At 57.9% G+C, this 115,343-nt stretch carries 101 protein-coding genes and 1 pseudogene (2 of these 102 only partly in view); 55 read left to right on the top strand and 47 right to left on the bottom strand.

Translation table 11 applies throughout. From position 1 onward, the window contains the following. Window positions 1-262: the start of an RNA polymerase-associated protein RapA gene (gene rapA / locus M8010_RS03815; protein WP_250088939.1), read on the bottom strand. The gene continues 2,603 nt to the left of window position 1, outside the view; the window shows 262 of its 2,865 coding nt (coding positions 1-262); its start codon is at window positions 260-262; the stop codon falls past the left edge of the window. Window positions 263-297: 35 nt separating this feature from the next. Beyond that, a complete protein-coding gene (gene cysZ / locus M8010_RS03810) occupies window positions 298-1,053 on the bottom strand; it encodes a sulfate transporter CysZ (protein WP_250088936.1) in 756 nt (251 codons plus the stop codon). An 84-nt stretch (window positions 1,054-1,137) separates the two neighbouring features. On the opposite strand from cysZ, the gene M8010_RS03805 reads away from it, so the two are divergent. Next, window positions 1,138-1,560, top strand: a complete 423-nt coding sequence (locus tag M8010_RS03805; protein WP_250088934.1) for a VanZ family protein — start codon at window positions 1,138-1,140, stop codon at window positions 1,558-1,560. Window positions 1,561-1,979: 419 nt separating this feature from the next. Here M8010_RS03805 and M8010_RS03800 read toward each other — a convergent pair whose 3' ends face one another. Next, the gene (locus M8010_RS03800) at window positions 1,980-2,645 is read right to left on the bottom strand and encodes a class I SAM-dependent methyltransferase (RefSeq protein WP_250088933.1); all 666 of its coding nucleotides are present in this window, start codon (window positions 2,643-2,645) and stop codon (window positions 1,980-1,982) included. 135 nt (window positions 2,646-2,780) lie between these two features. Here M8010_RS03800 and mnmH point away from each other — a divergent pair, with 135 nt between their 5' ends. The 5 genes from mnmH to M8010_RS03775 all read left to right on the top strand — a co-directional run bounded on the left by mnmH (window position 2,781) and on the right by M8010_RS03775 (window position 7,237). After that, window positions 2,781-3,875, top strand: coding sequence for a tRNA 2-selenouridine(34) synthase MnmH (gene mnmH, locus M8010_RS03795; protein ID WP_250088926.1), 1,095 nt, complete (start codon window positions 2,781-2,783; stop codon window positions 3,873-3,875). 49 nt (window positions 3,876-3,924) lie between these two features. Next, window positions 3,925-4,758, top strand: coding sequence for a mechanosensitive ion channel family protein (locus M8010_RS03790; protein ID WP_250088925.1), 834 nt, complete (start codon window positions 3,925-3,927; stop codon window positions 4,756-4,758). Window positions 4,759-4,928: 170 nt separating this feature from the next. Next, the gene (locus tag M8010_RS03785) at window positions 4,929-5,486 is read left to right on the top strand and encodes an aminoacyl-tRNA deacylase (protein WP_250088922.1); all 558 of its coding nucleotides are present in this window, start codon (window positions 4,929-4,931) and stop codon (window positions 5,484-5,486) included. 86 nt (window positions 5,487-5,572) lie between these two features. Then, entirely contained in the window at window positions 5,573-6,859 is a 1,287-nt protein-coding gene (locus M8010_RS03780) for an FAD-dependent monooxygenase (RefSeq protein WP_250088915.1), read from the top strand. Between the two features lie 12 nt (window positions 6,860-6,871). Continuing rightward, window positions 6,872-7,237, top strand: a complete 366-nt coding sequence (locus M8010_RS03775; protein ID WP_250088914.1) for a histidine triad nucleotide-binding protein — start codon at window positions 6,872-6,874, stop codon at window positions 7,235-7,237. 410 nt (window positions 7,238-7,647) lie between these two features. Here M8010_RS03775 and phoU read toward each other — a convergent pair whose 3' ends face one another. The 5 genes and pseudogenes from phoU to M8010_RS03750 form a co-directional block, all read right to left on the bottom strand. Further along, the gene (phoU, locus tag M8010_RS03770) at window positions 7,648-8,379 is read right to left on the bottom strand and encodes a phosphate signaling complex protein PhoU (RefSeq protein WP_250088912.1); all 732 of its coding nucleotides are present in this window, start codon (window positions 8,377-8,379) and stop codon (window positions 7,648-7,650) included. Between the two features lie 41 nt (window positions 8,380-8,420). Next, window positions 8,421-9,161: pseudogene (gene pstB, locus M8010_RS03765) on the bottom strand (phosphate ABC transporter ATP-binding protein PstB); the annotation flags it as partial. A gap of 188 nt (window positions 9,162-9,349) precedes the next feature. Further along, on the bottom strand, window positions 9,350-10,273 hold the full coding sequence (gene pstA, locus M8010_RS03760) for a phosphate ABC transporter permease PstA (RefSeq protein ID WP_250088901.1): 924 nt from the start codon (window positions 10,271-10,273) through the stop codon (window positions 9,350-9,352). 16 nt (window positions 10,274-10,289) lie between these two features. Continuing rightward, window positions 10,290-11,186, bottom strand: coding sequence for a phosphate ABC transporter permease subunit PstC (gene pstC, locus M8010_RS03755; RefSeq protein WP_250088893.1), 897 nt, complete (start codon window positions 11,184-11,186; stop codon window positions 10,290-10,292). Between the two features lie 148 nt (window positions 11,187-11,334). Beyond that, a complete protein-coding gene (locus M8010_RS03750) occupies window positions 11,335-12,327 on the bottom strand; it encodes a PstS family phosphate ABC transporter substrate-binding protein (protein ID WP_250088891.1) in 993 nt (330 codons plus the stop codon). A 210-nt stretch (window positions 12,328-12,537) separates the two neighbouring features. On the opposite strand from M8010_RS03750, the gene M8010_RS03745 reads away from it, so the two are divergent. Both M8010_RS03745 and M8010_RS03740 read left to right on the top strand, forming a co-directional pair. Next, window positions 12,538-12,942, top strand: coding sequence for an acyl-CoA thioesterase (locus M8010_RS03745; RefSeq protein WP_250088890.1), 405 nt, complete (start codon window positions 12,538-12,540; stop codon window positions 12,940-12,942). Window positions 12,943-12,956: 14 nt separating this feature from the next. Further along, window positions 12,957-13,913: an arsenic resistance protein gene (locus M8010_RS03740; RefSeq protein WP_250088883.1), complete on the top strand. Its 957-nt coding sequence runs from the start codon at window positions 12,957-12,959 to the stop codon at window positions 13,911-13,913. A gap of 24 nt (window positions 13,914-13,937) precedes the next feature. Here M8010_RS03740 and M8010_RS03735 read toward each other — a convergent pair whose 3' ends face one another. The 9 genes from M8010_RS03735 to M8010_RS03695 form a co-directional block, all read right to left on the bottom strand. Next, entirely contained in the window at window positions 13,938-14,576 is a 639-nt protein-coding gene (locus M8010_RS03735) for a hypothetical protein (protein ID WP_250088878.1), read from the bottom strand. Then, on the bottom strand, window positions 14,573-15,583 hold the full coding sequence (locus tag M8010_RS03730; protein ID WP_250088876.1) for a dihydroorotate dehydrogenase-like protein: 1,011 nt from the start codon (window positions 15,581-15,583) through the stop codon (window positions 14,573-14,575). Before M8010_RS03730 ends, M8010_RS03735 begins: the two co-directional genes overlap by 4 nt. Further along, window positions 15,576-19,169 carry a pyruvate:ferredoxin (flavodoxin) oxidoreductase gene (nifJ, locus tag M8010_RS03725; protein ID WP_250088872.1) on the bottom strand — a complete coding sequence of 1,198 codons (3,594 nt, stop codon included), beginning with the start codon at window positions 19,167-19,169 and terminating at the stop codon, window positions 15,576-15,578. Before nifJ ends, M8010_RS03730 begins: the two co-directional genes overlap by 8 nt. Window positions 19,170-19,297: 128 nt before the next feature. Then, on the bottom strand, window positions 19,298-20,047 hold the full coding sequence (locus M8010_RS03720) for an SDR family NAD(P)-dependent oxidoreductase (protein ID WP_250088870.1): 750 nt from the start codon (window positions 20,045-20,047) through the stop codon (window positions 19,298-19,300). Window positions 20,048-20,096: 49 nt separating this feature from the next. After that, window positions 20,097-20,960 carry a class II glutamine amidotransferase gene (locus M8010_RS03715; RefSeq protein ID WP_250088869.1) on the bottom strand — a complete coding sequence of 288 codons (864 nt, stop codon included), beginning with the start codon at window positions 20,958-20,960 and terminating at the stop codon, window positions 20,097-20,099. After that, window positions 20,944-21,489: a sigma-70 family RNA polymerase sigma factor gene (locus M8010_RS03710; protein WP_250088867.1), complete on the bottom strand. Its 546-nt coding sequence runs from the start codon at window positions 21,487-21,489 to the stop codon at window positions 20,944-20,946. Before M8010_RS03710 ends, M8010_RS03715 begins: the two co-directional genes overlap by 17 nt. A gap of 106 nt (window positions 21,490-21,595) precedes the next feature. Further along, window positions 21,596-22,399: an ABC transporter permease gene (locus M8010_RS03705; RefSeq protein ID WP_250088866.1), complete on the bottom strand. Its 804-nt coding sequence runs from the start codon at window positions 22,397-22,399 to the stop codon at window positions 21,596-21,598. Continuing rightward, complete coding sequence (locus M8010_RS03700; RefSeq protein WP_250088860.1) at window positions 22,386-22,994, bottom strand: ABC transporter ATP-binding protein; 609 nt, start codon at window positions 22,992-22,994, stop codon at window positions 22,386-22,388. The genes M8010_RS03705 and M8010_RS03700 overlap by 14 nt, the downstream gene beginning before the upstream one ends. Window positions 22,995-23,102: 108 nt before the next feature. Next, a complete protein-coding gene (locus tag M8010_RS03695; RefSeq protein ID WP_250088842.1) occupies window positions 23,103-24,287 on the bottom strand; it encodes a thiolase family protein in 1,185 nt (394 codons plus the stop codon). 108 nt (window positions 24,288-24,395) lie between these two features. Between M8010_RS03695 and M8010_RS03690 the strand changes: the two genes are divergently transcribed. From M8010_RS03690 to M8010_RS03650, 9 genes are all read left to right on the top strand, one after another. Then, on the top strand, window positions 24,396-25,412 hold the full coding sequence (locus M8010_RS03690) for a permease (RefSeq protein ID WP_250088835.1): 1,017 nt from the start codon (window positions 24,396-24,398) through the stop codon (window positions 25,410-25,412). A gap of 40 nt (window positions 25,413-25,452) precedes the next feature. Then, window positions 25,453-25,689, top strand: coding sequence for a thioredoxin family protein (locus tag M8010_RS03685; RefSeq protein ID WP_250088833.1), 237 nt, complete (start codon window positions 25,453-25,455; stop codon window positions 25,687-25,689). Between the two features lie 91 nt (window positions 25,690-25,780). Further along, entirely contained in the window at window positions 25,781-26,827 is a 1,047-nt protein-coding gene (locus M8010_RS03680) for an efflux RND transporter periplasmic adaptor subunit (protein ID WP_250088829.1), read from the top strand. Further along, on the top strand, window positions 26,827-29,883 hold the full coding sequence (locus M8010_RS03675) for an efflux RND transporter permease subunit (RefSeq protein WP_250088820.1): 3,057 nt from the start codon (window positions 26,827-26,829) through the stop codon (window positions 29,881-29,883). Before M8010_RS03680 ends, M8010_RS03675 begins: the two co-directional genes overlap by 1 nt. Window positions 29,884-29,955: 72 nt before the next feature. Further along, entirely contained in the window at window positions 29,956-30,270 is a 315-nt protein-coding gene (locus M8010_RS03670) for a c-type cytochrome (protein ID WP_250088818.1), read from the top strand. A gap of 9 nt (window positions 30,271-30,279) precedes the next feature. Continuing rightward, window positions 30,280-31,578, top strand: a complete 1,299-nt coding sequence (locus M8010_RS03665; RefSeq protein WP_250088816.1) for an NAD(P)/FAD-dependent oxidoreductase — start codon at window positions 30,280-30,282, stop codon at window positions 31,576-31,578. A gap of 55 nt (window positions 31,579-31,633) precedes the next feature. Next, window positions 31,634-32,407: a hypothetical protein gene (locus M8010_RS03660; RefSeq protein WP_250088814.1), complete on the top strand. Its 774-nt coding sequence runs from the start codon at window positions 31,634-31,636 to the stop codon at window positions 32,405-32,407. 53 nt (window positions 32,408-32,460) lie between these two features. Then, window positions 32,461-33,333, top strand: coding sequence for a VOC family protein (locus M8010_RS03655; RefSeq protein WP_250088812.1), 873 nt, complete (start codon window positions 32,461-32,463; stop codon window positions 33,331-33,333). Between the two features lie 242 nt (window positions 33,334-33,575). Next, window positions 33,576-34,100: a cytochrome b gene (locus tag M8010_RS03650; RefSeq protein ID WP_250088802.1), complete on the top strand. Its 525-nt coding sequence runs from the start codon at window positions 33,576-33,578 to the stop codon at window positions 34,098-34,100. Window positions 34,101-34,159: 59 nt separating this feature from the next. On the opposite strand, the gene M8010_RS03645 is transcribed toward M8010_RS03650, so the two are convergent. Next, window positions 34,160-34,741 carry a DsbA family protein gene (locus M8010_RS03645; protein WP_250088800.1) on the bottom strand — a complete coding sequence of 194 codons (582 nt, stop codon included), beginning with the start codon at window positions 34,739-34,741 and terminating at the stop codon, window positions 34,160-34,162. Between the two features lie 152 nt (window positions 34,742-34,893). Between M8010_RS03645 and arsD the strand changes: the two genes are divergently transcribed. From arsD to M8010_RS03625, 4 genes are all read left to right on the top strand, one after another. Continuing rightward, window positions 34,894-35,268, top strand: coding sequence for an arsenite efflux transporter metallochaperone ArsD (arsD, locus tag M8010_RS03640; RefSeq protein ID WP_250088798.1), 375 nt, complete (start codon window positions 34,894-34,896; stop codon window positions 35,266-35,268). An 11-nt stretch (window positions 35,269-35,279) separates the two neighbouring features. Then, window positions 35,280-37,028: an arsenical pump-driving ATPase gene (gene arsA / locus M8010_RS03635; protein ID WP_250088797.1), complete on the top strand. Its 1,749-nt coding sequence runs from the start codon at window positions 35,280-35,282 to the stop codon at window positions 37,026-37,028. A gap of 64 nt (window positions 37,029-37,092) precedes the next feature. Then, window positions 37,093-38,163, top strand: a complete 1,071-nt coding sequence (arsB, locus tag M8010_RS03630) for an ACR3 family arsenite efflux transporter (RefSeq protein ID WP_250088795.1) — start codon at window positions 37,093-37,095, stop codon at window positions 38,161-38,163. 32 nt (window positions 38,164-38,195) lie between these two features. Then, the gene (locus M8010_RS03625) at window positions 38,196-39,041 is read left to right on the top strand and encodes a universal stress protein (RefSeq protein WP_250088794.1); all 846 of its coding nucleotides are present in this window, start codon (window positions 38,196-38,198) and stop codon (window positions 39,039-39,041) included. Window positions 39,042-39,073: 32 nt separating this feature from the next. Here the strand turns inward: M8010_RS03625 and arsJ are convergent, their stop codons facing one another. The 3 genes from arsJ to M8010_RS03610 are packed head-to-tail and all read right to left on the bottom strand — an operon-like array spanning window position 39,074 to window position 42,083. Further along, window positions 39,074-40,267, bottom strand: coding sequence for an organoarsenical effux MFS transporter ArsJ (gene arsJ / locus M8010_RS03620; RefSeq protein ID WP_250088793.1), 1,194 nt, complete (start codon window positions 40,265-40,267; stop codon window positions 39,074-39,076). A 1-nt stretch (window position 40,268) separates the two neighbouring features. Next, window positions 40,269-41,273, bottom strand: a complete 1,005-nt coding sequence (locus M8010_RS03615) for an ArsJ-associated glyceraldehyde-3-phosphate dehydrogenase (protein ID WP_250088779.1) — start codon at window positions 41,271-41,273, stop codon at window positions 40,269-40,271. A gap of 45 nt (window positions 41,274-41,318) precedes the next feature. Further along, window positions 41,319-42,083: a metalloregulator ArsR/SmtB family transcription factor gene (locus M8010_RS03610; protein WP_250088768.1), complete on the bottom strand. Its 765-nt coding sequence runs from the start codon at window positions 42,081-42,083 to the stop codon at window positions 41,319-41,321. Window positions 42,084-42,306: 223 nt separating this feature from the next. On the opposite strand from M8010_RS03610, the gene M8010_RS03605 reads away from it, so the two are divergent. The 11 genes from M8010_RS03605 (at window position 42,307) to corA (ending at window position 54,659) form a co-directional block, all read left to right on the top strand. Next, a complete protein-coding gene (locus tag M8010_RS03605) occupies window positions 42,307-42,969 on the top strand; it encodes an NADPH-dependent FMN reductase (protein WP_250088766.1) in 663 nt (220 codons plus the stop codon). Between the two features lie 109 nt (window positions 42,970-43,078). Then, complete coding sequence (gene arsH / locus M8010_RS03600; RefSeq protein ID WP_502846202.1) at window positions 43,079-43,771, top strand: arsenical resistance protein ArsH; 693 nt, start codon at window positions 43,079-43,081, stop codon at window positions 43,769-43,771. A 114-nt stretch (window positions 43,772-43,885) separates the two neighbouring features. Next, the gene (locus M8010_RS03595) at window positions 43,886-44,656 is read left to right on the top strand and encodes a 4Fe-4S binding protein (RefSeq protein WP_250088764.1); all 771 of its coding nucleotides are present in this window, start codon (window positions 43,886-43,888) and stop codon (window positions 44,654-44,656) included. Between the two features lie 56 nt (window positions 44,657-44,712). Continuing rightward, window positions 44,713-47,214, top strand: a complete 2,502-nt coding sequence (locus M8010_RS03590) for a molybdopterin-dependent oxidoreductase (protein ID WP_250088763.1) — start codon at window positions 44,713-44,715, stop codon at window positions 47,212-47,214. A gap of 32 nt (window positions 47,215-47,246) precedes the next feature. Beyond that, the gene (locus tag M8010_RS03585; RefSeq protein ID WP_250088757.1) at window positions 47,247-48,005 is read left to right on the top strand and encodes a 4Fe-4S dicluster domain-containing protein; all 759 of its coding nucleotides are present in this window, start codon (window positions 47,247-47,249) and stop codon (window positions 48,003-48,005) included. Window positions 48,006-48,016: 11 nt separating this feature from the next. Next, a complete protein-coding gene (gene nrfD / locus M8010_RS03580; protein ID WP_250088748.1) occupies window positions 48,017-49,195 on the top strand; it encodes an NrfD/PsrC family molybdoenzyme membrane anchor subunit in 1,179 nt (392 codons plus the stop codon). Window position 49,196: 1 nt separating this feature from the next. Beyond that, window positions 49,197-50,096 carry a molecular chaperone TorD family protein gene (locus M8010_RS03575; protein WP_250088747.1) on the top strand — a complete coding sequence of 300 codons (900 nt, stop codon included), beginning with the start codon at window positions 49,197-49,199 and terminating at the stop codon, window positions 50,094-50,096. Beyond that, window positions 50,093-50,521 carry an FKBP-type peptidyl-prolyl cis-trans isomerase gene (locus M8010_RS03570; RefSeq protein ID WP_250088745.1) on the top strand — a complete coding sequence of 143 codons (429 nt, stop codon included), beginning with the start codon at window positions 50,093-50,095 and terminating at the stop codon, window positions 50,519-50,521. Before M8010_RS03575 ends, M8010_RS03570 begins: the two co-directional genes overlap by 4 nt. An 82-nt stretch (window positions 50,522-50,603) precedes the next feature. Then, window positions 50,604-51,128 (top strand): arsenate reductase (azurin) small subunit, encoded by a 525-nt coding sequence (locus M8010_RS03565; RefSeq protein ID WP_250088743.1) that lies wholly within the window; start codon window positions 50,604-50,606, stop codon window positions 51,126-51,128. Between the two features lie 14 nt (window positions 51,129-51,142). After that, window positions 51,143-53,635, top strand: coding sequence for an arsenate reductase (azurin) large subunit (locus tag M8010_RS03560; RefSeq protein ID WP_250088732.1), 2,493 nt, complete (start codon window positions 51,143-51,145; stop codon window positions 53,633-53,635). Window positions 53,636-53,705: 70 nt separating this feature from the next. Next, the gene (gene corA, locus M8010_RS03555; protein WP_250088723.1) at window positions 53,706-54,659 is read left to right on the top strand and encodes a magnesium/cobalt transporter CorA; all 954 of its coding nucleotides are present in this window, start codon (window positions 53,706-53,708) and stop codon (window positions 54,657-54,659) included. Between the two features lie 326 nt (window positions 54,660-54,985). Here the strand turns inward: corA and uvrD are convergent, their stop codons facing one another. Further along, complete coding sequence (gene uvrD, locus M8010_RS03550) at window positions 54,986-57,151, bottom strand: DNA helicase II (RefSeq protein ID WP_250088714.1); 2,166 nt, start codon at window positions 57,149-57,151, stop codon at window positions 54,986-54,988. 318 nt (window positions 57,152-57,469) lie between these two features. Next, on the bottom strand, window positions 57,470-58,921 hold the full coding sequence (locus tag M8010_RS03545; RefSeq protein WP_250088712.1) for an NAD-dependent succinate-semialdehyde dehydrogenase: 1,452 nt from the start codon (window positions 58,919-58,921) through the stop codon (window positions 57,470-57,472). Window positions 58,922-59,081: 160 nt separating this feature from the next. Between M8010_RS03545 and M8010_RS03540 the strand changes: the two genes are divergently transcribed. Next, window positions 59,082-60,095 (top strand): histone deacetylase family protein, encoded by a 1,014-nt coding sequence (locus M8010_RS03540; RefSeq protein ID WP_250088704.1) that lies wholly within the window; start codon window positions 59,082-59,084, stop codon window positions 60,093-60,095. 4 nt (window positions 60,096-60,099) lie between these two features. Here the strand turns inward: M8010_RS03540 and thiI are convergent, their stop codons facing one another. Continuing rightward, window positions 60,100-61,554 carry a tRNA uracil 4-sulfurtransferase ThiI gene (thiI, locus tag M8010_RS03535; protein ID WP_250088697.1) on the bottom strand — a complete coding sequence of 485 codons (1,455 nt, stop codon included), beginning with the start codon at window positions 61,552-61,554 and terminating at the stop codon, window positions 60,100-60,102. Between the two features lie 163 nt (window positions 61,555-61,717). On the opposite strand from thiI, the gene ppnN reads away from it, so the two are divergent. Beyond that, window positions 61,718-63,112 carry a nucleotide 5'-monophosphate nucleosidase PpnN gene (gene ppnN, locus M8010_RS03530; RefSeq protein WP_250088695.1) on the top strand — a complete coding sequence of 465 codons (1,395 nt, stop codon included), beginning with the start codon at window positions 61,718-61,720 and terminating at the stop codon, window positions 63,110-63,112. 27 nt (window positions 63,113-63,139) lie between these two features. Here the strand turns inward: ppnN and M8010_RS03525 are convergent, their stop codons facing one another. Further along, window positions 63,140-63,475 carry a c-type cytochrome gene (locus M8010_RS03525; RefSeq protein ID WP_250088681.1) on the bottom strand — a complete coding sequence of 112 codons (336 nt, stop codon included), beginning with the start codon at window positions 63,473-63,475 and terminating at the stop codon, window positions 63,140-63,142. A gap of 174 nt (window positions 63,476-63,649) precedes the next feature. On the opposite strand from M8010_RS03525, the gene M8010_RS03520 reads away from it, so the two are divergent. Then, the gene (locus tag M8010_RS03520; RefSeq protein WP_250088677.1) at window positions 63,650-64,753 is read left to right on the top strand and encodes an enoyl-CoA hydratase/isomerase family protein; all 1,104 of its coding nucleotides are present in this window, start codon (window positions 63,650-63,652) and stop codon (window positions 64,751-64,753) included. Window positions 64,754-64,765: 12 nt separating this feature from the next. Here M8010_RS03520 and M8010_RS03515 read toward each other — a convergent pair whose 3' ends face one another. From M8010_RS03515 to M8010_RS03505, 3 genes are all read right to left on the bottom strand, one after another. Beyond that, on the bottom strand, window positions 64,766-65,461 hold the full coding sequence (locus M8010_RS03515; protein WP_250088675.1) for an ankyrin repeat domain-containing protein: 696 nt from the start codon (window positions 65,459-65,461) through the stop codon (window positions 64,766-64,768). 73 nt (window positions 65,462-65,534) lie between these two features. After that, window positions 65,535-67,643, bottom strand: coding sequence for a tRNA(Met) cytidine acetyltransferase TmcA (locus tag M8010_RS03510; protein ID WP_250088672.1), 2,109 nt, complete (start codon window positions 67,641-67,643; stop codon window positions 65,535-65,537). Window positions 67,644-67,647: 4 nt separating this feature from the next. Continuing rightward, entirely contained in the window at window positions 67,648-68,028 is a 381-nt protein-coding gene (locus M8010_RS03505; protein WP_250088656.1) for a DUF2237 family protein, read from the bottom strand. A 188-nt stretch (window positions 68,029-68,216) separates the two neighbouring features. On the opposite strand from M8010_RS03505, the gene M8010_RS03500 reads away from it, so the two are divergent. From M8010_RS03500 to M8010_RS03490, 3 genes are all read left to right on the top strand, one after another. After that, window positions 68,217-70,547 carry an ATP-dependent helicase gene (locus tag M8010_RS03500; RefSeq protein ID WP_502846189.1) on the top strand — a complete coding sequence of 777 codons (2,331 nt, stop codon included), beginning with the start codon at window positions 68,217-68,219 and terminating at the stop codon, window positions 70,545-70,547. Between the two features lie 145 nt (window positions 70,548-70,692). After that, a complete protein-coding gene (locus tag M8010_RS03495) occupies window positions 70,693-71,892 on the top strand; it encodes an OmpA family protein (RefSeq protein WP_250088652.1) in 1,200 nt (399 codons plus the stop codon). 107 nt (window positions 71,893-71,999) lie between these two features. After that, window positions 72,000-72,482, top strand: a complete 483-nt coding sequence (locus M8010_RS03490) for a DUF4124 domain-containing protein (protein ID WP_250088650.1) — start codon at window positions 72,000-72,002, stop codon at window positions 72,480-72,482. Here the strand turns inward: M8010_RS03490 and M8010_RS03485 are convergent. Beyond that, window positions 72,467-73,732 (bottom strand): methyltransferase, encoded by a 1,266-nt coding sequence (locus M8010_RS03485; RefSeq protein WP_250088642.1) that lies wholly within the window; start codon window positions 73,730-73,732, stop codon window positions 72,467-72,469. The two genes, M8010_RS03490 and M8010_RS03485, sit on opposite strands and share 16 nt — an antisense overlap. Here M8010_RS03485 and M8010_RS03480 point away from each other — a divergent pair. Beyond that, a complete protein-coding gene (locus M8010_RS03480) occupies window positions 73,731-74,471 on the top strand; it encodes a tRNA/rRNA methyltransferase (protein WP_250088640.1) in 741 nt (246 codons plus the stop codon). The two genes, M8010_RS03485 and M8010_RS03480, sit on opposite strands and share 2 nt — an antisense overlap. Window positions 74,472-74,808: 337 nt before the next feature. Here M8010_RS03480 and M8010_RS03475 read toward each other — a convergent pair whose 3' ends face one another. Further along, window positions 74,809-76,080, bottom strand: a complete 1,272-nt coding sequence (locus M8010_RS03475) for a D-amino acid dehydrogenase (protein WP_250088638.1) — start codon at window positions 76,078-76,080, stop codon at window positions 74,809-74,811. 296 nt (window positions 76,081-76,376) lie between these two features. Here M8010_RS03475 and M8010_RS03470 point away from each other — a divergent pair, with 296 nt between their 5' ends. The 7 genes from M8010_RS03470 to M8010_RS03440 all read left to right on the top strand — a co-directional run bounded on the left by M8010_RS03470 (window position 76,377) and on the right by M8010_RS03440 (window position 83,388). Continuing rightward, complete coding sequence (locus M8010_RS03470) at window positions 76,377-77,699, top strand: ABC transporter substrate-binding protein (protein WP_250088628.1); 1,323 nt, start codon at window positions 76,377-76,379, stop codon at window positions 77,697-77,699. A 63-nt stretch (window positions 77,700-77,762) separates the two neighbouring features. After that, the gene (locus M8010_RS03465) at window positions 77,763-78,662 is read left to right on the top strand and encodes a branched-chain amino acid ABC transporter permease (RefSeq protein WP_250088626.1); all 900 of its coding nucleotides are present in this window, start codon (window positions 77,763-77,765) and stop codon (window positions 78,660-78,662) included. Then, window positions 78,662-79,603 (top strand): branched-chain amino acid ABC transporter permease, encoded by a 942-nt coding sequence (locus tag M8010_RS03460; RefSeq protein ID WP_250088623.1) that lies wholly within the window; start codon window positions 78,662-78,664, stop codon window positions 79,601-79,603. The genes M8010_RS03465 and M8010_RS03460 overlap by 1 nt, the downstream gene beginning before the upstream one ends. Then, complete coding sequence (locus M8010_RS03455; RefSeq protein WP_250088621.1) at window positions 79,600-80,406, top strand: ABC transporter ATP-binding protein; 807 nt, start codon at window positions 79,600-79,602, stop codon at window positions 80,404-80,406. Before M8010_RS03460 ends, M8010_RS03455 begins: the two co-directional genes overlap by 4 nt. A 1-nt stretch (window position 80,407) precedes the next feature. Further along, window positions 80,408-81,100: an ATP-binding cassette domain-containing protein gene (locus M8010_RS03450; protein WP_250088619.1), complete on the top strand. Its 693-nt coding sequence runs from the start codon at window positions 80,408-80,410 to the stop codon at window positions 81,098-81,100. Window positions 81,101-81,121: 21 nt separating this feature from the next. Further along, window positions 81,122-82,252: a zinc-dependent alcohol dehydrogenase family protein gene (locus M8010_RS03445; protein WP_250088617.1), complete on the top strand. Its 1,131-nt coding sequence runs from the start codon at window positions 81,122-81,124 to the stop codon at window positions 82,250-82,252. 92 nt (window positions 82,253-82,344) lie between these two features. Continuing rightward, window positions 82,345-83,388, top strand: coding sequence for a cyclase family protein (locus tag M8010_RS03440; protein WP_250088615.1), 1,044 nt, complete (start codon window positions 82,345-82,347; stop codon window positions 83,386-83,388). A gap of 58 nt (window positions 83,389-83,446) precedes the next feature. On the opposite strand, the gene M8010_RS03435 is transcribed toward M8010_RS03440, so the two are convergent. Genes M8010_RS03435 through M8010_RS03420 form a run of 4 tightly spaced genes read right to left on the bottom strand, consistent with a single transcriptional unit; the run spans window position 83,447 to window position 88,672 of the window. Beyond that, window positions 83,447-84,745 (bottom strand): ABC transporter substrate-binding protein, encoded by a 1,299-nt coding sequence (locus M8010_RS03435; RefSeq protein WP_250088607.1) that lies wholly within the window; start codon window positions 84,743-84,745, stop codon window positions 83,447-83,449. Next, a complete protein-coding gene (locus tag M8010_RS03430) occupies window positions 84,742-86,088 on the bottom strand; it encodes a sigma-54-dependent transcriptional regulator (RefSeq protein WP_250088606.1) in 1,347 nt (448 codons plus the stop codon). Before M8010_RS03430 ends, M8010_RS03435 begins: the two co-directional genes overlap by 4 nt. After that, complete coding sequence (locus M8010_RS03425; RefSeq protein WP_250088597.1) at window positions 86,063-87,805, bottom strand: sensor histidine kinase; 1,743 nt, start codon at window positions 87,803-87,805, stop codon at window positions 86,063-86,065. Before M8010_RS03425 ends, M8010_RS03430 begins: the two co-directional genes overlap by 26 nt. Before the next feature lie 42 nt (window positions 87,806-87,847). After that, complete coding sequence (locus M8010_RS03420; RefSeq protein WP_250088595.1) at window positions 87,848-88,672, bottom strand: polyphosphate kinase 2 family protein; 825 nt, start codon at window positions 88,670-88,672, stop codon at window positions 87,848-87,850. Between the two features lie 129 nt (window positions 88,673-88,801). On the opposite strand from M8010_RS03420, the gene M8010_RS03415 reads away from it, so the two are divergent. The 3 genes from M8010_RS03415 to M8010_RS03405 all read left to right on the top strand — a co-directional run bounded on the left by M8010_RS03415 (window position 88,802) and on the right by M8010_RS03405 (window position 92,488). Next, the gene (locus M8010_RS03415) at window positions 88,802-89,611 is read left to right on the top strand and encodes a TatD family hydrolase (protein WP_250088593.1); all 810 of its coding nucleotides are present in this window, start codon (window positions 88,802-88,804) and stop codon (window positions 89,609-89,611) included. After that, window positions 89,608-90,816 (top strand): HD-GYP domain-containing protein, encoded by a 1,209-nt coding sequence (locus M8010_RS03410; RefSeq protein WP_250088586.1) that lies wholly within the window; start codon window positions 89,608-89,610, stop codon window positions 90,814-90,816. Before M8010_RS03415 ends, M8010_RS03410 begins: the two co-directional genes overlap by 4 nt. Before the next feature lie 70 nt (window positions 90,817-90,886). After that, window positions 90,887-92,488, top strand: coding sequence for a Na/Pi cotransporter family protein (locus M8010_RS03405; RefSeq protein ID WP_250088583.1), 1,602 nt, complete (start codon window positions 90,887-90,889; stop codon window positions 92,486-92,488). Here the strand turns inward: M8010_RS03405 and M8010_RS03400 are convergent. The 6 genes from M8010_RS03400 to M8010_RS03375 are packed head-to-tail and all read right to left on the bottom strand — an operon-like array spanning window position 92,460 to window position 97,358. Beyond that, on the bottom strand, window positions 92,460-93,368 hold the full coding sequence (locus tag M8010_RS03400) for a LysO family transporter (RefSeq protein WP_250088581.1): 909 nt from the start codon (window positions 93,366-93,368) through the stop codon (window positions 92,460-92,462). The genes M8010_RS03405 and M8010_RS03400 overlap by 29 nt on opposite strands. Before the next feature lie 33 nt (window positions 93,369-93,401). After that, window positions 93,402-93,773, bottom strand: coding sequence for a PA4575 family protein (locus M8010_RS03395; RefSeq protein ID WP_250088573.1), 372 nt, complete (start codon window positions 93,771-93,773; stop codon window positions 93,402-93,404). 18 nt (window positions 93,774-93,791) lie between these two features. Then, window positions 93,792-94,112 carry a DUF2288 domain-containing protein gene (locus M8010_RS03390; protein ID WP_250088571.1) on the bottom strand — a complete coding sequence of 107 codons (321 nt, stop codon included), beginning with the start codon at window positions 94,110-94,112 and terminating at the stop codon, window positions 93,792-93,794. A gap of 2 nt (window positions 94,113-94,114) precedes the next feature. Then, entirely contained in the window at window positions 94,115-94,510 is a 396-nt protein-coding gene (locus tag M8010_RS03385) for a response regulator (protein WP_250088569.1), read from the bottom strand. Further along, window positions 94,503-95,648, bottom strand: a complete 1,146-nt coding sequence (locus M8010_RS03380) for a response regulator (protein ID WP_250088567.1) — start codon at window positions 95,646-95,648, stop codon at window positions 94,503-94,505. The genes M8010_RS03385 and M8010_RS03380 overlap by 8 nt, the downstream gene beginning before the upstream one ends. A gap of 12 nt (window positions 95,649-95,660) precedes the next feature. Next, entirely contained in the window at window positions 95,661-97,358 is a 1,698-nt protein-coding gene (locus M8010_RS03375; protein ID WP_250088565.1) for a diguanylate cyclase, read from the bottom strand. A 106-nt stretch (window positions 97,359-97,464) separates the two neighbouring features. Here M8010_RS03375 and M8010_RS03370 point away from each other — a divergent pair, with 106 nt between their 5' ends. Both M8010_RS03370 and M8010_RS03365 read left to right on the top strand, forming a co-directional pair. Continuing rightward, entirely contained in the window at window positions 97,465-99,276 is a 1,812-nt protein-coding gene (locus tag M8010_RS03370) for a sensor histidine kinase (protein ID WP_250088544.1), read from the top strand. Further along, a complete protein-coding gene (locus M8010_RS03365; RefSeq protein WP_250088542.1) occupies window positions 99,263-101,701 on the top strand; it encodes a GAF domain-containing protein in 2,439 nt (812 codons plus the stop codon). The genes M8010_RS03370 and M8010_RS03365 overlap by 14 nt, the downstream gene beginning before the upstream one ends. Before the next feature lie 46 nt (window positions 101,702-101,747). Here M8010_RS03365 and M8010_RS03360 read toward each other — a convergent pair whose 3' ends face one another. The 3 genes from M8010_RS03360 to M8010_RS03350 form a co-directional block, all read right to left on the bottom strand. Further along, window positions 101,748-102,287 carry a ferritin-like domain-containing protein gene (locus tag M8010_RS03360; protein ID WP_250088526.1) on the bottom strand — a complete coding sequence of 180 codons (540 nt, stop codon included), beginning with the start codon at window positions 102,285-102,287 and terminating at the stop codon, window positions 101,748-101,750. A gap of 65 nt (window positions 102,288-102,352) precedes the next feature. Continuing rightward, complete coding sequence (gene acnA / locus M8010_RS03355; protein ID WP_250088524.1) at window positions 102,353-105,112, bottom strand: aconitate hydratase AcnA; 2,760 nt, start codon at window positions 105,110-105,112, stop codon at window positions 102,353-102,355. Window positions 105,113-105,319: 207 nt separating this feature from the next. Further along, window positions 105,320-107,131, bottom strand: coding sequence for an ABC transporter ATP-binding protein (locus M8010_RS03350; RefSeq protein WP_502846201.1), 1,812 nt, complete (start codon window positions 107,129-107,131; stop codon window positions 105,320-105,322). A gap of 167 nt (window positions 107,132-107,298) precedes the next feature. Between M8010_RS03350 and M8010_RS03345 the strand changes: the two genes are divergently transcribed. Next, the gene (locus M8010_RS03345; protein ID WP_250088520.1) at window positions 107,299-108,753 is read left to right on the top strand and encodes a hypothetical protein; all 1,455 of its coding nucleotides are present in this window, start codon (window positions 107,299-107,301) and stop codon (window positions 108,751-108,753) included. Between the two features lie 126 nt (window positions 108,754-108,879). Here M8010_RS03345 and M8010_RS03340 read toward each other — a convergent pair whose 3' ends face one another. After that, a complete protein-coding gene (locus M8010_RS03340) occupies window positions 108,880-110,328 on the bottom strand; it encodes a rhomboid family intramembrane serine protease (protein WP_250088511.1) in 1,449 nt (482 codons plus the stop codon). Window positions 110,329-110,512: 184 nt separating this feature from the next. Between M8010_RS03340 and M8010_RS03335 the strand changes: the two genes are divergently transcribed. Further along, on the top strand, window positions 110,513-110,959 hold the full coding sequence (locus M8010_RS03335; RefSeq protein ID WP_250088505.1) for an OmpA family protein: 447 nt from the start codon (window positions 110,513-110,515) through the stop codon (window positions 110,957-110,959). 56 nt (window positions 110,960-111,015) lie between these two features. On the opposite strand, the gene M8010_RS03330 is transcribed toward M8010_RS03335, so the two are convergent. The 3 genes from M8010_RS03330 to M8010_RS03320 all read right to left on the bottom strand — a co-directional run bounded on the left by M8010_RS03330 (window position 111,016) and on the right by M8010_RS03320 (window position 114,315). Continuing rightward, a complete protein-coding gene (locus tag M8010_RS03330) occupies window positions 111,016-111,417 on the bottom strand; it encodes an MAPEG family protein (RefSeq protein WP_250088503.1) in 402 nt (133 codons plus the stop codon). Window positions 111,418-111,589: 172 nt separating this feature from the next. Further along, entirely contained in the window at window positions 111,590-112,159 is a 570-nt protein-coding gene (locus tag M8010_RS03325) for a class GN sortase (protein ID WP_250088501.1), read from the bottom strand. Next, the gene (locus tag M8010_RS03320; RefSeq protein ID WP_250088499.1) at window positions 112,156-114,315 is read right to left on the bottom strand and encodes a marine proteobacterial sortase target protein; all 2,160 of its coding nucleotides are present in this window, start codon (window positions 114,313-114,315) and stop codon (window positions 112,156-112,158) included. The genes M8010_RS03325 and M8010_RS03320 overlap by 4 nt, the downstream gene beginning before the upstream one ends. A 225-nt stretch (window positions 114,316-114,540) precedes the next feature. Between M8010_RS03320 and pdsR the strand changes: the two genes are divergently transcribed. After that, a complete protein-coding gene (pdsR, locus tag M8010_RS03315) occupies window positions 114,541-115,242 on the top strand; it encodes a proteobacterial dedicated sortase system response regulator (protein ID WP_250088491.1) in 702 nt (233 codons plus the stop codon). 3 nt (window positions 115,243-115,245) lie between these two features. Further along, window positions 115,246-115,343, top strand: the 5' portion of a protein-coding gene (locus M8010_RS03310; protein WP_250088483.1) for an ATP-binding protein. It continues 1,915 nt past the right edge of the window; 98 of the gene's 2,013 nt are visible here — the first part of the coding sequence; its start codon is at window positions 115,246-115,248; its stop codon lies off the right edge, out of view.

Below are 115,343 nucleotides of genomic sequence, written 5' to 3'. Positions count from 1 at the left end.
CGTGATACATCAGCACACCACCGATGTCTTCAACCGCCCGGACGGTATAGCGGCCGCCATCAAAGGTCTCAATATCCTCGCCAATCTGATAGATGATTCTCGATAGCGGGGCATTGTCGATGGCGTAGGTGCGCTCCTCGTCTGCTGCAGGGAAGCCCAGCGTCACCCTGCGGCCCGAGATATCGGTGACAATCCCAAGGCCCAGCGAAGTATCACTGTGACTGACCCAACGCTGGCCGATTACAAATTCCGATGTATCCAAGAAACCTCCGACAGATTTAACTCACAGTTACGGCTTTATACGTCTTCGTTCGCTGGTCCGTTTTCACGCACCCAATAGGCGGTAGCGCCGCATACCGCTGCAGGCACGACCACCAGATTCAGTACCGGAACCATGGCTGCCAGTGCCACCGGCAGCCCGAACCCCAGAGCTGACAAGCGGGTATCACCGAGCAGGCCTCGCAAGGCGCGGAAGCTGACGCGATGGTTGTCCGCCGGATAATCCACGTATTGCAGAGCCATCATCCAGCAATTGAAGACGAACCACAGCACCGCCGCCACCAGGTTCACGACCGGGATAATACCAATGATAAAAAGGCCAATAGCCCTTGGCAGGTAGTAGATGATTTTTTGAACTTCGCGCCAGAGCGCGCGGGGAATGTCCCGTATAATCAGGCTCCAGCTATCATCGGTATTAACCTCCTGACCGGTCAGGTGTTTTTCAGTCAATTCCGCCAGATAGCCATAGAAGGGGGACCCGATCAGGTTCGCTACAATCACGAACCCATAAGCCAGCATTAACAGAATAACAGCACCGTAGAGAATCCAGAACAGCCAGTCGAGGCTCTGCAGCCAGGCCCATTCCGGCAACCATCCCATGGCCGCAGCGATCATTGCAGAGAAGATTTCGGCGAGAAAATAAAACAGGAGGCCGAACAACAAAATATTGATAACGAGAGGGATCACAACGAACAGTCTCAGCCCCGGCTGCCGAATAAGCCGGAATCCCTCTCCCAGATATCCCAGGCCGCGGAAAAAGTTACCTTTCAACATACCTCGCAGCACCTCAGCCTCAATGACAGTGACGGGGCGCAAAGCATATCATGTTGCAAACTCCACCACAGCCCGACGGTGTACATGGCATTTCCGACACAGCGCATCCGCTTTCTGCTTGATCATCAGCCATTCTGGAGGGTAATGCTGGTCCTTTCCGCAGTAGCCATCATGTATTTGGCAACCACCAGCGAACCCTACCCGATCCCTTCCTCAGACAACGACAAGCTGAATCACGTGCTGGCTTTCTTACAGCTGACTATTGTCACCCGCCTGGCCTGGCCCGGCTTAAGCCGGCTCTGGATTGCTCCGGGGCTCCTCGCATTCGGTGTGGCCATTGAAATCGTGCAGGCCCAGCTACCCTATCGCACCTTCGCGGGGGCCGACATCCTGGCTGATGCCGCAGGTATTGCTATTGGACTTCTCCCGTTCCCGGATTTCATCAGGCAACGAGTAGTGAAATCAGACAAGAAAACAGATGTGCGAGATACGCCCGAACGTTTGTGAGATATCTCTTACAAGAACGTAGGATTTCGCTGCAGCGTTTCGTACGTTTACCGAACAAAGTCCGCGTAGGAAATATCAAATAATTGATATTTATGCATTTATTGAATCATTACGGGAACCTTGCCTCCCCATGCCTGCATAATTCACACGTTTGTAAAATTTGGATTGGTATAGTGGCTCCATCAAGGATGAAAGGGAAAAGGACGACGCACTGGATGCACCCCGGCAATTGGATGCAGGGAGAGGCAAGGACAGACGGATGCTTCGCTTAAGGGATATCTAATCGGATCGCCGGCTCGGACGCTGGCCCCAGGGACTGGTAAGGGAATAAGGCAGCAGGATGGCTGCCAACTGCGCAAGGATGCGATACCTGTTCCGAAAGAGGGTAGCCGACAGGCTGCCCTTTTTTTTGCGTTGATTTATCCGGCCACCTGCTCTTCTGCCCGATAAATCCGTACGCGATTAAACTCATCAAACTCATTCAGGTCCGGCCAGGTGCGAGCCTCGATGACCGCTTGCTGCCGATACTGATCATCTCCCAGATTCTTCATCCGTGAATCAGCCAGCAACACCCGCGGCGCGGCCAGCCTGAAAACGGACAGCAAAGGGCGGTTTTCAGGGTCGTACAGCACATCTGCCGCCGTCACCACTCCCACATCCTCTGGCCGCGCATTCCAGTCATCACACAGGGACAACTTCACGCCATTGAGCCTGGCATTCGCCGCCGCAGCATCCAGTGCCGCCGGGTCAATGTCACAGGCAATGGCTTCCCGAGCCCCGGCCCTGGCCGCAGCAATCGCAACAATGCCCGACCCGGAACCAAAATCCAGCACTGTCTCGCCCCTCACCAGCTCAGGGTTAGCCAGAATATACGCCGCAAGTACCTGGCCACTGGCCCAACAGAACGACCAATAAGCAGGCTCAGCTACCACCGCCTGGGCTTCGTCGTGGCTGATCGGGCCTTCGAGAACGCCAGGGTCGAACAGGTACAGGGTAAGATCAGGGCAGCCGGCGGGGGCAGTAGCTGCAACCCGCCCACGGCTCAGCGTCTTCGCAAGGTGCTGGTTCAGAACATCGGGGGTCATGGCTACTCCAAAGCACTGGCTTGACAAGCAGGTGCATTGTACCGGCAGCCAGGGCAGCCCACACCCGCAGGCGAGCAAAAAACCGGCATGTCCGTTATACTGCGGCCTCATTTTCAGCTCGAACCGAACCCTGTCATGCCGTCCAGACCCGATACCAGCGACTACCTTGCCCTATTTCTCAATGACGTGCCGTTGATGGACGTGCGGGCTCCCGTCGAGTTCAGCAAAGGCAGCTTCCCGGGAGCCATCAATGCGCCATTGATGAACGACGAAGAACGCCACCGGGTGGGTATCTGTTACAAGGAAAAAGGCCAGGATGAAGCCATCAAACTCGGCCATCAACTGGTTTCGGGCGATATCAAGGCTCAGCGCATTGAGGCCTGGCGGCGATTCACCGCAGAGCACCCGACTGGTTACCTGTTCTGCTTTCGCGGTGGTCTGCGCTCGCGGTTGAGCCAGCAGTGGATCCGTGAGGCCGGCATTGACTACCCACTGGTCAGCGGCGGCTACAAGGCCATGCGCCGCTTCCTCATCGACAGCCTGGAGGCACTGATTGAGTCTTCGGAGTTTGTCATCCTCAGCGGCCGCACCGGCACCGGCAAAACCCGTGTTCTGCAACAGCTGACCAACCCGGTAGACCTTGAGGGCCTGGCCAATCACCGGGGCTCGAGCTTTGGGCGTCAGGTCACTCCCCAGCCCTCCCAGATCGATTTCGAAAACCGCCTCGCTGTTGCCATGCTCAAGGCACATCATCATATCGGTGGGCCGGTTTACCTGGAAGATGAAAGCAGGCTGGTCGGCCGCTGCGCTTTACCGCAAAGCCTGCGCGACCGAATGGCAACGGCTCCCGTGATGGTGCTTGATCAGCCTCTTGATGAACGAATCCGGATTATCCGCGAGGACTACGTCGACCAGATGACCGCAGACTATGCTGCACGGGACGGCGAGGAGGCCGGCTGGCTCAATTTCCGCGACTACCTTCTCAGTGCTCTGGACAGAATCCGTAAACGTCTGGGTGATGAGCGCCATAGCCAATTGCGGAAACTGATGGAAACAGCCCTCGACAACCAGTACCGGACAGGAGACGTACACGGTCACCATGAGTGGATTCGCGCGCTGCTGGAGAATTACTACGACCCTATGTACGACTACCAGCTGAACCAGAAAGAAGGCCGCATCGTTGTGCAGGGTGGGCCAGAGTGTATTATCGAGTGGGCCAGGCGCAAATAAGCCTCGTATGCCACAATCTGGCAACTAATACCAAAAAAGGAGTCAATGAATGGAAGATCTTCTGGGATCGAATATAAACGCCACGGAGTTGTGGGATGAAGCCCTGGCACTGATCATGGCCTACGCTCCGAAATTCCTGCTGGCCATCGTTACACTGGTGATCGGTCTCTGGCTCATTAACCGGTTCGTTGGGGTTCTTGACAAGAAGCTCGGCGCAAAAGATCCGACCCTGAACAAGTTTCTTTGTGGCCTGTTAAACATCATTTTCAAGGTCATGCTGCTGATCTCGGTCGCCTCGATGATCGGTATCGCGACCACCTCATTCATCGCGGTGATCGGTGCCGCCGGCCTGGCCATCGGTCTGGCGCTTCAGGGCAGCCTTGGCAATTTTGCCGGGGGCGTGCTGATACTGATTTTCAAACCCTTCAAGGTGGGTGACACCATCGAGGCCCAGGGATTCCTGGGTGCCGTTGCGGAGATCCAGATTCTCTATACCGTGGTGAATACCTTCGACAACCGTCGCGTCGTCATTCCCAATGGTAGCCTGTCCAACGACACCCTGGTGAACGTCAGTATCTACGACAAGCGCCGTTGTGACATGACCTTCGGCATTCACTACGACGACGATATCGACAAGGCCCTGGCCATTCTCCAGCGCCTGTTTGATGAGGACGAGCGTTCCCTGAAGGACCCGGAGCCACGGATCTGTGTTGGCAGCCTTGGGGACAATTCGGTCAATCTGATGTTCCGCCCCTGGGTGGCAACCGACGACCTCTGGCCGTACTACTGGGACATGCATAAAAAAGTAAAAACGGCATTCGATGCCGAGGGCATCACCATCCCCTTCCCTCAGCGGGATGTGCATGTCTACAAAACCGAGTGATCAGTATCTCAACAACACATTTCTTAACTCGCATTCTGTGCAACCTCAACTAAGCTGACCAGTAATGATGGGGCGCCGGCAACCGCGGCGCCCCATCAGGCCACCGGAACCGCTCTGGCAGAAGCTGCCGGTTCCAGTACCGCTGTCATTACTGGTAGGAGGTTGTCACTATGCCGGTACAGCAGTTGAAGGAACACCTCGAAGCTGCAGGCGTGGAATACATGTGCCTGTCCCACCCCCCTGCCTTTACTGCCCAGGAACTCGCTCACCACGTCAAGATCGCCGGTGACCGGGTGGTAAAAACCGTCATCATCGAACTGGATGGCAAAATGGCCATGTTGGTCATGCCTGCCACCTGGCGCATTCGCTGGGACCGGTTGAGCCAAATTCTCGATACCGACTTTATTGACCTGGCGGACGAACAGGAATTTCAGGATCGCTTCCCGGAATGCGAAGTGGGCGCCATGCCACCGTTCGGCAACCTCTTTGACATGTCGGTGTACTGCGCCGAAGCACTGACCCGGCAGCCGGAACTGGCGTTTGCCGCTGGCAGCCATACCGAATCCATCCACATGAAAACCGAAGATTTCCTGAACCTGGTTCACCCCATGGTGCTAGAGCAGGGATTCGTAAAACCGGGGGCGCAAAAGCCCGCCTGGCTCAAGGGCCGTACACGCAGGGCAGAGTCGCTGACAGACAGCCACATTGCCAACCTGGCAGGTTACTGACAGCGGCAACTGGCACTGGCCTGCTGCGGGCCGCTTGTCTGAACGCGCCTATCGCGTAAACTGGGCGAATCAGACAGGATCCCGTTATGACCCAAGCCTTTGATGTTGTTATTGTTGGTGCCGGCATGGTCGGCGCTGCCCTCGCTGCCGGCCTGGGCCGCAGTGGCTTTCGCGTTGGCCTTGTAGATCAGGGGGGCGCGCCCTCCTTCGATGCAGCGCAACCTCCCGATATCCGGGTATCAGCCCTCAGTGCGGGCAGTGAGCGTTACCTTACCGAGCTTGGTGCCTGGCAGGAAATTCTGGCCATGCGCGCCACCCCCTACACCCGCCTGGCAGTATGGGACGAAACAGACCACCCATTGAGTAGCCTGCTGCCCCACAAAATCGCCGAAGTGGTTTTTGACGCCCATAATCTGTCCGCCAGCCACCTTGGCCACATCGTGGAAAACCAGGTCACCCAGCTGGCACTCTGGAACTGTGCATCGGCACAATCCACGGTGACACAGTTTACAGGCCATGCCGTAACCAGCCTGACCAACAACGAAGACAAAGCCACTGTCACACTGAATGATGGCACGGAACTGACCGGCGAACTGGTGGTAGGCGCGGATGGCGCCAACTCCGGCATCCGCAGCATGGCCGGCATCGGCGTCACCCGCGATCAATATCAGCAACAGGCGATGGTTATCTCCGTGCGCTACCAGGGCCCGGTTCAGGACATTACCTGGCAGGGCTTCTATCCCAGTGGCCCCCGGGCCTTCCTGCCACTGTATTCCGCCGGCAACAACGAGAGCTGGGCTTCGCTGGTATGGTACGACTCGCCGGAACAACTGGCGCGCCTGAAATCACTCGATAACAGTGTGCTGATGGCGGAAATACAGAACGCATTTCCATCGGACCTGCCCCTGCTGACTCACATTGACGCGAAAGCCAGCTTCCCCATAGCCCGCCAGCATGCCAGGCACTATGTAAACAACCGTGTAGTACTGGTGGGCGACGCTGCCCACACCATCAACCCACTGGCCGGCCAGGGCGTGAACCTGGGCTTTCAGGATGCCCGCTGCCTGCAGTCTGTCCTCCGCGAGGCCAGACGCGCCGGCAGTGACCTGGCCAATCCCGGCCGGCTGGCAGAATACGAACGCCACCGCCGTCCGGCTAATCGTCGCATGATGCTGGCCATGGACCTGTTCTACCACCTGTTCAGCAACCGCACGCCACCCTTGCACCTGCTCCGCAACCTGGGCCTGGGCGCAGCGAAGGCCATGCCATTTGCCAGAAACCGGGTGGCCAAATACGCTATGGGTATCGACGACGAACTACCCCCGGTCATCCGCCAACTGGCGGAGCGGTTACCGGGGCTCAAGCAACTTTAATAAGGGACCACTATGGCGGAAACTATTTTCACCAAGATCATCAATCGCGAAATTCCCGCGGATATCGTCTATGAAGACGACATCAGCCTCGCCTTCAAGGACATCAACCCGCAGGCGCCGGTGCACCTGCTGATCATCCCGAAAAAAGAAATCGCAACCATCAACGATATCCAGGAAGGCGACCGCGAACTGGTGGGCCACCTGTACTGGGTTGCCGCCAAGATGGCGAAGGAGATGGGTTTTGCGGACGATGGCTATCGAACAGTCATGAACTGCGGCGAAAACTCGGGGCAGACGGTCTTCCATATCCACCTGCACCTACTGGCCGGAAAGCCCATGGGCTGGCCGCCGTATACCGACAAGATGAAGCAGGCCTGAGGCTTTTTTAACCTCGGGGGTGGCAATCGGGCCGACAAACCTGTTTGGGACACGCTCGAGGCATCCATGCGCGCTTAACTTTGGCCATCCATGGCCAAAGATAGATCCCAAACAGGTTTGTCGGCCCGCTTGCTGATACTTGGGTGCCAAAACCTCACGGACAATGAATGGCTTTTCAGTCGTCAGCCTTGAGGCTGGCTAATAGCCGGACTGGCCCGGTGGTCGGTATGGCCTTCCGGGATCTATCTGTAAGGTTTGTGAAGCGGGGCCGGGGGCACTGTTCAGGAACGTGGAGCGCCGGGGATGGCGCGACCGAGCCCTACAGGGAGGTATTCACAGGCGTTTCCTGAACAGTGCTCCCGGGCCTGCCTAGGCACCTAAACCAGCAGGCTACAGAGGCAAGAACAGAGTCAGCGGCCGACGACCCGCTCAGTCTCATCCATGGGCGTGTGACGAACATCTTCGCCTTCAACAAGATAAATCACATGCTCGGCGATGTTACAGGCGTGGTCACCGACTCTTTCCAGAGCTCTCAATACCCACATAATGGAAAGACAGCTGGTGATACTTCTCGGGTCCTCCATCATATAGGTCACAAGTGAGCGAGTCGCCGCCTTGTATTCTTCATCGACGCGCTTGTCCTCTTTGATAATACGCAGTGCCATTTCGGTATCGAAACGCGCAAAGGCATCAAGAGAGTCTCGTACCATCGCAACAACGTGTTGGGCAATATGCCGTGCTTCAACATATCCCCGCGGTGCCGCAACGAAATTGCCGTTCTCATCAAACATGGATAGTGCGAACTTGGCAATCTTCTTGGCCTCATCACCAATACGCTCTAGGTCTGCCACCATCTTTACGACTGAAATAACCAGGCGCAGATCGCTGGCCGTTGGCTGACGCTTCACCATGACCCGATTGGCTTCTTCATCGATCAGCAATTCAAGTTGATCAACTTCCTTATCCTTGATTCGGGTGGCTTCCGCCAATTCGTAATCGTGGTTTTCAAGGGCCTCCATGGCTTTGACAATCTGATCTTCGACCATACCACCCATTTTCAGGAAATCGTCGCGAAGCTGGCTCAGCTCAGTGTTGAACTGCTGTGATATGTGGTGTAAATGGCTTTCATGGCTCGTGGACATAATAATTCTCCGGTTCGGCTCCTGCGGCAATAATATCGGTCTTAACCAAAGCGACCAGTAATGTAGTCTTCCGTGCGCTGGCACTTCGGCCGCTGGAACAGATCGTTGGTATCGTTATATTCGATCAGCTTGCCGAGGTACATATAAGCAGTATAGTTGGATATCCGCGCTGCCTGCTGCATGTTGTGGGTCACAATCAGCACCGTCACATTGCCGGACAGCTCGTTGATCAGATCCTCTACCTTCGCCGTGGCAATCGGGTCCAGCGCCGATGTCGGCTCATCGAGAAGAAGAATTTCCGGTTTGACCGCCAACGCCCGGGCAATACACAGACGCTGCTGCTGCCCGCCTGACATGCTCAAAGCGGGTTGATGAAGCCGGTCTTTGACTTCATCCCACAAAGCCGCCTGCCTCAGCGAGGTTTCAACAATTTCGTCAAGCACTTCACGCTTGCGGATGCCACGGATTTTCAGGCCGGCGATCACGTTCTCGTAAATCGATTTCGGAAAGGGGTTCGGTTTCTGGAACACCATGCCAACCCGCATCCGGACAATGTTAGCGTCCAGGTCAATCAGGTTTTCATCCTCCGGTAACAGATTGATGGAACCCGAATATTTTACCCCCTGATAAAGGTCGTGCATGCGATTGAAGCAGCGTAGGAACGTACTTTTACCACAGCCCGAGGGGCCAATAAGCGCAGTTACCTTTTTGTCCACCAAAGGCATGCTGACATCGTCAATCGCCTGGGTGCCATCGGCATACCAGAATTTCAGGTTGGATACCCTGGCCCGCAACGCGCCGTCTGGCTCAAGATACCAGTGTTCACGGGTTTCACTGGGTTTCCCGGCTTGTCCACCCTGATGGGCCGACTGACTGATTTGTATGGTAGACGTTTGATCCGTACTCATGGGTCGCCCCTTTTAAACCTTTAAGTTAATTAGCTTACCTGAACAATATGACAGGTGTTCGATCAGGACTTGCGAGCCCGATAGCGTATGTAAATAGCCAGTCCATTCATCGCCAGCGTCATCACAATCAGCACAGCACCGGCCGCCGCTGCCGTAATCTGGAAGTCGGCTTGCGGCCGGGAAACCCAACCAAACATCTGAATGGGCATGACCGTAAAGCCGCTGTTCAACCACTCAAAACTGATGAACGGAAAATCACCGCCAATCGGAGACGGCGGCAGGAAAGCAATATACGAAAGCGCGCCAATGGTGATAATCGGAGCGGTTTCACCAATCGCACGGGAGAGCCCGACGATCGCACCAGTAATAATGCCCGGCTTGGCAGCCGGAAGCATATACATAGCCATGGTCTGCCACTGGTTAGCGCCAAGGCCATAGGCCGCTTCCCTCAGTTCGATGGGAATCGCGCGTATCGACTCCCGGGTCGAAACAATGACAATCGGCAGTATCATTAGTGCCAGCACAAGCCCCGCGACCAGCACCGTTTCGCCCATCCCAAAGGTCTGGACAAACAGACCCAGTGCCAGTAGACCATAGACAATAGAAGGAACACCGGCCAGATTGGATACGTTGATTTCAATAACGTCAGTAAACCAGTTCTTGTCCGCGTACTCCTCCATGTACAACCCGGCAGCAACACCCAGCGGAACAGCGACAATAGCCGTCACCAGCATGACCATGATGGTACCCACCCAAGCCGAAAGAATACCGGCTTCCAGAGGCTTTCGCGATGGGAAGCTCGTGTAGAAGTCCGGGTTAGTCCACTGTGGTGCCCCGCGGATAGCCAGGTCGAGAAACAGTGCCAACAGGGTCGATATGGCAATGAACAGAACGACGATGCCCAGAGACGCAAAGATAATGTCCCAGGAACGATTCTTTCTGGAGATTGACGCGTAGTCGATACCGCTTTGAATGTTTGTAGACATTGTATTCATAGTCACCTCAGTAAGCCTGGCGGTAGCGCTTGCGCAGGAAGAAACCGATCAGATTGAAAGTCAGCGTCAGCAGGAAAAGCACCAGGCCAGCCGCAAAGATCGACATGTAGGCAACAGACCCATGGCTGACATCGCCCATGCTGACCTGCACTATAAAGGCCGTGATTGTAGCGGCGCCTTCCATGGGATTGAAAGTAAAGTTCGCCATCTGGCCCGCGGCGATAGCCACCACCATGGTCTCACCCACGGCTCTGGACATGGCAAGAATAAAAGCAGCCGTGATGCCGGATATGGCTGCTGGAATCACCACCTTTACAGCGGTGTGAAAGCGGCTATACCCCAAGGCATAAGCGCCTTCACGAATGCTGTTGGGCACTGCCCGCATCGCGTCCTCACTCAGGGAGGTGGTGTAGGGCAGGATCATGATCCCCATTACCAGGCCCGGAGCCAGCATGTTGAAACCCGGCAGGTCAGGAAAAACGATCTGCAGTAGAGGTGTCACCAGGAAAAGGGCGAAGTAGCCATAAACCACGGTAGGAACGCCTTCAAGCAGCTCCAGTATCGGCTTGACCGTTTCCCGAACCTTATCCGGCGCGTACTCGCTGAGATACACCGCCAGGGTCAGTCCGAGGGGGATCGAGACCCCCAGGGCAATGCCCGACACGACGATAGTACCCGACAAAAGAGGCAAGATGCCGAAGGTCGGTACGGCAAACAGCGGCGTCCAGCTTGTACCGGAAATAAACTCCCAGACCGATACTTCTTCAAAAAACACCACTGCTTCACTTACAAGCACGTACACGATGCCGACAGTAACAAGCACGGAAATTGCAGCCGCGGCCATCAGCACATATTTTGCGATCTGATTGACCGTTTCACGCTTGCGTAGGAAGTGTGCGGACACCTGAACCCCCGAGGATTCAGGGCGCATAGAATTTGGGTTAGCCATTGGTTTTACGCCCAGTTTTGATTACAAAAATATGACGGTGCGCATAATAGCAAAAGCGAAGGCGTTGTCGCCTCCGCTTTCAGTTCACTTCTGTTCAGTCAACTCAGTAGTGCTTCTTGCGGTTCAGTGTTTCAACCACATCAACGCCTACCTCAGAGCCTTGGTAAGCCGTGCCGTTTTCGCGGTCAGCCACAACACGCAGCGCTGCGTCACGAACACGCTCACCCAGCGGTACATAGCCTACTTCGCTTACCAATTCGCCGTTGTTCTCATCGAAAATGAACTCGATAAACTTGACTACATAGTCCTTGTTGTTTACCGATTCGATGTTAGCGTAGTAGTAGAGCGGGCGGGTCAGTGGCTGATACTCGCCGTCACCAGCGGTTTCCTTGCTAGGCTCTACCGCGTCTTTACCTTTCCAGGAGATGGGAACCGCCTTCAACTTATCGGTGTTCTCCAGGAAGTAAGCCAAGCCAAAGAAGCCCAATGCGTTAGTGTTGTTGGCGACACCCTGTACCAGGACGTTGTCATCTTCACTGGCAAAGAAATCGCCGCGACTGGAGTGCTCTTTGCCCACAACGGCGGCGGTGAAGTAATCGTAGGTTCCTGAGTCGGTGCCTGCACCGTACAGAACCAACTCGCGATCCGGGAAGTCATCACGAATCTGGTTCCAGTTGTTGATTTTACCCTGGGCTTCCGGTTCCCACATCATTTTGAGCTCTTCGACGGTCAGGTAATCAACCCAGTCGTTTTTAGGGCTGACCACAACGCTTAATGCGTCCATGGCGACCGGCAACTCGAGGAACTTGATGCCGTTTTCCTTGCACTGTTCAAGCTCGTCCGGACGGATTGGCCGTGATGCACCAGTGATGTCAGTCTCACCACGGCAGAATTTCTTGAAGCCACCGCCGGTACCTGAAAGGCCGACCGTTACGCGGATCTCGCCGCGATTAGCATTACCAAATTCTTCAGCCATTGCCTCGGAAACCGGGAAAACGGTACTTGAACCGTCAACCTGGACGGTATCCACGGCATAGGCACTCTGGGCAGTCAGGGAGCCGGCAAGGACGGCACCGATCAAAAGATGTTTTTTCATGCTTCTCTCCAATTTGCGTTCAACGCTTTTAGGTTTTCCAGGCACTTTGCGAGAGGTGAATCACAGCTCGCTTCAAGCACTGAACACACACTAGTAGAGAAAAATGACAGTAAGATGACAAGGTGAAAAAATCCTGTTTTTCTTGCAGCCGCCGTGGAGGCCGCTACCATGCGGGTACTAAAACAATTCCGGACAGATAAGGTTACCTCCATGACAGCGCTAGACGATGACAAACCAACGCCCCGCGGCGAACTGGTTATCCAGGTGATTCCCCTGCCCTCCGATACCAACCCCAACGGCGATGTGTTTGCCGGTTGGCTGGTCAAGCAGATGGACATTGCGGCGGCCACCATGGCGGGGCGAATCTCCCAGGGGCGCAACGCCACCGTTGCCATGGACCGAATGGAATTCCTGTCGCCCTTGCGGGTAGGTTCACAGGTGGGCTGTTATGGCGAGTTAGTAGAGGTGGGCCGCAGTTCAATGAAGATCAACATCGAAGTCTGGACTCTGGACCGCTCAGCGAAAGCCCCTCGCAAAGTGACGGAAGGGCTCTTCGTTTACGTTGCCATTGATGAGCATGGCCGTATTCGGGAAGTACCTGATCAACACGATTGAATGCCAGAAACTGAATGAAGGACACGCTGGAGCGCTATCAGGTCTGGCTTTACCTGGCGGCTATCCTGCTGGGAATGCTGACTGGCCGGGTGTGGCCGTCAGTCACCGGCGCCTTCGAGACTGCGCTCTGGCCGGTGCTCGGCGTGCTTCTCTACGCCACTTTTACTCAGGTACCGCTGACGCACCTAACAGCAGCGTTCCGGGACGGACGATTCAACGCTGCGCTGGTGGTCGGCAACTTCCTGATCATGCCGGCCATCGTCTGGTTGTTGATGTTCCTGGTGCCAGCGGACCCTGCCATCAGGCTCGGGATACTGCTGGTCCTGCTGGTGCCCTGTACCGACTGGTTTATCAGCTTTACCCACCTGGGCGGCGGTGACAGCGCCCGGGCCATAGCGGCCAGCCCGGTCCTGCTGATTCTGCAGATTATCCTGTTGCCACTTTACCTCTGGCTCTTCCTCGGCAAAGAAATGGTCAGTGCCAACCTCACCTCACATTTGATGCCGGTGTTTTTCGGGCTGATCCTTACCCCGTTGTTGCTGGCCTGGCTGACCGAGAAAGCCGTGGATAAAAAGCCCGCGTTTACCGGTTACATCCAGGCCCTCGGCTGGCTACCGGTGCCGGTCCTGGCGCTGGTGGTTTTCCTGATCGCAGCATCGCAGATTACCCTGGTGCTGGAGTCCGGGCGCATGCTGCCGCTGTTGGCACTGATTTTTTCAGCCTATCTCATCGCGGCCGCAATGGTTGGCAAACTGTTGAGCAGCGCTTTCCATCTGCCCGGCGCCCGGGGACGAACGCTGGCGTTCAGTTTTGGCACCCGCAACTCGTTCGTAGTGCTGCCCTTCGCGATCGCCCTGCCCGACCTTTGGGCGCCGGCGGTGGTGGTGATCGTGTTCCAGTCGCTGGTGGAGCTGTTCGGTATGACGGCCTATCTCAAGTGGCTGCCTAAGCTCATTCATGAACGGTCCTGAGTTCTCTGCCTGCGATTTCTCAAGCTACAACTTCTGCTGGCTCACCAGCACCAGATCCACCTCATGCACCAGGGCGACCACTTCCCGAAGGAAGGGATCAATATCCTCCTGCTGCTCGGAAGTCACTTCGAATTCCATGTACGAAGGTGCCTTTTCCCGGGCCGCCTTCACCGAGGACACTTCCAGCTTCAGCCGGACGATGTCGAAGGGGCGCCCTTCCACCAGTTTTTCCAGCTTTACCAGAAACTGCTTGTCACCAAATTCACCGGCAACTTCCACCCTGGCCCGGGTGGAAACCGTTGCCATGGCTTTCTGGGCTTCATCCCGCGCCTGCTTGGCGGATTCCCGCTCGGCGCGTTGCACCGCCTCCTTTTTCACCGTCCGGAAAATTTGCCGCTCCCGCTCAAGTTTCCAGACCGCATCCAGTGACGGAAAGGTGATGGAGCCGGTCGGGCAGATGTTGCCGCAGGTGGTGCAGCCCACCGCGCAGTTCATGGCGTCCACCGGATCCGCAACACCATCATGCATCTCAAATACAGCACGACCGCAGGTCACATAGCAGAGCTGGCAGCCGATGCAGGAGTCCGGATCGACCGTCGGGTACCAGGGAATATCTTCCCTGGGAATGCCATGCCACGCCGGTTTAGGTTTATTTTCGCTCATGTTTTCCTCCCGGCAGACTGCCAGCCGTGCAGCAGACGGGCGTAATTCAACCGCTCCCAGGTCTGGGCATTGGGTGCATTGTCCAGGGACAGGGCACCACGGGCTTCGGCCAGGGAGTTATAGCCCATCGTCGATAGGCGCTGATTCATTTCATCAGTAATTCTGGCCAGCGCCGAGGATCCTTCGGCTAATAGTGCCGACACCACCTGCACCGCCGTGGCACCGGAAAGAATGGCCTTGGCGGCATCATCGCCGCTGTGCACGCCGCCAGAGGCCGCCATTTCCAGGGTGGTACGGTTGAACAGCATCGCCATCGCGTGCAGCCGCAGAGGCAGTTCGGCGTTGGTGGACAGCACCACCTCGCGGCTCAGTTCCAGTTCATCCAGATCGATATCCGGCTGGTAAAAGCGGTTAAACAGGACCAGACCCCGGGCCCCCGCAGCTTCCACGCCTGCGACGAAAGCCGGTAGTGCGGAATAGAAGGGTGACAGTTTGACGCTGACCGGAATGGTAACCTGCGCTACCACGGAGCTCACTACCTCAAGCTGGCGCTCTTCCAGGGTGGCGGCAGTATCCGCCGGGTCCGTGGCCAGATCATAAAGATTGAGCTCAATGGCCGATGCGCCGGCGTCTTCTAATTCCCGGGCATGCTGGGTCCAGCCGCCCGGGGAAATGCCATTCAGGGAAGCAATCACCGGGACATCCAGCTCGCGTTGCAACAACTCAAGGCGCTTGAGGTAGCTGCCGGAGCCCATTTCAAAGGCTTCGGATTCGGGAAAGAACGAGCGCGCCTCCGCGTCCATATTGATGCGGGAATCGATGAAACGGTGGGCAGCCATCTGCTCCGCCACCAGTTGTTCCTCGAACAGTGAATGCATCACCACGGCGCCAGCACCGGCGTCTACACAGGCTTTAAGGGCGTCCAGGTCGTCGGTCAGCGGGCTGGCGCCAACCACCAAGGGCGAGCGCAGGTCCAGCCCCAGCCAGCGGGTTGCAAGCTCAGTCATGGTGGTCGTCCTCTTTATGGTCGGATTCCGGGTGCTCATGGGGCTCGAAGTGGATGCCCGCCAGCTGTTTGTAGAGCTCTCTCTGCTCCATCGCCGCTTCGCTCGCCGCAGCCACCAGATGCTCGTACCTTTCAGGGTCCCGCAATTCCAGCATGCGGAAACGGGCCTCCTCCTGCATGTAGGCTTTCATGGGCACTTTCTGGCGCACGGAATCCAGCTGCAGGGGTGGCAGGCCTTCGTGAATACGGCGCGGATCGAACCGGTACAACGGCCAGGCCCAGCTGTCCACCGCCCGTTTCTGCTGGGCCGGGGAATGCACCAGATCGTAACCGTGGGCAATGCAGGGGCTGTGGGCGATGATCAGCGCCGGGCCATCAAAACTCTCGGCTTCCTGCAGGGCCTTGGTAGTCTGGTTGCTGTGGGATTGCATGGCAATCTGGGCCACGTAAACATGCCCGTAACTCATTGCCAGCAGGCCCAGGTCTTTCTTGCGGGTTTCCTTGCCGGCAGAAGCAAACTTGGCCACAGCGCCCATGGGGGTGGCCTTGGATTGCTGGCCGCCGGTGTTGGAATAGACTTCGGTATCCAGCACCAGCAGTTTGAGGTTCTGACCGGAGGCCAGGGCATGGTCGAGGCCGCCGTAGCCAATGTCATAGGCCCAGCCATCTCCGCCAATCACCCACACGCTCTTGGGGCAGAGCTCATCGGCCAGGCTCGCCAGTTCCTGTATCCCGGGGCCTTGTTGGTCCGCCAGCCAATCACGCAGGCGGCTTACGGCCTCACGCCGCGCCGCCATGGCGGTCTCGTCCAGGGTGGCGCAAGGGATGGTCAGATCCCGGTATAGCTCAGGAGGAAGGCTGTCTTTCCGATCCTCCAACAACTGTCGGGCCCGGCCTACCAGTTTATCCAGCCCCATGCGCATACCCAGGCCCAGCTCCGCCGCATCCTCAAACAGCGAGTTGTTCCAGGTCGGCCCCCGGCCATCCGCATTCACCGTGTAGGGAGTGGTGGGCAGGTTGCCGCCATAGATGGAGGAGCAGCCGGTGGCATTGGCAATCAGCAGGCGATCGCCAACCAGCTGGGTAAGCAGGCGTATGTATGGCGTCTCACCACAGCCGGCGCAAGCGCCGGAATACTCAAATAGAGGAATCAGCAGCGGCAGCGATTTGAAGTCCCGGGGAATTCGGTCCCGGGGCACATCGGGCAGACTGCGCAGGAACGCCAGGTTCTGTGCTTCGGCTTCACGGTGCTCCTCCAGGGGCCTCATGTTGATCGCCTTGCGCTTGGGCTGGGTGCGATCCTTGGCGGGGCAAACCTCCACACATAAACCGCAACCGGTACAGTCTTCCGGAGCCACCTGTACCCGGTAGTCCAGGCCCTCCAGTTCCGGGGTGAAGCTTTCGGGAACCGCCTCGAAGGTTTCTGGCGCGTTTTCAGCCGCCTCCGGCTCGAAGACCTTGCTGATAATGGCTGTGTGCGGGCAGATCATTGCGCAGAAGTTGCACTGCACACAGAGATCAGACTCCCAGATCGGAATTTCCAGAGCGATAGACCGTTTTTCGTACTGACTGGTGCCCGTTGGCCAGGTACCGTCCGGCGGGAAAGCGCTGACTGGCAGCTTGTCGCCCTGCCCGTCCATCAGCAGGCGGGTAACCTTCTGGACAAAGTCCGGCGCATCCTCCGGCACTCTGGGTGGCCGGGTGCGGGTGGCCGTTACCTTTTCGGGCACCGGCACTTCATGCAGGTTGGCCAGGGCCGAATCCACCGCCTCGACATTGCGGCGCACCACCTCCGGCCCGCGCCGGCCCCAGGTCTGGCGTATGGATTCCTTGATGTGAGCAATCGCCTCATCACGGGGCAGAATATCGGCCAGGGCGAAGAAGCACACCTGCATGACGGTGTTGATACGCCGTTCCAGACCAGCCTTTTCCGCCACCTCGGCGGCGTCAATCACATACAGGCGGGCCTTGCGCTCCACTAGCACACGCTGAACCTCCACGGATAGCCGATCCCAGACCTGATCCTGCGACCAGGGCACATTCAGCAAAACCGTGGCGCCGGGAGCCGCATGTTCCAGCACGTCAAACCGTTCCAAAAACTGTGGCGCATGGACGGCCACAAACTGGGCCTGGCGAATCTGATAACTGGAGCGGATCGGCAGCGGCCCGAAGCGCAGATGTGAAACGGTGGTGGCGCCGGATTTCTTGGAGTCGTAGACAAAATGGCCCTGGGCAAACAGGTCCGTGCCCTCCCCCAGGATTTTGATGCTGGCCTTGTTGCTGCTGACCGTGCCGTCGGCACCCATACCAAAGAACAGCGCCCGGCGGGTTTTCGGTGACTCGATATCCAGTTCGCTGTCCACCTCGAGAGACAGGTTTGTTACGTCATCGCGCACGCCCACGGTAAAGCGTGTTTTCGGTGACGCTTCTTTTAATTGATCAAAGACCGCGCAGACCATGGCCGGGGTAAACTCCCGGGAAGACAGGCCGTAACGCCCACCGCTCACCCGGGGCAGCGTTTGCCGGTCACCCCGACTCCAGGCTTCCATCAGTGCGCCGCTGACTTCCAGCAGCAATGGCTCACCCTGTGCACCGGGCTCCTTGGTCCGGTCCAGCACCGCCAGGTGTTTCACCGTATCCGGCAAGGCCTGCAGGAAACGGTCCGTGGCGAACGGCCGGAACAGGCGCACCTTGAGCACGCCCACCTTTTCACCCTGCGCCATCAACCATTCCACGGTTTCGTGCGCGCATTCGGCGCCAGAACCCATCAGAATAACCACCCGTTCGGCTTCGGGGTGACCAACATAGTCAAACAACCGGTATTGGCGGCCGGTAATTCCCGCAAACCTGTCCATCACGGCTTCAAGCTTGTCCGGAAACGCCTGGTAGAACGGGTTGATGGCCTCTCTGGCCTGAAAGAAGGCATCCGGGTTCTGGGAAGTGCCCCGGACCACTGGCCGGTCCGGCGTCATCCGGCGGTTGCGGTGTGCCTCCACCCCTTCGTGAGGCACCAGTGCCTGCAAATCCTCGTCACTCAGGGCCGCAATCTTGGAAATTTCGTGGGAGGTACGGAAGCCGTCGAAAAAGTGCATTACCGGTATCCGGCTTTCCAGGGTGACCGCATGGCCTATGGCCGCCAGATCTTGCGCTTCCTGCACCGAGCCGGACGCCAGCAAAGCAAAACCGGTGCCGCGGGCGCTCATCACATCGGAATGATCACAGAAGATGGACAGGGCATGGGTGGCGATACTGCGGGCGGCGACATGCATGCAGAATGGCGACAGTTCGCCGGCAATCTTGTACAGATTGGGCAGCATCAGCAGCAGCCCCTGGGAAGCGGTAAAGGTGGTCACCAGCGAACCCGCCTGCAGCGCACCGTGCATCGCGCCGGCTGCGCCGGCCTCAGACTGCATTTCCACTACACCGGGAACCTGGCCCCAGAGGTTGGGCCTGCTCAGGGCGGCCCAGTCATCGGCGTGTTCACCCATTACCGATGCCGGAGTAATCGGGTAGATGGCAATGGTTTCACTAAGGCGATAGGCCACCGAAGCCACGGCTTCATTGCCGTCGAGGGTTTTGAACGCCATTGCCACCTCTCCTTGTGAGTGCAATCAGACTACTGTGAGTCTAGGCGCCGCCCCTTACAGCCGCAAGCGGTGGGACAATTTGCCACACAGGCTTCGTTCTCCGGCTGCAGCGCCGAGAGCAGTATGGCTCAGGAGAGAACCTGGCCGCCATCCACTACCAGAGTCTGGCCGGTGATCCAACTGGCCAGATCGGAGGCCAGGAACAAGGCCACGTTGGCCACCTCCTCCGGGGTGCCCAGCCGTTCGAAAGGAATCCCCCCGCGAATGCGATTGTAGAGCTCCGGATTGTGCTGACGGGCCTGATCCCAGATGCCGCCCGGAAATTCGATCGAGCCCGGCGCGATGCCGTTGACACGTACCTTATACGGGGCCATAGCTACCGCCAGGCTGCCGGTGTAATGGGCCACTGCGGCCTTGATCGCAGCGTAGGGGGCGGTGCGTGTGGATGCGTGCAAGGCGGCGATGGAGGCGATATTGATAATCGTGCCGCCGGTTTCCTTGAGCGCCGGCAGGCAGACATGGCCGGCGCGCACCGTGCCCATCAAATCCACCTCGACGCTGCTCAGCCAGCCTTCTTCGTTGTCCTCGCGGCCGAACGCCGAGGCGCAATTGACCAGCACGTCCAGGCCACCCAACTCGCCCAGGGCGGTCTGCAGATAGGCCTCCAGAGCAGTCTTGTCGGCGATATCGCAGGGCGCTACGTGTAGCGCCAGCCCTTCGTCCGACGCTTCTCCTGCCAGTGCGTTCAGGGACGCTTGCCCGCGGGCACACACCGAGACGTGGGCGCCGGCCCGGGCGAAGCCCAGAGCTATGGCCCGGCCAATACCCTTGCTACCGCCAGCGACGATCACCCGCCGGCCCTGGAAATCAAATGTCATCGAATTCTCCTACCAAAGTTCTGAGGGGCGTGATCATGGTCGTGTGCCATCAGTGTTTGCTCCTTGAGGGTAAACAGGTCCGCGCGACAATCTGCCCCGCATCGATGGCCAGCAGCTCGCCTTCGGCCAGGGGCTGCCAGGATTTGTCGTTCAGGGGGACAGTCGAGAGAAGCGCTACACGCTGGCCAGGGGCAAGACTGCCGGCAACACTCGGGTCAAGCAGCTCCGGGGCTTGCTCGCTTGCGCAGGTCCTTAGGAACAACGCCGGCGGTTCAATTTCACCGGTAGCTGGCTGAAACCGCCTATCGGCGTGAACAAACAGTGTCTGGGAGTCCGCGTAGAGAAAGTTGGCCGGGCCCAGCTCGCGCAGTTCGGCAAAGAGCGCAGCCAGGGCGGCAATCCGCTTGTCCACGGGGGGCAGATCATCTGAGCCTTCCTCCAGCTCTGCCAAGACTTCAAGCAGCATACAGAAAGCAATTTCTGAGTCGGTTTGTCCGACTGGATGAAAACGCCAGCACCGACTATCGAAGCGGTCCCGAATACCTGGCAGGTTGCCATTGTGGGCAAATATTCGCATTCGGCCATTCAGTTCACGGGCATAGGGCCCGGTATTGGCAAGTTCGATTGGGCCTTGGGTTGCGTGCCGGATATACGCCATGGACAGAGTTGTTTCAGGACCGTGAGACTCAAGCCAGGGCACCTGGGGGCTCTGGTCTGCGGACGATGTATCCCGGTACAGCGCAACATCCGCGCCCTGATAAAAGGCCGCACCCCAACCATCGCGATTACGGCTGACCGCCTGCTGGGCACGCGCGGCCAAGCCAGTCAGAGAGGTGGTCAGTCTGGCGGGGTAGCGACAGGACAGGGCAAGCAGTTCACACATCAGGGTAGCTAGCTTAGCACTTCGAGCCATCAGACTCAGAGTGGCAACAAATACTGCCGGAGTCATCCAACACCACATCACAACGCTGCGCCAAAGCCTCCCGCAGGCGCTCTCTTGCGCGCCGAATCCTGGCTTTGGCCGCGGGCAGCGACAAATCTCGTGATTGCGCGTAGGCCTCTTGGGACATCGGCCCCAGATCGCAGGCCTGGAGTATGTCACGGTCGCTCTCTGCCAATTCCGGCAGAGTCCGGTTGATGCAGGCATCCAGTTCATCCACCGGTGCCCGCTCCGGTGCACGTTCATCCGGCAGATGATCCGGCACCGGCACCCAATGCTTGCGCAGCCGGTGGCCGTCGGTCAGCGCGTTACGGGCAACCCGGAACAACCAGGCCCGGGGATTCTGCAGGTCACAGAAATCCTGCCCTTCGCGCATGGCCTTGAAGAACACGTCCTGCAGAACATCGTCGGCCATCGCCGTCTCTTTCATCCGGCCGATCAGGAAACTGCGAAGCTCCGCCTGATGGTCATGCCAGGCCTGTAATACACATTCAAATGCCATCTTGGTCAGATTACCTCCAGGGCCAGAGCAATGCCCCGCCCATCAATCACGGTTGATAACCATCCGCGCCGCCTGGAAAACCAGACCAGCCCTGTGGTGACTATGATCATAATACCCCAGACACCAACCGATCCAGTCGTAACCGTTCCCGGTCGTCGAACAACCTCCGGCCACCCCAGGTGACCGCCATCACCGCTCCAAATCCAGTGCCGACGGTAATGATCAGCATCACCAGAATCTGGTATTTCACCGCCACTGCCGGCGGGCTTCCCGCAAGGATCTGACCGGTCATCATGCCGGGCAGGCTGACAATGCCGGCCGCCGCCATGGCGTTGATCGAGGGCATCATACCACTGCGCATGGCGTCTCTGCGGATATCCTCCAGCGCCTGCTGCCAGGTCTGGCCAAGCATCAGCCGGTTCTCGATGACCGCCCGCTGTCGCCAGACCGACTCATTCAAACGATCCAGAGCCAGACTGACCCCGGTCATGGTGTTGCCGAGCATCATGCCCAACAAAGGAATGGCGTATTGCGGGGCGTACCAGGGTTCGGGGCCAATCACCACAGTCAGGGCCAGGATGGTTACCGTAAAGGACGAAACGAACATTGCGCCGGTGCCAATACTGAACGCCCACCAGCCCCGCAAACGTCGACCCTGGCGCGCCACTACTTCGCGCCCTGCCACCAGCAGCATGATCAGAGCCATCAGCGCTATCCAGTAAAAGGCGGCGGAGGCAAACAGGGCTTCCAGCACCAGCCCTATCAGAGCCAACTGGATCAACGTGCGCAGGGCGGCAATCAGCAGGTTTCGGGTAATACCCAGACGGGCCAGATAGCCTGTCGCGGCCAGGGCGAGCACCAGCAGGGCCGCAAGCCCCAGCTTCCACCAGGCCAGGTCAATCACTTCCATGGACGCGCTCCAGTGTAGTTCCCTGAATCCGATAATGAGCGTTTGCCACACGTTGGATCTGGGCCGGGTCATGGGCAACCCAGAGGACAGCAATCTGCCGCCTCCGGATCTCGTCGAGTAGCCAGGCTTCAATGGTTTCTGTGCTGTCGTTATCCAGATTGGCGGTGGGTTCGTCCAGCAACAGGGCTTCCGGCTTGAGGGCAAGGGCCCTCCATAGAGCGAGCCGCTGTCGCTCGCCGGAGGACAGTCGACTCACCGACCAGCCCATTACCTCGGGCGGGAAGCCCAAAGCCGAAGGCAGCCTCGCGCCGGCATCATCCGCAAAGTGACCACCGACTTTATCAAACCACCACTGACTGTCTGCCGGCACCATCACCACCCGGCTTCGCCACTGGTGTGCGGGTATATCCTGCTGACCAGTGCCCGTCAGAGAAATCCGGCCATCGTGTGGCTCCAGATCGGCCACGGCCCGCAGCAGGCGGCTCTTACCACTTCCAGATGCCCCGGACAGACAGACAACCTGTCCGCCAGGCACCGTCAGCGACACACCGCTCAGAGTGCCAACACCGAGATTTTCCAGCACAAGATCTGTCAAGATAGCATCCAATTTTGATCTGGCGGAGCCCGGCAAACAGGGCGAACTTTATTTAGGTCCGCAAAGCACCTCGGCGAGGCTGGATCTTCGGGAGTTTACAGCGACGTGTCAGATCATCTCCAGGGCCAGGGCAATGCCCTGCCCGCCACCAATGCAAAGGGTTACGATGCCCCGCCGCAAACCCTCACGTTTCATGGAGTGCAACAGACGAGTCGTCAGTATCGCACCGCTGGCACCGATGGGATGGCCATGGGCAATGGCACCACCCTCGACGTTAACAATATCTTCGGCAAAACCGATCTGGCGAAGACAGGCCAGGGAAATGGCGGCAAAGGCCTCATTGATCTCCACGCGATCAACGTCGGAGACTTTCCAGCCTGCCCGGTGCAGGGCCTGGTTTACCGCCGGCACCGGACCTATTCCAAAGAATCCGGGCTCTACTGCGCCGACACCAAAGCTGACCAGCCTTGCAACCGGCTCCAGACCTTTATGCTCAGCCCAGCCTCGCTCGGCAACCACCATAGCCGAGGCCGCACTGTTAAGGCCCGGCGCGTTACCGGCCGTGATTGTGCCTTCCTTGCGAAAAGCCGGGCGCAACCGCGCCAGTGACTCTGCTGTGGTGTCCGGGCGATTGTGTTCATCCCGCTCAAACCGGGTTACACCCTTGCGACCAGGCACTTCCACGGCTGCGATTTCAGAGTCAAATAAGCCTTTTTCCTGGGCTTTCGAGAATTGCTGTTGGGAGCGAAGGGCCCAGCGGTCCTGGTCTTCACGGGAAATCTCATATCGGGCCGCCAGATCTTCAGTGTGCCACCCGGAATGCTCGCCACTGAACGCATCGTTCAGGCCATCCATCAACATGCTGTCGTAGAGCACGGTATTGCCCATGCGCGCACCCCAGCGGCCCTGAGGTAACAGGTAGGGGGCCCGATCCATATTCTCCATGCCACCGGCAACCGCACAATCGGAAAATCCGGCCCAGATATCGGTAGCAGCACTGGCAATGGCCTGGGCACCAGAGCCACAGACCCGGTTGACCGTCAGCGCCGGCACATCCACGGGCAAACCCGCCCCAATACCCGCCTGACGGGCAGGATTCATTTTTACGCCGGCCTGAATCACATTGCCCATGACCAGGGAGTCGACATTTTCCCCCGTCAACCCGGCCTGGGCCAGGCTTTCACGAATAACCACAGCACCGAGATCCGGTGCCGAGACATCCTTCAGACTACCACCGTATGTTCCTATTGCCGTCCTCACCGGACTGCACAGCACGACATCCCGCTTGGTCATGTCCTTTCTCCCTTGTCATTTAGTCAGGACGAGCATCCTTTCAAAGGGTGGTTCGTCTTCTTTTCAGTAATCCACTTTCGTCGCCAAAACACAAGGGCCCGCTTTACCATGCTGGAGATCTTCACTCTGCTCGCCAACTGGCTGACCTACGACCTGATAGGGCTGAACCCGGAGACAAAACTGGGGACATCTATCCACTTTTTCATTGAGGACACCACCAAGATCCTGTTTCTGCTGGTGGTGATGATCTATGTAATCGCTCTGGCCCGGGCCTCGATGAATCTGGAACGGGTACGGGCCTATATCCAGCAGAAACACCGCCTGGTGGGCTATTTCTTTGGTTCCGGCTTTGGCGCCATCACGCCATTCTGTTCCTGTTCCAGCATTCCGCTGTTCCTGGGCTTTACCAGCGCCGGTATCCCCCTGGGGATCACCATGGCGTTTCTGTTCACCTCACCCATTATCAACGAGGTGGCGGTAATCATGCTGTGGAGTCTGCTGGGCTGGGAATTCACCCTGGCTTACGTGGTGATTGGCATGGGTGTAGGCATCGTCGGCGGCATGATTCTGGATGCGGTCAAGGGTGAGCGCTGGCTGAAGGATTTTGCCGCCAAAGCCTATCAGAAGGCCGCTGTGGCAGCCCAAGATCACGAAAGCGAAGTGGAAGTGCCCGAGGCAGCGAAGTTAACCATGGCGGACAGGCACAAGTTCGCGAAAGAAGAACTCAAGGAAATCGTCGGCCGCATCTGGAAATGGGTGCTTATCGGCGTTGGCCTGGGTGCCGCCCTGCACGGCTTTGTGCCCGATGGCTGGTTTGCTGAAAACCTGGGTTCGGGCCAGTGGTGGAGCGTGCCGGCCGCCGTGCTCGCCGGGTTACCGCTGTATTCCAACGCCACAGGCGTTATCCCGGTGATGGAAAGCCTGATCCTGAAAGGGCTGCCGGTGGGCACCACCCTGGCCTTCTGCATGAGCACCGTTGCCGCAAGCTTTCCGGAATTCATTATGCTCAAGCAGGTGATGACCTTCCGCTTGCTGGCCCTGATTTTTGTCATCCTGCTGGCCAACTTCATGGTGGTCGGCTGGGTGATCAACACCATCAGCCCCTGGCTGTTTTCAGGGTTCTGATATCTGTAGCAGTGCATAAAACACCCCAAAGGAGAATTTTATGAAACATTTCGAAGTACTTGGTACCGGCTGCAAGAAATGCGTGAATACCGCTGAAAGCATTGAGCGGGTTGCCCAGGAACTGGGCGAGTCCGTCGAGGTGGTCAAAGTGACCGACCCGGCAAAAATCATGGAATACCAGGTTATGTCCACACCGGCGGTGGCAATGGATGGCAAGGTGGTTCACAGCGGTTCCATCCCGGAGCACGACAAGATTGCAGGCTGGATGAAGTCGTAAGCCAATTTCGTCATTAACAGAAGTGCCCAGTGTCGCGGGGGTTGCCCCGCACACTTTTTACCTCTCCCCATTTGCCAAGCATGTGTATTAAATGAAAAAACTGTTTTCTGTTTTTGCCGCTTCTATCCTGCTGGTCGGATGTTCATCCGAAGAAACCACGAAGGATTCACCACCGACCCCGGTCAGCGTTGCACAAATTGAGGATTACCGCCCACCCGCGGCGACCTATACCGCAACGCTGACCCCCCGCTTCAGAACACCGGTCGCGTTTCGTGTAGCAGGTCGTGTCGACCAGCGCCATATCGAGGTGGGAGAGCAAGTAAAGCAGGGGCAGTTACTGGCCAGCCTCGATCCCGCTGATTTCGGGCAGCGGCTCCAGGCGGCAGAAGCGTCCCGTGTTGCGGCTCAGGAGGTGGTAAAAAAGGCAACCAATGATCTGGAGCGCGGCAAGTCCCTGTTCAGAACCGGTGCCATCAATGACGAACAACTGGAGCGGTACCAGGTAGCATTGGAAGAAGCCCAAAGCGGGCAACAACAGGCAAGCTCGGAACTGAAACAGGCGGAAAATGCCCTTAGCTACACCCGGCTGGAAGCGCCCTTGGCTGGTACCGTGGTCTCCGTTGAAGCGGCGCCGGGGCTCGTGGTGAACCCGGCACAGCCCGTGTTGCAGCTGGCACAGGGCGGGCCATTGCAGGCGACCATTGATTTGCCCGGAAAGGTTTCGGCACCGGGAACGGCCTCTATAAAGGTAGATGGCAAGTCCTATGAGCTGGAGCTGTTTTCAGCCAGCAATACGCTGGACCCACAGAGCTTCACCCGGCGCGTTCGTTATAACCTCAACACCGAGCCTGAACATTTTGCCTTCGGACAGTTGGCCGAAGCGACTTTACCCATTGCCACGGATTTTTCAGCAGAGTCCGCGCTGACCATTCCTGTCACCGCCATCGATGAGCGCGGCCAGCAGGCGCACGTCTGGGTCATCCAGGAGGGCAAAGCCACTGTTGCGCCGGTCACGGTACTGGATGTTACCACCCAGACCGCCACGATCACTTCGGAACAGCTCTCTGCGGGCGAGCAAATCATCTCCCATGGCATTAATCGTCTGACGGAAGGCCAGAAAGTACGGGCGGTGCAGTAATGTCCATCCCCAATCTCTCGGCCATCGCGGTTAAAGAACGCTCCGTCACCCTGTTCTTTCTGTTGTTGATCATCGCCGGCGGCATCTATGCCTTTTCATCGCTCGGCCGTGCGGAGGACCCCGATTTCACCGTGCGCGTGATGATGGTGTCGGCGCAGTGGCCCGGCGCGACCGTTGAAACCATCGAACAGCAGGTGGCGGACCCGATCGAAAAAGAAATACAAAACGTTCGCCACATTGATGCCATCGAAACCACCATCCGCCCCGGCGTTGCCTACCTGAAGGTAGAGTTCGAGGACTTTGTAACCTCCGAGCAATTGCCTGACCTGTTCTATGAAGTTCGCCGGCGCATGCAGGATGTGCAGCCGTCCTTGCCCGCCGGCGTGCTTGGACCACAAGTGAACGAAGACTTTTCCGATGTCTACTTCTCGCTTATGTCCCTGACCAGCGAGAGTCGCAATCAACGAGAGGTTCTGAGCGTTGCCGAAACCCTGAGAAACCGGCTTCAGCAGGTTAACGGGGTCAATAAGGCGCACATCTTCGGTGAACGGGAACAGCGGGTTTTCGTCCAGTTTGATACCCCAAAGTTACAACGGCTCGGCACCAGTACCGAGCAGTTGATGTCGCAGATCCAGAAGTTCAATGCGCTGGCACCCTCCGGCCGGCTGGAAACGGCGGGGCCGACCGTCCGGCTCAGGCTGGATAACGATCTTTCGGATATCGAGCGGATAAAACAATTGCCGTTAATGATCAATCAACGGCAATTTGTACTCGAAGACATCGCCACCATCGAGCGGGGTTTCCAGGATCCACCGCAACAACTGATCCGGGCTCACGGGGAAGGCGCTCTGGTGTTGGGCGTGGTGATGCAGAAAGGCGAGAACGGCCAGGCATTCGGCCAGCGTCTGGCGGAATTCGTTGCGGAACAGAAACGCAACCTGCCAACGGATATCCGGTTCGATGTGCTGACCAACCAGGCCGATGCCATTGATTCGGCCGTGAACCTGTTTCAGCTGAAGTTCCTGGTTGCGTTGTTGGTGGTCACCGGTGTCAGTATTCTGGCCATCGGCTTTCATGCCGGCATGGTGGTCGGCGTTGCCATACCGGTCACCCTGGCGGCTACCTTTATGGTGATGATGGCCATGGGGATGAACCTGGATCGCATCACCCTGGGCGCCCTGATTATTGCGCTGGGCTTACTGGTGGACGACGCCATTATCACCATCGAAATGATGCTGGTGAAAATGGAGGAAGGCGTCGATCGCGTCCAGGCTGCCACCCACGCCTGGAAAGTAACCGCAGCGCCCATGCTGTTCGGCACCCTGGTTACGGTATCCGGCTTTGTTCCCATCGGTTTTGCCAAATCAATGGTAGGTGAATACGCGGGCAATATTTTCTGGGTATTGGCGATTTCGCTGTTGTTGTCCTGGCTGGTTGCCGTGATTTTCACCCCCTATGTGGGCGTAAAGCTGCTGCCGGAGATAAAGCCCGGGGCTGATTCCCAACCGGCCAATGAAAAATACCCTCGCGTCCGGAAAATCATCACCTTTTGTGTGGCGCACAAAAAGCTGGTGACATCGTTAACACTGGCCTCGCTGGTATTGTCGTTTGTCGGGCTGGCTGGCCCCGTGAAAAAACAGTTTTTCCCGGCATCCGACCGTACCGAGGTAACCGTCAGCGTACACATGCCCGAGGGCACCGCCATCCATGCCACCAACCGCACCATGCAGCAGCTTGAAGCCATTGTTGCGCAAGCGGACGGCATTAAATCGGTATCCGCGTACGTCGGCGCCGGATCTCCCAGGTACTTTATTTCAGCAGGCCCGGAACAGCCGAGCAGTGCTTTCGGGGAATTGCTGGTGGTTACCGAAAGCCCGGAAGCCCGGGACGCCCTGATGCAGACCTTCAACCAGGCCATTGACGGCGGCCAGTTTACTCAGGCGCGCGTACGGGTTGAGAAATTGCGCTACGGCCCGCCGGTGGTATGGCCGGTGGCGTACCGGGTGCTGGGCCCGGACCCGGTCAACGTACGCGACATGGCCGGGCAAGTCCGGGAAGTAATGGCCGCCAACAAGGATACTACCGAACCGCATCTTGAGTGGGGTGAGCGAGTACCGTCGCTGGAACTGGACTGGCGCCCGGCGGAGCTGGTACGCCATGGTTTCACACCGCAAATGGTCGCACAGCAGCTGAACCTGTTGCTGGATGGCCACCGGGTGACCGAGCTGCGTGACGGCTACCCCAGGGTCTGGCTGGAAGCCATCGGAGACGCTGTCTTGCTGGATCACAGCCAGTCCGCGGCAGAACAAAAAACCAGGCTGGCAACGACAGAGCTTCGCAACCAGCAGGGGCAGGTTGTCCCCCTTGGCCAGCTGGCAGATATCCGGGTGGCATTTGAAGACCCGGTGTTGAAACGCCACAACCGTGAGCTGTCGATGTCGGTCAATACCGAACTCAGGCAAGGCGCTCAACCGAAAGCAGTGCATGATGCCATCTGGCCTCAACTGCAGAAGCTGAGCGAAGACCTGCCTTCTGGCTACGATATCCAGATTGGTGGCAGCGAGGAGCAGTCCTCCAAGGCCCAGGGCTCAATCAGGGCATTGCTGCCCGTCATGGTGGCGCTCATGCTTATTTTTGTAATGCTGCAGATGCGCAGCTTTATCGGCACCGTCATTACCGTGCTCACCGCGCCTCTCGGGTTGGTCGGCGCGGTGCTCGCCCTGTTGTTGTTCAACCAGCCATTCGGGTTTGTCGCAACGCTTGGGCTGATCGGCCTGGCCGGCATCCTGATGCGCAACGCACTGATACTGACCCAGCAGGTGAGTGATAACCAGAATGCGGGCATGGCTGACCGGGAGGCCATTATCGAAGCGGCGGTCCAGCGCGCCCGGCCGGTATTGCTGACCGCCATTGCCGCTGTGTTGGCGTTCGTGCCGCTCACCCTCGACAGTTTCTGGGGGCCACTCGCCTATGTGCTGATTGGTGGTGTGAGTGTCGGAACGGTTATCACGTTGTTGGTGGTACCGGCCCTATATGCCCTGCTGCACCGTACCTGATTCGACCAGGCCACGCTGTCTCGATAGTGAGCAAAATTGTTTAGGTTTAATGAGGCAAGGAGAAACGACGAGATGAACTGGAAAACCTGGGTAGTCATTCCCACATGGCTGGCTCTGACGGCCATGCCAGCGCTGGCCGAAAAGCCAGTATCCAGGGGAGAACTGTTGGCCAACAGTTGCTTTTCCTGCCATGGCTACGATGGCAAAGCGGTGGAAGATGCCACCATCCCGCCCCTGGCGGATTATCCGGCGTCAATACTTATCGAGCAAATGAAAGCCTTCCGGGACGGCGAGCGCGACGGCACCATGATGCCACGGCATGCCGGCGGGTACAGCGACGAAGAGATTGAGCTGATGGGGCAGTACATTGGCAAACAAGAGGAGTGAGCGGGCGTTATGAGTGGACAAGCGATTGGGCTGAAACGACGTGACCTATTGAAGCTGATAGCCGCCGGGGTGGCTGTACCGTCTGCAATGGTTGCCAGTGGCTGTGTAAGCACTGGCTCAAAAACGGCGGGGCACATTGTTGTCATCGGTGGCGGTTTTGGCGGCGGCAGTGCTGCCAGGTACCTGAAACGCTACAACCCGGACCTGGCGGTAACCATGATTGAGCCAAAAACGTCTTATATCACCTGTCCAGGCTCCAACTGGGTGATTGGCGGAGAAGCCAAAATGGCCACCATCACTCACGATTACAAGGCGGTCCGTAATAACGGGGTGACGGTCGTGCATGACACCGTGAAATCCGTCGACACCACCGCCAAAACCCTACAGCTGGCGGGTGGCAAGACCCTGAATTACGATAAGGTGGTTGTCTCACCCGGCATTGATTTCAAATGGAACGAGATTGAGGGAGCAACGCCGGACATCGCGGCAAAAACGCCCCATGCCTGGAAAGCGGGTGACCAGACGTTATTGTTGCGAAAGCAATTACAAGCCATGCCAGAAGACGGCACCTTCATTATGGTTGCGCCACCGAACCCGTTCCGGTGTCCGCCCGGACCTTATGAACGTGCTTCCATGGTGGCCCATTACATGACGCAATATAAGCCCGGAGCCCGGTTGATTATACTGGATCAGAAAGACGAGTTTTCCAAACAGGCCCTGTTCATGCAGGGCTGGAAGGAAAACTATGGTGAGCGCATTCAATGGATTGCCAAAACGGACGGGGGTGAGGCCGTTGGTATTGATGCCGACAAAAAAGTGGTACGAACCACCTTGGGCAGTTTCGAGGGCGACGTGATCAACTACATTCCCCCGCAAAAGGCAGGACAGCTGGCACAGGATATGGGCCTGGCCGATAAGTCAGGTTTTTGTCCGATCAACCAAAAGACCTTTGCTTCAAAGCAGATTAACGATGTGTATGTGATCGGGGATGCAGCTATTGCCTCGCCCATGCCCAAATCAGCACACTCTTCAACCAGTCACGGGAAGATTGTAGCGGCCAACATTGTGCTGGAAATGGCGGGCGAACCCACCATTGCGGCAAAAAACGTGAACACCTGTTATTCATTGATTGCGCCGGATTACGGCATTTCGGTCGCAGCCGTCTTCGATATGGTGGATGGAGAGATTGAAAGGATAGAGGCATCACGCGGCATATCCAGAATGGATGCCACCCGGCAAGAACGTCGGCTCGAGGCCAACTACGCGCGCGGTTGGTACCGCAGTATTACCGATGAAGTCTGGGGCTGACTTCAGGGGCTTACTCGCAGTCTCCCCATAACTGATATTCAAGAGGTAACAAACCATGAAATCAAAAACGATTATTCTTGGCGCTATCTTCGCTTTGGCCATGATCTCAGGCCCGGCCATGGCGGAAAAAACGGACATCACCGTTCGGGTATTGAGCAAAGATGCCAAATTCTTAGGCACCAGTATCGGTGGCGCGCGGGTCATTCTGCGCGACACAGAAACCGGTGAGATTCTGGCCAAGGGTATAACCGCTGGCGGCACCGGCAACACCGCAAAAATCATGCATGAAAAGGGCGGGCGCCGCGCTGAACTGGCGGATGAGTCTGCGGCCTCTTTCAAGACCACGCTGGATCTCGACCGCCCACGCATGATTGAAGCAGAAGTTTATGGGCCACTGGCCCAGCCGCAAGCTGCTCACGCTGCAAGTGCGACCCAATGGGTTATCCCCGGCGGCCACCTTTCGGTTGGAGATGGCTGGGTCATTGAATTGCCGGGCCTTGTGGTCAACGTCATGGAACCGGCTGCTGCCCAGAAAGTGTCAGCTTCGCAAGCCGACAGCATTTCAGTGCGCGCCAATGTCATGATGATGTGCGGTTGCCCGATCACACCAAACGGCTTGTGGGATGCCAATCAGTTCGAGGTTGGCATGACAATCAGCAGAAATGGGGAGAAAGTGGCTGAAGAGGCAATGTCATACGCTGGAAAGAGCAGCACATACAGCGGTGAAATGCCCGTTGATGGAGCCGGTGTCTATGAGGTGATTGTTCATGCTTATGACCCCAAAAATGGCAATACCGGTATCGATAAAACAACTATTACGATTGAGTGAAACTTCCAGACCGTCGGTATTGATCAGTATTGATAACACCTTGAGGAACGATAATGACCCGAATTCTGTTTTTGTGTGTCTCCAACTCAGCCCGCAGCCAGATGGCCGAGGGCCTGGCAAGGGAACTGTTGGGCGCAAATGTCGAGGTGATGAGCGCTGGCTCCCAGCCAACGCAGGTTAACCCGCACGCCATCGCGGCCATGGCGGAAATCGGCATGGACATCAGCCAGCAACAGAGTAAATCGGTGGACGCCATCGACCCGGCAGCCATCGATATGGTCGTTACCCTCTGCGCCGAAGAAGTCTGCCCGATTCTGCCGGGCAAAGTGAAACGCCTGCACTGGCCAATCAGCGATCCTGCTATTGGCATGGGCGAACCAAGCAGTGAAGAAAGCCTGGAACAATTCCGCACCGCCCGGGATCAGATCAAAGCCCGCATCGCCGTGCTGTCAGGCTTGCTCGACATACCGCAAAGCCCTTCGGCGGAGGAGTTTCATGGCAGCATTCGCGTTCAGGACCTGCCGGACAGCGTGCGCTTTTACGCCTGGTTACTGAACACCTGGCCGAAGGAATGGACCCATCGCTATGCGACCTTTATTCGCAATGACCTGAACCTCAATTTTGTCCTGGTAGTTTCAGACGGCAAGGAGCTGCACCACGACACCCTCTACCACCTGGGCATCGGTGTTGCCGACCGGAGCGCGGTGATTGCGGCCTATCACCAGGCCGTCGACTTTGGCGCGCCCATTGAAAAGCCGCCACGCACCACCTGGAAGGGCACGCCCCTTCATGAGCTGTGGCTGACCGACCCGGATGGCACGCTGATTGAAATCTACGCACGCCTGACCGACGCTGAGCTGGCGCACAAGCCCGCTGACGAATTGCCGGAGTTTCTGGTGCCGGGCACCGGCCCCCATGCGGTTTGATGTGCAAATCACTGAACTTGGTGGCGGCATGGCTCCATCAAAAAACAGGCAGGCGTAGTAAGTTGTCCATCACAGCAAGCGCTGGACCGCACACTTGTAGGTGCGGACGTCCAGGTTGAGTACCCCCGCCCGCCCCTGCCAGAGGTTCTGGCGAGCACCCGTATCGATTTCCCCTGTATCCTTTTGTCGCCTCGTTCGTGTTCATTGGCACCGATGACTTTAAAAGAGATACAGAAGAGACCATGACCGATAATACTGATCGATACGGACGAGTGAGCAGAGCTATCCACTGGTTTATGGCGCTGCTTATACTTTGGCAATTCCTCAGCTCAGGGGTACATTTTTTTCTGCGGGATGCCGTTATCGATGAGTTTTTCTGGGCAACCCATAAGCCACTAGGATTCCTGCTTTTTGTGCTGATTTTTATCCGCATCGTATGGACGGTGGCAACCCTCTCTCAGCGCCCAAAATCAATCAACATGGCTGCAGAGGCAGGTCATATCGCTCTTTATGCGTTCTTGGTTATCGTTCCTGGGTTGGCACTGATCCGGCAATATGGCTCAGGCAAGTCATTTGAACCATTCGGCATTCCTCTCTTTTCAGGGTTTGAGGGAGAAAAAATCGGTTGGATGGTCACTCCAGGAAACTTACTACATAGCTGGCTCGGATGGTTGTTGCTTGCAATGATCTTAGGACACATCTTTATGGTGTTCTGGCATAAAAAGAGTGCCACCCATACCGATATTCTGCCACGCATGTGGCGGTAAGGATGCATCTACCGCAATGACTCATAAAAGGTGACATCCGCAAACAATCTACTTTGCTTTTACTGAACGGGCGAAACGGCATTGTCGATCAGAGACTCCATCTGCTCCAACGTTCGGGTACCTCGAACGATCTGGCCGTTGATCAGGAATGTAGGGGTTCCAAGCACGTCGAATTCCTGTGCGCCCTGACGACGGCTCTGTGCGACTGCGGCCTCAGTTGCAGGATCCTTCAGGCAGTCACGGAACTCTGCTGTGTTCAGACCCAGTTCCTCCACCTTTTGTTTCAGGGCTGCGTCAACGTCCGAAGCCCTTGACCACTGTCCGACCGATAAAAAGAGGGTATGGAGCGTCGAGTAATACGCCTCGGAACTGACACATTGTGCCGCCACGGCTCCTCGAGTTGCCTCAGCACTGGTCGGGTAGTCACGAAAAATAAACCGGACGCGTCCCGTGTCGATATATTTTTGCTCAAGGTGCGGTAGGACGTCCCGATGAAACCGAACGCAGTGGCCGCATGTCAGGGAGCCGTATTCCACAAGCGTCACCGGCGCAGTTGGGGAGCCCATGGCGGGTTCAGCAGCCGCCTGTGACGGCATAAGCGCGCAGATCAGCGTCAACATCAGGATAGAAACAGGTTTCACAGTCGAGAATGCTCCCTGGCGAACTTTCCGCTGTCAATTGGAAAAAGCATGATGCCCCTCAGATCAGTGGCGAGAATATATTAAATATTCAGCATCCTTTTGTCTCCTCGTTCGTCTTCATAGCAACGAAGCCCGATACAGAGGATACACAAATGACCACAATCACAGTTTATGACCCACCCATGTGCTGCTCAACCGGCGTTTGCGGCGCCGATGTCGATCAACAGCTGATAACGTTTGCCGCCGATCTGGACTGGCTGAAGAGCCGGGGCGTGAGCGTGCGGCGAATTAACCTTAGTCAGGAGCCCGCCGAGTTCACGATCAATGAGGAAGTAAATGCGTTAATGCAGGCTTCCGGAGGCGACGATCTGCCAGCCATCCTGGTTGACGGCAAGATGGTTTCCAAAGCGCGCTACCCTTCACGCAAGGAGCTGGCTGCCTGGAACAATCTGGCATTTGAGGATCGGGAAAGCAGCGCATCAGCCTCGCCCTGCTGCTCATCAAACGCTAAAAGTTCCTGCTGCTAAGGATGACGTAAATGTTCAAGAATCTGCCTAAATTCGTATTCTTCACCGGCAAAGGGGGCGTTGGTAAAACGTCTCTGGCTTGCGCAACATCCGTTAATCTTGCGGACGCGGGGCAGAAAGTGCTGCTGGTAAGTACCGATCCGGCGTCCAACGTGGGCCAGGTATTCGACACCCGCATTGGCAATCACATCAAGCCGATTGCCAATGTTCCTGGGCTCGAAGCACTGGAAATTGACCCCGAAGCGGCGGCGGAAGAGTATCGTGAGCGGATTCTTGGCCCGATACGGGCGAGTCTGCCAGCGAAAGCCGTAGCCAGCATCCAGGAACAATTGTCGGGTGCCTGCACCACCGAGATTGCCGCGTTTGATGAGTTCACTGCCCTGCTCACGGATGAAGCGCTGACCGGGCGCTACGACCATATTGTTTTCGACACCGCGCCCACCGGCCACACTATCCGGTTACTCAAGTTACCCGGTGCCTGGAGCGGATTTCTGGAAACCGGTGGCGATGCATCCTGCCTCGGGCCTCTGGCCGGGCTGGACAAGCAGCGAGAGCGCTACGCGGCCGCCGTCCAAAGCCTTTCTGACGAACATCTGACTCGTCTGATTCTGGTGGCCCGGCCCCGGGCAAGCTCAATGGCGGAAGCCGCGCGAACCCACCGGGAGCTGGCCGATATCGGCATACGCAATCAACATCTCGCCATTAACGGCATGATGCCGTCTGAAGCTTCAGACGATGCCCTTGCCGCCAGCATGATTGAGCGTGAACACACCGCCGTGGAAGAGGCCGATTCAGAGCTCGCGGGTTTACCGCAAAGTCACTTTTTCCTGCGACCTGAAAATCTGGTGGGGCTGGATGCCCTGCGGCGGATGAATCAGCCGGTTGAAACCATGCGTCCCGAAACACCCCGGCGTGCCCTGGACAACCTGCCACCACTGTCCGGCCTGGTTGACGACATTGAGGCCGACGGTAAAGGCCTGGTGATGACCATGGGTAAAGGCGGCGTGGGCAAAACCACCATTGCAGCGGCCGTTGCCGTGGAACTGGCCGCCCGTGGCCACGAGGTATTGCTGACCACCACCGACCCGGCAGCCCACCTGACTGAAACCCTTGCGGGCGATGTCGACAACCTGACCGTCAGCCGCATTGACCCCGAGGTGGAAACCCGGGTTTACCGCGACCATATTATGGCAACCCGCGGTGCCAGCCTGGATGCCGAGGGCCGCAAGATGCTGGAAGAAGATCTGCGATCACCCTGCACCGAGGAAATAGCGGTGTTCCAGGCCTTTTCCAAAATCATACGGGAGGCCAGGCGCAAATTTGTGATCATGGATACCGCGCCAACCGGGCATACACTGTTGCTGCTGGATGCCACCGGCTCGTACCATCGGGATATCATGCGTCATGCCGGAGAAACCAGTGCACGCATGGTGACACCGATGATGCGCCTGCAGGATCCGGCGCAAACCAAAGTGCTGCTCGTGACCCTGCCGGAAACCACACCAGTGCTGGAAGCCGCCCGCCTGCAGGACGACCTGAAAAGAGCGGAAATCACACCCTATGCCTGGGTGATCAACGCCAGCCTGGCGGCCACAGAGACCAGCCACCCACTGCTGGTTGCCCGGGCCGCAACCGAAGCACCGGAAATTGCGCGGGTCGGAGAAACCCTGAGTTCCCGTTACTCGGTTGTTCCGATGCTGGCTGACGACCCGGTCGGAGCCCCAAGGTTGCGTGCGTTGGTAAAAGGTCAGGCTTTGTAAAGCCAACCCTGTATATTTACGCTATCGAACGTTTAAAGTCATCAATCCATCTGAGAGGACACCAATGACCAGTAACACTGAAACGGCAATCCCGGAAGATGCGTCAGGCGGCATGGGCCTGTTTGAACGCTATCTTTCGGTGTGGGTTGCTCTGGCCATCATCACCGGCATCGCCCTGGGCCAGTTCGCTCCGGCGGTGCCGGAAGCTCTGTCGCGCTTCGAATATGCCCAAGTCTCCATCCCCATTGCCATTCTGATCTGGGCGATGATCTTCCCGATGATGGCGCAGATTGATTTCAGCGCCATCGTGAACGTGAGGAAAGAGCCGAAAGGCCTGGCCATCACCACCGCTGTGAACTGGCTTATCAAGCCTTTCACCATGTTCGCCATTGCCTGGTTCTTTCTGATGGTGGTGTTTGAACCACTGATCGCCCCGGAGCTGGCCAGCGAGTATCTGGCCGGCGCCATATTGCTGGGCGCAGCACCCTGCACCGCCATGGTGTTTGTCTGGAGCTATCTGACCAAAGGCGATGCCGCCTATACGCTGGTACAGGTTTCAGTGAATGACCTGATCATGCTGTTTGCTTTTGCGCCCATCGTGGTGTTCCTGCTTGGCGTATCCAACATCCAGGTGCCGTGGGATACCGTTATCCTGTCGGTGGTGCTCTACATCGTGATTCCCCTGACCGCCGGTTATCTGACTCGTCGTAAGATGATTGCTCGCCACGGCCAGCGCTGGTTTGACGAGGTATTCATGAAGCGCATCGGCCCGATCACCCCGGCGGCACTGATCGTTACGCTGGTGCTTCTTTTCGCCTTCCAGGGCGAGGTCATTCTGGAGAACCCCCTCCACATCGCGCTGATTGCGGTGCCGCTCATCATCCAGACGTTCCTGATCTTCTTCATCGCCTATGGCTGGGCCAAATTGTGGAAAGTTCGCCACAGCGTCGCCGCGCCCGCCGGCATGATTGGCGCCAGTAACTTTTTCGAACTGGCCGTCGCCTCTGCCATCGCCCTGTTTGGCTTGCAATCCGGTGCGGCCCTGGCTGCGGTAGTCGGAGTACTGGTCGAGGTACCCGTCATGCTGATGTTGGTAAAAATTGCCAACCGCACCCGGGACTATTTCCCGGCCTGAGACCGCCCGAATGAACCGAGGAGTAAATTGATATGTCCGAGATAACATTCAACAAGGTGCTGGTGGGCGTTGATTTCTCACCAGCGGAAAACGCACTGTTATCCTGCCTGCCGGAGCTCAAACGCTGGGGTGCCGAAACGTTGGTGCTGGTGCACATGATTCCGGTGGGGTATACCGCCACCGCCGGCTACGGCCATGAAGCCGAGTATCTGAAAGAACTGGAAGAAAAGGCCGAACCATTACGACAAGCCGGCCTGACCGTGAAAACGCTGGTACGCGACAGCTCTCATCCTGCCAAAAGCTTCGTGGCACTGGCCGGAGAGCTGGGTGCCGACATGATGTTGGTGGGCTCTCGCAGCCACAATTTTGTGCACAAACTCTTTCTGGGCAGCTTTGCCACCGAGGTGCTTCAGCAAACCGAGTTACCCGTCCTCGTCGAGCGGATCGAGAAGTCCGCTGAACAGACAGCCGAAGCCTGTGAGGCGGTTTGTCGCCAGAACCTGGACAAGGTGTTGCTGGCCACGGACCTTTCCCGGGAAGCCGTTGCAGCGGAGAAGGTAGCCGTTGGATTGTCAGAGAAGGCCGGCCAGGTAAACCTGCTGACCGTTGCCGGAGAGGACCTTTCCGAAGAAGCCGCAAGGGACCACCTGGAAGCTCTCAAAAAGCGTCTGTCTGCTTCCGGGAGAGAAGGTGAAATTCTGATCGCCGAGGGCGTACCTTCCGCGGCGATTATCCAGGAGGCCCGTGACGGCTACACCCTGATTATTATGGGCAAGCACGGTAACGGCCGGCATGCCGAAACTCTGGTCGGAAGCACGGCTGAAAAAGTCTGCCGTGATTCCGGACGACCGGTGTTGGTCGTGCCTTCGCCAGCCTAGCCGACTTGACTGGTTGAGGGCTCGCTCAGGCATCAAGCCAGGGCGGGCCGTTTGTCCGGTAGCATCAGTGATAGTGCAGACGCCGTTGCCACCAGCCCTGCCGAGATCCACAGGCAGGCTTCCAGCCCATAGGCCTGGTACACCCAGCCGGACAGGATGGTGCCCAGAAGGCGGCCAGCGGCGTTGGACATGTAATAGAAGCCCACATCCAGCGATACACCGTCGCCCCTGGCGTAGCTGACAATCAGATAGCTGTGCAGCGAGGAATTGATGGCAAACAGCACGCCGAACAACAGCAGGCCACCGATCACCACCGGCTGAGGTGACCAACCCGCCATCAATCCGCCGGCAATAACCGCCGGGATCAACGCCAGGGCAGCGGCCCAAAGCACCGCGCCCTGCCTGCCCTGAGAATGGCCGGTGATACGTGGTGCAACCGTCTGGATAAAGCCATAACCGATGATCCAGCTGGCCATAAAGCCACCCACTTGCCAGTGATCCCAGCCGAACACCGTGGCCATGTACACGGGCAAAGCCACCACAAACCACACATCGCGGGCACCAAACAGGAACATCCGGGCCGCCGACAACACGTTGATGGCCCGGCTCTTGGAGAGAATCTCGCTGAACTTGGGCTTCGCCTTGCTCTTGCCCAGATCCTGCCCCAGCAGGAACAGACTGGACAGCCATACCACGCCGAGGGCGATCGCCATGGCGACGACTGCCCCCGTAAAGCCCGCAGTCATCAGCAAAACACCGCCAAGAAAGAAGCCTACCCCTTTCAGGGTATTCTTGGAGCCGGTCAGGATGGCGACCCACTTATAAAGCGTGCCCTGCTGCTCATCCGGCACCAGCAACTTGATGCCGCTCTTGGCGGACATCTTGTTCAGGTCCTTGGCAATACCGGACATTGCCTGCGCCGCCATCACCCAGGGCACGGTCAGCATGGCCGCGGGCACCGCCAGCATGGCCAGCGCGGCTATCTGCAGGAACAGCCCGATATTCATGGTGCGGTTCAGGCCCCAGCGAGCCCCAAGGTAGCCCCCCACCAGGTTGGTCACCACCCCGAAGAACTCATAGAAGATGAACAGCAGGGCGATTTCCAGCGGGGAATAACCGAGCTGGTGGAAATGCAGTACCACCAGCATCCGCAGGGCCCCGTCCGTCAGCGTAAAGGCCCAGTAGTTGCCGGTAATAACCAGATACTGGCGGATGGCAGCAGTCATATCAGGCAGACCCTACCTTGCGCGCCAGTTCCACGGTGCGGTTGGCGTAGCCCCATTCGTTGTCGTACCAAGCGTAGATTTTCACCTGGGTGCCGTTGACCACCATGGTGGACAGGGCATCGACGATGGAGGAGCGTGGGTCGGTCTTGTAGTCGATGGACACCAGCGGGCGTTCCTCGTAACCCATAATGCCTTTGAGCTCGCCGTCAGCCGCTTCTTTCAGAAGTTGGTTTACGGTATCGCGATCCGTAGGCGTTTCCACCTCGAACACGCAATCGGTCAGCGACGCATTGGTCAGCGGAACCCGCACCGCATGGCCATCCAGCCGGCCTTTCAATTCCGGGAAAATCTCTATGATCGCCGTGGCGGAGCCGGTGGTGGTGGGAATCAGCGAACTGCCGCAGGCCCGGGCCCGACGCAGATCCTTGTGGGGCGCATCAAGGATGGTCTGAGTGTTGGTCAGGCTATGGATGGTGGTGATCGAGCCGTGCTTGATGCCCAGCTTCTCGTGGATGACTTTCACTACCGGTGCCAGGCAATTGGTGGTGCAGGAAGCTGCGGTTACGATACGGTCGTTGGCCGGGTCGAACACCTCTTCGTTGACACCCATGGTGATGTTCTTCGCCCCGGCTTCCTTGACCGGTGCAGTCACGACAACGCGCTTCACGCCCTGATCCAGATAACCCTGCAGCACCTTCACGGTCTTGTTGACGCCGCTGGCTTCAATCACCAGATCACAACCGGACCAGTCGGTATCGCCAAGGGCCTTGTTGCGGGTGACATGGATTCGCTGGCCTTCGATGACAATGTCGTCGCCGTCGGCACCCGCCTCGTGGCTCCAGCGGCCATGGACACTGTCGAAATTCAGCAGGTGCGCCAGGGTGGCGGCGTCGGCACCGGGGTCGTTAATGACGACAAATTCCATGTCAGGCCAGCCCCAGGCAGCGCGCAGCGCCAGGCGACCGATGCGGCCGAATCCGTTAATGCCTACCTTGATCTTGCTCATGATGTGCTCCTTGAAAAATCTTGAATCCGATGAATAACGCTGACGTCAGAGAAACCTGACAACCGGGCGATCCGGCATCGCCTTCAGCCGCTTTTTTTCATCTTCTATCAGCTTTGTATGACTGTCCGAAGTCTCATCCAGCACCCGCATCAGCCACTGGGGCAGTTGGGGATGAAGGTAATAATAGACCCATTGGCCCTGACGTTCCGTCTCAAGCAGCCCTGCCGCTTTAAGGATGGCCAGATGCCGGCTGACCTTTGGTTGTGACGAGTCCAGTGCCGTCGTCAGTTCATACACGCACAGCTTTTTCTGGTCACGGATCAGCATAAGCATCGCCAGCCTAATTTCGTCTCCGAGCGCCCGGAACACGTCGACCGGGTTGTAATTCAGGGCCTTCATGCCGGTTTTTTTCTGATGCACCAGGGTGAACAGGCCGATACGCTCCTTTAGCTCCTTGAGTGTGAGCGCAAAAGTGGCATGACGGTTTGTCGGGACAGGATCGCGGAAATCCCAGGCAATCTGCTGGGCTGGCTGACAGACCGTGCCGCACTCGTTGGCCGCCTTTTCACAGAGGGTAATCACATAATCCCAGTGCTCGTTCTTGAGGTCTTCCAGCTGTTTGCTACGCAGGCCCTCAACAGGAATTCCGGCTTCAGACAGCACTTGCAGCGCCATGGGATGGGGCTCGGTTGGCTCGGTGCCGGCACTGGCGACTTCGAACCGATCGCCGGCCATGTTTCGGAGCAGGGCCTCCGCCATCTGGGAGCGGGCGCTATTAGCTGTGCAAACGAACAAAACGCGGCGTTTCATATTCGTTATTCCATATATAAGTTTATTAACATATGTCTATTTTTGGATATTAGAACACCCGTATATAATAGTAAACAGATAAAGAATGTTTCTTTGCGGATTCAACGCAGAGGTATCTTTCCCGCAAGCCATTCGTCTTCTGTGGAGCTATCCTTTTCCAACACTCTGCGGCAGTCTCTGAACAAAACAGCGGCGCCATGACTGCTTTGATCAAGGAGAAACCATGAAATTTCTGATATTCCTGGGCTCGACACGCGACAGCACGCCACCGAAGCCGGCCCGTCTGGGCCTGCGTGTGGCGAAAGCCCTTGAACAACATTTCGCAGAGACCTTCCCCGACCACGACGTGGAAATTATCGATCCACTGGACTGGACCTTTGACCCGGTGTTCAAACCGCACTTCGCCTACCCACAGAGCAAGGTCCCTGAACAGCTCAACGAACTGGCCAGGAAAATTGATGCGGCCGATGGCTACGTTATGGTCAGCCCGGAATACAACCATTCCATGAGCCCGGCTCTTGCGCACATGCTCAATCATTTCGGCAGTTCCCTGTTTGCCTACAAGCCCAGCCTGATTGTCACCTACTCGGCCGGACAATGGGGTGGAGCCCGGGCAGCGGTCACCATGCGGGGGTTTCTTTCTGAACTCGGCTGTCTGCCGGTGTCCGCCATGATCCAGATCCCGGAAGCGGCGGACGCCCTGGCCGAAAGCGGAGGCTTCCGTTCAGGGCAGGACGAGGGACGCTGGCAAAGCTATTTCCGCCGCGGCAGTGCCCAGCTGCTGTGGTGGGCCGAAGCCACCCTCCGGCATCGGGAGCAGTCGGACCCCCACGCTTTTATTGGCAATTTCAGGAAAGATCCCAAGCAGCGGAACGCGCCGGGCTGACAACAAGGCCCGGAGCTCGACAGCAACCCCTCAAACCCAGGAGACCTGAGTGACTAAAGATTCCCAGACCGAACAGACCCGAGACGAGCAATACCAGGCGCTACCCCACATAGAATCCGCGTGCTTCCGCGTGCCGACCGCTGAACAACTGTTTGCCACACCGCCCTCAGCCCACAAACCGCGGATCCTGCTGCTGTACGGATCGCTGCGGGAACGGTCGTTCAGCCGGCTGGCGGTCGAAGAGGGCGCACGGCTGCTCGAGGCAATGGGCGCCGAACCCCGTATCTTCAACCCGCGCGGCCTGCCCCTGGCGGATGCGGAGGACGCTTCGCACCCGAAGGTTCAGGAACTGCGGGAACTGGCGCAATGGAGCGAGGGTATGGTGTGGTGTTCCCCGGAGCGCCACGGCGCCATGACCGGCATCATGAAAACCCAGATCGACTGGATTCCCCTGTCCATTGGCGGCATGCGACCGACACAGGGCAAAACCCTGGCGGTGATGCAGGTGTGCGGCGGCTCCCAGTCGTTCAATGCCGTGAACCAATTGCGGGTGCTGGGCCGCTGGATGCGGATGGTGACAATTCCGAACCAGTCTTCGGTGCCCAAAGCATTCACCGAATTCGACGACAATAACCGGATGCTGCCGTCACCCTATTACAACCGCATCGTGGATGTGATGGAGGAATTGATGAAATTCACGCTGCTGATCCGGGACCGCAGCGATTACCTGACGGACCGCTATTCTGAGCGGGTGGAAAGTGCCGAGGAGGTATCAAAACGGGTCAACCAGCGGTCCATGTGACAATGGGATCGTGATTTGACCCGGGTCAATTAAAACAGAACTATGCCCCGCGACCTCTGGTCTGCAATGTGAACCTGCTCTAAATTTGATCGGAGTTCACAATGGCCAGACACTATGGGTAGCACCATCTCTACAACAACCAGCTGCCAGCCGACACGCCTGACAACCACCCAGGGCATCACCCTGTCCTGGCTGTCATCCCGTTGCCTGTTGCCCGCCCCCTGGAACATTGACTGCCACCAGTGCCGTGACGCCTGCCCCGAGCAGGCGCTGGCCGTGGTGGCCAGCGATGAGGGGCCGTGGCTGATTGTCTCGGATGCCTGCACCAATTGTCATGAATGCTTGCCCGCCTGCGACACCGAAGCCTTGATGGCGCCACCGGCAACGCTCAGCAGACGCGCCCTGTTTCGTCGCGCTGCCAGCCCGGCTCCGCTTGAAGTCGACTTTGCCGATTCCGGCCCGGCACCCCGTAGACGCTGGCGGCAGGAAGCGTTGGCGAACGATGGACAACGACTGCATCCAAGCGTGTTCGTCGACACCAGCCGTTGCGATGCCAGCGGCCTGTGCAGCCAGCTTTGTCCGTCCAGCGCATTGCAGGCCAACGCCAGCGGCGCCCTGATGTTCAATTCCCACGACTGCCTGGGTTGCGGCAAATGCGAAAGCGTTTGCCCGAATCAGGCCATCGGCCTGGAGGAGCCAAACGCGCCCTTCCAGGGAATTCTCCGCCAGGCAGAACGACGGGAATGCAGCGAATGTGGTCATGAATTCCAGCAGGTCAATGATGGCTCCGAAAGCGACGAAGACTGGAGCCAACTGCCCTTGTGCCCCGCCTGCCAGCGGGACCAGGCACTGATGAAAAACGATGTGATGCCGCTGTTCCGGTAAGGAACAGGCAGAAGTTACAAAAACAACCGGCCGCAAGTGCCGTGATGAGGTGAGAGATGAGCGAACAACCCTTTGGCCTGAACCGACGGCGGTTCCTGCAGGTCAGCGGTGCGACCGGCGTGCTGGCCGGCAGCGGACTGACCCTGACCAGCCTGAAACCCCGGGAAGCATTGGCAAAACAGAACCCGGATGCCCGGCCCTGGGGCAGCAAGGACACCAAAATTACCAAAAGCATCTGCCACCAATGCCCTGCGCGGTGTGGCATTGACGTGTACACCACCAATGGCCGGGTGCACGGCATCTACGGCACTATTGATCACCCGATTTCAAACGGTCGGCTGTGCCCGAAAGGCCATCTGGGCACGTATCTGCTCTACGATCCGGACCGGTTCAAGGGCCCCATGCGCCGCACCAACCCGGAAAAAGGCCGGGATGTCGACCCCGGCTTTGTGCCCATCAGCTGGGACGAAGCCCTCGACCTGGTCGCTGAGCGCCTGAACAATCTGCGCAAAAAGAACGAATCCCACCGTTTTGCCGTTCTTTACGGGCGCGGCTGGGGCGCTTCGGACGCTGGCCTGCAGGGCACGTTTGGTCAGCTTTACGGATCACCGAACATCGCCATCGGGCACAGCTCCATCTGCTCAGACGGGAGTATGATTGCCAAGGAACTGACCGACGGTAACCAGTCCTACAATGCCTACGACTACGACCACACCAACTACATCCTCAATTTTGGGGCCGGCTTCCTGGAAGCCTTCCGCCCCTATAACAACAACATGCAAGTGTGGGGTCGCATCCGTACCAAGAGCCCGAAAACCCGGGTAACCACGGTGGATGTGCGCATGAGCACCACCATGGCGGCATCGGACCGTGCCCTGATGATCAAACCAGGCACCGACGGTGCCTTTGCCCTGGCGATCGCCCACGTGATGCTGACCGAAGGCCTGTGGAACCGTGAATTCGCCGGTGATTTCCGTGACGGCCGCAACCAGTTCCGTGCCGGCGAGACCATCAGTCCGGACAATTTCGAGGAACGCTGGGTCAAGGATATGGCCCGCTGGTGGAACGAAGAGGTTAAGGACCGCACACCGGCCTGGGCCGCCGAAATTACCACGCTTCCCGAGCAGACCATCCTTGAAGTAGCGCGGGAGTTTGGTAGCACCCGCCCAGCCATTGCCCTGTTTGAACGCGGCCCCACGGCCCACTCCAACGGCGCCTACAACGGTATGGCCATCCACGCTCTCAACGCCCTTACCGGCGCCCTATTCGCCGAAGGCGGCCTGTTCTACCAGATGGGCCCTCCCTATGGCGACCTACCGGTGAACGCCGACGATTACATGGATGACCATGCCCGTACCATGCAGGAGCGCATCAGCACCGGCGAGGTCCCCAGGGTGGACATGAAGGGCACCGACAAGTGGCCCATGGTCAAGAACATGCAACAGGAGATCGGCCCTAACTCCCTGGCGGCCGATCCTTACAAGCTCGACACCATTATGTTCTATCTGAACAACCCGATCTGGACGTCACCCAACCCCCAGGTCTGGGAAGACGCGATGCGCGAGCTGTTCGTGATCGACACCTCGCCCTATCCGGGTGAGACCGCCATGTTCGCCGACCTGGTGCTGCCGGATCACACCTATCTGGAACGTCTACAGGATGCCCCGACCTATCCGTTCCAGGGTTTTCCGATGACCCAGATTCGCACGCCGGCCATCAAACCGCTGCACGACACCAAGGTCTATGGCGATACCCTGATCGAAATCGGCAAACGCATCGAAGGCCCCATGGGTGACTACTACAAGGCCCTCGACAACACCGAAAACGTACTGCGGCACTTGGCCAAAGGCTTCGAAAATAACCCCGGCGACAACGGTGTTAACAGTTTCGAAAGCTGGAAAGAAAAAGGCGTGTGGTACCGCAAGCCTTACCACTGGCGCCAGATTCGCGGCGAGTTCTACGAGTGGGACGGCGAGCGTTATAGCAAGCAGATGAGCGAAGCCGAAGTCGCTGAAAAGCTGATCAAAACACCCAGCGGCAAGTTCGAGCTGGTATCCACCAAACTCACCAATCATGCCGACTACATCAACCGGGAGCTGGGTATCCCCCGGCAGCGGGCCGGAATGATCCAGTGGCTGGCACCGGTCTATACCGGTGAGGGTAACCTGCACCTGGTCACCCCAAAGCTGGCGCTGCATGCCGAGGGCCGGGGCGCCAACCTGCCCCAGGCCCAGGCTTACATCCAGCCCATCGCCGGTGGCCGGGGCAATATCTATCTGGAAATCCATCCGAAAACCGCCCGGGACCACGGCATTCGCAACGGCGACAAAGTTCGGCTCAAGTCCAACATCGGTGAAATTACCGCGACAGCCCGCTATTCCCCGGGGCAGCGACCGGATGTGCTGATACTGCCCATGGAACTTGGCCATTGGGCCCAGGGCCGCTGGGCGAAAAACCAGGGCCCGGGCCATTCCGGCGAACTGACTGAAAACAAATCCGACGCCATTACCGGCCTGGCCAGTTACTACTCGGCCATGGTGAGTATTGAACGCGCCTGACCGCCAACGAACAACAAAGAGGAGACGGGACTATGCCTAAGTGGGGAATGGTCATCGATCTGGAAAAATGCACCGGCTGTCAGGCCTGCACCACCGCCTGTAGCATGGAAAACAACACCGTACCCGGGGAATCCTGGCAGGATGTCCTGTTCTACCAGGACGGCGAATACCCCAGCAGCAGTTTTAACTGGCTGCCCCGGCCCTGCATGCAATGCGAGAACCCCTCGTGTGTGCATGTATGCCCGACCAAAGCCACCTACATCACCGACGATGGCGTGGTGCTGATCGACTGGGACAAGTGCATCGGCTGCAAATACTGCATGATTGCCTGCCCCTACGGTGTGCGCTTCTACACCGACGAAAAGCCGCTGCTGGAGCCGGACGTCAAGAACGTGTTCGCCAGCGACCGCGGCGAAGCCCAGAGCTGGGCACCGCCGTTCCAGAACCCGAACGAGGACTGGTCCAAGGGCATCGGCATCCAGCCCGACGGCGTGGTGTCCAAGTGCACCTTCTGCTACCACAAGATCAGCAAGGCGCCGGAAGGGGTCTCCGATCTCGACCCGCGAGACCCGGAGCTGGTGGAATATGTGCCGGCCTGCGTGCGCACCTGCGCCCCGGAAGCCCGCTACTTCGGCGACCTCGACAACCCGGACAGCCACGTCAACAAGCTGATCGGCGACAAACGCGGCGTGCGCCTGAAGGACGAGACTGGCAACAAGCCCAAGGTCTATTACCTCACCGGCGAAGGCGGCTCGATTCCCGCGTTCACCGACCGCACCAAGTCTTCTTGAGGAGCTGAGCCATGACTTCCACCAATCAAAACACCATGGTGCAGCCGGGAAAAGGCCTGCAGATCGTGGCGATCATCCTGCTGGTGATCGGCATTATCGGCCTTTACCCGCTGATGTCGGAGGGTGGCCGCGCCTTCAACCAGGGCAGTGCACTGCCCTGGGGCTTACCTGTCGTCACCTATGCTTTCCTGGCCCTGGGCTCCTTTGCCGTAGCCATCGTCAACATGCTGGGGGTACTCACCAAACAGCCCGGGCTATGCCGGCTGGTGCGTCGTAATCTGATGCTGTCACTGGGGCTATCCATAGGCGCCGTGGTGGCTCTGGCGCTGGAGCTGGGGCACCCGTTGCGTTCAATCTGGGCCATTCCGCTGAACATGCAGATCCGCTCTCCCTTGCTGTGGATGGGCGTGTTCTGGTCCCTCTACATCATCAGTATGCTGGTGGCTCTGGTGTGGCTGCGCAACTCTGACAACCGCCTGGAAAACCGCCAGGGTCTGGCCCTGCTGATTCTGGTGACAGCCCTTGGTGGCCTGTTCACCCAGGGCCTGGTGTACGGCATGATGGCCATGCGCCCGGTCTGGTTCGGCAGTGCCACGCCACTGTACTTCCTGATCGCCGCCCTGCCCCTGGGGCTGGCTCTGATGAGCCTGTTCACCCAGATCAGCTACGGCTTCCGGCGTGATGCCATGTCACCGGACGTGCAGGCGCTGATCGGTGACCTGCTGCCCAAGTACCTGCTGGTGGCCATGGCGGTGTACACCCTGACCTGGATCGCCCGTATTACCACCGGCCTGTGGACCGTGCAGGACGGCCATCATGTGGTTTTCGAGCATATGCTGGGTAGTGGGCTGTTCTGGTTCGAAGCCATTGTCGGCATTGTCCTGCCCCTGGCGCTGCTGTTGTTCGTGCGCAAACCGTCGGTGGGTATCTCGATAGTGACCGGCGTCGCCATCATCATCGGCCTGTTCATTGCGCGCTACGAGTTCGTGATTGGCGGGCAGCTGGTACCCCTGTTCAAGGGCAGCTGGGAGTGGGGGCTGATCGAGTACGCACCGTCCATGACCGAGTGGATGGTCACGCTCACCGGCGCGGCCCTGGCCATCGTCATCTACGCGTTCGGTGAGCGGTTGCTTTATGGCAAGCCGATTCACTACCAGGCCAACCAGCAAGCGCAGAAGGAAGCCTCTTGATATGACCGCCAACGCACCACTCTGGCAGGAAGCCTGGGCCATACTGGCCCAGGCCTGGCGGCCACCGACAACCGAAGCCCAGTGCCAGGCTCTGCGGGAATGCCTGGCCGGAGATATTTTCAGCCTTGGCGAGGAACTGGGCCTGGAGCTGGACACCCGGGATCTGGCAGATAGTCTGGCGGAAGTAAGCGACCAGGCCTTGCTGGTGGGCTATTCCCGACTATTCCTGACCCCGCCCTACGCTGCTCACCTGGACCTGGGCAGTGGCGTGGATGGCGAACAGATGGGCCCCTATGCCCAGGCAATGACGCAAACCCTGACCGGCCTGGGCCTGCAACTTCCGGAAGACAGTCACGAGCACCCGGACTACCTGCCAGTGATGCTGGAAGTGGCTCTGCATCTGGAGACTGAAGACGCCCCGGATAGGTACAGGCAAGGCCATCTGGAGCAACTCGCAAAAGGCCTGGAACCACTATGCCAGTCACTGGGCGAACGCACTCCGGATTCTCTCTGGTACCAGCTCGCCAGTCTGACCGATAGCCTTGTCCGGGTTCGACTGAAAACGCTGGGTGCCAGCGAGCCATCAGAAACCCTGCCAAGCGCCGCCGATCAGCGGCGGGAGCAAAGGGACGCACTGACCACACGAGTTCAACAAGCGCACCTGGATGAGGCAGTGCCAGACCGGGCCGCCACCCGGGCGAAACAGGCCGGCATCCCGCCGGAGGCCATGCTGGAAATGATTGCCAACCTGGAAGCCCAGGGCCTGGATGCCTCCCACCTCCGGGGCCAACTACCCGGCGAAGGCTGGGCCAGCATGATCCCCCCCGAGGCCAGACACGGCCGCGCCAGCCAGCCCAAACCGCCCCATCAACAGAAGGCCGGAGCCGATACCAAGCCATGACCGGACGTCAAATCACCGCCGCCTGGGCCATTTTTGATGACGATGGTCAGTGCCTGGAACAGTCCGAGGCTCACAACCCCATGCGCTATACCGAAGGGGATAACACCCTGTTCCCGGCGCTGGCGGAAGCCCTGCAGGGAATTGAAGCGGGCGAAGAACGCACGGTGTACCTGAAGCCCGAGCAGGCACATGGCCCTTATATGCACAACCTGGTGTTCGAGGTGGTCAACGCCAACCTCCCCGAGGGAATCACGCCGTATCCCGGAATGACTTTCTCCCCCGGCGGCCAGCGGGGGCGCTTCCAACTGCGGGTTCTGGATGTTCTCGAAGATAGTGTGAAAGTCGATGGAAATCACCGTTATGCTGGCATGGCACTGGAATACCAAATCCGTGCCCTGAGCGTTGTTGAAAATAGCGCTTCTTGATATTTGGCAGTTCTAACTCCTGAGCCTATGCTTATACCAGACCTGCTTGGATAGCCAACCCAGGTAACTCAGGAGGAGAACCATGAAACTTTCCCGTAGACGCTTCCTCGCCGGCAGCGGCGCCACTGTTGCCGTAGGTAGTGCCGCGCTTGTCTGGAGCCCCGCCCAAGCTAGCGAGAGCAACCCTCAACCCGGCAAGGTCATGCTGGACTACCCGACAACCACTATCAGCAAAGCTGGCGACCTGAAAGTCGGGCAACCGGTTTCCTTCAGCTATCCGGATACCTCCTCACCCTGTGCCCTGGTGAAAACCGGTCGCAAAACCCAGGGTGGCATAGGCCCTGACGAGGATATTGTCGCCTACAGCATTCTGTGTACCCATATGGGCTGCCCGGTTTCCTACTCATCCGAAGAACGAACGTTCAAGTGCCCATGCCACTTCAGCGTATTCGACTCCGAGCTCAATGGACAGATGGTGTCTGGCCAGGCGACGGAAAACCTGCCCCGGATTCTCCTGAGTTACAAGGATTCGGATGATTCCATCGAAGCGGTTGGTGTGGAAGGTCTGATCTACGGCCGCCAGGCCAACATTCTGCCGGACGCCTGAAGGAGGGAGCCCCCATGTTTGAACACAAGAAAGACCGGATTGCGCTACCGCCGGCCAATGCCCAAAAAACCCAAACCTGCTGCCATTTCTGCATCGTCGGCTGCGGTTATCACGTTTATAAATGGCCTGCGGATCAGGAAGGCGGGCTGGCGCCGGATCAGAATGCGCTGGGGCTGGATTTCCGCCAGCAACTCGGCGCGCTTCAGCTAACCATGACCCAGACCATGACCAATATTGTCCAGGACGATGATGGCAGCTATCACCGCATCATGATTCTGCCGGACAAGGACTGTAAGGTGAACGGCGGCCTGTCCTCGACGCGCGGCGGACAGATGGCCTCCATCATGTATTCCCCCCAGACCCCCGTTGGCAATCAACGGGTGAAATACCCGCGGGTTTTTGCCGGCGATGAATGGCGGGATACCAGTTGGGAACAGGCGATCATTCTGTATAGCCACCTGACCAAGCTGATACTGGATGATGCTGGCCCAGATCAGCTGATGTTCAACCTGTTTGATCACGGCGGCGCCGGCGGTGGGTTCGAGAACACCTGGGGCACCGGCAAGCTGATCTTTACCGGCCTGGGCAGCAAGATGGTGCGGATTCACAACCGCCCCGCCTACAACTCCGAGTGCCACGCCACCCGTGACATGGGCATCGGCGAGCTGAACAACAGCTATGAAGACGCCCAGATGGCCGACTGCATATTCTCGGTTGGTGCCAACGCCTACGAGACCCAGACCAACTACTTCCTCAACCACTGGCTGCCAGGTCTTCAGGGGCAATCCACCAACAGGAAGCGTGAGGTCTACGACGACGGCGAAACCATCCAGCAGACAAAAATCATTCTGGTCGACCCACGAAGGGCACTCACTGTCGCCCTTCTGGAACAGGCGATAGATACGGATAACCTGCTGTTCCTGGACATTGAGCCGGGCACCGATACCGCCCTTTTCATTGGCCTGCTCACCTATGTGGTCGACCAGGGCTGGCAGGATGAGGAATTCATCGGGGAATACACGACTGGCTTCGAGGACGCAGTTAAAGCCAACCGCCTCAGCCTGGACGAAACCAGCGAAATTACCGGTATCAGAAAGGACAAGCTCATCAAGGCGGCGGAATGGGCCTACAAGCCGAAAGCCTCCGGCCACCTGCCCCGCACCATGCATGGCTATGAAAAAGGCATTATCTGGGGCAACGACAACTACCGCATCCAGTCCGCGCTGGTGGATCTGGTGCTGGCCACCCACAACGTGGGCCGCCGGGGTACCGGCGTGGTCCGCATGGGCGGCCACCAGGAGGGCTACTGCCGGCCTCCGTATCCGGGTGGTCGCCCGGCGCCCTACGTGGATCAGGAGATCATCCAGGGCAATGGCCAGATGCTCACCGTCTGGGCCTGCAACGCTTTCCAGACGACCCTGAACGCTGAGCAGTATCGCAACGAAGTCCTGCGCCGCAGTGATATCGTCAAACAGGCCTTGCGCAAGGTTCGCGGTGCCGGCCCGGAGGAGATGGCGAAGGTCATCCACAAGGCGGTCAAGGAAGACGGCGGCCTGTTCGTAACCGTTATCGACCTCTATGCCACCAAGTTTGCCGAGGCCGCGCACATGGTGCTGCCAGCCGCGCATACCGGCGAAATGAACCTGACTTCCATGAATGGCGAGCGTCGCCTGCGCCTGTCCGAGAAATTCATGGACCCTCCGGGAACCGCCAAACCGGACTGCCTGATTGCCGCGGATATGGGCAACGCCTTGCGCAAGCTTTATGAAGCAGAGGGCAATACCGACATGGCCAAGCGCTTTGAAGGTTTCGACTGGAAAACCGAGGAAGACGCCTACAACGACGGCTTCCGCCGTGCCGGCCAGCCTGGAGCACCGGCTATCGACAGTCAGGGCGGCCCCACCGGCCATCTGGCCACCTACGAAAGGCTGCGGGCCGCCGGTAACAACGGCGTTCAGCTGCCGATCAAGGAATACAAGGACGGCCAGCTGATCGGAACGGAAATGCTGTATACCGACGGCAAATTCGATACCGATGATGGCAAGGCACATTTCCTGCCAGCGCCCTGGAACGGCATGCCGGACGTTGTGGAAGAACAGCGCAAGAAGTATCGGTTCTGGATCAACAATGGCCGAACCAACCAGATCTGGCAGACGGCTTACCATGACCAGCATGTGGAATTCCGCCGTGGTCGTTACCCAATGGCCCCGCTGGAAATCAATCCGGACGATGCGAAGGATCTTGGCATTGAATCTGGCGACCTGGTTGAGCTGTTCAACGACTATGGCGCCACCACGGCCATGGCGTACTTGGAGCCGGATATCAAGCAGGGCCACGTGTTCATGGAGGCCATGTACTTCAATTCCGTAATGGGCGACCTGGTGACGCCCTGGACCGATAGGAACATCATCCCCTACTACAAGGGAACCTGGGCGGACGTTCGCCGGATCGGGCGGATTGATGACTATGCTGACAAGGTAAGCTTCAAGCGCCGACGGTACGTTTAAATTCGTTAGCGGCGCGCTCCTGATACACTGGTATTTTTAGTGGGGACACTGGATTGTTCGGAGCGCGCGCATGCTTAGGTTTTTCAGGATTGCAGATGGTCTTATCAAGGAAATGGGCAATTCCGGGGAGGCTCCAGCAACCCGATTGAAGCAGGCGGACTGGATTGACGCCTGCGAGCCCGATGAATCCGAGCGCCAGATCCTACAGGGATTGCTGAAAACCGACATCCCGGAATTCGAGGACGTGGAGGAAATCGAGGCGTCAGCGCGCTGTTTTGTGGATCAGGCCGGCATACACGTCCATTCCCTTTTCCTGAATCTTGCCGAAGCACGTCATAACACCGTATCTGTCGCCTTCATATTGCAAAAAAACCGTCTGATTACCATTCGCGAGAGTGAACTGGCGGATTTCCGCTTGCTTCGAATGCGCGCGCGCCGTGGGCACGTAGAGGCCCGAAGCGTGGCCGAGATGTTAGTCACATTGCTCGAGCAGAAAGTGGAAAATCATGCCGATGGACTTGAGGACCTCCACCGTCAATTGGAGGAGGTCAGCCACCTGGTGCTGGAAGATGAGGAGGCCGAACTGGACGAGGCCATCAATCGTCTGGCCAGGCTGGAGGACAGTAACGGCAAGACGCGGCTGTGCCTGATGGACACCCAGCGCAATATTTCGTTCTTGCTTCGGCATCTCAGCAAGGAAAACGAGCTCCGGGAGACCCTTCGGGAGATCAACCGGGACATCGAAACCCTGATGTCCCACACCACTTTTCTGTTCGACAAGATCAACTTCCTAATGGATTCTACCCAGGGTTTCATCAACATCGAGCAGAACCAGATCATCAAGACCTTTTCGATCGCCGCCGTGGTTTTTCTGCCACCAACGCTGATTGCCAGCATTTACGGTATGAACTTCGAGCACATGCCGGAACTGGAATGGCTATTGGGTTATCCGGGAGCCATTGCCTTGATGGTATCAGCGGGGTTTGCGCCTTACTGGTACTTCAAGCGAAAAGGCTGGCTTTGAGTTTCGGGGCTTGGTGGAAGCGGGTATAGGGTATATATCTCCAAAACACGCTCCTTCGGCACATCCATGTGACGCTTGGGCTCCGCCATCCATGGCTCCGCACAGTTTTGGAGATATATACCCTATACCCGCCCGAGCCTCAGAGTAGGCCTCCACAAATCTCACGACCTATCTCTCACCGGCCGCACCGATGTTTGGGCGCAGGTTGGAGAGTGCTGTTCAAAACTGTGCGGAGCCATGGATGGCGGAGCCCAAGCCGAACAGGACGTCTCGAGGCGTGTTTTGAACAGCACTCTCCAACCTGCGCTTCCTCCGAAACCAAAAAATCAGCAGGCCTCCAAAGGCGCATAGGCAAGAACCAGCCACTTGGCACCCTCGTCAAAGTTCACCTGCACCCGGGTGTGATGGCCAGATCCCTCGGAGTTCATCACGATGCCCTCGCCGAACTTCGGATGACGAACCCGCTGGCCCAGGCTGAAGCCTGTGCCGGCATCAGGCTCCTGGCTGAACAGGCTCTCGTTCGGGCGCGCCATCATAGCCGGGCGGCTGACGGTGTTGCGCAGCCGCACTTCCTGGATGCAGTCGCCGGGAATTTCACGAACGAACCGGGACAGGGCGTGGAATTTCTCCTGCCCGTACAGGCGCCGTGATTCCGCGTAAGTAAGCACCAGCTTTTTCATAGCCCGGGTGATGCCCACGTAGGCCAGCCGGCGCTCCTCCTCCATCCGCCCCGGCTCTTCCAGGGACATGCTGTGGGGGAACAGGCCTTCCTCGACCCCGGCCAGGAACACCAGCGGAAACTCCAGGCCCTTGGCAGAGTGGAGCGTCATCAGCTGTACGCAGTCTTCATTGGCTTCTGCCTGGGCTTCACCGGCATCCAGGGCTGCCTGGGCGATAAATTCCGACAATGGATCAACGCCTTCCTCTACCTCATAATCCGACAGCGCATTGACCAGTTCCTCCAGGTTCTCGACCCGGGCCTGGCCCTTTTCACCTTTCTCGTTGGCGTGGTAATCCTTGAGGCCACTGAATTCCAGCGTCTGTTTCATCAGCCCCTGCAGGGAAGCATCCTCGGCCATGTCCGTCAGGCGCTCGATAATGCCCATGAAGGATTGCAGGCCGGTCTTGGCGCGGCCCTTGACCTGCCCGGCTTCCAGTAAACGCTCGGCGGATTCCCACAGGGATATGCTGCGTTCGGTCGCAAATGCCCGTAAATCGGCCAGACTCTTGGCACCAATACCCCGGGCGGGAATGTTTACCACCCGCTCGAAAGCGGCGTCATCCCGGCGATAGTGCACCAGGCGCAGGTAAGCAATGGCGTTGCGGATTTCCAAGCGGTCATAGAATCGCAGGCCGCCGTAGACGCGGTAGGGTATGCCCTGGCGGATCAGCGATTCCTCCAGCACCCGGGACTGGGCGTTGGAGCGGTACAGGATGGCGGACTCACTGCGCAGGTTGCCTTCGCTGACCCAACTGCTGATGGTGTCGGCGATGTAGTTGGCCTCGTCCTGCTCGTTAAATGCGGCATACAGGCTGATGGGCTCGCCGTCTTTACCGTCCGTCCACAACTCTTTGCCAAGCCGCCCCTGGTTATTGGCGATCACCGCGTTGGCGGCCTTCAGAATCATCTGGGTGGAGCGGTAATTCTGCTCCAGCCGCACCATCCGGGCATTGGGAAAGTCCCGCTGGTATTGCTGGATGTTCTCGATTTTCGCGCCCCGCCAGCCATAAATGGACTGATCGTCGTCGCCAACCACCGTCAGCGGAACGCGGTTGCCCGCCAAGATCTGCAGCCAGGCGTATTGAATGGTGTTGGTGTCCTGGAACTCGTCCACCAGAATCTGCTGAAAACGGCTCTGGTAATGGCTCAGCAGCTCCGGGCGATACAGCCACAGCTCATGGGAGCGCAGCAGCAGTTCACCGAAATCCACCAGGCCGCTGAGGTTGCAGAGCTTCTCGTACTGGCGGTACACCGTCAGCATGGTGCTGGTGAAATGGTCACCGGGGTTTTCCTGGATATGTTCCGCCCGCAAACCCTCGTCTTTCTGGCCGTTGATAAACCACTGGGCCTGTTTGGGAGGCCAGCGGCTCTCGTCGATCTGTAGCTCCCGCATCACCCGCTTGATCAGGCGCAGCTGATCGTCACTGTCCAGCACCTGGAAATTCTCCGGCAGGCCGGCATCCTGATAGTGGGCCCGCAACAGTCGGTGGGCGATGCCATGAAACGTCCCGAACCAAAGGCCGCGGGCCGGAATATTCATCATCTGCTCTATGCGGTAACGCATCTCCTTCGCCGCTTTGTTGGTGAAGGTTACCGCCAGGATGCCCGTGGGCGGCACCTTGTCCACCTGCATCAGCCAGGCAATCCGATGAACCAGCACCCGGGTCTTGCCACTGCCCGCTCCCGCCAGCACCAGCAAATGGTCGTTCTGGGCGGTGACTGCCTCGCGCTGGGCGTCGTTGAGGGCGTCGATAATGTGGGAGACATCCATAGAGATCCGGTCGCTACTGGTTAAATGAACAGGTGTTGGATTATAACAGGAGACAACGGAGATTTCTGTCGGGCCTGGGTGAGCCCTGTGCTTGAGGGGGAGGCGCACGAGGTCAGACCCCTGTTCAGGACACGCTGCAAGCACCCGCAGGCGGGTCCTGCCAGCAATCATAGATTGCTGTCGCTCAGCGGCACATGAAGCCACGCTTCATAACCGTTTGCTTCGCCCATGTGCGCTTGATTGTGGCCGTCCGTGGCCACACACAGTCCTGAACAGGGGCCCGCCCTCGCGCTTGGCGCGCCTTTGAGAAAGCTTTCCTCAGAAACCTCTCGGCACTGTTTGCGCTTCTACAAACTCGAACAGGCCTTCCAGGCCGCCTTCGCGGCCGATGCCTGAGGCCTTCATCCCGCCGAAAGGCGCTTCTGGTGTAGGGCCTGTGCCTGTATTCCATCCGCAATGGCCAAAACGCAGCCCGGCGGCCACTCGCTGGGCGCGTTCCGCGTCTGCAGTAAAGACATAGGACGCCAGGCCGAATTCGGTATCGTTACCGGCGTCTATGACTTCCTCTTCGGTACGGAACAGGGCCATGGGCACCAGTGGGCCAAAGGTCTCTTCACGATAACACTCCATATCCCGGTTAACACCTGTAATCACGGTTGGCGGAAAGAACAGGTCATCGCCAAGTTCTTTCGGTTGTTTACCGGCAACGAGACCAGCGCCCTTCTCGAGTGCATCTTCAAGGTGGCGTTTGACTTTATCGAAACCGGCCTTGTTAATCAGCGGCCCAAGATCCACATCGCCGTTGATGCCATCACCAACCGTCATTTTGTTTACTCGTTCGGCCAGTTTCTCACCAAAGGCATCGGCCACCTTCTCGTGAACGAATATCCGGTTGGCGCACACACAGGTCTGTCCGCCGCCACGGAATTTGTTGCCAATCAGGTTATCGGCAGCCGCATCCAGGTCGGCGTCGTCGAAGACAATAAACGGTGCGTTACCACCCAGCTCCAGCGCCAGCTTCTTGATCTGGTCTGCCGTGTCCAGGATCAGCTTGCGGCCCACTTCCGTAGAGCCGGTAAAGCTGAGCATGGGAACATCGGGGCTTTCGCACAGCACTTTGCCGATCACGCTGGCCTTGCCCATCACCAGGTTGACCATGCCATCGGGAATATCTGTGTGCTTGTCCATAAGGGTGAACAGGGCAATCATCGTCAGCGGTGTTTCGCTGGCCGGTTTGATCACCGACGGGCACCCCGCCGCCAGGGCTGCGGACAGCTTCTTGGCAATCATTCCGATGGGGAAGTTCCAGGGCGTAATCAGACCGGTAACGCCAATGGGGCGATAATGCACGGTCCAGGTACAGTCCTTGGGCTTCTCTGTAAGAGTATGAGCGTCCAGTGCCTGGATATGTTTGGAGCAGTAGTCGAAAAAGCCGGCGGCATAATCCACCTCGCCCTGCGCTTCCTTAAGGGGTTTGCCGTGTTCCATGCACAGGATACGGCCCACCTCTTCCTTATTGGCCTTGAGCGCATCGCGGATATCTTCCAGCCACTTGCGACGGGTTTCGATGGTGTACGGGTTAGTCAGACGCAGAGCCGATTTGCCGGCATCTACGGCATCTTTCACCTCACTTTCAGACATCGATGCCACGCTTGCAATCACCTTCCCCGTCGCCGGGTTATAGACATCAAAGGTATTGCCATCCGGCGACTCCGTCCAGCGACCGCCGATATAGCCAGTCAGCTTGGGAAGCAATGGTGACTCGATCATTTCGGCTCCTTTCAATTTTGTATAAATTCGGGTTTGCGTCAGTGTGATATGTCTCTCATAGTGGCTGCAGAAACCGCTACTGTAAAGTCAGACAAAGGTGTTTTGACCAGCACCCGCGAACGCCTATACTCGAACAATGTCATTATCAGGAGGCCGGAACATGAAGGCGTTTTTTCATCCCTCACAAGATCAGCACCTACCCAAGACTTACTTTACCCGGGGCCAGATGCGCCAGCCCCAGGAAATCCCGGATCGCACCGGACAAATGCTGGAGGGGCTGAAGGCCATGGATATTCCGGTGCTGCAGCCGGCAGACCAGGGCGCAGGGGCAATTTCGAAAGTCCACGACCTGGGCTATTTGCGGTTCCTGGAGTCAGCCCACCGGCGTTGGTCACAAATGGGAGACTGGGGCGACGAAGTTATTTCCAATATTTTTGTACGCTCACCAAACGCCATGAAAGGCATCCTTGCTGAAGCTGCCCGCTACCAGGCCGACGGCAGCTGCCCTATTGGAGCAAATACCTGGGATGCGGCCTACTGGTCGGCCCAGACAGCCCTGGGTGCCGCCGACGCACTGATTGCCGGCGAACGCACCGCGTATGCGGTCTGTCGGCCACCGGGACATCACGCCAGGAAAGATGCAGCCGGCGGCTTCTGCTATCTCAACAACGCAGCAATCGCGGCAGAACACATGAAAACCCGCTTCCACCGGATCGCCATACTCGATACCGACATGCACCACGGCCAGGGCATCCAGGAAATCTTTTACGACCGCAGCGATGTGCTCTACGTATCTATCCACGGCGACCCTACTAACTTCTACCCGGTGGTCAGCGGCTATGAAGATGAACGCGGCGAAGGCGAAGGCTTCGGTTACAACATCAACCTGCCTATGCCCCACGGTTCATCAGAGGAAGACTTCTTCGCCAAACTTGAAGAGGCACTGGCCGCCATCCGGCTGTTCCAGCCAGATGCGCTGATACTTCCGCTCGGGTTCGATATCTACCACAACGACCCTCAGGCCAAGGTATCAGTATCGTCGGAAGGGTTCTGCCGCCTGGCCACCCATATTCGCCATACCGGCCTGCCTACACTGGTTGTGCAGGAAGGCGGTTACGACCTGGAAACCCTGAGTGAAAACGTGCAGCAGTTCTTCAAGGGGCTGGAGGGGTAAGAAATCAGTACGCGGGGGCGTACACCTTGATATTGGTGTGGCCCTCGGCTTTCAGGTTAAAGGCGTGCATCCGGCTCATGGTGCCGCGGTCGCAGTACAACAGATACTGCCTGTCGGCCGGAAGCGACCGAATGCGCTCGCTCAGCTCGTAGAACGGAATCTCCACCACCCGGTTGCTGGTGAGGTGCAGCGGTGACTGCTCGCCTTCAGAAGGATGGCGTACATCAATAATGACATCGCTCACCTCCGGCGTGTGCACCATCTCCACCTCTTCCGGAGTCTGCGTGGTTTCCAGCAGGCGGTTGACGGGAGTGTCCTGACGGCTTGCAATGGCCTGCTCCAGCACCTGATCATCCATATTGGCCTCATCTTCTTCGACACGATGAAGCTTCGCCCTGGTTGCAGGCTTACGGGAGATGACACCGCAGTATTCCGGCATGTTGCGGGCAAACGGCTCAGTGCCGATCTCCCGCGCAATATTGATGATGGCTTCCTTGTCCATGGAAATCAGCGGGCGTAACACCACCTCATCGCTGGCCCGGTCCACCACATTGAGGTTCGACAGGGTCTGGCTGGAAACCTGCGCTACCGCATCGCCGGTCACCAGGCCCGAAGCGTTGTTGATGGCAGCAATCTCCGACGCGGCTTTCAGCATCTGCCGCTTGAGCACCACACCCCAATGACGCTGGTTGACCGAGCGCATAATCTCAGCAACGACGCCTTCAAAAGGCACGGAAATAAACTTTGCACTGTGAGAAGCACCGTAGCGGTCCCAGATGTAATGGACCACCTGGCGCACACCGATCTCATGCGCAGGGCCACCAAGACTGAAAAAAAGAAAATGGGAACGGAGACCGCGACGCATCATCAGATAGGCAGCGACGGACGAATCATAGCCTCCCGAGACCAGTGTCATAACGGTTTCCACCGCGCCCAGGGGATAGCCACCGGCGCCGCGATGTTTGCGGTGAGCGATGTGATAGTCGTGATCCTGGACTTCAATCCGTACCTCGACTTCCGGCTCGCCCAGATCAACACCTTTGGGCGCAGAGGCTTCAAGAAGTGCTATGCCAACCAGTCGTTCCAGATCGATGGACCGGAACGAATGGTTTCCATGGCGTCGAACCCGAACTGCAAAAGTTCTGCCACGGATGCGTTGGGAAAACGCCGCCACCGCCTTTTCCGCCACGTCCTCAACGCTCACCCAGGGAAAAACACCGATTTCCTGGATTGTGGAAATGCCAGGAATGCGCTGTAGCTCCTCTATAACCAGGCCTGCCAGTCCGCGACCGTCGGGAACATCTACATCCACCCTGTCCCAGGAGCCCTCCACATGCATGTCACTATCAAGGCGCGTCAGCAATTTGCGGATATTCTGGCGCAGGTGCCGCATCTGTTGTCTGCGGACGGGCTTGCTCTTGATGGCCACTTCGGGGGCAGGGCGGATAAGAAGTTTCATAAATCGGACGTCTGTCGGGTAGCGTATTCGCGAGAAAGTGCTTAGTGTAACGGTTTCGATGCATGCCTCAAAATCAGGCATTCCCGAAGCCGGTTTAATCAGAAAATAGGGCGCCACCAGATGTCAGGGTGCCAGCGAGAAACATTCAGGAGTTTCACCGTTCATGACTGAATCCACCATCAATGCCCTCGTGTCCCCGGAGGGCAGCCTGGAAATCCTGTCCACATTTGAAGTCAATCGCCTCAAGGACAAGAGCGAAGGCGGCCTCTACCGCCTGTTCCGGCAATGTGCTCTGGCGGTGCTCAACACCGGTATCGAAACCGACGACTGTAAAGCTCTGATGGAAGCCCATGCGGATTTCGACGTTCGCCTGGTGCCCCAGCCAAGGGGCCTCAAACTGGAACTGGTCAATGCGCCCGCCCACGCATTTGTGGACGGGCAGATGCTGCGCGCTATCCGCGAACATCTTTTCTCGGTATTGCGGGATATCATTTATTCCTACTCCATTCCCCAGTCCGCATCAGGGCTGCGCCGGGACGACCCGGAAGGTATTACCAACCTGATTTTCCACATACTGCGCAATGCGCGGGTATTGCAGGCCGGCCGACACCCGGACCTGGTGGTGTGCTGGGGCGGGCACTCGATCAACGAACGTGAATACCAGTACAGTAAAGAAGTGGGTCATCAGCTGGGCCTGCGAGCTCTCAGCATCTGCACCGGTTGTGGCCCGGGCGCCATGAAGGGCCCGATGAAAGGCGCCACCATTGGCCATGCCAAACAGCGGGTCAAAAACGGGCGTTATATCGGCCTGACGGAGCCCGGCATCATCGGCGCTGAGGCACCGAACCCCATCGTTAACGAACTGGTGATCATGCCAGATATCGAAAAGCGACTTGAAGCATTTGTGCGCACCGGCCATGGCGTGATTGTGTTCCCGGGCGGCGTTGGCACCGCCGAGGAAATCCTCTACCTGCTGGGCATTCTGCTGCATCCGGACAACGCTGACCTACCCTTCCCGGTGGTGTTCACTGGCCAGAAGGAAAATGCTGAATACTTTGAAATGATTGACCAGTTCATCCGTAACTCACTGGGCGACGAAGCCGCCAGCAAATACGAGATCATTATTGACGATGCTGACAGGGTGGCCCGCACCATGAAGCAGGGTATGAAGGATGTGGAAACCTTCCGCCGTGCCATGCAGGACGCCTACTACTTCAACTGGATGCTGAAAATCGACCCGGTGTTCCAGATGCCGTTCGAACCGACGCACGAGAGTATGCGGGCCCTGGAGTTACACCGTGACCAACCCGCGCACCTGATTGCGGCCAACCTGCGTAAGGCGTTCAGCGGCATTGTCGCCGGTAACGTCAAGGAGAGTGGTATACGCCAGGTCCAGAAGCACGGCCCCTTCGAAATTGCCGGAGACCCGGCACTACTGACGCCTCTGGAAGCCATGCTGAAGGAATTTGTCACACAGAATCGTATGAAGCTGCCGGGCTCAAGTGCCTACGAACCCAGCTACCGGATTGTCAGCGGAGCAGCACAAGCCACTCCCTGAGATTGATTGGGCTGATGATGGCGGGTTTTACTTCCCGCCATCTGCCGGCAGGCTCGCGTAATAGGCTGCCAGATTGGCAATATCCTCATCACTCAGGCCCATGGCCTGGCCCTGCATTACTGCAGACTGCCCGCCGCTACGCTGTTTGTTCTTGTAGGCCTTGAGCGAGGACACCAGGTACTGTTCGTTCTGCCCCGCCAGGTTGGGGTAACCTGGGATGGCAGCGATGCCGTTCTTGCCATGACAGGCGGCGCAGACAGCGGCCTTGGCTTTGCCTGCCTCGGCATCGGCGGCAGTCGCAACCGCTGGAATAGTTGTACCCAGTGTGAACAGAACGGCAATGGTGTGGTATTTCAGATTCATTGGTTTTACCCTCTCATCGTTTTTGGTACCCGACAGTAAACCTGAAGGGTGAAATCTGGACAAACTTATAGCACAGACGAAACAAAGCTCAAATGCGATAAATCAATGCGTCAAACGTATCAGTACGCTGTATCGCGCCATTCAAGTCAATGTAATTTCAGCGGAGAAGCGAACATGCCCATCCAGGTTCAGGAACTCGAATGCCGGGAAGGCACCATTGGCCAGATCACTCTGGATTCTCCCGGCAGCCTGAATGCACTCTCGGGTTCAATGATTAATGACATTCAGACTACGCTGGACCAGTGGGCCGAAGCTGAACATATCTGTATGGTAATCTTCCGGGGGGCCGGCGAACGCGCATTCTGTGCGGGTGGCGATATCCGTGAACTCTATGGCGCCTTGTCCGGTGCTGAAGACAGCGCTATTCCAGCAGGCTTTTTCGCTAACGAATACCGTATGGATTACACCATCCATCGCTTTCCCAAACCGGTCATCACCATTGCTCACGGTGCCGTTATGGGCGGTGGCATGGGCATTCTCTCCGCCTCCCGCTACCGGGTGGTTACCCCGGATATAAAAATGGCCATGCCCGAAATTTCCATTGGCCTGTTTCCCGATGTCGCCGCCAGCTGGTTCCTCAACCGCTTACCCGGCCGACTTGGACTGTTTATGGGCCTGACCGGCGCCCGGCTCAACGCCACGGACGCTCTGCGTGTGGGGCTGGCCGATATGGCCATTCTCCCCGAGCAGATCGATTCGCTGATTGCCCGCTTTCAGGATGAACGCTGGACCGACGAGTCCGCCGCTAATGACAACCGCCTGTTCCGCCTGATCAAACAGCTGGAGCACCCGGACTACCGGGCGCTGCCGGCCAGCGAGCTGGCTCGCCATGAACAAAGTATTGCCAGGCTCAGTGCCGGCGATGAGTTACCAGATATCGTTGAGAACCTGCTGGCCGCAGACATCGACAGTGACTGGTGGAAGGCCTGCATGGACAATCTCCGTGATGGCTGCCCGGTTACAGCCTGGCTGGTGTGGACCCAGTTGAAAAAGGCACAACAGATGTCCCTGAAGGATATTTTCAGAATGGAACTGGCCATGGCAACCCGGTGCACCCGGCGGCCGGATCTAAGAGAAGGTATCAGGGCCCTGCTGATCGAAAAGGACAACACGCCTCAATGGTCGTTCAAAACCGTGGCCGAAGTGCCCGGGAGTGTTGTCGAGGAACACTTCGTGCCAGAGCTGGATGACAGCAACGACCCCATGAAACTGGACTGAGAAACGCGGCCATCAAATATCGGCGCCGGCCTGGATAAGCAGCATTTCCAGGTCGCGGTTGTTGCTGGCCCGCACCAGATCGAGAGCCGTACTTCCGTTCGTGCCCCTGTAATTCACATCAGCTCCCGCGGCGAGCAGAATTTCTGCAGTCAGCAGATCTCCGCCTTCCACGATATGCATCAGCAGTGACCGCCCGCCCTGGCTGACGTTCACATTTGCCCCTGCGGCCAGCAATACTTTAACGACTGACAAATGGCCGTCACGCGCAGCCAGGATGACCGGCATTGTGCCTTTACTGTCTTTCGCATTCACTCTGGCACCGGCAGATAACAGCAGCTGAACCAACCGACGATGCCCACCGTCCGCCGCAACCATCAGCGGTGTAACGCCATCGGGTGCTGCACGGTCCGGTTCCGCGCCCTCGCTGAGCAAAAACCAGGCAATGCGGTCCTCGCCTGCCCTCACTGCAGCCGCCAGCGGCGTGCCTTCTTCCGTCAGGGTGTTCAGTGACGCACCCGAAGCAGCCAGGGATTCCACCCGTTCCAGATCACCGCTGCTGACAGCGGCCATCAGCGGCGTATCGGCCACCGATGACTGGCGCTGTTCGAGGTTGGAGGGGTTGCCACTCGAGGCGCAAGCCGTAACGAGCAGACTGGTCAACAGAAAAAGCAGGAGTTTCGGAAAGATGAAGCCGGATCCCTGGGCCATGATGGTTCAGTCTCTATTGATTCATTTTTGCGGGTATTCTGGCCAGTAACCGGGGCGAATGACATCGAGCTGTTCACAAGTCAGGCCGGTTTTGCAAAAGTTCACGAACCATAATGCGCAGCGCGAACTCTCCCGGCTCACGGCCCCGGCATAGGCCTGCCGCCTGCAACTGCCTCCAGGACCAGCCCTGAATCACAGCCCTGGCCCACAAAGCGGCCTGGCTGCTGGCTGCCACCAGGCCGATCACGCCACCCTGCATAGACAGCTTTCTCAATACCGGAAGCGTCAGGTCAAAACCCCGGTACCCCTCGGCAAAACTGTTCAGATCCTTGCGGTCGTCGTCATTGATGGAACCGACAGTGGGCAGACCGCCAGTCAGCTGAAGAATCAACTCTGGCTCCAGATCCGGCCAGTTCAACGGCACCAACGTGAGCCAGTGCTCCGCCAACCGTCTGCGCAATTGATCCGTCAGCACCTTTCCCTGGCCCGACGCACCACTGAGCAATTGCAGTGGATATTCGCCACTGCTGGCTTCCCGCTTCAGTCCCAGACGCACGGGCTGAAGCCCGCATCGTTGCCAGAAGGATACCAGCCCGGCGTCACCACCAAAGCTGGTACCAACGCCATCCAGCCCCTGCTTACGGGCATGGTCCTGTGCTGCAACTACCAGCTTCGCCCCTAGCCCCCGGTGCCGCAGATCCTCATTTACGGCAATGCGCACCACTCGCAGCAGGCGCTGGCTGGCGGCTTCGGCAAACCCGCTGTGGGTTGCCAGCGACTGGGCCAGCAGATGGCCCCGCAAGCGGCGCTTACCCAGCATCACCTGATCAGCCAGTGCCGCATCCAGGCCACCTTCCACCGTTGCCCAAAGCACGCCCGCCAGCACCCCATCACACGTCAGGCGCCAGCTCACAGCCGCCGGGTCATCCATCCACTGGCGCAGATCACCGGGAGACGTGCGGTAATGGGCATCAACCAACAAACCAAACGCCTCGTTCAGTTCCTGCTCTCCGGCGGTCGAGGGATTCCAGGGTTCAACCACCACGCCGGAGCCATCACCTTTTGAAACCGGCGCTTCTGCGCCCAGAAGAAACATCTCCCGCGTCAATGGTTCCAGAGGATCGGACGCCGCCCACCGGATCGGCGCCGTGAGTGAAGCACTTCGCCAGTGAGGCGTTTCGGTATCCAGCACTGAACGGAACCGAACCGCAAAACCACGGCCAGAGCCCTCATAGCCATGCACCGTGGTGGAGAAGATGACCCTGGGCCAACCCAGCAACACCCGCTTCAGCAGGTCTGCCGGAATCGCAGCCGCTTCATCCACCATCACCACCTCTGCCTCGGGCCGGTCCGCCAGCAATTGCTCGAGGGGAACATACGCCAGCTGAGCATGATCACCCCCGGCAGCCAACCTGGCGTGATGAAAAAGAGTTTTCACTGTCGCCGGCTCGGGTGCCGTTACAATCACCCGCTGGCGCCCCTCGCTCAAAAGGCGGATCGCCGCCATACCCAGCGCAGCAGACTTGCCCCGCCCCCGGTCAGCAGTTACCACCAGAGGCCGCCGCCGACGCCCCAGCCCCGTGCGCACAATCTCGTCCACCAGCCTGCGCTGATCCTCGGTGGCGCCTATCTGGAAGGCCTCGTGCGATGTGGGGATATCCGGCAGAACGGGGTCCGGATCCACCGCGGGATTAACGCGAATAACATCCGGATCATCGGCCAGAATACGCCCAAGCCGTGCAGCAAAGGCATGGCGACCGGCCCCTTCGAGCCCGGTCCGCCGATAATCCGGGTCGTCAAAACTACTCCACTCATCAAGCAGCGGCATCAACCAGAAAAACAGCCCCCCAGCCGAAAGCGTCCCCGACAAGGCCGCAAAACTGTCCGGCGGATTGCCCTGCCAGCCGTCCCAGACCACACCAGCCAATTCCTGACCCAGCCAGCGCCGACCCTCAACCGGTTTAATCCGCGTCAGCGAGGACTCCGGCTGGTCATCAACCGGCCCCGTCCAAACGCCCGGCGTAACCGCCAGAGCCGGAAGCACCTCACACAGCCACGCAAGGGAGTCCTCACGATCACCTTCGAGCAATACCATTCGCCGTTGCCCGGCTGTCTTCAGATCAGCTTGCAGCTTCCACCATCGGTCCTGTTCCGGCATGTGCTTTCCGGTTTCATCCGACATGCACTCAGCTCAGATCCACTGCATGGCGTTTAAGATCCTCCAGCGTCGAATACTTCAAAGCCGAACGATGAGTGGCTCTCAGTTTTACCCGAGGCGCACAATCCGCCTCAAATGCCTCCTGCCAACGGGACGCACACAAACACCAGGAGTCGCCCTCTTTCAACCCGGGGAAACCAAACTCCGGTCGAGGCGTACTCAGGTCATTGCCCTTGGCACTCGAAAACTCGAGAAACTCTTCTGTTACAACGGCGCACACCACATGAGCCCCCAAATCGTCCGGCCCGCTGTTACAACACCCATCCCGGTAAAATCCGGTTTCAGGATCCGTACCGCATACTTCCAGGGCTTCGCCGAGCACATTCACCGATTCAACAGTTGTAGCCATAACGTCATTCTCCAATGTCAGAGAGAGGGTTTGGATGGGCTCTTCCAAAACTGTGCGGAGCCATGGATGGCGGAGCCCAAGCGACACACGGACGTGCTTGAGCGTGTTTTGGAAGAGCCCATCCAAACCCTCCTACACCCAACGGGAGATTAATCCCGGCAAGGAGGAAAGCAAAAGTCATCAGGATTATGCGGCACCAGTATCAGCACTACCAGTCGCCGGGTACAATACACCGCATGTCTACCCCACCCCAAATACCTGAAGATTCCAATCTGCCCGGTTACCTAACAGATGAACAACGGGCAATCATCACCGCAGGCTTTGAACATGCAGTGATTACTGCCGTGGCAGGTAGTGGCAAGACCTCCACATTGGCCTGGCGCATACGGTACCTGTTGGAACAAGGCCACGACCCAAACCGCATGCTGGTTCTAATGTTCAACCGCAGTGCCCGCGTGGACTTTGAACGCAAACTGCGGGATGTCAGCCGCGACACCGGGCTGGCCCTGCCGGAAATCCGCACCTACCACGCCATGGGCCTGCGGCTTTACAAGCGCTTTGTGCGGGAAGGCTTCCTGCCGGGGTTTTCCGACAAAATCCTTACCGACCAGGAAATCAGCTACCAGGCCTGGCAGCTTACCCGCAGACTGGCCCCGGAAGACCTGGCGGACGAAATTCGCCGCAACAAGAAAGATTTCGTTGAAACCGCCATCAACTTCATCGATCTGGTGAAAACTACCCTATCCCCGGTAGACATCGTATTCGAGGAGTTGGGCTATTCCGACAAACACCGTTACCTGATTGACCTGTTCCACAGCTTCGAGCAATGGCGCAAATCCAACAGCCGGATCAGCTACGCCGACATGCTCTACGAGCCGGTAATGGCCATCCACCAGAATCCGCCGCTACAGCGGTTGGTGGGCAACAAGATGGACCTGGTGCTGGTGGACGAATACCAGGACACCAATGAGATCCAGCATTTACTGCTGAGGTACGTGGCCGGGGACCGGGCGCGCGTTACGGTGGTGGGCGACCCGGACCAGACAATTTACGAGTTTCGGGGCGCCAAGCCGGACTTTATCCTCAGGCGTTTCAGCGAGGAATTCGAAAGTCCGCTGGAACAGACCCTGAGTTACACTTTTCGCTATGGCCACCAGGTAGCACTGCTGGCCAACCACCTGATCTGCCATAACACCGGGCGCAAGGACGTGCTGTGTCACTCCAACCCCTCTACACCTGCAACCGGAGTCACCCTGCACCAACAGGAAAATGACAGCGACATCGTTGTGAAACTGCTGCAGCCGATGAATGATTTGGCCCTCGGCAATACCGCCATTCTGTTCCGGGTCTGGAGCCAGAGTGTCCCTATCGAGCTGAAGCTGCTGGCACGGCAGCTGCCCTATCGCATCGATGCCGGCAAGGGCGCCCTGTTCAGTCGCGAAATTCAGGCCATCACCAGCCTGCTGATGGTGGTGTCCGGCCGAATTCGCAACTTGCCGGACGATGACCGCCTCGATATTGCCCGGCAACTGCTTCGTTTTCCTCATGTTGGCCTGAAGGAGCCGGAGCTGGAACAACTGGCGCGTTTCCTGGCGGGATTTGGCGATGGCTGGCATGAGCGGCTGCTCGCCATGGACTTCGACGCGCTCGCACCCATGGCGGCCAGAAAACTGCGCAAACTGGGCGAGACACTGGCATTGCTGGGCCACTTCAGAGGCTCAGTGGCGGACCTGATAACCCGTTATGCGGATGAAACCGAGCTCTATGAGGGTATCCGTAGCCTGGCGCTCACTCACGAAACCGCCGACGAGCGCATCGAGACCATTCGCGGCTTCCGGCTCTATCTGGCCGGATTGAAGGTCAGTATTGACGGGGCGCTTGAACACCTGAAAGACCTGAAAAAACAGGCGGGGGAGAATCGGCGGGGCGGCGTCCTTCTCTCCACCATTCACCGCACCAAGGGCCTCGAGTGGTCTACCGTTATCCTGCCCGGATTACAGGAGAAGTACCTGCCTTACAGTCCCCGGGCCCAGGACGACCCGAAAGCATTTTTGGAGAGCGAACGCCGACTGCTCTACGTAGCCATGACCCGCACCCGGGAACAGCTTCACCTGATTACCCGTCCCTTTGGCGAGAAACGGCACCTTGATGGTGACCAGGGCCCCAGCCGGTTCGTGGACGAGCTGTGCTTTCCCCTGTCGCAGGAATTCGGCCAATGGCTGGATAACCGCAGAAGCGATTCAGAACCTTCCGTAACAACAGCCGCACCCGTCACGACGACCGGCACCCGTTACGCCTCCCGGGAAGGCGTAATCCTGAATGGTAGCAGCGTAACCGGGGAAGACCGGACGGCTCCGTTGTGGGCAAAACCCAGACTCAGCCACGCCATTTTCGGTGCCGGTTCGGTTGTTGGTGAAGACGACCGTTCATTCGAGGTCAGGTTCGATAACGGCGACACCCTGAACTTCAGCAAACAGAGCGCCCATCTGTATTTCACGGCCGCCGGCGAAGAAGCCTGAGTATAATTGCCGATGTACCGTGAGCATTTATGCTTTGTTTTTTTGAATCCTGTAACGTAAATTTACCGTAAACACCCATCAACAGCGCGTTATGAGGAAGTTACGCGTTTTTTTTCAATAACGATAAACGAACAGGAGGTTCTGCATGAACATCATGCGCCCACTGGCCATTGCGGCCCTGACAACATCCCTTGCGACACCCGCTTTAGCCGAACGCGAGCAAACCATTTACCTCAGCCCGTTTGCCGGCTTCCAGCTGTTTGATCATAAACGGGAATTGAGTGAAACAGGCACTTTTGGCATCGGAGCAGAATTTCGTTTCCACCCGAACTGGGCTGTTGAAGGTGTTTACTCCAGGGCAGATGCTGATCGCAAAAACGTAAGCGGCAGCAGCGATTTCGAAGAGCTGCGACTGGATGGAATCTATTATTTTGCAGATCAGGACCAGGCCTGGAACCCGTACATTTCCGCCGGTGCCGGCCATGCTGACTTCGGCGATGACGTTCTGATGGAACAGACCGCCGGCTCCAATCATGATGAGACCCGGGTCAACGTGGGTGCTGGCTTCCGCTACAACGTCAGTGACGGCGTGTCCATCCGCGCAGAACTGCGGGAGTTCCACGGTATCGACGAAAGTACCTTTGATACCCAGGCAACCCTGGGCTTGAGCTTTGCTTTCAGCCGCACCGTATCGGAGTCCAGCCCTGAGCCCGCAGATTCCGATAACGACGGCGTTCCGGACAGCCGTGACCAGTGCCCGGGCACCCCGGCCGGTGCCAGCGTTGACAACACCGGATGCGAACGAGACGACGATGGCGATGGTGTTGCCAACAGCAAGGACCAGTGCCCGAGCACGCCCGCCGGTGCCAGCGTGAACAGTCGCGGCTGCGAACTGGACAGCGACAATGACGGCGTTGTCGACAGCCAGGACCAGTGTCCGGATACCGCCGCCGGAGCGGAAGTGGATGACACCGGCTGTGAAGGTGTCGTCGAGACAGTCGAGACCTTTACCATCGAAGTACAGTTCCCGACAAACAGCTCTGTAATCGGTAATTCCTTCGATTCAGAGATTCGCCGGGTGGCTGATTTTCTGAAGGAAAATCCCGAAACTATCGTGGAAATTGCCGGCCATTCCGACAGTCGCGGTGAAGCCGAATACAATCGGCTCCTGTCCCAGCGTCGGGCTGAAGCCGTTGCTGACCGTCTGACCGGGCCTTTGAGTGTTGATCCGTCTCGAGTGAACGCCGTAGGTTACGGTGAGGAAGCTCCGATCGCTTCCAACGACACTGCGGAAGGCCGTGCTACCAACCGTCGAGTGGAAGCGCGCATCCAGCTTCGCCGCTAGGCGTCGGGGTTGGGTCTGTTTGAATCAACCACACGGGAAGGCGCCTTCGGGCGCCTTTTTTGTGGCCGGCTGATGAGTCATGTTTTGCAAACCAGTGGGAGCTTGCTGTGACCCGAATTCTGTTTGTCTTTATTCTCATGCTGGGCTTGCCTGCTACCACCTGGTCCCAGGTCTATCGTTGCGACGCCGGCGGTGAGACCCGCTTTTCCGATCAGCCCTGCGGAGAAGATTCCGAGGAAATCAGGATTCAGGACAACAGAATTGGCGGCAGCTTTGGCCAGAACCTGCCAGCAGCGCCCGAACAGTCGGAAACCGGGGAAGAACCGGAGAAGTCGGCAAGCCCGGAGGCGGAGGGTACCTGTCGTTTTATCAACTCCACTGACCTGAGGCGGTATCTGGTGCGCGAGCAGGTGGTCAAAGGCATGACCAGGGAGCACGTTCGCAAAGCTTTCGGCCGCCCCCCGGAAACCTATCCCACGCCCCAGGAAACCTGGGTCTACCAGACCAAATACTATGGCAACCTTTACGAACTGACCTACGTGTATTTCCGGGATGGCTGCGTGGAAGACGTGGTCTACCGCAAACCCTGAGTGTCTTGGTTAAAGCCAATCTTCACGGCGTCAATCAGCAAGTTGCGCGGCGTCAGCTGTCGCTCACAGAAGGTGCCCAGCCGGACCTCATAACCCTGCTCTTCCAGAAATAACGCGTAGTCCAGCACCAGCCAGAGCTCCAGCGGCCTCCGAAAAAGGTGCCGCACCAGCTCATGGCGACGCACTGTCTGCAATCGCCGTTCACCATGGGTTTCCCAATAATTGAAGTCCGTTTCCTCTGGCAACGCCAGTCCCTTCCTGGTCGCGGCCCAACGACAGAAACCGGCAAAATCACCATTGATCAGCCCGGGCGGATGTGAAGGCACGGGCAGGTAGGCATCCATACCCCGAAGGGCCCTTTGCATTCCATCAAAACCCAACCGCCACTGGCTGATCCGGCGGGTCTGTTGCCGCACTCTTTCAGGTGCGGTGACGGTTTCCTGCACGGCCAACCGCAGGTCCTCCCGGCTGAGTTGTAATGCATTTTCCCCACTACCGGCCCATCGGGACATCGGCTGATAGTCCGGCTTTTCCGTGAGGTGGTAACAGCACGGCGAAAAGCTCAGTCGTGGTTTCCCACCGTCCGTCACCCGGCGCATCAGCCGACGGTGTAGATCGCCGCAGGCATGCAGGGCAACGCTGTGTGTGGCCTTCGGCAACACCAGCTCCTCGGCCATAACATCCTGACAGTGCAATGACACCGCATCGCCGAACTTCCCCGTCAGGCGGTTACCGTCGTCTACCAGGGCCGGATTCCATTCGAAACCTGACACTTTGCCATCACAAAAAGGCGCCAGGGTTCTGGCCAGGTGCCCCTTGCCACAGCACCAGTCCAGTACATCATGCTTCAGAGGCCGTATAGCCGCTGCAAAGGCGCCGGATTGCAGCCTCTTGCGGCCGGGCATATCGGTGGCCCGGATTTCCGGCAACGTACTCTGCCGGACTTTGCCGTTGGCCAGTTCCGGCACACGGATCAACTCATTGAAAATCTGAAGTGAAGGCAGCTCCCGCCCCAGCAAACCTGCCAGTATTCCGGGGTCGTCCTCCAGCTTCTGGCAGTCGCTTTCTGAGAAATTGGCCACCCTTTCCGCCAGTGCCGGCCACTTAACAGCCCAGGCCGGGCTTGGGTCGGTAAATGGTGCCGGTTGCCACAGCTCACGATGCTGGGCCAGCCAGTCGTTCAGCCGCTGCCATCGCTGGTAAAAAGATTCAGCACCGTGGTGTAAACTCGCCACCGGAGGTAACGTCATGCAACTGGCCTTTGTACTTGTTGAACCGAAGGTTCCCGAAAACGTGGGGGCAGCCGCCCGCGCCCTCTGCACCATGGGCTTTGACGAGCTGTGGCTGGTCAATTCCGACCTGCATACCCGACCGGAGGCCCACTGGCTGGCCCATGGCAGCGATCACATTCTGGACAATGCGCGCATTTTCCCTGATCTGGCGGCGGTAAGAAACTCCGTAGACCTGCTGATGGGCACCTCCGCCAAGCCTCGCCATCAACGGCAGGACTGGCACCAACCCGCACGACTGCGGGATATCATCACCCGCAAGGGCACTTCTGTAGCCACAGCCGCCCTGGTATTCGGCCGCGAGGACCGTGGCCTGTCCAATGACGAACTGGCACTTTGCGACCTGCTGACAGGGTTCCCCATGGCGGTATCCTACCCCTCATTGAACCTGTCCCAGGCAGTCATGCTCTACGCCTGGGAGCTGTCCGGCCTGGCTTCTGCCCGGGAAGCCCAGTCCCAGCCCGCCATCTCCGACGCTCGACTGGGAGCCCTGCGACAACGCTTGGAAATACTGCTGCCAGAGCTGGATACGCCTGCAGACAGCAAGCTTTCGCAGTGGACGTTTGAACGCCTGCCCTTGCTCACCGAGCGGGATATCGGTTTTCTTCATACCCTGTGTGGGAATATCGAGCGGCGACTCGATGAATCTTCTGATTTTGGGAAGCAGAGGACGGGAAACGGTTTCCAGGATACGCGGTAAATACATCCCTGTACGCTCGACAAAAACATCCTTGTTTTTGACGATCCTGGAAAGCCTTACCCGTCCTCTGCCCAGACTAATCAGTTTGTCGTTCCCGCTCTCAGTCTGGCTTTTAAGTGTTCGCGACAATCCTCTATTACCACTGCTCAAATCCGGTCAGCCAACTGCAAGGACTGCTTTGGACGCATGCTTAGGCAACTCTAAACCATGGGAGCCGGTCTGGAGACCCTTCCCAAGATCGTCGAAAACAGGGATGTTTTCGTCGAGCTTACATGGACGTATTCACAGCGTATCTTGGGAAGGGTCTCCAGATCGGTTCCTGCACCAGAGCCAGAAGTCATTCGGCAAACCGCCCAGGCCTGAACGCATCCAGGCACACCGACGGCTCCTCGCCATCGATCAGTTGGGAAATAACCGAGGCACTGCCCGCAGACAAGGTCCAGCCAAAGGTTCCGTGGCCAGTGTTCAGGAACAGGTTCTCCCGGGGACCACGACCGATGATCGGGGGGCCGTCGGGAGTCATGGGGCGGAAACCGGTCCAGGTTTCAGCGGCATGGAGGTCGGCACAACCGGGGAAACGGGATTCCACGGATTTGCGGATAGTTGCCAGCCGCGCCTCCGGGATATCGCGGTTGAAGTCGGCCAGTTCCACAAAGCCGGAAGCACGCAGCCGATTGCCTAGGCGAGTGGAGACAACCTTGTAGTTGTCGTCATGGATAGTGGAAACCGGCGCCCTCTCAGGATCTGACAGCGGCACAGTGAAGCTGTAGCCTTTAACCGGATATATAGGCAGCTGAAGGCCCAGCGGGCGTGTCAGCTGGCCAGACCAGCAGCCGGCGCAGACCACCACGGCGTCGGCCTCAAGAGTCTCTGCTTTCCCGTCTTTATTGCGAACAACAACCTCGGTTACCCGATGATCATCCGCAATAAGGTGTTCCGTTTCCGTGTTGTAGCGGACGCTTACACCCCCGGACTCACAGGCTTTGGCCAATTCGCGGGAGAACAGGTGGCAGTCACCGGTGCCGTCGGTTTCATAACTCAGCGCCCCATATAGTGGACCGTTTCCGACCATTCCGGGCTCGGCTTCGCGAACCTGCTCAGGTGTCAGCAACCGGGAAGCGATGCCGAGCTCGTTAAGTAGTTGGTGCGTCTGACGGTAGCCTTCGAGTGCTTCCGGGGTGCTGGCCAGATGGAGCAGCCCCTGATGGTCGCCATCGAAGTGCAGGTCCAGCTCCTGCTCAAGGGTCAGGAACCGCTCGCGGCTGTGGATGCCAAGGCGGAGCATGGCACGTTTGTTAAGGCCAAAGAGCCCCGGCGACCAGGCGTAGCGCAGTGTGGCAAACATGAACCTGAGAGTTTCCATGGACGGCGGCATTCTCAGTTTCAGGGGCCCGTCTTTCTTGAACAGCCAGGGAATGGCCTTCATCACCATGGCAGGATCAGCCCAGGGATAGACCACGCCGTAGGAGCGCTGCGCTGCATTGCCCTTGCTGGTCTCGTTTCCGGCCATCCCGTGGCGCTCAAGTACCGTCACCTGGTGGCCCCTGCGGTTCAGTTCAAAGGCTGTGGTCATACCCACTACACCACCACCCACAACGACTATATGCATTGCCTGTCCCCTTTAATTTCCTGGAGCCACTTCACGCCAATTGAAGAAGCGTTTCGTGCGAGCGATTTTCGCTCATCATCCGATCGTTTCTGAGCGGTTTCCGCTCAGTGTAGTCGTAATACTGCCTTTCAACCCATGGCTGACGCCATTACCGAGCTGGCCCCGCATTTGCTTTGGTGTAATACCTGAGTGAATCCCAAAGACCGTCATCCGCTCTCCTCGAGAAGCGACACGGTGAATCCGGTGGCTGAGCGCTCCGCCAGCCATTTTGCACAACAACAATCAAGGAGAACACAATGGGACACCCCCTATCACGGGCAGGCATGCGGCGTACGCTGCTGAGCACTGCCACTTCCATCGCACTGATATCCGCTGGTGTTATGGGCATCAGCCAAGCCGCGCATGCCGAGGACACGTTCAAAGTGGGTCTGGTCACTTTCCTGTCCGGTGGTGCATCAGGGCCATTCGGCGTACCTGCGGCACAGGCGGCTGAAACTGTCATCAAGGCCATCAATGCCGGCGAGTTGCCTGCCCCATACGACAGCGCCGGGGTCAACGGTCTGCAGCTTGAATCGGTGGTGATCGACGAGGCTGGCGGCCCCACCAAACAGGTGGAGGAATACCGCAACCTGGTCCAGCGCCAGAACGTCAATGCTGTTATCGGTTATATCTCCAGCGGTGACTGCCTTGCGGTCGGTCCGGTCGCGGAAGAGATGCAAACCTTTACCATTGCCTTTGACTGCGGCACACCGCGTCTGTTTGAAGATGTCAGCAATCCGACGTATCTGTTCCGTACCGGCCTGGATGCGGTCGCGGATAACGTCGGCGCCGCCCATTATCTGAACGATGCCAAATCGGACATCAGCCGGTTGGCAGGCATTCAGCAGAACTACGCCTGGGGCCAGGATTCCTGGCAAGACTTTACGCTGTCCATGGAACAGCTGATGCCGGATGTCGAGATTGTGGATAACCAGACACCGCAGATTTTCCAGGGCAACTACGGCACCGAGATTTCAGCGCTGCAGACCCGCCGCCCGGACATCATCCATTCCAGTATGTGGGGTGGTGACATGGAAGCGTTCGTGGCCCAGGCCAATGTCCGCGGACTGCTTGAGCAGGCCACGGCGATTCTGACCACCGGCGAGTCCGGCCTGCACCGTTTCGAGAATCAGGCGCCCAACGGCACCATCCTTGGCGGTCGCGGCCCGTTCGGCGGTTTCATGCCGGAGAATGACCTGAGCGAATGGTTCTCCAAGGCCTATGAAGCCGAGCATGGCACCCCGCCAAGCTATCCGGCATCGAAAATGGCCCAGGCACTGCTCGGCCTGAAATACGCGGCTGATAATTCCGGCGCCGAAGGCGTTCCCTCCAGCGAACAACTGGCAGCCGCTCTCAAAGGCGCCACCTTTGAATCTGTCAGCGGTACCGTGAAGATGGCCCTGGCAGGCGGCCACCAGGCCATGCAGCCGATGCTGTACGGCGAGTACCACTACTCGGCCGATACCGGGCCAGAACTGCGCAACGTGCGCGCGTACAAAGGCGAATGTGTATCTCCACCCGACGGCCAGAACGCTCTGGAATGGATCAAGGCAGGCTTCCCCGGAGCCGACTGCGACTGATCCATGAAACCGGCCCGGCAACCTCCGGGTTGCCGGTATTACCGCTAACAGGAGTACACACAGATGTTAACCGTCTGGGCGATTCTTATTGACGGGCTTATCTATGCCTCGTGGCTGTTTCTGGTCGCTGCGGGGCTAACCGTTATATACGGTGTTATGCGAATTCTGAATATGGCCCATGGCAGCCTCTACGCCCTGGGCGCTTACGCAGCGGCCTCGGCACTTGGCTGGTATTACAACGGGGTCGGTGACCAGCTCTGGATAGCACTGGCAATGATCGCGGCCTGTGCGGTCATGATCGGCGCACTGGCCGGGGTCATCATGGAGCGCGGGGTGTTACGGCTGATGTACGGTCGCGACGAAGTACTGATGCTGATTGTCACCTTCGCCATGCTGCTGATCCTCGAAGACGTGATGAAACTTATCTGGGGAACCACGCCTTACTTCGCCTATCAGCCCTATGCGGCGATGGGGCGGTTCAATATTGGTGTACTGACGGTATCCGGCTATCAGCTGATGGTGGTGGGTGTGTCTGTGGTCGTGGGCCTGGCGCTCTGGTTCTGGCTGGAGCGTACCAAAATCGGCAAAATTCTGCGTTCGATTATCCACGACCGCGAGGTGTCCGAGGCCATGGGTGTGAACGTGCGGCGGATGTTCACCATTACCTTCATGATCGGCGCGGCCCTTGGCGCCATCGCCGGCGGGGTTACCGCCCCCATCATTTCCGTGGTGCCAGGGGTAGGCGTGGAAGTCATCGTTGTCGCCTTTGCGGTGGTGGTCACCGGCGGCCTGGGCAGCATCACCGGGGCCGCCATTGGCGCCCTGATCGTCGGTCTGGCGAGGGCCGTCTCCATTCACACCATGCCGGAACTTGAATTGTTCATCGTTTACGCCGTCATGGCCTCGGTGCTTATTTTCCGGCCCCATGGATTGTTCGGCCAAGCTGTCGCGAGGAAGATCTGATGGCACTGCAAAAGTCAGAAATCATGCTGGTCGTTGCGGCCGCTGTGATCACGTTATTGTCGTTTGCCGTTCCAGACTGGCTGGCATTCACCACCACCCTGGCCATCGCCAGTGCCATGGTCGTACTGGGTGTGGTCATGCTGATGCGGGCCGGGCTGGTATCCTTTGGCCAGGGGCTGTATTACTGCATCGGTGGTTATGCGGTCGGCATGGGTGGCCGTTTTCTGGGCATCACCGACGCCCTGGTGCTGATTGGTATGGGAGTCGCGGTGACCGTCGCCCTTGCCATGCTGTTGGGCCTCCTGCTGACTCGCTACCGGGAAATCTTCTTTGCCATGCTGACCCTGGCGTTTTCGATGATCCTTTACGGCATTCTGGTCAAAAGCCAGAATCTGGGCAGCACTGATGGATTTGGCGTCGGTAACTGGACCCTGCTGTGGTTCGACCCCGAAGGCGGCAAAGGCAGCAAAACCGTTCTCTGGCTTGCCACCGCGGTGGGCCTGGCAGTGGCGCTGTTTCTTAACCGTTATTTCGGATCGGCCATTGGCCTGGCCTGCGAGGCCATTCGCGAGAACGAAGTCCGGGTGGAGTACATGGGCATGTCCCGGCGCCAGATTCTGTACATCAACTACGTGATTGCTGCGGCGATAGGCTCTATCGGCGGGTCCCTGACGTCACTGGCGGCGGGCCACGTCGACCCCACCATGGCGTACTGGACCATCTCTGGCGAATTTGTGTTTATTGCCCTGCTGGGCGGCACCGGCCATGTGGCCGCGTCGTTCATCGCCGCGATGATTTTCATCATGGTCAGGACCTACGCGGTCGAGCTCTTCCCCAACTCCTGGCAGTTGATTCTGGGCACGGTGTTACTGCTGATCATCCTGTTCCTGCCCAAGGGTATCTGGAGCCTGTTCACCCGTAAGCGGAGGGTCGCATCATGACCGAGATTCTGAAAACGGAAGGACTGTCCAGATATTTCGGTGCCGTGGTCGCCGCGGAAGACATCAACGTGACCATCACTGAAGGGGAAATTGTTGGCGTCATCGGCTCCAACGGGGCGGGCAAGACCACCTTCATCAACATGGTTACCGGCTACCTGCCGCCATCGGCGGGCACTATTGCCTTTGATGGACATCCGATCAAAGGCCTGGGGCCGCGCAAGCTGATGCGCAAAGGCCTGTCGCGCTCGTTTCAGATTCCCCAGCTGTTCCTGGAACTGTCGGTGCTGGACAACCTGTCGATGGCACTGTCGGCGTCTGAGCATCGACACCTGGAAATGCTTCGCCCGGTGCGCACACCCGAGCGGATCGCGGCGGCGGATGAAATCCTGAACCAGATGGGCATCACCCAGTATCGGGATGAAATGGTCACCGCGATGCCCCAAGGGGCCCGTAAACTTCTGGACATTGCCATTGCCATGCTGGCTAACCCACGCATGCTGCTGCTGGACGAGCCCACCAGCGGTGTCAGCACCGATGAAAAACACGCCCTCATGGACACCGTGATGGAGGTGGTAAAGCGGCGTGGCCTGACAGTATTGTTCGTGGAACACGATATGGAGATTGTACGCAAATACGTCACTCGTGTGCTCGCCTTTGCCAGCGGCGTCGTTATCAAGGACGGCCCGGTAGAAGACGTACTGGCCGACGAACAGGTTCAGGAACTGGTCACCGGCAAGCGCCAGCAGAAGCCCACCGAAGGCAAAAACGATACCCAAGACGAAACCCAAAAAGGGGGCGCCTGACATGAGCCTCAAGATTGTAAATCTGGACGTCTCGATCGAGCGCATCGGCATACTGAGGCAGGTTGATATGGAGATCCCGGCAGGCAAGATGGCTGGCCTGATCGGTCATAACGGCGCGGGGAAAACCACGTTCATCAGGGCCATTATGGGGCTGCTTCCAGCCGACTCCGGCTCTATTGAGTTCAAGGGTGAGGATCTGACCAGAAAAGCCTCCCATCAGCGTGCCAGGCTCGGCATCAGTTATATGCCGGAAGATCGCAGGCTCATTCCTGAGCTGACGGTGACCGAGAACATGCTGATGCCAGCCTGGGCCAACGGCATCAAGGACGGCGACAAACGCCTGAAATGGATTTATTCGCTGATGCCGGAAATCGCCGACTTCGGTGAGCGCAAAGCTCTGCAGTTGTCTGGCGGCCAGCAGAAACTGGTGGCGCTTGGGAGGGCCCTGATGCCGGGACGGCAGTTGATCCTGCTGGATGAGCCTTTCGAAGGTGTTGCGCCGGTGCTGGCCCAACGCTTGTCGTCGGTCATTGGTGACCTGAGGGGCGAAGGCCTGACGGTTCTGATTGCTGAATCCGATGACACCCATTCGGCGGAACTAGTGGACAGTACCTGGCGCATTGAACGGGGTGAGGTAACCGCCGGCCACCACAGAGATCCGTCAGCATCCTCTCAGGGCGCTCACTCCGCCTGATCTCAACATAGGAGAATCGCGATGAAGATTCGTGCAGCAGTTTTACATTCCATAGGTGCGGAACGGCCATTCCAGGACACCCGGCCCCTGGTTATTGAAGAGCTGGAGCTTGACCCGCCCGGAGACAACGAAGTGCTGGTTCAGATCAAGGCTGCCGGGCTTTGTCATTCCGACTTGTCGGTGATTGACGGCAATCGCCCCCGACCTGTGCCTATGGCGCTGGGGCACGAAGCCGCCGGCATCGTCAAGGCCGTGGGCAGCGGTGTTCGTGATCTCAAGGAAGGCGATCACGTCGTCGCCGTGTTCGTACCCAGTTGCGGCCATTGCTCGCCCTGCGCCGAAGGTAGGCCTGCGTTGTGTGAGCCAGCAGCCAAGACCAATAACGCGGGCACTCTGGTCAGTGGCGAGCATCGCCTGCATCGCGATGACGGCACGCCGGTAAACCATCATCTCGGGGTCTCGGCCTTCGCCGATCATGCGGTGGTATCCCGGGACTCCCTGGTCAGGATCGACCCGGCTCTGCCTTTCCATCATGCCGCCCTGTTTGGGTGTGCCGTGCTCACCGGCGTTGGCGCGGTGATTAACTCGGCCAATATCAAGGCCGGTCAGACGGTCGCGGTTATTGGGCTCGGCGGCGTGGGGCTGAACAGTGTACTTGGCGCCATGGTCGCGGGTGCCAGCGAAGTTATCGCCTTCGACCTGGATGACAGCAAGCTAGCGCTGGCCACGGAGTTGGGGGCTTCTCATGCCTTCAATAGCAAAGATCCGGACTGTGTCGAGAAGATCAAAGCACTCACCAAGGGGGGAGTAGACTGTGCCATCGAAATGGCGGGCTCGGAAAAGGCCCTGGAGTTTGCCTATCTGATCACCCGTCGCGGTGGTACAACCGTCACCGGCGGCCTGGCTCACCCGGAAAAGAAAGTGGCGATCCAGCAAGTCAGCCTGGTCGCCGAGGAGCGCACACTCAAAGGCAGTTATGTCGGCAGTTGTGTGCCGGTTAGGGATGTCGCCCGCTATGTGTCCCTGTTCCAGCAGGGCAAGTTGCCGGTAGACAAACTGCTGACCCACACTCTGACCCTTGACCAGATCAACGAGGGTTTTGAGCGCCTAGCCGCCGGTGAAGCCGTCCGTCAGGTGATTGAATTCAACTGAGGATTCAGGAGCTATTCAGAGACTTGAGGGCACCATCCCCGCACCGAGTGCGGACCTGTATCAACAACCACAATGACGACAGGAGAAAAACCATGGTCCTTAACACTAGCTGTAAACGCATTATTCCGGCGCTGATAGCCGGATCAGCCCTGCTGATGTCGGCGCCAGCGCTGGCCGAAACCGGTATGGAGCGGGTGCAGAAAAACGCACCCAATAACTGGGGAAAATGGGGCGAGAATGACGAGGTCGGAGCCCTGAATCTGCTGGGTAAGGAACAGGTTCTGCAGGCCGCCAAAGCGATCCGGAGCGGCAAAACTTTTACCCTCCAGATTCCCATGACTCACGGCAAGGGTCCGGTATTTCCGGGCCGGGTACCTACCATGCATTTCATGGCGCAGGATGAGAGCATTTACTCATCAGGCAAATCCGAGGCATTGGCTGGAGGCGTCAAATTCTCGGATGACGTAGCGTTCATGTATCTGCAGGGCACCACCCACGTGGATGGTCTCGCCCACGCCTGGTATGGCGATCAGGTTTACGGAGGCAAGAGCGCTGACAGTACCGTGCATGGCCATGCCCACGGTGATGTGGCAGCTATCGGCAAAAAAGGCATAACCGGACGCGGGGTCTTACTGGATGTTGGCCGTCATGTGGGGGGCGGCGACAAGCACCGTCTGGCACCAAATACGTGCGTCAACCTGGAGGATTTACAAGCCACGGCCGAGGCCCAGAAGGTCGAGATCAGGAAACGCGATATTCTGGTGCTTCGTACCGGTTCCATCGCCCGCTTTTACGAAGATGAACCGGATGCCGAATGGAGCGCCATGACCGAGCCAGGCCTGTGTTACAGCCCTGAGCTGCTGAGCTGGATTGACGAGATGGAAATTCCGATGATTGCTGCCGACAACATTGCCATCGAAAAGGTCGCTCAGGAAGTCGACGGTGAGCAGATGATCATTCCTCTGCATGGTGCTCTGATGCGGGATATGGGCGTGGTACTGAGCGAGATCTGGTGGCTGGATGACCTGGCCGCTGACAGTGCCGAAGACGGTCAGTACACCTTCATGCTGGTAGCGGCGCCACTGAAGATGGAGGAAGGCACAGGCTCACCTGTCAATCCGGTTGCAATCAAGTAACACCCCCAGGCCGACCCCGATCCGCCAGGTCAAGGCGTATCGGGACGTGTTGGGCGACTCAGGGCGTCCGGTTGCCGCGACGGCGCTGCACCAGCTCTGGAGATGGCTTCAGCAACTCGGCCTCATAAACCACCCACTCACCCAGCATAACGCGGGTGGGTGGATACCGGTCACTGGCAACTGGCCGACCAATGGCCTGAGCCTGGACAATCTGGTGGGTTTCGGCATCAATATAGGAAGTAAAACCTTCAGGGTCTTTCGGGAGTTCAATTTCCAGCCCCTCCAGCGCCTTGATCATGGCGTCGGTATCCGAGACGTCTCCGACCATGCCCACGGCCTTGGCGATAACCAGCATACCGGCGTAAGCGCCTTGCGCCGAATAACTCGGGTAGCGGCCGGAGAGATCGTGAAACGCCTGCACAAACCGGCGATTGCGCTCGGTGTCGGGCCAATTAAGGTGGTGGCGAGCGGACAGTATCAGGCCCGGCGGGGGGTTCTGGCCCAACGCCACGAGGGTGTCGTAGTTGCCCCCGGTATCGAAGTTTGCGACCGGCATTTTGCGGAACAGGTTGGTGGTGCGCGCCTGCTCGATAAAGGCATTGAAATCGCCGCCCCACAGCGCGGTGACCAAGATGTCCGGCGGCGATTCCAGTAGCGACTGGATGTAGAGGGTGTAATCGGGTTCGTAGAGTTTGGGCCAATACTGGCCGGCTATCTGATACGCCACGCCAAGCATGTCCAGAGCCTGCCGCAGGTCTCGCCAGGCCACACGCCCGTACTCATAGTCCGGCCCCAGAAAAGCCAGTGTCCGCCAGCCGGTTTCAGCCTGTAATTCCCTGAGATAACGGGCACCAGCGGCGTGGGAATACCAGGTATCGCTGGATACCCGGAAATAATATCGGTGGCCTTCTTCCAGCACGCTGCGGGAACTGGCGTGGTCAGTGCCAATCATGATGATGCGCCGGTCCCGGGCGACGCGGCTGACGGCAAGCCCGACCCCGGAGCTGACCATACCGCAGAGAATATCGGCCTGGTCCGTCTCGATAAAATTCTCCGCCATCTGCACGGCAAAGGACGCCTTGGAACGGGAATCGTCCACGATCACCCGGAGCTTCGGTGCATCGGGCTGCTGTGCCAGCTCCGCCAGCGCCACCTTGATCCCGGTAATACTGTCGCGGCCATAGCTGGCCGGACGCCCGGTCATCGGGTACATACAGGCCACGGTTACATCTGCTTCGGCAGCTGAGGCCCCGAGTTCCACCCGCCCGACCGGTTCGGTGGCAGCCGCGCCCTGGCCTGCCACCAGCAGGCCGATAAAAAGCCAGAACAGGCCCGCCAGTTTCCCCCGGCACATCATGTCAGATTCTCCTGGTCCAGCCCGAGGCGTTGCAGACGACGCTTGAAGGCATGGCGAGACAGTCCCAGAAACTCCGCAGCCTTGCCCTTGTGTCCGCCGGTTTCCGCCAACGCTTCCAGCACAATCTGTCGCTCCGTCCGCTTCATGCGTTCACCGATGTAGTCAGGATGCAGGTCTTCCTTCTGCATCTCAACGGGCAAATGAGAAGGTTCAATCAACTGGCCCGGATAAAGAATGGTGAGCCGTTCCACCAGATTTTTCAGTTCCCGGACGTTGCCGGGCCAGGCGTAATGCCGCAGATGCTCCAGGGTTTCCGAGGCATAGTGAATGGGCTGGGAGCGCTCTTCCCTGGCCTGGGTTTCGGCAAACTGCTCCAGCATCAGGCCAATATCACTGCCTCGCTCCCGCAGGGGCGGTATCAGCAGTTCAATCACATTGAGCCGGAAAAACAGATCTTCCCGGAAGCGTCCTTCGCGCACCTCCGTTTCCAGCGGGCGATTGGTTGCAGCGATTACCCGGACGTTCGCGGTGCGCGGACGATTGGAACCCACCGGGCGGTAACTGCCATCCTCCAGGAAATGCAGCAGTTTTGCCTGCAACACCAGCGGCAGTTCGCCAACCTCGTCCAGAAACAGGGTGCCGCCGTCTGCCAGCGCCACCAGGCCGATCCGGGTCTGATGGGCACCGGTATAAGCGCCTTTCTCCGCGCCGAACAGCTCTGCCTCGATCAACTGCTCCGGCAGGGCCGCGCAATTGATTTCCACAAAAGCCTCCGTTGTACGGGGGCTGCTGGAGTGGATGGCCCGGGCCACCACCGCCTTCCCGGTACCGGATTCCCCCTGCAGCAGAATACGTCCGGCGCTGCTGGCCGCCACCCGCTGAATGGTCTGCCACAGATGGCTCATGGTGTCGCTGTTTCCTACCAGCCCGGACGCGGACGCGGCACGGTCACGGTGGTAATCCAGTTCACTGCGCAGCCGGATGCGCTCGGTGGTGTTGTTGATCAGATGCAGCAGTTCGTCCAGTGCGAAGGGCTTGGTGAGGTAATCGGCGGCCCCCGCTTTGGCCGCCTGAACCGCTGCACGGGTATCACCATGGGCTGAAATCATCACCACCGGCAAACCCGGGTAGTCGCGGCTCAGTGTCTCCAGAACTTCCATACCGCCGATGCCCGGCAAGCGCAGATCCAGCAGCACAATGTCGGGCTGCTCGCGGGCAATCATCGCAAGACCGTCTTCGCCAGAATAGGCACAAAACGCTTCGATATCTGTCTCTTCAAGAGCAAACATCAGCGAACGGACGAAACTCTGCTCGTCATCAATAATCAGTATTCGAGTCGGCATGGTAGTGCTTTTTTATATTGTGAACATGGTCTGATGCGGGCAATAGCAGAGTCACCGTGGTGCCTTCGCCCGATTCGCTTTCAATGCTCATATCTCCGCCGTTCAACAGCACCAACTGGCGGGTGATGCTAAGCCCCAGGCCCGTTCCTTCGGCGCGGGTGGTAAAAAACGGCTCCGTAACCCGCGGCAATACATCCCTGGCCACCCCGGTGCCATTGTCAGTCACATCAATGCGGATACGCGCGCCCTCGCGGTGAGCCCTTAGCCGCACCGAGCGGTCCGCCTCCGCAACCCCTGCGCAGGCCTCGATCGCATTGGACAACAGATTGGCCAGGCACTGGGTGACCTGGTCGGGGTTGGCGTGCAGCAGCAGCCTTGAATCCCCGCTGGCGGTCACCGTAACGTTCAGTTCCCGGGCGCGGCTCGACGTCATCGCCACCGCCTGCCGGAACACCCGCCGGACTTCAAAATGCTCCGGCTCAGCGGAGACCGGGCGACCGTAATCCAGCAGGTCCCCGACCACCCGGTTCAGCCGGTCGATTTCACCTTCCACATCCTGCAGCAACCCCCGGCGCCGCTGATCCTCTTCCCTTCGCTCGAGGGCCTGAACGGTCAGTTTTATGGTGGCCAGCGGGTTTCTTACTTCATGGGCGACACCGCTGGCGAACTCCCCGAGAACCGCCATTTTTTCCACCTGAACCGTGCGCTGAATCATTTCCCGCAGCCGTTGCGCCATCGCATTGAAAGCATAGGCCACCTGGTCAATTTCGTCCTTGCGCGGGCCGGGAACATCGAGCTGGAAGTGCAGGTCACCAGAGGAAAATGCTTCCGCCCCTTGTACCAGACGGTCGATCCGCCGCCTCAAACTGCGGGCAAGCGCCCAGAACAGAAGCACTGTTCCCAGCGCCAGCAGACCTGCCAATCCGTACATGACCATCTGCGCATTTCGCAGGGGGCTGAGGATATCGGCTGCGGTGATCACATAATCAATGTGCCAGCCCGGAAACACTTCCGGGCCTCGAACCAGCCCCGGCGGTTCACGAAGTACGGTGCTACCCGTGGGATCCAGCAGCACTCGGCCGGGCGTCCTCAGGAAGGGCTTGACAACTCCGGCCAGATTTTCCGTGCGGATCTGTTCAGTCAGCGAAGCCAGTCGCACATGCAAGCCTACGGCACCCTCGGCACCGTCATCGAACAGGTAGCGTAAGGGCTGTCGAATCAGTAGCCAACCGGGCTGACCCTGTTGCGGTAACGCCGGGCCAATCAGCTCGGTGTTGTTCTTTTCGACCCGGGGCAGCCCCGCCAGTGACCAGTTGTCTCTGCTCCAGTAGGGAGGGCCGGACGCGGCCTGCCCCGGCACCACCTGTATCAGTCGGTCATCTGCGTCGAAGAACAAAATACCGTAAAGATCCGGCGAGTCGGCTTCCACCCGGACCAGTTCCTTTACTCCTTCCGGCACCGCCTCGGTGTAGGCCAGATAAAGCGGCATGGCGGGATGGCGTGACAGGGTTTCAAGCTGATAGATGCGGTTTTCCAGAAACGCGCTGAGGCGATTGGCCGTGGCTGACATCTGCGCTTCAAGGTGCTGCCCAGCCAGGCGCTCGGTGATGGATTCGGCCACGGTCATGTGCAGGATGCTGAGCGCAGTCGCTGAGCCGATGATTAACGCCAGCGATAGCAGGGTATAGCGGCCCACCAGACTGAGTTTGGATTTCATAGCGTTGTCCATAGCACAGTGACACGGACTCTGAAGCTCTGACTAGGGTTTAGCCGTCAATAACTTCCGATAGGCCCTCAAAACCGATTCGTCCTCAGTCGGGTATTCAGGGGCCAAGCGTTCCAGTTGCTCGGCCAGTATAGCTGCAACGATGGCTCTGGCCTGAGATTTCCTGTCACCGGGCACAATAAACCAGGGGGCTTCCTCTGTGTGAGTCGCAGCCAGGGCTTCTTCGGCGAACTTTTCATATTCGCCACGTTTATGCCAGCCGTCGATATCCGATTTATCGAATTTCCAGCGTTTGCGGGGTTTGTCGAGGCGTTTGAGAAGTCGCTCACGATGCTCGTCCTCGGAAAGGTTTAGCCAGATCTTGATCACCGTGGTGCCCTCTTCCACCAAGTGGTTCTCGAAGCCCCGAACGGACTGGTAACGGTTTTTCCAGTTATAGCTCTCCGGCTCATGGACCGGCCATACCCTCTCCGCAATCACCGCCTCATGATGGCTTCTGTTGAACGCCACCATTTCGCCAAAGCCTGGCAGGAAAGGGGTCACCCGCCACAGAAAATCGTGGCGGGTTTCGGCGCCCTTGGGCCGGCTGAACGACCAGGCATGGAAACCGGCCGGATCAACGTAGGTTGCCAGGGTGCGGATCAGGCTGTCCTTGCCACTGGTATCCGGCCCGTGGGCTATCAACAACACAGCTCTTGCCTGATTGGCCCACAAGCGACGTTGATACTCTCCAATCTGTTCCAGGCTGGCCTCCAGCCCCGGCAGTTTGTCGTCATCGTCCAGCAGGGTCGGATAATCCCGAAACCGGGCTTTCTTGGCATCAAAAAGAAACGAACGGGCAAACGCCGATAACTTCATCAAGAGGCTCCGTGCAACTCTCTATGGAGGTAATACAGGTCAATAATCGGACAAGCTGGTAAACTACCGTCCTCAAATATTCAGCATAGCAGCCGTTCCCGCGGTTGCATTAGAGTGTGGTGTCCGGATATGAGTAAAAAACGTCGCGAGATTCCCGTATTTGATCATCCGATTATTGAAACCCACTGCCACCTGGATTACCTCAAGGACCGTCCTCTTGAGGAAACCCTGGCCGAAGCACAGCGGGTCAATATCGAGCGGGTGATCACCATTGCGGTATCACCGGAGAACCTGTCTACGGTCCGGGAGCTCAGCCAGGCAGCACCCTGGGTTTACGGGACACAGGGCATTCACCCCCATGATGCGGAAAAGTATTCCGATGCGGCCGAAGCGGAAATCCGCGCCCATGCCGGTGACGAGAAGATCGTGGCGGTGGGTGAGATCGGTCTGGATTACTTCTACGACAACGCGGATCGCGATGTCCAGCGTGATGTATTCCGCCGCCAGCTTCAGATCGCCTGCGACACGGACCGCCCGGTGGTGATTCACAGCCGCGAGGCCGACGAGGACACCATCGAGATCCTGAAAGAGTTCGAAAGTACCCTCAAGCGCCGGGGAGTGATTCACAGTTTCACCTCCGGCCCCGGCCTGGCGCAGTATGCCCTGAATCAGGGCTGGTGCCTTGGTTTTAACGGCATCACCACCTTCAACAAGGCGGAAAACGTCCGCGACATCGTGCGTATGGCGCCCATCGAACAGATTCTGCTGGAAACGGATTCGCCGTTCCTGACCCCGGCACCCTATCGCGGCAAGGAGAATGCGCCTTTCTATATCCCGTTTGTTGCCGAGAAAATCGCCGAAGTGAAACAATTGCCGCTGGAGAACGTATTGGCTACCACTTATGACAATAGCCTGAGAACGTTCTTCCAACGTCAATGATCAAACACATTCCCGTATCAGCACTGAAGGTCGGCATGTACATCACCGACCTGAACAACGACTGGATTCCTCATAATACCCAGCGTCGCCGCGGATTCATCAAAAAAGAGGAAACCATCGAGAAAATTCGCCGAATGGGGGTGGATTCCGTTTATATCGATGTTTCCCGCGGCCTGGATTCCCAGGATTCGGAACCAGCCCATGAGGTTGACCAGCGCAACGAAGCGGCCCTACAAAACGCAGGGGGGCTGAAACCCGGCGTTTACAAGCGGGTCAGCGTTGCTGAAGAAATGGTATTTGCCCAGCAGATACACACCCATGCCCAGGGGCTGGTGGGTAACCTGATGAACAGCGTAAAGATCGGCGGCGCCATCGATATAGCACCTATCCACCAGTTGGCCCACGAGCTTCAGAGCTCGGTTTTCCGGAATGCCAATGCACTCAGTTGTCTGGGCCGTATCCGCGAAAAAGACAACTACCTGATGGAGCACTCCGTTAACCTCAGTGTGCTGATGTCCCTGTTCGGCAACTATCGCAAACTATCGCCAGACGCACTGCACCAGACCATCGTCGGTGCCCTGCTTCATGACATTGGCAAGATCCTTACACCGGACGAGATTCTGCATAAGCCGGGGCGGCTGACGCAGGAGGAGTTCGAGGTAATGAAAGCCCATGCCCGGCATTCGCGGGAAATCCTGTGTTCAACCGAAGGTATCGGTGAACTGACCATTATCACAGCAGCAGAACATCACGAGCGTCTGGACGGCAGCGGCTATCCGGAAGGCCTTATAGGGGATGAGATTTCTGTATACGGGCGCATGGTGGCCATTACCGATGTCTACGACGCTATCACCTCGGACCGGGTCTATCACAAGGGCATGACGCCGACCCAGGGCCTCAAGAAGTTGTTGGAATGGAGCGGCAGCCACCTGGACCCTGCCCTGGTGAAAGAGTTTATCCGGTGCGTTGGCCTCTACCCTATTGGCGCTCTGGTGCTTCTTGAGAGTGGTCGCCTTGGGGTGGTGGTGGAAACCAATGAAGAGGACCAGCGCCTGCCCGTGGTCCGCGTGATGTACAACACCCGCTTCCGCCTGCCCATCACCGTGGACACGCTGGACCTTTCCCAACCGGGCACCCAGGACCGTATTCTGCGATCCGTCGATCCGGACGATTACAGAATCGATGTCCGCAAGTTTCTTGCCTGACGAACCGTGGAGGCGGCCGGAGCTCTGCTAAGCTCTCAGTAACTCCACTTCAGGATTCATAAATCGGCAAATGATCGCAACCCTGTTCCAGATTCTGGGCGGCCTCGCCCTCTTCCTGCTGGCCATGGAGATGATGACCAACGGTCTGAAGAGTGCTGCGGGGCACCATCTCCGTCACATGCTGGGCCACTGGACCAAGACACCGTTACGCGGCCTTGCGGCGGGCTTTCTGATCACCGGCGTGGTCCAGTCGTCCGGCGCGGTAACCGTTGCCACCATAGGATTTGTAAACGCAGGTCTTCTGAGCCTCAGCCAGTCCCTGGGTGTCATTTTTGGCTCCAACATCGGGACCACCGTGACGGCCTGGCTTGTCAGCCTGGTAGGGTTCGGTTTCAACATTGAGGCCATTGCCCTGCCCATTCTCGCCGCAGGCGTCGGGCTAAAGCTGATATCAGGCAATCTACGCAGTCAGTCCCTCGGCGAGGCTCTGGCCGGTTTCGCACTGTTTTTTCTCGGCCTGTCTATCCTCAAGTCTTCCCTGGAATCGGTCACCGGGGGCCTGGACAACGGCATCCTGCTGCAAAACGACTACGGCTTGCCCGCGTTCATGTTGATCGGCTTTCTGGCAACGGTGCTGACCCAGTCCTCGAGTGCTGCACTGGCAATGGTCCTGACTGCAGCAGCCGGCGGCCTGATACCCCTGAACAATGCTGCAGCAGCGGTTATCGGTGCAAACCTCGGCTCCACCTCAACAGCGGCCCTGTCAGCCCTGAAAGCAACCGCCAACGCCCGCCGCCTTGCTGTTGGCCATATCCTTTTCAATGCCGTGACCGGTGTTATCGCGCTGCTGATTCTGCCGGTCATGCTATGGACCGTTGCCTTACTGGCTGACTCGTTATCGCTCGATGCCAACATTACTGTCTCCCTGGCCCTGTTCCACACCCTGTTCAATGTCCTCGGTGCCTTTTTGATGCTGCCCTTTACGCCCCACTTTGCACGAGTTCTGGGGCGACTGTTTCGAAGCAAGGAGGAGGATCTTGCCGAACCCCGGTTTCTGGATAACACACTGATTACTACCCCGGAGCTTGCAGTGGGTGCTGTTGACCAGGAGATGAAGCGCCTGTTCGACCTCACCCGGGGGCTTCTGCGCGTAAGCCTCGACCGGGAAGATCTGAAGCCTGCGCAAATACGCCCGAAGGCGGAGACCTGCCTGACCATCAACACGGCGATTGCTGACTACATCTCCAGGCTCCGGGCGGAAAAAATACATCCGACAACCCTCGACACCCTGACCCGGAGCATGCTGACCTGTCGCTATCTGGCAGAAGCCACGGATTTGGCGCCGGCCCTGTTGCAGTTAAGAGAAGCCCGGAAACTGCCTCAGCTATCCGTCCTTTCCGAAGAGCTTGACGAGTATGTGGATTTACTGAGAACCCTGGTGGCAGCAGATAAACGTTTACCGGAGACACTGAATGACACCGAGAAAACCTATCATATGCTCAAATCCCGCATGCTCGCCATGATCGTCAGAGGTGAGTTTTCGCCGATTGCCGGAGAACGCACTCTTGATGCCCTCAGCTCAGTGCGACGGCTTTGCGACCAGTGGTACAAATCCCTGGCCTGGCAGCCAGCTACGGAACTGCTTATCCCAATGAAAGAAACACAGCCATGAATACCGGAGACAGGAATGACAGGATAAAACCCGAGGCAATGGCCACCGGCACGCAAGCCAGGCCGCCACTGCTGCGGATAACCGGCAGTGTAAAGTCCATGGCGGTAGCACCGCCGTAACCAATTGCCATAGCCGGTCGCTGACCAATTAAAAGAGGAATAATGGCCAGCGCGATAATTTCCCGGATAACGTCATTAAGAAATGCCACGCCACCCCAGGCCGGCCCAAGGGCATCACCAATCACGATGCCGGACAGCGAATACCAGCCAAATCCCGACGCCAGTGCCAGCGACTCATGCCAGGCGGCATCCAGCCAGGGCACCAGGACCAGCCCCGCCAGCAACGAACTCCCGGCCATGGCCAATGCGATGCCCAGGCCCTGACGATTCAGCAGCAGCCTGCGAAGGGACAATCCGGCATTGCGCAGCTGCAGGCCAATCAGAAACAGCAACAGCATCAATGACCAGGTTGCCACATCCTCTGCCATGGGCAGGTCAGGGAGCAGGTAAAATCCGGCCAATCCCCCCGCCAAAACCGCCACCAGAGGCTTCAACCCTGCCAGGAACAGGCGGCGATAACCTCGGGGCTGATCCACATGATCCTCTCTCGTCGCCATGGGTTGCCAACGATGAAACAGCCATAACCCGGCCATATTGGCGACAAATAATACCAACACCAGGGCAGCCACCTGGGAAGCCATGCTGGCCAACTGGCTGCCAACCCCTTCCATTTGCCCCAGACCAAGCCCCAACAGGGCAAGGATAAAATACACCAACCCCTCTACACCGTAGTGTATGGCCGTCATCAAATAACGGTTCTCCAGAGCCAGGGCAAATCCCAGGAAAAGCGGAGCCAGAATCAGCAATGCGCCGGTGAGCATGACGTCCTCGGAAGTGATTGATCAGATGGGCAGTTAGCCGATGGGCTCATACTGGTCGGGGTCAAAATGAAAGGTGCCGGCGCTGGCATCACGGTCGATACGAATGGTGCGGGCACATCGCTGAGCCATGACGGACCAGACCACATAATCGTGGGGCTGGGGCTGGTAATCCTTTCCCATCAATGCACCGGCAACACTGCGCAGTACCGATTCTGCCTGAGTAATGGAACGATAGGGGCCCTGGCAGCGGTGTTTCTCGGGCTGGCCGTTCAACGATCCGCTGAGCGCCACCAGCGCCCAGACGTTGTCACCAATCGGCTTTATGAAAAGCTCGACCCGACGCTGGTCACGAAGCATCACCAGCGAGCGCAGCGGGCCACGACCGTGGAAATAATGCAGTTTCACGGCGTACAACCGTAACGGTCAGTGGAGTACATGGCCTGACCTGTCCTGCACCAGAACCCAGGGCGCGATAACCACAGCCCAGAGTTCGGTGTTTTCGTCGTACCAGTGACGGGCCAGATCGGGTGCAACGTCTCCCACCTGACCGGCGTCCATCCAGCTTTTGAACCTCGTGGTATTGTCGGCCGCCAGCTCTGCCGCGACATCAAGAAGATCCAGTTCGGGTCCCACTTTCACCACATGGCCACGAGCGTAGTAAACCTGAAGATCGTGCCAGTTGATCCGGGAGGTTTCCAGATTCAGTTTGCTTTTGAGTTCTTCCGGAGATTCTTTGTTAAACATGCTCAAACCTTGGACTTCCATATTTCGCATATCTGGTCTGCCAGGGTCATGGGGTCAAATGGCTTGGGTATCACTTCCACTGCTCCCAGTTCCCGGTACGACGCAACTTCTTCAGTTTGCACCTTGGCGGTCATGAATACTACCGGTACACCCTTCAGCACAGGGTCTGCCTGCATGGCATGGAACGTGGACGGGCCATCCATGCCAGGCATCATTACATCAAGAAGGATTAGCTCGGGCGCAAAATCCGGGCCTTCCAGAAGTGCTTCCTGCCCCGAGCTACAACTTTTGAGCGAGAATCCGCCAACCGTTGCCAGTGCCAGTTCAGCCACTGCTCTGATATCGGCATCATCCTCCACATAGAGGATTCGCTGAAGCTGTCCTCTTTGCTCACCCATTGTGACTCTCCGTGTTGCTATCGCTCAGGCCCAGCCTGCGTAACAGGCGCAAACATTCTTCGCTGGGCTCTTCCTCATCCACCAGCAATGCGGACGTACGCATGATCAGTTTCGATTCGCTGGTGGCCTCACGCGGCAAAAAGTGAACAGCTCCAATCAATTCCCGTAACTGCAAAGGTAGGTGCCACTGCACCTTGAGGCGATTCCCGTAGTTCTGTGCCCATGTTTGCAGCACACTTTCAATCCGGTCATCGGGTATTGAGCCATTGCGATCGAGGCATTGCTGCATCACCTTGAGCACTGCCAGTTCCCCCACGCGGCTAAGCAGAGCCGCAGTGTGAACCTCTGAATGATTGGCATCCACTCTCAGCGCAATCCGCTCAGCTTCGCTTGCCACCTTTTTGGATTTTTCGAGAAACCCAGCAGCTATTTCAGCGAGGCGGCCGTCGCGTAATTGCCCGGATATATCAAGCGACAGCGCCATGGCATGCTGAAGCGCTCTGTCCACTCCCATGGTTGCAATCGCATCTTTGAGATTACGCACCGGTTCACCCGTTTTCTGAAGCGAAGCGCTATTGGCTACATCCAACAGCCGGGTTGTCAAAGCCACCTCGCCGTTCCAGCGCTCAGCAAGTTGCGAAACAGAGAGATCCTGTCTGCGATCAAACAGCTCGATGATTTTTGCAGCATCAAAAGCTGCCGGAAGCTGAATGACCGAGTCCATCGAGGTTTGAAGAAGCTCATCGAGATCCAGAGGCGTATCGTTATAAAAAGCCTCAGGATCAATCAGTGCCGTCAGCCTTTCGTGCAGCAGTGCCACATCAAAAGGTTTGCTGATGTAGCCACTGATACCATAGTGCGCAGCCTTTAGGACAGACTCCCGGTCCGATCGGCCGGACACCATGACGATCACAGAATTTTTGTCATTTTCCCGGACTGCCCTGACCACATCAAGACCCGACCCGTCCGGCAGGTTCCAGTCAATAATCAACAGGTCAGCCCCGTGTTGCGACCAATGATCCAGGGCATTTTCAACGGACGATGTGACGAAAACCGTGCCGCCAGGATAAAGTCCGTCAACCACCGTTTCTATCAGGTCGGCCAACAACATGTCGTCTTCAAGAATCAGTGCTTTCATAAGAGTCGCGTTTCAAACCTGGTGAAAAACGGTAACGCCATTCCGACCGGAAGTCTTGCGTTCATATAGTGCCTGGTCGGCAGCATCCAAGGCATCGCTGCCGGAAGCGAACGCATTCAGTGCCGCTACTCCGGCACTGAGAGTGACCGACAAGTCACCGTCAGGAGTGGCGAATGATATATCGGCAAAGGCATTACAGATCTGGCTCAGCACCTTCTGTGCTTCATCCGTTGTGCATTCCGGCAGGATGACTGCGAATTCCTCTCCACCATACCGCCCAATAAGGTCTGTTGAGCGCAGACGGTGCCTGAGCAGGTTGGAGAGCGCTTTGATGACCACATCGCCCGTTCGGTGGCCATACTGGTCATTGACCGCCTTGAAATGATCAAGATCCAGCATTGCTACGGACGACACATGCGACATTCGCTGGCATCTTGCATGCTCGTTTTCCACCTCCTGCTTGATAACCGAATGCTTCAGCAGCCCCGTGAGACTGTCTTTTATCAGCAGTTCGTTCAGCTGCTGCGCACGATAACAGCGGATCTGCGCCGTCCGGACAAGGTAGTCATCAGAAACCGGTTTGGTGATGAATTCATCCGCTCCTTTGGCCAGAGCCTCGAGCTGTACATGTTTATCCCGCTCGGACGAAAGATAGACGATGGGCAGACTCAGCCACTCCGGATCAAAGCGAATCAGCTTGGCGACCGTGGTTCCAGAGTAAGCTCCCATCCGCACATCCAGAAGCATAATATCCGGGCGGAACTCCGAAAGCTCGGAAAGAACGGTTTCCGGGTCATTGATTGCTCTCACACAAAAGCCGGCGTTTTCAAGAACTGTACAGTAACGGGTAACCAGGTATTCGTCATCATCAAGAATCAGTATCTTCCCGGAAACCGGTTCATTCTGGTCATTAACCAGCCGCTCGATTCTTTCTGCCAGCTTTGGCGCATCAATGGGTTCCGGGAAAAACGCATCCGCACCAGCCTCAGCCAGAGAGTACCGGCTGTTGAAATCATCCTGGCGCCCAAGGCATAAGAGTGGAGGTCTGGAGGCGTTGCCTGCGGACTCAGACGGCTCTAAAGCGCTCGAAACCCGGGCAAGCTCATCTTCACTGGTCACCACTGCTGCCATTCGCGTTTTTTCCGCGAGCGGCAGCGACTCAACATCCATTCTCGATATCAAAAATCCATAGTTGGAGAGGGCCTGTTCAAGAAAAACGGCGGTTTTTTCCGGAAGCCCGCACAGAATAACCTGAATGTCCGGAGCTACCTCACTGTCCTGTTCGCTGTCACGCGGCTGGTGCCCTGGCTTACCCTCCATAGGCTCAACCGTTCCATCTAACAGCGTGCGCAGATGTTGTGCTTCAGCAATAACTTCAAGCAGCTGTTGCGTATCTTCCTCGCGGTGATCGCTATCCTTATCTATATCAGCCGACAGTCGCTCTGCTAAAGGTTTCAAGCGTTCTTCGAGAACACGCGCATGATCACCCAATTCGTTATATCCAAAAGTCCCGGCGGAACCTGCCAGCCGGTGCAGTGCACTGTAGGCCGATGCTATGCTTTCTGTCATGTCGGGGCGTGCCTGGTCGCCACAAGTCAGTTGGGAAGCAATTTCCGCCAACTGATCAAGTTCGCCCTCTGTTTTGCTGCGGAACTTCAGCCGCAGGCGAGCGAGCTTTTCCCCGACGCCCTCTGGTACTTTTTTGTCCATAAAAGGTCTGACACCTCAAACTTTTACTGATATAACCGCGTACATTCGGCTAACCTGAGTTCATCACAAAACATTCTCCTGCAAAACGCAACAGCGAGGCACTTCATTGCAGTCAGGCAAATCCCTTTCCCTCGGCAGCCGGGTGGCTCTGATTGTTATCGGAGGCAGTCTGTTAACAGTTGCCGCTATCGTAATAACCGCTTACCAGGCTCTGATTCACGATTTTGAGGACTTACTGATCCAGCGCCAGATACTGGAAGCTGAAAGGACCTCGGAACAGGTCGACCAGAAGCTTCAGCTGCGCCTGAATGCCCTGTCCGCTCTGGCAGGCCAGCTTGCCAGCAATAATGACTTGCCAGACCGTGCCGAGCTGGAGTCAGCGTTGGGGCGGCAGACAACGCTGCGCGACCTGATGCCAGCCGGGCTACTGGTGTTCGATGAAAAGGCACGAGCAGTCGCCGAGAATATCTACGTTCCCGATCGTGTCGGCACCCAGTACCTGGATCGCCCACACTTCCAGGAGGCGCTGAAAACACGGCGACCCGTGGTCAGTAAACCCATTATCGGACGAACCACGGGCAGACCACTGCTGTCTTTTCTGGCGCCAATTGAAACGGATGATCAGGACCTGCTGGGCTTTGTTGGCGGGATCCTTGATCTTGGCGAAACCAGCCTGCTACCGGCGAATCGTCAGACAGGCAGGAGCGACTCACACAGCATTGAAAGAATCATTGATACGCAAAACTTTCTTTACGTCGATTCAGGACAAGGCTCGCAGCGTATCGAGCCGTTACCACCGCCGGGCGCAGATCCCCTGACCGACGCCGCGCTGACCGGCATTACCCTGGGCCAGGTAGAAGACCAGCAGGGGCAGACCCTGCTATACGCTACCAAACACCTGCAGAGATTAGGGTGGGTGTTCGTTCGTGCCGTACCTTACGAGCAAGCAACAACGCCTGCCAGGGACTCATTTTTTCGTTTTTTCAGCATCAGTTTATTGATCACCCTGGCGCTGGCTGTCCTGAGCTACCTACTGGTTCGATCGACCATGTCGCCTCTGGACCGGATGACCTCGAGAATACAAAGAATGGCTGAGCGCCCGGATTCCGCGATGCGCCTGAAAGAAACCGGCCTCCCAGAGCTCAAAAGCTTGGCTGGTGCATTCAACCGACTGCTGGAGGAGCGGGACAACCTGGCAAGACTCAAGGAACACTTCATGTCATCCGTCAGTCACGAGTTACGCACCCCCCTCACCTCCATGACTGGCGCCCTGAAACTGCTGGCCTCCGGAATCACCGGCCCGCTCAACGACAAAAGTCAGGAAATGGCCAGTCTTGCGCTGAGAAACGGGGAACGTTTGCAGCTGCTGATTTCAGACCTGCTGGATTTCAACAAACTCTCGAGTGGAAGTCTGAAAGTTCGCATCCAGAGCGAACCACTCAAACCCATTCTGGACGCTGCCATTGCAGACAATGTCACGATGGCTGCTGAGCATACGGTGCAACTCGTAGCTGAAGCAAGCGTCTCGGTCAACCTGCATTGCGACAAACACAGGGTTCGACAGATTCTCGACAACTTCCTCAGTAACGCCATCAAGTATTCTCCGAAAAACGGGATTGTCAGGGTAACCGCGGAACGACGTGCATCAGAGTGGGTCCGGATTACCGTCAGTGACCAGGGTTCCGGAGTGCCGGATTCTTTTGCCGACAGCGTCTTCAAGCGATTTGCGCAGGCAGAGACCGGCACCGCCCGATCTGTCAAAGGCACAGGCCTGGGGCTCGCCATCAGTGACGAGTTGGCAACGCTGATGCATGGCGCTGTTGGCTATTACAATGATAACGGCGCACATTTCTGGGTGGACATACCGACCGCCGAAAACGCAGGTTCGACAGGAGAGCAGAGCGATGAAAGCACCTGAAACACCCGCTAACGAACCAGATCGACTGCTCGCTCTGCAGAACACAAACCTCCTGGATACGCCACCGGAAGAACGATTTGACCGGTTGACACGAATGGCAAAACTGGCGTTCAGCGTTCCCATTGCCCTGGTCTCTCTGGTTGATGAGAAAAGGCAATGGTTCAAATCCTGCCAAGGACTGGATGCCCGCCAGACGTCGCGGGACATCTCTTTCTGCGGGCACGCGATTCTCGGTCAACAGCTTTTCATCATCGAAGACACCCATCTTGATTCCCGCTTTTCTGATAATCCACTGGTTATCGGACCGCCCTACATTCGCTTCTATGCAGGTGCGCCTCTCCACAATCACGAGGGATACCGCCTCGGCACGCTTTGCATCATCGGTACCATTCCAAAATCGCTCGATTCCGCGCAGCAGGAACTGCTCCAGGAACTTGCTCGGTGTGTTGAAAACGAAATCAACGATTTCGAGGCGCGAAAATCACGCCGGGAACAACTGGAAAAAACTCAAATTCTGAGCACCCTCAACAGGCTCAGCGTCGACGCGTCCGGTTCCCTGGAACAGAAAATAACCATGGCCCTGGATCTTGGCCGGGAGCACCTGGAATTGGAGACAGGCATCGTCAGCGAAATCAATGACGATACCTATACCGTGCGATGGTTCAGAGCACCGGAAACCTCGGTACTGGCGACAGGGCTGTCGATGCCGGTTGCGCAGACCTATTGCTCGCTGATGCTTGAAAAACGCGATCACCTGGCGATCAGCCATATGGCCACTTCCGAATACTGCAATCAGCCCTGTTATGCCGAGCAGGGCCTGGAGAGCTATATTGCCGCGCCCATAGAGTTTGATGGCAAAGTGTTTGGCACCCTGAATTTTTCATCGGTTTCACCCAGGACCACCCCGTTTACAGACCTGGATCGTCTTTTTGTCCTGGGGCTGGCCCAGTGGGTTGCCGCGCTTATCCAGCAGCATGCCCATGAAGACACACTGAAAAAACTATCCGTCAACGTGCCCGGAATGCTCTACCAGTTCCAGCGGTATCAGGACGGTCGCTCACGGTTTCCCTATAGCAGCGAGGGTATATACGACATTTATGGTGTTTCGCCTGACGCTGTCGAAAAAGACGCCAGTCCTGCATTCGACGCCATACACCCGGACGATGTCGCTTACGTGGCTGAGTCTATCCGGCAATCCGAGGAATCACTGAGTCTTTGGGAATCCCAGTATCGGGTCAAGGGAGCCGGTGAGGACTGGAAATGGGTCGAGGGCCGCGCGACACCGGAACGCCGCCCGGATGACAGCGTCGTCTGGCACGGTTTTATCGCCAATATTGACGAGAAAAAACGTACCCAGCTGGCGCTTCAGGAAAGTGAACAGCAACTGCGCGCATTCTTCGAGCTGTCGCCAATCGGCATTTTGCTGACCGATTTCTACAGTGGCCGCAACCGGGATGCTAACGCCGCGCTGCTGGACTGTACCGGTTACTCCCACTCAGAGTTCATGGAGCTTGAGTACTGGGATGTAACACCTCCGGGATATGAAACACAGAAACAGCAGGCCGCCGCCGACCTGAAAGAGCATGGTCGTTACGGCCCGTTTGAGCAGGAGCTCAGGCGAAGGGATGGCAGCCTGGTTCCGGTTCTCCTTCAGGGCGTTCTGATAGAAAGTGTCAGTGGGGAACCACTGATATGGTCGTTGGTGAAAGACATTTCTGAGCGCAGGCGAACCGAAAAACTGAAAAATGAATTTATTTCCACGGTCAGCCACGAACTTCGCACACCCTTGACCTCCATTGTGGGCTCTCTGGACCTGGTTGCTTCCGGCGTTGCTGGACCTGTGCCAGACAAGGCCAGGGAAATGCTCGCAATCGCCAGCCGCAATGGCCGCCAACTCACTTACCTCATCAATGATCTACTGGATATCGACAAACTGGCCGAGGGAAAAATGAGTTTCCAGTTGAATCCGACATCGCTGAGGCAAATTCTGCAGCAAGCAGCTGAAGAGAACCAGCCTCTCGGTGACCGAAGAGACATTTCAATACACCTTGGTCCTGTGCCCGACACCATTGCGATCAGGGTCGACTCGAGACGCATGGCTCAGGCGCTCAACAACCTGCTATCCAACGCTATCAAATTTTCCGAAGAAGGAAATATTGTGGACCTGTTCGCTACGGAAAAAGATGGCCTGGTAACCATTTTTGTCCGTGACTACGGAGAAGGCATCCCCGAAAAGTTTCACGAACAGGTTTTCGATAAATTTGCACAGGCAGACGGATCGGCAACCCGGAGCAAGGGGGGAACCGGCCTTGGGCTGGCAATCACCAGAGAGCTGATCACCCGTATGGACGGTTCAGTAGGATTCAGCTCGTCAGAGGGTGAGGGCTCTACGTTCTGGATCAGCCTGGAGAGCGATGTTGCCTGACCACTGATTTATGAACTTCCCATCAGCAGCCAGGCGGGCCGCCTATTCAGGCGTCCAGACCTTCCAACAGCCCGGCCATATCGTCAGCGTGCTCTTCTTCCTGGGCCAGGATGTCCTCGATTATGCGCCGTGAGGTCGGGTCCTGGTCGCCCAGATAGCGGGCAATCTCCCGGTAGCTGTCGATGGCGATACGCTCGGCCACCAGGTCTTCAACCACCATATCCCGGAGAGTATCCCCTTCGACAAACTCGGCGTGAGACCGGGTCAGGAGGCCTTCCGGTGAAAAGTTGGGGTTACCGCCCAACTGCACAATACGCTCGGCAAGCCAGTCAGCGTGCTGCTGTTCCTGGTCTGCGTGTTCGAGGAACTCCTGGGCAGCAACATTGGCATTGATCCCTTCGGCCCGGAAATAATGACTCTTATACCGCAATGTGCAGACAATTTCGGTCGCCAGGGCCTCGTTTAGAATCTTTACCACATTATCACGATTGGCGCCGTAACCCTCTGTCACGGCACCCTGTTCAATGTGTTTGCGTGCCCTCTCGCGGAGGGTCTTAACGTCGGTCAGAAACGGTTGATCGGTCATAGTCTCTCTCTTCAATTTTCTTGAATTCTTTTGGATTCGATGTGACTGGTGTCCGTCACATGTGTTCAGGCATTACGAAGCATCTCCCTGACCACATAATGAAGAATGCCGCCATGCTTGAAGTAAACGGCTTCATTCGCGGTATCAATTCGGGACATGAGCTCACAGCTTTCCGTGCCACCATCCGGATAGGTCACCGTCATTTCAAGCTTCTGCCCGGGCTTAATTTCATCCGACAGCCCTTTGATGCTGATGGTCTCGTCGCCGGTGAGCTTCAGGCTCTTGCGATCAACGCCTTCCTGGAATTGCAGGGGCATCACACCCATGCCGATCAGGTTTGAGCGGTGAATCCGTTCGTAAGACTCGGCAACCACTGCCCTGACACCGAGCAGGCGGGTACCCTTGGCGGCCCAGTCACGGCTGGAGCCGGTGCCGTATTCCTTGCCAGCAATTACCACCAGGGGCGTGTTGTTCTCCTGGTACTTCATCGCGGCGTCGTAGATGGGCATTTCTTCGCCCGTTGGCACGAAGCGGGTGAAACCACCTTCCACGCCATCGAGCATCTCGTTCTTGATGCGCACGTTGGCGAAGGTGCCACGCATCATTACTTCATGGTTACCCCGGCGTGAGCCGTAAGAGTTGAAGTCTTTCGGGTCAACACCCCGTTCCTGCAGGTATTTACCCGCCGGGCTGTCCGGTTTGAACGACCCGGCCGGGGAGATATGGTCCGTGGTAACGGAATCTCCGAGCAGGGCAAGAATGTTCGCATCCTTAACGTCGTCGATGGTGTCCGGCTCTTCTTTCAAGCCCTCAAAGAAGGGGGGATGCTGAATGTACGTGGACTTGTCGGACCACTCATACACTTTGCTTTCCGGCGCCTTGAGGGACTTCCAGGTTTCATCGCCATCGAACACTTCCGCATATTCCTTGTGGAACATGTCGGTTTTCACCTTCTCGACCGCCTCGGCAATTTCCTGCTGGCTGGGCCACAGGTCCTTGAGGTAAACCGGATTACCATCCTTGTCTTTGCCCAGCGGATCCTTGAAGAGATCCACCCTCACATTACCAGCCAGTGCGTAAGCTACAACCAGAGGGGGTGAAGCCAGCCAGTTGGTTTTCACCAGCGGGTGCACCCGACCTTCGAAGTTACGGTTACCGGACAGCACCGAGGCCACGGTGAGGTCTCCATCAGCGATGGCTTTTTCAACGGCATCTGGCAGCGGGCCGGAATTGCCGATACAGGTGGTGCAGCCGTAGCCCACCAGGTTGAAGCCCAGCTTGTCCAGATCATCGTCCAGTCCGGCAACTTTCAGGTAATCGGTCACCACCTTGGAGCCCGGCGCCAGGGATGTTTTCACCCAGGGCTTGGTCTGTAGACCCTTTTCTACCGCTTTCTGGGCAATCAGACCGGCGGCCATCATCACGCTGGGATTGGAGGTATTGGTACAGGAAGTGATGGCAGCGATAACCACCGCGCCCGGGTCGAGACGGGTTTTCGTGCCATTCATTTCCATCGGCTGGCTGGCGGCATGATGATAGCTGTCCTGAACACCTACGGCCGTCTGCCCGCCTTCGGACTCCAGGTTGCTCTCCCGGGCATCCGCCGGACCTTCGGCAGTTTCCATCAGCAGTTCGAAAGAGGCCTTCATGTTTTTTAGGGCTACACGATCCTGGGGACGCTTGGGGCCGGCCAGGCTGGCTTCCACCTCGCCCATGTCCAGCTCAAGGTTGTCGGTGTACACAGGCTCCTGGCCCGGCTGGCGCCACAGCCCCTGAGCCTTGGCATAGGCTTCCACCAGTTCAAGCTGGTCGTTTTCACGGCCAGTCAGCTTCATGTACTTGATGGTCTGCTCGTCCACCGGGAAGAAACCGCAGGTAGCGCCATATTCCGGTGCCATATTGGCAATGGTGGCACGGTCAGCGACGGGCATGTCTTTCAGGCCGTCGCCATAGAATTCCACGAATTTGCCCACCACGCCTTTCTTGCGCAGCATTTCTGTTACCGTGAGCACCAGATCGGTGGCGGTGATGCCCTCACGGAGCTTGCCGGTAATCTTGAAGCCCACCACTTCCGGAATCAGCATGGAAACCGGCTGGCCGAGCATGGCCGCTTCGGCCTCGATACCACCAACGCCCCAGCCCAGGATGCCCAGACCGTTGATCATGGTGGTGTGAGAGTCGGTGCCCACCAACGTGTCCGGGTAGGCAAAGGTCTTTCCGTCCTGATCCTTGCTCCAGACGGTCTTGCCCAGGTACTCCAGGTTCACCTGGTGACAGATACCAGTGCCCGGCGGCACCACCCGGAAGTTGTCAAAGGCCTGCTGGCCCCAGCGCAGGAACTCGTAACGCTCCTCGTTGCGCTCCATTTCAATGGTCACATTATCCTTGAATGCGGACGGATCACCGTAATTGTCCACCATCACCGAATGGTCGATTACCAGATCCACCGGTGACAGCGGATTGATCATGGCCGGATCCTTGCCGGCAGCCTGTACCGCTTCACGCATGGCCGCCAGGTCCACCACACCGGGCACGCCGGTGAAGTCCTGCATCAGAACCCGGGCAGGACGAAACTGGATCTCGGTGTCGGATTTGCGGTCTTTCATCCACTCGACCATGGCATCAATATGGCCCCGGTCCACGGTCTCGTCGTCTTGGTTGCGCAGCAGGTTTTCCAGCAGTACTTTCAGGGAAAACGGCAACTTATCTATATTGCCAAGCGTGTCGGCGGCCTTGGGCAGGCTGTAGTAATGATAAGTCTTACCGCCAGCCTCAAGGCTGGAGAGGGTGTTGAGACTGTCTTTGCTAAGTTGTTCTTTCGACATGAGGTGCCTCCTTTTCATTATCCGAAGAGTCCTGAAGGCTTTCGCAGGAGCCTTTACCTCAGTGTACTCCTCCATTTGCTCCATACACTGAGATAAAGACCCTGATTATGGAAGTCACCTATAACTATTGCACCGATTGCCGAGACTTCAACCGGGGTTCCGTGAATGTTCGGTATTGCAGCGGTGAATACCCATCCCCACCGATCATCAGCCCTGCCGGTCGCCATACAGCTGCGCATAAAGTCCCTGGCGGGCAATCAAATCATCATGATGACCCTCCTCGGTGATGTAGCCATCCTCGAACACATACACCCGGTCTGCCTGTTTCACCGCGCTGAGACGGTGGGCGATGATCAGAGTGGTGCGCTGGCGCAGGAACGCCTCCAGATCCCGGTGCAACTGGAATTCGGTTTCTGCATCCAGAGCTGAAGTGGCTTCATCCAGAATGACCACCGACGGATCCGACAGCACCATCCGTGCAATGGCCAGCCGCTGGCGCTGGCCGCCGGAGAGCCGCACACCCTGGCGGCCGATCATGGTGTCAAGCTGATGTGGCATTTCGGCCACGGTCTTATCCAACTGGGCAATGGTGAGCGCCTGCCACATCTCGGCATCGGTCTTGTCGCGGCCCAGGGTCAGGTTCTGGCGCACGGTATCATTGAACAGGGCGGGATGCTGCAACACCGTGGCGACGTGCTCCCGCAGACAGGGTAACCCGATACGCTGAACCGGCACACCGCCCAGCAACACTTCCCCCTGCTGCGGTGTATACATGCCCAGAATCACCTGTACGAGGGTGGATTTGCCGCCCCCGCTGGCACCCACCACTGCCACTTTCTCACCGGGCTCCAGGTGCAGGTCTATACCTTTGAGAACCTCTTCCTCGCCATAACTGAAGTGGATGTTTTTCAGGGTCAGGCCAACGGTGTGGCGACCCCGAAACGGATTCTCCAGGGCGGGATAGCGGGGTTCCTGTTTCAGGTCCAGTAACCGGTTGATGCGCCCAAGTGCAGCATTGGCGGCAAACCAGGCGTATTGCATGTTCAGCATTTCCTGCACCGGCGTGAGCATGAACCAGAGGTAGCCGAAGATGGCGAACATCATACCAATGCTCAGGTCACTGAAAAGCACCGTCACCATCGCGGCCGCGCGGAAGGTGTCCACGCCAAACTGGAACAGCGCAAAACTCGCGCGGGTGGCGGCATCACTGCGCCACTCAAACTGGATAGCATGATCTCGGACCGTGCGGGCACGACTGATCAGCTGGCGAAGGTAATGCTGCTCACGGTTAGCGGCCCTGAGCTGGTGAATGGCGTCCAGGGTTTCCGTAAGGTCGCCCTGGAAGTCTTCATAGGCGCTGTTTTCCCGGCGCTTGAGATCCTTGACCCGCTTGCCGATAAGCATGGTGGCGAAGATCACCATGGGATTGAACAGCAGGATCAGCAACCCCAGTTGCCAGTGCACCCACATCAGTACGACAGCGGTGCCCAACACCGTCAGGCTTGCCACCAGGAAACGGCTGATGGTGGTGCCAAGAAACTGGTCAATGGTATCAAGATCGGTGATGAAGTGACTGGTAATGCCGCCGGAGCCCCGGATTTCATATTCAGACATGGCCACCCGCTGCAGGCGCCCCAGCAAGCGCGACCGGATACGGAACACCACATCTTTGGAAATCTTGGAAAACTCGCGGGACTGGAGCACATTGAACGTGAGCGCCAGCACCCGCAACAGGAACGCTGCCACAACCATCAGGCCGATATAAACCGCCGGTTGGTGCCAGGCCTGGGGCAGAAAAACCTGCATGACCGGCAACACCGGGCCAGCCTCGTCCAGCAGCACCTCGTCCACCAGTACCGGCAGCAACAACGGAATTGGCACACTGACCACGGTGGCCAGAATGGCGAGCACATTGGCCCGCACCAGTCTCGGTTTGTGCTTCAGGGCAAGGGACAGAATACCCCGCCAGCTATACCGATTTTCATTGCTGCCTGTTGAGCCAGGCTCAGCTACGTTCAGATCTGCCGCCTGTTCCAAATGTCCTCCGGTATTGTTTGTGTGCCAGTACTCATACGCAGCATCTTCTGTGACAGTCTACCCGAGCCTGAACACAGCCGTCTGGTGAGATGGCGGCCCTTCTGCCATCATTGCCCCTTATTCTTCGACTTACCGGAACCAGGCCGACAGTGAAACACGACTGCCATTATCACCCCGGCGAACCCGCAAAATGGCACTGCGGTGACTGCCAGATGCATTATTGCACCCGCTGCATGCCGGATGCCGATACCCGCAAACAACATGCGCTATGCCCCCATTGCAGCCGTGCCATGCGCTATCTTGGCGCTGCCACCGAAGTGGTGCCCTTCTGGAACCGGATAGGCGCATTTTTCCGCTACCCGTTCCACACCGACCCACTGATGGTTATCGCCATCTGTACATTGGTGCCCTTGCTGGTCAGTGGCAATCTTATCGGGCTGATTATCACCCTGGTGCTGGCCCTGGCGCTGCTGAAGTATACCTATGCGGTGATCAGGCACACCGCTGAGGGCCACATGAAACCACCACCCGTGGCAGTCGCGTTCAGTGGTAGTGGCTTTGATATCGTCATTCTGCAATTGCTGGTGTTCGCGCTGATGGGCGGCATGGTAGCCGCCGCGGCCATGATAGGCGGTCCGTTGCTGATGTTCCTGGCACTGGCCTTTGTGATAATGGCCCTACCCGCCAGCATTATGGTGCTTGCCATGGAGCATTCGGTCATGGCAGCCGTGAATCCAATGAATCTTGCGGTGCTGATTTCGCGGATTGGCGCACCGTACTTCCTGCTTTACGGGTACCTGATCCTGCTGACACTGGCCTCCGGCGCCGCCCAGGATTTCGCCCTCACCCACTTTGCCCCGGGCGTTGCCCGCACACTGGCTGGCTTCCTCAACAGTACCTTCACCCTCATGCTGTTCCATATGCTGGGTTATCTGTTGTTCCAGTACCAGGAAGAGCTCGGGTTCGCCAGTGATCTTCAGGATGAGGAGCATGATGGTGAAATGCAGAACCGGGACCGCACCCGGCGGTTCGACGCCGACATCGACATGAACCTGAAAGATGGCAACTACGACCGCGTACAGTCCATGCTGAAAGACGCTCTGAAACAGGACTCCCAGAACACGTTGCGACTGGGCCAATTACACCAGTTGCTGACCGCCCGTAACGATATTCCGGAGTTATACCGGTACCACCCCAGGATATTGAACATGCTGGCAGACCGGAACAATGGTGATGGCATTGCGAAGCTACTGGGGGCCATTGAGACCGTTGAGCCGGGCTTCCGGATCGAGGAACCCGAACTGTCGGTGCGTTGTGCCCGCTGCCTCTACCAGCGCGGTCACTTCAAGCCTGCACTGAAGCTGCTGCAGGACTTTCACAAACGCTTCCCCGACAGCGAGGAGCTGGCCCCGGCCTACCTGCTGGTGGCCCAGGCCCTGGCCAACGGGCTGGGCCAATGGGAAAAGGCCTCGGCGTTCCTGAATTTCATCAAGAAGCGGTGCCTGAAGCATCCATTGCATGAACAGATCGACGTTTACCTGCGGCAGGTGGAAAACCGGGAGCCGGTGAAAGGCCCCAAGGCTTCGTTTTCTGTTCAGGAGTAGGCCTGATTGGCGGGGAGGGTGTTCCAGAACACGCTGTGAATACGTCCCTGTACGCTCGGCTCCGCCATCCATGGCTACGCACGGTTCTGGAACACCCTCCCCGCCAATCGGCGATCCAGCAGTGAGTTAGCCGTTTTGTAACAACTGCCTGTAATGGCGAGCCTTTGGCGTCATCTGGAGTTTTTCGAACTCGTCTGCCAGCAGTCGACAAGCCTCCGTCGTGAGGAGCTCATCGCCGGTGCTTTTGAGTCTCTCGAAAGCCTTTTCCGCAGCTTTGAGGTCGTGTTGCTTCAGGCTGGTGAACAGAACCCGGTTGTGGTCTTCGGCGGTCAGGGGCTGGTGGCTCTCACCTTTACGCTGGTATTCCTGCCATATTTCAATCATCTGTTCAGGCTGGCGGCGGCTCAGGGACTCGTTCATCAATTCCCGCGCGCGCTCCCGGTATTGCGGCAACTCCGGACGCAGCTTCGCCAGCTGATACAGGTGCTCTAACAGCACGGTACGATCCGGGTAGTGCTCCCGCAATGCTTCGAACTGGCGTTTGGCCACATCGAAGTCCATCCGCCCCAGGCTGGCCATGGCCTGGCTGTAGCCGGTGGTAAATCGCTCGTCCTTCTCGTCTTCTTCCGGCTCGAAGAACTCTTCCTTTACCTGCAGCCAGCTCCTGCCCAACAACCAGACCATGCCAGCGCCTGCCACGAGGCCGCCAGCGTGGGCCATGTAGGCGATACCAGTGGCACCGGCGAACCAGTAATCGTAAATTTCCTTACCCAGCCACACCGGCAGAATCGCCAGCGCCGGTGCCCGGAAATAATTGAAGTACACCCCGACAAAATAGAAGAAACGGATTTTCTGCAGCCCGTAAATGGCCACGTACATACCCATAAGTCCGGATATGGAGCCGGACGCACCCACCAGCGGTATGTGGCTGCCCATGGAGAACGCGGTGAATACAACGCCGGAAATCGACCCGCACAGCAGGTAAGCCAGCAGAAAACGACCGGGGCCGAGGGCTTTCTCAACGGTAAAGCCCAGCAGGAACAGGAACACCAGGTTACCGATGATGTGCCCCCAGCCACCGTGGAGGAACTGATAGGTGATCAGGGTGTAGAGGGAGAACTCCGCAGGCACCAGCCCTAGCTGGTTGGCACTGAGACGGTCCATTAGCCGGGCTTGAATGTCGCCTCGCAGCTCCATCCAGCGGCGACGTTCCGCAGGGGCAAACAACACGTCCCGGTTTTCCAGCATGTACTGGTAGAATTCGCGATCGGACAGCAGGCTGTAGGCCACCCACAGATCCCCACCCTCCTGGCGCAGCTGCTGGAAATTCTGCAACTCGTAAACCCGCTCTTCATCGCCCTCGAAACGAATCTGGCGCTGCAGGTAATCTTCGTACACCGGTGCTTCAAGGGACTGCAGCCCCGAATCTAGATACTCCTCGATCGCCTGCTCGGTCAACCGGCTGTCACCGCCCTGGTAAAACGTGAATACCAGCATGCAGGCAAGCATCAACCCAAGCGTCACCCAGGGCGGGCGCTTCCAGTTAACGGTATTTTCTGCGGGGATAATCAGCATGGGCAGTCACAATTCATCATAATTTGTCCCGGGAGATGTGCTTTTTACCACAGCATGGCCAGTTTTTCGCGTTGTAATGAAGATCGAACAAAAGTTCGACCAATCGCCAATTGCCGTTGTCCCGGCCACAGCCAATAGTTGCCGGGACAACAAAAATACCGGACGTGCAACCAAGGAAAATGCCATGACTGTACTTATACTGGACAACCCGGAGCTACTTGCCCGAGCGGCCATCGAATCCGGCCTGCCAATGCCGGAGCAGGCATCTGACGGCGGGCCCCGCAAGCCACACCGCGTGCGTTTTCATTACGGTTTCAACAAACACCGCCTGGATGAGCAGGATCAGGCCATTCTGCGCCAGCATGCCGCCTACCTGCGGCACAATCCGGGTGTAAAAGTACGCATCCACGGCCATGCCGATATGTTTGGCGTTGGTGAATACAACCACTTTCTGTCGCGCCTGAGGGCCAGCAGCGCCGCCAAACTGCTTGTTCGTGAAGGGGTGAGGGAAAGCCAGATCCTGGTAAGCGGCTGGGGCAATGACTGCCCGCTGGCACGCCCGGAAGACCACGCCGCCAACCGGAGGCTGGAACTGGAGTACCTCACTATGGAAATGGCTCAGGCGTTATAGGGCCAGCCCCGGAATGTGTAACTGGATTCGGGGGCTATTCCGCCCCCACAAGCAATTCAGCCGTAAACCTGGAATACATTCCAGAGCAGCAACACGGCCATGGCAAGGATGCCTGCCCAGGTCAACAGAATGCCCACCATCCGGGCTATATGAGGGCCACCCCGGCCGTTGATCATGCCAAAGGCATGGAGCACACGCCCCACGACGAAAGCCATTCCTGTCCAGTAAATCAGCCCACTGTGCACGCCGTTCAATTCCGCAATGGCCAGCATGACCAGGCCCAGGGGCGCGTATTCCACCAGGTTGGCCTGGGCGCGGACAGCCGCCTCGAAGTCCCGGTCGTCAGTTATTCCGAGGCTTTTCTTGTACTTCAGGCGAAAGCGGGACACCATCCCCGACAACACCAGCAACAACAGCCCGAGAACGGCTGCGAAAACAGCGGAAACAGGTACGATCATCTTTAACCCTTCTTGATGGCGCTGACGACGGCCACACCACCAATAATCAGAAAAAGAATAAGATTCATTGCGTGCATCTCCCTGCAGCGAAAACAGTCCTCGAAAGACTGCCCTGTTTTGTCAGATGCTTCAAGCACTTCCGTGAACGGCGCAGAAACGTTATCAGACTGGTTCAGGTAGAAGGTGCAGGGAACTCGGCTGTGGCCTCCACCACATAGCGTAGCGGACCATTATTCGCCAGACCATTGAAGGGGTAACAGGTCACCAGCAGCAGGGAATCCCTGGGCAGCTGTGCCGTGTTAATCTGCTCGTAACGACTATCAACAACGCGGATGCGGTCGACCAGAAAGGTACGCCAGTCTCCATGCCGGTCCTGCAACTGCACCCGGCTACCTGTTTCCAGATGCTGCAGCCCCCGAAAATGGGTGTCTCGGTGGCCGGCAATCACCACCGGCCCGGCCTGACTGCCATCACCCAGTACCTGCCCCGGCCCGAAGGCCAGGCTTTCACCGTGGGCACCTTCCAGCACGATCAGCGACTGGCCGGTTTCAGGCAGCGTCAGGCGGGCCACCGGCCAGGTATCCGCCCATGGCCAGGGGCGGGTCTGCTGCTGCCGTGCCTGGCTCTCGGCCCAGGCCAGCTCCAACAGCTCCTGGGCTGCCAGGGCCTTGAGTGGTATCCACAACCCTACCGCCAGGATTGTCGCAAAAGTGGTTGCCAGCAGAAGAATCAGGCGGTTCATGCAAACACCCTCCTCTGTACCAGGGTAATCGCAACCGAGAACATAAGACCCACCAACCCGATGGCTATGAACAGCGGAGACAGCGTTGCGGTCTGCGGGTAACGCAGCATGGTGCCCTGGCTTCCGGCCGGGAGTAACGTAGGAACGCTGTCGGTTGCCAGGGTTTCCTCGGACGGCCTTGATGGCGTTTTTTCCTGCGCCAGGAAACTGGTGTACTTCGTCATCAACTGATGTTTCAGCCCCAGAGACGTCACCTCTGACTGCGCATCGTCATCGACCTGGCCGGTAAGCCCGCTGTCCATCAGGCTATTGATTTTCTGTTGCGCCCAGTGGCGATGCAGCCCCTTACCCTTTGCGGCCTGATCGAGCCGCAGTGACTGTTGCCACTGACTGCCATCCGGCAGCCGACCGGAGAACTCCAGTTCGCCTTCTCCTGGCAGGCCCCGCACCACTTGCACCATGGGTTCGCCCCGAAACAGATCACCAATGCGAGCCGGGAAGGCTTCAGTTGCGTCTGTCTGGCCTGGCCAACTAACCGAAATGTCCGTCAATACCGGTGCCTGCATTTTGCCAAACAATTCATCCAGCGGTCGCTCCACATCCGAGAGATCGCTGATGGCGGTATAGGTGCCACGGCCGTAGCGTGCCGCTTCCCGCATGAAGTGCATATTGGGGGCCGAGCCGATACCCACTGTAAACAGGCGGCTGCGACCCAGCCCGTTACTGATCTTTCCAAACAGGGCAGCTTCATTGCCCACCGCACCATCGGTGATGAACACCACCTGTCGAACCCTTGCGGATGTTGTGTCACCGCCCTCGTCCGAGTCATCCAGCGCGGCCTTCAGCGCCGGTGCCATCTCCGTGCCACCGTTGGCGTTCAGGCCCTGAACATAGCGACGAGCCCGGGCGATGTTGTTGCCATTGGCCGGTACCGCATCCATGAACAGGGCGTGAGTCTGGCTGTTGAACTGGATCACGTTGAAACGGTCATCCCGCCCCAGTGTGTCGAGCCCACGCAGCAATGCCTGCCGGGCCTGGCGGATGGATTCACCGGCCATGGAACCGGAGGTGTCAATGACAAATACCAAGTCCCGCGGTAGGCCCTGATCAGGGTTCAGTCCCGGCACCATCAGCGCCAGCAGGTAATCCTCTCCCTGCCACTGCTCATGAAAAACAGCGGCCGAGGGCTCCATTCCACGGGCTGGCGCCCAGCGCACCACCAGGTCCCGATCCATCAACACCGAATCGGATTCCGGCGCCACTTCCACCGTGCTGCCATTCCACGTACTTGTCAGACGATGACTGGGGCTGGAAACACGGCTTACCGGCAGACCTCCGTTGATCTCCAGTGCGATCGTTGCCCGATGACTGTCCGGCCCAGCATCCTCGGGCAATACCGTAAAGGGGCTGATCCGGTCTGCGTCCGGCACTTCCGTAGTGGGTGTCGCCCAGCCTCCAGACCACTGCGCGGGTCGGTTGTCAGCCGCCTGACCGGGCATGTAGCGGGGTGTCAGAGTGGTCGGCAGACGTAACTCGAATTCACCGGACTGGTAGCGCACCGCCTGCTGATAGTTCAGTTCCACGGTGATGGTCTCACCCGGGGGAATATTCGCCATTCGTGTGGTGAACAGGTTCGGCCGCTGCTGGTCAACACGAGCTGCCTTTCGGCCCTCTTCCTTAGCCTGGGTGTACTGACGCTTCGCTTCCCGCTTTTCATGAATCTCGCCTACAATCACGCGTTCGCCTGCGGTCATGGTCATGCCGTACACGCTGGCGTTCTCGGGTAGCGGGAAAACAAACACACCCTCCCGCCATTGCCGGCTGGTATTGCGGAAACTCTGTCGTAACCGGGTGTCGGCGATCAGCCCGCTGACGGTCACCTTGTAGTCGGTATCGAGCAGCGTCGCTGACTCCTGCCGTTGCCCCGCATCGTCGACAAAATGAAACTCTCCCGCACCTTCGCCGGAGGTTTCCGAAGCCTCTGCATACACCGGGTGCACGAACAGGAACAACAGCACCGCCAGCCACAGTGAGATCCCCTCCAGCCAGCGGCGGAACCGGGGGGATACCGTGCCGCCGGCAATCAACCGGTTCCGGTGACCCGCGTTCGCGATGGTTCGTGAAGATGGCACTATAAAGTGGCTGAGCAGCATCATTCCGCTTCCTTGTCTCAATGGGATGAACACACGCCTGTTGGCAACTGGTGTCTATTTCAGCCCACGGAAACGGCGATCCGGTGTCACAATCTGGCGATCCGGCGTCGAAATAATGATGAATTGTGGCAAACAGCTCGCGTAACCTTGTTCTGGCTTCAGGCCATGGTTAATCTCAGTCCTTGGTTAAACAGCAACCTGCATCAACAGGGAAAATGGCCGAAGGTTATGAAGCAACACATCGTGCTGATTGAGGACGAACCCGCCATCCGGGAGAACTACCGCGACGCCTTCGAGCGCAGGGGTTACCGGGTATCCGCTTATGGCGATCGCACCAGTGCTTTCCAGGTGTTACGCACCTCCCTGCCGGACCTGGCCATTATCGATGTGGGCCTGGGTGACGAGCCCGAAGGTGGCTTTACCCTGTGCCAGGATCTCAGAGGCCTGTCGAAGACCCTGCCAATCATTTTCCTCACTGCCCGCGACAGCGATATCGATTCTGTTCACGGCCTGCGCCTTGGCGCGGACGACTATGTCACCAAGGACATGAGCATTGACCACCTGCTGGCACGGGTAACCGCCCTGCTAAGGCGTGCAGATGCCTGGGCCGAGGCACTGAGGCAACCGGATGAAGTGGTGCACAGGGGCCGGCTGGCGCTGAACGTTGACCGGATGACTGCTGAATGGAATGGTCAGCCCATAGACCTGACGGTGACCGAGTTCTGGATGCTGCACTCCCTGGTTCAGCACCCTGGCCACGTGCGCAGCCGTGAACAGCTTATGGAAGCGGCCAGCACCGTACTGGATGACAATACGGTGACCTCACACATCAAGCGGATACGCCGCAAGTTCTGCCAGATTGACGGCAGCTTTGACGGCATTCATACCGCCTACGGCATGGGTTATCGCTGGAACGCCCATGAGGCTTGAGTTTTGACTCTCAAACGCCAGCTCTTTATTGCCAGCCTGCTGATGCTGCTGATCCCCTGGGCCGGCCTGCAGTTTGTGCTGGAGCTCGACCAGGCCCTGCG

This window comes from Marinobacter sp. ATCH36, assembly GCF_023555055.1.
Taxonomy (GTDB): Bacteria; Pseudomonadota; Gammaproteobacteria; order Pseudomonadales; family Oleiphilaceae; genus Marinobacter.
The sequence above is the reverse complement of the archived record's forward strand: the minus strand, read 5'-3'. Positions and strand labels throughout refer to the sequence as shown.

Coding starts and splice junctions, on each gene's coding strand:
- M8010_RS03335 (WP_250088505.1), top strand. CDS start 110,513: ATGACTGTACTTATACTGGACAACCCGGAGCTACTTGCCCGAGCGGCC.
- M8010_RS03435 (WP_250088607.1), bottom strand. CDS start 84,745: ATGATGTGCCGGGGGAAACTGGCGGGCCTGTTCTGGCTTTTTATCGGC.
- M8010_RS03805 (WP_250088934.1), top strand. CDS start 1,138: ATGGCATTTCCGACACAGCGCATCCGCTTTCTGCTTGATCATCAGCCA.
- M8010_RS03440 (WP_250088615.1), top strand. CDS start 82,345: ATGGTCCTTAACACTAGCTGTAAACGCATTATTCCGGCGCTGATAGCC.
- M8010_RS03420 (WP_250088595.1), bottom strand. CDS start 88,672: ATGAAGTTATCGGCGTTTGCCCGTTCGTTTCTTTTTGATGCCAAGAAA.
- M8010_RS03680 (WP_250088829.1), top strand. CDS start 25,781: ATGAAAAAACTGTTTTCTGTTTTTGCCGCTTCTATCCTGCTGGTCGGA.
- M8010_RS03735 (WP_250088878.1), bottom strand. CDS start 14,576: ATGAGCGAAAATAAACCTAAACCGGCGTGGCATGGCATTCCCAGGGAA.
- M8010_RS03540 (WP_250088704.1), top strand. CDS start 59,082: ATGAAGGCGTTTTTTCATCCCTCACAAGATCAGCACCTACCCAAGACT.
- M8010_RS03595 (WP_250088764.1), top strand. CDS start 43,886: ATGGGTAGCACCATCTCTACAACAACCAGCTGCCAGCCGACACGCCTG.
- M8010_RS03720 (WP_250088870.1), bottom strand. CDS start 20,047: ATGACATTTGATTTCCAGGGCCGGCGGGTGATCGTCGCTGGCGGTAGC.
- M8010_RS03675 (WP_250088820.1), top strand. CDS start 26,827: ATGTCCATCCCCAATCTCTCGGCCATCGCGGTTAAAGAACGCTCCGTC.
- M8010_RS03670 (WP_250088818.1), top strand. CDS start 29,956: ATGAACTGGAAAACCTGGGTAGTCATTCCCACATGGCTGGCTCTGACG.
- M8010_RS03560 (WP_250088732.1), top strand. CDS start 51,143: ATGTTTGAACACAAGAAAGACCGGATTGCGCTACCGCCGGCCAATGCC.
- M8010_RS03590 (WP_250088763.1), top strand. CDS start 44,713: ATGAGCGAACAACCCTTTGGCCTGAACCGACGGCGGTTCCTGCAGGTC.
- M8010_RS03570 (WP_250088745.1), top strand. CDS start 50,093: ATGACCGGACGTCAAATCACCGCCGCCTGGGCCATTTTTGATGACGAT.
- M8010_RS03480 (WP_250088640.1), top strand. CDS start 73,731: ATGCAACTGGCCTTTGTACTTGTTGAACCGAAGGTTCCCGAAAACGTG.
- M8010_RS03690 (WP_250088835.1), top strand. CDS start 24,396: ATGCTGGAGATCTTCACTCTGCTCGCCAACTGGCTGACCTACGACCTG.
- M8010_RS03610 (WP_250088768.1), bottom strand. CDS start 42,083: ATGAAACGCCGCGTTTTGTTCGTTTGCACAGCTAATAGCGCCCGCTCC.
- nifJ (WP_250088872.1), bottom strand. CDS start 19,169: ATGGCGTTCAAAACCCTCGACGGCAATGAAGCCGTGGCTTCGGTGGCC.
- M8010_RS03515 (WP_250088675.1), bottom strand. CDS start 65,461: ATGGCCCAGGGATCCGGCTTCATCTTTCCGAAACTCCTGCTTTTTCTG.
- acnA (WP_250088524.1), bottom strand. CDS start 105,112: ATGTCGAAAGAACAACTTAGCAAAGACAGTCTCAACACCCTCTCCAGC.
- M8010_RS03505 (WP_250088656.1), bottom strand. CDS start 68,028: ATGGCTACAACTGTTGAATCGGTGAATGTGCTCGGCGAAGCCCTGGAA.
- M8010_RS03605 (WP_250088766.1), top strand. CDS start 42,307: ATGAAATTTCTGATATTCCTGGGCTCGACACGCGACAGCACGCCACCG.
- M8010_RS03655 (WP_250088812.1), top strand. CDS start 32,461: ATGACCCGAATTCTGTTTTTGTGTGTCTCCAACTCAGCCCGCAGCCAG.
- M8010_RS03330 (WP_250088503.1), bottom strand. CDS start 111,417: ATGATCGTACCTGTTTCCGCTGTTTTCGCAGCCGTTCTCGGGCTGTTG.
- M8010_RS03320 (WP_250088499.1), bottom strand. CDS start 114,315: ATGATGCTGCTCAGCCACTTTATAGTGCCATCTTCACGAACCATCGCG.
- M8010_RS03625 (WP_250088794.1), top strand. CDS start 38,196: ATGTCCGAGATAACATTCAACAAGGTGCTGGTGGGCGTTGATTTCTCA.
- M8010_RS03575 (WP_250088747.1), top strand. CDS start 49,197: ATGACCGCCAACGCACCACTCTGGCAGGAAGCCTGGGCCATACTGGCC.
- M8010_RS03365 (WP_250088542.1), top strand. CDS start 99,263: ATGAAAGCACCTGAAACACCCGCTAACGAACCAGATCGACTGCTCGCT.
- M8010_RS03495 (WP_250088652.1), top strand. CDS start 70,693: ATGAACATCATGCGCCCACTGGCCATTGCGGCCCTGACAACATCCCTT.
- M8010_RS03790 (WP_250088925.1), top strand. CDS start 3,925: ATGGAAGATCTTCTGGGATCGAATATAAACGCCACGGAGTTGTGGGAT.
- M8010_RS03460 (WP_250088623.1), top strand. CDS start 78,662: ATGGCACTGCAAAAGTCAGAAATCATGCTGGTCGTTGCGGCCGCTGTG.
- M8010_RS03325 (WP_250088501.1), bottom strand. CDS start 112,159: ATGAACCGCCTGATTCTTCTGCTGGCAACCACTTTTGCGACAATCCTG.
- M8010_RS03665 (WP_250088816.1), top strand. CDS start 30,280: ATGAGTGGACAAGCGATTGGGCTGAAACGACGTGACCTATTGAAGCTG.
- M8010_RS03705 (WP_250088866.1), bottom strand. CDS start 22,399: ATGGAAGTGATTGACCTGGCCTGGTGGAAGCTGGGGCTTGCGGCCCTG.
- M8010_RS03585 (WP_250088757.1), top strand. CDS start 47,247: ATGCCTAAGTGGGGAATGGTCATCGATCTGGAAAAATGCACCGGCTGT.
- corA (WP_250088723.1), top strand. CDS start 53,706: ATGCTTAGGTTTTTCAGGATTGCAGATGGTCTTATCAAGGAAATGGGC.
- M8010_RS03650 (WP_250088802.1), top strand. CDS start 33,576: ATGACCGATAATACTGATCGATACGGACGAGTGAGCAGAGCTATCCAC.
- M8010_RS03615 (WP_250088779.1), bottom strand. CDS start 41,273: ATGAGCAAGATCAAGGTAGGCATTAACGGATTCGGCCGCATCGGTCGC.
- arsJ (WP_250088793.1), bottom strand. CDS start 40,267: ATGACTGCTGCCATCCGCCAGTATCTGGTTATTACCGGCAACTACTGG.
- M8010_RS03390 (WP_250088571.1), bottom strand. CDS start 94,112: ATGTTTAACAAAGAATCTCCGGAAGAACTCAAAAGCAAACTGAATCTG.
- M8010_RS03485 (WP_250088642.1), bottom strand. CDS start 73,732: ATGACGTTACCTCCGGTGGCGAGTTTACACCACGGTGCTGAATCTTTT.
- cysZ (WP_250088936.1), bottom strand. CDS start 1,053: ATGTTGAAAGGTAACTTTTTCCGCGGCCTGGGATATCTGGGAGAGGGA.
- M8010_RS03520 (WP_250088677.1), top strand. CDS start 63,650: ATGCCCATCCAGGTTCAGGAACTCGAATGCCGGGAAGGCACCATTGGC.
- M8010_RS03400 (WP_250088581.1), bottom strand. CDS start 93,368: ATGCTCACCGGCGCATTGCTGATTCTGGCTCCGCTTTTCCTGGGATTT.
- M8010_RS03380 (WP_250088567.1), bottom strand. CDS start 95,648: ATGAAAGCACTGATTCTTGAAGACGACATGTTGTTGGCCGACCTGATA.
- nrfD (WP_250088748.1), top strand. CDS start 48,017: ATGACTTCCACCAATCAAAACACCATGGTGCAGCCGGGAAAAGGCCTG.
- arsD (WP_250088798.1), top strand. CDS start 34,894: ATGACCACAATCACAGTTTATGACCCACCCATGTGCTGCTCAACCGGC.
- M8010_RS03375 (WP_250088565.1), bottom strand. CDS start 97,358: ATGGACAAAAAAGTACCAGAGGGCGTCGGGGAAAAGCTCGCTCGCCTG.
- M8010_RS03360 (WP_250088526.1), bottom strand. CDS start 102,287: ATGACCGATCAACCGTTTCTGACCGACGTTAAGACCCTCCGCGAGAGG.
- M8010_RS03780 (WP_250088915.1), top strand. CDS start 5,573: ATGACCCAAGCCTTTGATGTTGTTATTGTTGGTGCCGGCATGGTCGGC.
- M8010_RS03470 (WP_250088628.1), top strand. CDS start 76,377: ATGGGACACCCCCTATCACGGGCAGGCATGCGGCGTACGCTGCTGAGC.
- M8010_RS03465 (WP_250088626.1), top strand. CDS start 77,763: ATGTTAACCGTCTGGGCGATTCTTATTGACGGGCTTATCTATGCCTCG.
- M8010_RS03385 (WP_250088569.1), bottom strand. CDS start 94,510: ATGGGTGAGCAAAGAGGACAGCTTCAGCGAATCCTCTATGTGGAGGAT.
- M8010_RS03715 (WP_250088869.1), bottom strand. CDS start 20,960: ATGGCTCGAAGTGCTAAGCTAGCTACCCTGATGTGTGAACTGCTTGCC.
- M8010_RS03510 (WP_250088672.1), bottom strand. CDS start 67,643: ATGTCGGATGAAACCGGAAAGCACATGCCGGAACAGGACCGATGGTGG.
- M8010_RS03565 (WP_250088743.1), top strand. CDS start 50,604: ATGAAACTTTCCCGTAGACGCTTCCTCGCCGGCAGCGGCGCCACTGTT.
- M8010_RS03750 (WP_250088891.1), bottom strand. CDS start 12,327: ATGAAAAAACATCTTTTGATCGGTGCCGTCCTTGCCGGCTCCCTGACT.
- M8010_RS03455 (WP_250088621.1), top strand. CDS start 79,600: ATGACCGAGATTCTGAAAACGGAAGGACTGTCCAGATATTTCGGTGCC.
- uvrD (WP_250088714.1), bottom strand. CDS start 57,151: ATGGATGTCTCCCACATTATCGACGCCCTCAACGACGCCCAGCGCGAG.
- M8010_RS03660 (WP_250088814.1), top strand. CDS start 31,634: ATGAAATCAAAAACGATTATTCTTGGCGCTATCTTCGCTTTGGCCATG.
- mnmH (WP_250088926.1), top strand. CDS start 2,781: ATGCCGTCCAGACCCGATACCAGCGACTACCTTGCCCTATTTCTCAAT.
- M8010_RS03740 (WP_250088883.1), top strand. CDS start 12,957: ATGAAGGACACGCTGGAGCGCTATCAGGTCTGGCTTTACCTGGCGGCT.
- M8010_RS03445 (WP_250088617.1), top strand. CDS start 81,122: ATGAAGATTCGTGCAGCAGTTTTACATTCCATAGGTGCGGAACGGCCA.
- arsB (WP_250088795.1), top strand. CDS start 37,093: ATGACCAGTAACACTGAAACGGCAATCCCGGAAGATGCGTCAGGCGGC.
- M8010_RS03775 (WP_250088914.1), top strand. CDS start 6,872: ATGGCGGAAACTATTTTCACCAAGATCATCAATCGCGAAATTCCCGCG.
- pstA (WP_250088901.1), bottom strand. CDS start 10,273: ATGTCTACAAACATTCAAAGCGGTATCGACTACGCGTCAATCTCCAGA.
- M8010_RS03545 (WP_250088712.1), bottom strand. CDS start 58,921: ATGATCGAGTCACCATTGCTTCCCAAGCTGACTGGCTATATCGGCGGT.
- M8010_RS03695 (WP_250088842.1), bottom strand. CDS start 24,287: ATGACCAAGCGGGATGTCGTGCTGTGCAGTCCGGTGAGGACGGCAATA.
- M8010_RS03475 (WP_250088638.1), bottom strand. CDS start 76,080: ATGCATATAGTCGTTGTGGGTGGTGGTGTAGTGGGTATGACCACAGCC.
- phoU (WP_250088912.1), bottom strand. CDS start 8,379: ATGTCCACGAGCCATGAAAGCCATTTACACCACATATCACAGCAGTTC.
- M8010_RS03500 (WP_502846189.1), top strand. CDS start 68,217: ATGCGGCACCAGTATCAGCACTACCAGTCGCCGGGTACAATACACCGC.
- arsA (WP_250088797.1), top strand. CDS start 35,280: ATGTTCAAGAATCTGCCTAAATTCGTATTCTTCACCGGCAAAGGGGGC.
- M8010_RS03685 (WP_250088833.1), top strand. CDS start 25,453: ATGAAACATTTCGAAGTACTTGGTACCGGCTGCAAGAAATGCGTGAAT.
- M8010_RS03405 (WP_250088583.1), top strand. CDS start 90,887: ATGATCGCAACCCTGTTCCAGATTCTGGGCGGCCTCGCCCTCTTCCTG.
- M8010_RS03340 (WP_250088511.1), bottom strand. CDS start 110,328: ATGCTGATTATCCCCGCAGAAAATACCGTTAACTGGAAGCGCCCGCCC.
- M8010_RS03525 (WP_250088681.1), bottom strand. CDS start 63,475: ATGAATCTGAAATACCACACCATTGCCGTTCTGTTCACACTGGGTACA.
- M8010_RS03745 (WP_250088890.1), top strand. CDS start 12,538: ATGACAGCGCTAGACGATGACAAACCAACGCCCCGCGGCGAACTGGTT.
- M8010_RS03430 (WP_250088606.1), bottom strand. CDS start 86,088: ATGCCGACTCGAATACTGATTATTGATGACGAGCAGAGTTTCGTCCGT.
- M8010_RS03425 (WP_250088597.1), bottom strand. CDS start 87,805: ATGAAATCCAAACTCAGTCTGGTGGGCCGCTATACCCTGCTATCGCTG.
- M8010_RS03410 (WP_250088586.1), top strand. CDS start 89,608: ATGATCAAACACATTCCCGTATCAGCACTGAAGGTCGGCATGTACATC.
- ppnN (WP_250088695.1), top strand. CDS start 61,718: ATGACTGAATCCACCATCAATGCCCTCGTGTCCCCGGAGGGCAGCCTG.
- M8010_RS03800 (WP_250088933.1), bottom strand. CDS start 2,645: ATGACCCCCGATGTTCTGAACCAGCACCTTGCGAAGACGCTGAGCCGT.
- M8010_RS03730 (WP_250088876.1), bottom strand. CDS start 15,583: ATGACTGAGCTTGCAACCCGCTGGCTGGGGCTGGACCTGCGCTCGCCC.
- M8010_RS03710 (WP_250088867.1), bottom strand. CDS start 21,489: ATGGCATTTGAATGTGTATTACAGGCCTGGCATGACCATCAGGCGGAG.
- M8010_RS03415 (WP_250088593.1), top strand. CDS start 88,802: ATGAGTAAAAAACGTCGCGAGATTCCCGTATTTGATCATCCGATTATT.
- M8010_RS03450 (WP_250088619.1), top strand. CDS start 80,408: ATGAGCCTCAAGATTGTAAATCTGGACGTCTCGATCGAGCGCATCGGC.
- thiI (WP_250088697.1), bottom strand. CDS start 61,554: ATGAAACTTCTTATCCGCCCTGCCCCCGAAGTGGCCATCAAGAGCAAG.
- M8010_RS03785 (WP_250088922.1), top strand. CDS start 4,929: ATGCCGGTACAGCAGTTGAAGGAACACCTCGAAGCTGCAGGCGTGGAA.
- pdsR (WP_250088491.1), top strand. CDS start 114,541: ATGAAGCAACACATCGTGCTGATTGAGGACGAACCCGCCATCCGGGAG.